Below are 115343 nucleotides of genomic sequence, written 5' to 3'. Positions count from 1 at the left end.
TTATCCTCACCGACCTCAACTCGTATCGCCACCGCCACCACACTCACAAAACTGCGATGCACGGCAAAGCCCCAACCTTGATGTTTACCCGCTTTAGGCGCCTTAGCCTGAGCTTGTTCAACCGCCTCAATTACCTTGAGATAACGGCCAACATCGACGGGATGACGATTTAAGTCTTCACCATAGTTACCATATTTAAAGCCTTGGTTCTCAAAGGTCTCTCGCCTTGCTTGCCCCAGCAAGCTACGCCACATATCGGGGCAAGATAACTTGGCTTTATGGGCCATTTCATCGACAAAACTGCCCACGCCAAACCCGTGTTGGATGTTACATACCGAGCGCATCCAACCAATACGGCTATGGGCGCTGGCCTTTACAGCCTCATAGCGTAAATTTGCCAGAGCAAAGGGCACATCGACAAAACCTAAGTCCAACTCACCGCCGGATGGATACTCGACGCCCTCGGCAAAGGTGGAGCTGATCGACGGGAAGCCCGTACGCGCTAATAGCGCCGTCGGTTTGTTGTTGGCATCGAACAAGGCCTGATAACACTGGGCACTGATGGCATGGTAATAACCGTTTTGGATCTCATCCTCACGGCTCCAACTCACCTTCACCGGCCGTTTAAATTGCTTAGAGAGTAGCGCCGCCTCCACACTGAAATCTGGTTTGGACTTGCGCCCAAAGCCGCCGCCCAGAAGCGTGACATTCACTTTGACCGCCTCTTCGGCGATACCTAAGGCCGCAGCCACATTTTGCTGGGTACTCTGCGGTGTTTGTGTCGATGCCCAAATTTCACAGCCCTTCTCGGTCACATTGGCGGTGGCCACAGGCGGCTCGATGGAGGAATGGATAAGGTAAGGCACGGTATAAATCGCCTTAAGAGTATCGTCCTTTGGCCAGGCTTTGACCTCATCACCAACTTGACGTACCACCTTGCCAGGGGCTTGTACCTTGTCCACCAGCTCTTGCAGATAGGTTTTAGAATCGTGGCTACTGTTGGCAGACTCAGTCCAGCTCACTTGCAAGGCTTTACGTCCCTGCAGCGCGCTCCAAGTATTTGTCGCCACCACAGCTACGCCGCCTAAGGCTTGAAAAGCGGGCGCGCCCTTGGGCGTTGGCAAACGGTACACATCGACCACACCCGCTACGTTGCGCGCTGCACTATCGTCAAGACTTGCCACATCGCTCCCCAATACGGGTGGGCGCATAATGCTGGCATAAAGCATGTTATCCACTTGGATATCATAACCATAGATAGCCTTTCCCGTGAGCATGGCCTGCATATCGACTATCTGACGCGAAGCCCCTATTTGCTTGAAATCCTTAACCGCCTTTAATCGCAGCGAATCAGCCGCAGGCAGTGGTAACGCCGCCGCATCGAGGGCTAATTCGCCAAAGCTGGCAGAACGGCCAGATTTGGCATGCAGCACTTGATGATCTTTAGCCTGCACTTCACTCACAGGGACTTTCCAGCGGGCTGCTGCGGCTTGCTCAAGCATGGTTCGAGCCATCGCGCCCATCTCACGCATGCGATCATAGTTTTCGCGGATACTGCGACTACCATCGGTATTTTGGCTGGCGTAGCGTTTATCGGCGAGCCCTTGAATAGGCACAATTTTATCCCAATCAGCCTCTAGCTCTTCGGACAAAATTTGCAAAATCCCCGTGCGGATCCCCTGACCCATTTCGGAGCGGTGGCAGGTCAAATAGACCTTGTCGTCCTCACCGATGGCGATAAACAGATTGAGCCGCGCCTGTTGGTCCTGCGCCAATGCCATTGGACTCCAACTGAGGCCACTGGCACCAAGGGCGAGGCCGCCCCCGACGGCGCCGAAGAGTTTTAACACATCGCGGCGACTGATATTTTCAACTGCGGTGAATGTACTCATCTTAGCCCTCCTGTTTGGCATAGCTTTGCAGCGCCGCTTTTATCCGAGGATAGGTACCGCAGCGACACAAATTACCCGACATCGCAGCATCGATTTGTTCCGCCGATGGTTTTGGATGCTGAGTGACTAAAGCCGCTGCTGACATTAATTGCCCCGCCTGACAATAACCACACTGAGGCACATTGTGTTCGGCCCAAGCATTTTTAAGCTTTTGATTACTCAGCCCTTCGATCGTAGTCAGTTGTTTACCCTGCACCTGGGATAAGCTGGTTAAACAGGCGCGCACAGGCTGACCATCTACATGCACGGTACAAGCGCCACAGAGTCCGGCGCCGCAGCCATATTTAGTGCCCGTTAAGCCTAAAATATCCCGTAACGCCCAGAGGATAGGCATATTGGGATCCGCATTTAAGGTAAAGGATCTGCCATTAATGGTCAGGTTTAGGGAAGGCATCGCAAGGCTCTGGTCCTGTGCCGCCTCCGAGGATGGTATTGCCATAACTCACTCCTTAAGTGCCAACCACGACGCAAGATCGGCTTTAGTATCAATATCAATCGCGGCATGGGGCAAAGGAACAGCCACTAACTCACCCACATTTTCCAGTTGTTTTAAGATGGATTTGGCGCCGCGATCGCCGGTCAAATCCGTTAATAAATCGAGTATTGAGGCATTAAAAATAGCAGGGGCGCCTAATTCATCCAACGTCCCTTGTTCATCCAACGTCCCTTGTCCATTCAACATCTCAGCTTCGTTCGTATAAAAAGCGGCCACAGATTGTTGACTCGTCTGCCAAGTCTCAATCACCTGCCGATAGTCTTCAAATGTCAGCGCAACTTGATCCGCTAAGGTAAGTAACATGCCGTCAAACTGCTGCGCTTTTGCATAGGCCGCCGCGACTCGCAGCGACGACGCCAAACCTGTTTGCCAATTAGGATTATCAAGCAACGCCAGTTTTAGCGCTCCGAAAGCGTCAAGTTGCGGACGCAATAATGTTTGATGGGCACCAAGCACTACCAATAGTTCTGCAGTGACTTGATTGGATGATCCCATTACTAATGGAGCCGAGGTGAAGCGAGCCAAACGGTCGATATGGCGTTGTAAGATGCTATGCCTTTGCCCTTCACTCGCCGCTGTTGATAAACGTTGTGCCAGCTTCGCCCCCTGAAAGCGCCGACTCTCGCCTGCCGCGAGCACAGCAATGAGCAATCTTTGCCTGATGCGCATTAAGGCATCATTCCATCGAGCGAGGAAAATGCCGCGCCATGAAGCACCCCATGGCATTGGGCCAAGATACTCAAGGCAATGGCGCTCGGTAACTCGCCACCAAGAGCAAGCCCCGCAGGTGCCGAGAAAAAGCCACTAAACGACTCCGTATTGAGTTCGGCCATCGCCAGCACTTTATCCCGCCGATGAGCGGGCCCCAAGAGGGCAACATATTTAAGATCAAAAGGTTGAATAGCTTTGAGCGCCGCCGCATCCAAATTCAGGTGATGGTGCATGACCACGGCGCAATCTAATTGCGCGACAAGCGCTTCGGCATCATCAAGGCTTTGCTTGACGATATGGGCATGGGGAAAGTCGGCACTTCTCGCGTAGGCGGTGCGCGTATCAAACACGCTCACCTGCCAACCTAAACTGTGGGCAATCGCTGCCACGGGTTTAGCATCTATTCCTCCACCAAAAATCCCTAAATGAAATCGTGGTCTGACTGGGATGATAAGCGCCTCCCATTCAGGCTGACTGAGTATGCCCGCCTTTGGAAAATCCGCCGTAGGAAAAGGGGCACTTTGCGCCGGATAAAACTGTGCAGCGTAACTGCGAGCATCGCTGCCCGCAGGCACTAAGGGCAATTGATAGTAGCCCGACAGCCCCTTGCGAAACGCTTGTACTATGTCCACTAGGCCAAGATCATGATTTTCTTTAAGCAGAGGGATCAACATGATATCGACTTTACCACCACAACCTAGGCGGTAGCTGGCATCGGATTCATCGGTTGCATCATAGGTGATACAAGTAATCTGTTGCGATTGCATGGCTTGCTGCGCATGACGGCGAAGATCGGCCTCTAAACAGCCACCACTTAATATCCCTGCGCCTTGGCCAAACTCGTGGAATAACATCATGGCGCCGGGTTTACGGTAGGACGAGCCTTGGATATGGGTAATCACCGCCAGCACCCATGCATCATCCGCGAGGGGCAACCAATGTTCTAATAAGTCTTCCATTTGGTGATCCATCGACATTGACTCCTCTCTATTTCGCTAACTTAGGGACACATTTAATGCATCCACGATTGAAATCAGCGTAACTGATTAAAAAATTATCTTTATGTAGAACAAGCTAACAAAGGAAAATTGAATTTAAAAGGGCAAAAGCGGGGAAACACAAAATAGCTAAAGGATAAAGCTGACATCCCTGTCAACAAGTGGGAGATAGCCTTGAACTAAGGGTTAAAACTGATACTCTCCAGCCTTAGTTCGTAGTGCTTGGGATTGATTATCTAAGCTAATAGAGGTGAATTCGATTTGCTCAATAATTTGTGACACTTCGCGGGAATTATCGCGGATCACCATAAGACTGGTGGCAATATCCTTAGACACCAGAGATTGCTCTTCGGTTGATGCCGCTACTTGGGTATTAATCCCATGAATCGCCGCAGTGCTATGGCGAATATCATCAAAGACCGTCACGATACGTTGCAATTCACCTGAGGCTTTTTTCATTAAGTTAGCCGCTTGGGTGACTGAGCTGCCCACCTGATTGGTGCGATTTTGTAAACTGGCAACAATATCATCAATTTCCTTGGTAGAATCTTGAGTGCGCTGTGCGAGTGAACGCACTTCATCGGCTACCACCGCAAAACCACGCCCTTGCTCACCCGCCCTCGCCGCCTCAATGGCGGCATTGAGTGCCAATAAGTTAGTTTGCTCAGCAATCGCTTTAATCACACTTAATACATTACTGACTTGAGTGCTCTCATTCACCAAATGCTGCATCGAATCTTGGGTGGTCGTAAATTCACTTTCGAGCACCGCCATCGCATTCAATGCCTCTGAAACCGTATCCTGACCAACGCCCACATGGGTTTCATTTTCTGCTGCCCGAATTTCGGCGTTCGAGGTGCTCTCACTAACATGCACTAAGGTGGTCGTCATTTCTTCCATCGCGCTCGCACTGGCATCGAGCTCTTTGGCGACTCGGTTTGAGCTTTGACGGGAAACTTGAATCGAAGCTTTGGTTTGTTTAGCGAGATCTGCCACCTCCTTCGCAATACTGTCCGTCGTCGCTAATGAACTGGCTAGAGATGAAATGAATAAATTAATTTGGTTAACAATTTCCCCAATTTCACCCTGAGTCGAAACTGAGATCCTGCGGGCAAGATTTTTAGACCTTTGAATATCAAGTAATTCGCGACAGGTTTGTACGAGTGGAGTCACAATCCTACTTTTAACAATAACAAAGCCGCCAACGGCAACTAAAATCACCAAAAAGAGTACAAACTGCGAACCATTGAGTGCCATATTTAAAGAATCCAATCGATTACTCACCTCACCCTCAGTGCGTTTATCCAAGGCGGTAAAAAACTGATCGATCGGCTGCATGATCTTGGCTTTTTCACTATGATATTGATCGCTATGTAGTAATTCCCTCGCCATCGCGAGATTCGGCTCACCTTTAATGCTGTAGGTTTGGGTATTAGGATCGATAAAAATTCCTTTCACCGCGTTCATCGCCTTGACCTCAAGGGCGACTAAAGCATCAGAATTTTGCTGTGCCTGCTCTAGATAATGGAATTCCTCATCAGAAAACCCCAAGGCCTTCATTTGGCTTTTGATGGCCACTCTGGCGCCATCTGGCTTAGGTTTATCGCCATAACTGAGCACCAAATCCCAATAAATCTGGTGATATTTTTCCGGTCTAGGTTTTTCACCGTTACGAATGGCCAGAATATCCATATACATTTTTTCGTACTTTTCATCCCCAGTCACCGCATAGGTACGGGCGAGTCTGGTCAAATCATCAGAACTTTGCCGAAGTTCATCAGCAATTTGGTAGGATTGATAGCGAATATTCGCAGCATCATTAAAGAGTTCAATCTTAGATTTGACATTAAAACTCAGCACCGCCGTAATCACTGCACTAGCGACGATTGTGGAAAAAACAACACTCATCATCGTTTTTGTATTCATAGTTACCCCGATAGACACCTACAACGTTAGCTTTAAGTCTAGTCAGTAAAATGTAGCTAAAACGTAAAAAAACAGAATTTTGATGAAATAATACACAGAGTTACGAGCGATTCTCAGTTGCGTAAATAACCGATATTTGGTTTAGGTCAAAATATAATGCTTAAAAATAGATAGTTGCGGATAAATCTAACTAAAAAGACCCAAGATGTGTGTCAAGCAGAGATGAGGTTTGCAGGTTTAATCAGGCACAGTAAATATGAATTGTACCTGATTAGAACTCGCATTTTGGTTGATATTAAGTCAATTGACGCAGTGTTATGCAACTTAGAGCAGTAACTGATCAGCCACAAAGGGATTATGTTCACGCTCTTCGCCAAAGGTAGACATAGGTCCGTGGCCAGGAATAAATTCCACGTCAGCGCCTAAAGGCCAGAGTTTAGAGGTGATTGAATGGATCAAGCTTTGATGATTTGACTGAGGAAAATCAGTACGGCCAATCGAGCTTCTAAAGAGAATATCTCCGACCCATGCAAGCTTGGATGAGGCCGAATAAAACGCCACATGTCCTGGCGTATGGCCAGGGCAATGCAGCACAGTCAAACTTTGCTCGCCCACGGTGACGGTATCGCCATCACACAGGTATTGATCGGGTTCAAAGGCATCACAGTGGGGAAAACCAAAGTTTTGACTCTGTTTAGGCAGATTTTCAATCCAAAACTTATCCGCCTCATGTGGACCAACGATGGGTACATTCGTTTGTTGTGCTAATAACTTAGCACCGCCAACATGATCAATATGACCATGAGTGAGTAACACTTTTTCAAGGGTCAGCCCTAATTTAGTGACTTCACCTAAAATACGGTCAACGTTCCCTCCCGGATCGACAACCGCTGCATGCTTAGTTTTTTCACACCAGATCAAGCTGCAATTCTGCTGGAAAGGTGTCACAGGAATAATTTGGTACTTCATAGCTTCAATCTCGTGTTATCCATAGCCGATAGATTACGCTAAGAGGGTTATCATGGCTCAATTTTTTATAATAAAAATTGATCTCAACCAAAGGCTAATCAAATAATCCTAACTTGCGACAACAGGGCTTTTGTATACAATCTGCCATAAATAACAAGCCTAGCCCTTAAGGTCAATTGATGAAACCCGATATGATGCTCGCTGGTGTTTTCGCCAAGAAACACACATTTACTTTGCCACTCAACTACCAACAACCCATTGGTGAGCAGATTACTGTGTTTGCGAGAGAACTTTGCGCCATTGAAAATAAAGATAAAAAATTACCCTATATCGTCTTTTTCCAAGGAGGTCCTGGCTTTGCCGCTATGCGACCCGCCAGCAATAGCGGCTGGATCCGTCGAGCACTCAAAGAGTTTAGAGTCTTATTGCTCGATCAACGGGGCACAGGCCTTTCTAGCCCCATCAATTATCAGAGCCTCTGTCACTTACCCCCTGAGCAACAGGCCGAATATTTAAGCCATTTTAGAGCCGACAATATCGTCCGTGACGCCGAATCCATTCGCACCCAGCTCTGCCCCGCCGATAAATGGGCTATCCTCGGTCAAAGCTTTGGTGGTTTCTGCGTGCTGCACTACTTAAGTGCTGCGCCTCAGGGCGTAAGTGAAGCCTATATCACAGGTGGTATTCCTTCCCTCACGCGCAGCAGTGATGAGGTTTATCAAGCCACCTATCAGCGCGTACTCGCCAAGAATAAGGACTTCTTCCAGCGCTTCCACGATGCGCAGCATCTGGTGACTCGCCTCGCCAAACATTTACTCGAACATCCAGTGCAGTTAGCCACGGGTGAACGCCTCACGGTTGAAATGCTGCAACTGCTTGGCATTAATTTAGGCATGGAGCAAGGCCCTGAGTCAGTCTACTATTTACTTGAACAGGCCCTAGTGCACTCGCCCCAAGGTGATTATGTCAACCCGCTGTTTTTAAATCATTTCTGCCAATTACTCGACTATAACACCAACCCAATTTTTGCCCTGTTACACGAGGCCATCTACTGCCAACACAGTGCGTCACAGTGGTCTGCCCATAGGGTACGGGAGCAGTATCCGGCCTTTAACTATCAAGTGGGTAAGCCTTTCCTGTTTACTGGCGAGATGATTTACCCTTGGATGTTTGAACAATTTAGCCATTTAGCGCCACTTAAAGCCGCAGCCAATATTCTTGCCCATAAAACGGACTGGCCAGCGCTATACAATCTTGAGCAGCTCAGCCAAAACCGCGTCCCAGTTGCGGCCGCGATTTATAGCGAAGATATGTATGTAGAGATGGATTTCAGCCTAGAAACCGCCAAACAGGTAGCGCACCTAAAGTATTGGTTAACCTCAGAATATGAACACAATGGTATTCGAATGGATGGCGAGCGGATCTTAGATAAGCTCATCAGTCTCAACCGCGGTGAACTCTTAAGATAAATGTTAATTTTAAGGGTTAATTAAGTAAAAGCTGTCATTGTGTGCAGGCTCCTCATCCAAATGAGTGATTTTGGCTACAACGTTCAACGACCTATTTTCCGTGAGAGTAATCCGAGTTGGATTACTCTTTTTTTTGCTGAAAAAATGCACTCAACAAAGTTGAGTGCATGACAATAATCGTCAAAATACAGGGGAGCGGGTGTTTAACGAGGATGAAATTAACGTTTCATTTGAGGATAAGTAAACTCATGGCATTGATTGCAATAGACTTTACTTTCTTTGTGTTCCTGATGGCAGTAAGTACAAGGCAGATCAGTACCATAGTGCAGACTGTTATGGGGATTCGGCTCAACCGAATGACCCGCATCCGCAGGGCGCGCAGTCAACTTAGCCACGTCCTCGGGTGAACCATGACAACGACTGCAAGTCGCAGCATCGGGAACGGTTTTACGTTTTGCATCACCGTGGCATGCCGCACAATCGACTTTACCATCGGCTCCAGTCATTACCTCTTTATGGTAATCCTTGATATTCATTGCATTAGCAGCCATAGGTGCTGCCAACATGGCACCGAGTAATAGAATAAATACGGGTTTTAACATCAGAGTCTTCCTAGGCGGGGCATGGTGCCCCGCATCGCAGATTAATAGTGTGTAATAAAGTCAGTCGACGCTTGGATGTCCGGCGTGAATGGGCGATCTTTCGCAACAAAAGGCACTTTCTCGCGGTAAGCCTTGTACATGGCTTGCGTCGCTTTACCAAGTTGCAGCTCAGGGTTCGCTTGTTTACGTAAATCAATCGCTTGAGTTGAATGTAGCAGCTCTAAACCATAGATGACTCGCGTGTTATCCACGATTTGGATCAGGTTATCCGATGCTAACTTAAGGTTAGTGAAGGTATCTTCAATACCACCAGCGATAGAAATCCCATCGAAGGAGACTGGCGTCGCTAACTGCTTGTTACGCACTTGCATATCCACAAAGGCTTTTTGAATTGCACCAAAGGCATGGCCTTGGTTTTCAGGCGCACTTAGGAAGCGCGTCAGCTTAGTAAAGTGTTCATCGGACAAATGAATGGTCCGCATCACACTGTTATGGGAAACATGGGTCAAGGCCACACTCAGGTTTTGCACCGCGAGAGCCACAGGCAGCGGCTCAAAGTTAGTGGTTGGGAATACACCACCCTGCCCTTCAACCAAATACTTAGCCACTTGTGGGAACTGCGCATACTGGTTTGAGGCACCCACAATTACTGCGGGGTTATCATCTGAATGGTTGATTTGGATATTGAGTACTTCATCCAATGAAGCTAAGGCCTGTTCGGCGCCAGCAAAGGTATAAGCTGTCGTTCTAAAGCTCAGCGGATCTTGTAAAGGACGCTCATCATTCAGCTGCCATAAATAGCTGCCATCGAGTTGTTTTAAAATGTCACTAGCGGCGGTTTTAATATAAGGGAATGGGCGAATATCATTGGTTTGTGGCAAGAATGGCGCCACGTTACCGTTTAATCCCTCAAGGCTTAAGCCAAAGACGGTGGGCGACACGGCCAATAGTTGCTTCGCCTCGCGGTAACCTTGCATTGCATACGCCACAGCAAAGGCGTTGTTAGATAAAATCGACAGCGCATCTTTCCCCATTGGAACTAATGGTGCAATCCCTGCATCAGCCATCGCCTCTTTACTGCTAACACGCTGACCTTTATAGAATACTTCCCATTCGCCAACCATGGCTAAACCGACATGGGATGAGAGTAGAATGTCCGCCTCACCTACCGTGCCCTTGGCTGGGATCACAGGTGTCAACCCCTTGTTAAGATAAGCTTCATAAAGCTCTGCCACCACAGGCTGCACACCGGTTTGTCCGGCTAGCATAGTATTTAACCGCACAGCTAATGCCAAACGTGTTAAGCGGATGGGCGCAGCGTCACCCACGCCTGCACTATGAGCACGAAAAGTACTAAAGTTAAAACTTCTTGAGGCATCGAGTACTGCATCACTCAATTTGCCATTAGCATCGAACAGTTTGTGGTCTTTATTAAGTCCAACACCTACGGTTAGACCATAAACGGGTTTACCTAGACGTGCGGCTTCCATCAATAGCTCGTGTGCTTTCACTAATTGGGTTTTCGCTTGTGGAGCAATTTTTACTTTAGCGCCATCGGCAATGGCCCAAGCTTGGTCTTGGGTTAAATGTTTACCATCAAGCACGACTTGCTCCATCGCTAACGCACTGCCTGAGAGTAAGCTCAAGGTGAGTGAAGCCATCAACACTGATTTATTCATAATCATCTCCAACATTTTGTTATATTTAGTAAAATCTAGGCTTGCTTAAGTGTCACAGCACTCGCTGCGGCGCAGTTACGGCCAGCGTTACGCCCCGTCACCACCCCTTCAGCAACGGCACAGGCACCTAATCGACTTGCACCGTGGATACCACCGGTTGCTTCGCCAGCGGCATATAATCCGGGGATGGCTTTATTGCTGACCAAATGCAGCACTTCGGATTGGGTATTTACCTTCACGCCGCCCATGCAGTAATGCACCTTCGGCCACATGCGCACCGCATACCAAGGTCCTTTGTCTAGCACGATGGCCTCTTGCATTGGGCGATCGAATTCTTTATCTACACCAGTCTTAACCGCCTCATTCCAGCGCTCGACTTGCGCCTTTAACGCCTTAGCAGGCATGCCGTAAATAGCAGCCAGTTCGTCTAAGGTCTCGGCTTTGCTGATGACGTTATATTTCAGTCCCCAATCTAGGGTTTGCGCTTTGCTGGCACCGGCGGCATTAGTAAAGCCAATGGGATAGACAGGCTGTCCCTTTTCATCTCGTCTGGTCATAATGGCGTCGGCCCGCGCCTTACGGTCGGCTAATTCATTGAAGAAACGCTCGCCGGTGCGTACATCGACAACAATGCCGTGGGGATAAGTGGCAATAGTGTTGAATTGTGAAGCCGTGCCAAACCCCTTCTCGTCAGGAGATGCCCAGGGACCGAGTTGAATTTGGTCTAAATGAATGGGATTGGCCCCAATCAGCATCATTTGCTTGAGTGCCTCAGAGGTGGCACCTGCATGGTTGGTTGAATCTAAATCACTATTTAACTCAGGTAATTGCATCATGCGGTATTCGATATCACGGCCAAAACCACCGGTCGCCATAATCACGCCGCGGCGCGCGCCGATACGGCGTATTTTACCCGTGCGCTCATTGGGAAAATAAAAACCTTCACGAACTTCGACACCGATCACCCGTCCAGCCTCATCTTTTACAAAGCCTTCGAGCTTGGTCTGATTTTTCATGACCACGCCCTTGTCACGCGCAGCTTTGATCAAGGGACGAATAATGCCTGCACCTGAGCTTTCGACGGTTTGCAGTACCCGTTGTACTGAGTGACCGCCAAAATGTTGTACAAAGGGCTTCCAGTGAACACCGTAATCAATTAGCCATTGGCAAGATTCTGCTGTGCCGTTGCACACCAGTTTAAGCATTTCAACATCATTCATGCCGCGGCCTGCCCGTAACATGTCTTCGACCATGGCATCGACTGAGTCTTCAATCCCAGCCTGCTTCTGTAGGACAGAACCTGCTACCGCCATCGCACCGCCGTTGATGGTCGAGTTGCCACCAAAGACAGGCATTTTATCGATAATCATCACGCTCACACCGGCCTCTCTGGCTTGCAGCGCTGCTGACATACCAGCAAAACCGCTGCCAACAACCAGCACATCCACTATTTCATCAAAGCTGACAGGGGCCGAATCACAACTTGCTGTGGCAGGCAGCGCCATACTTGCCCCCAGCCCTGCGGCTATGACCATGCCTCCCTTTAGTAACTGGCGACGCCCCGCATTAATATCTTGGGTTTTACTCATGCTGATTTCCTTCAATAATCACTGGAACTTGTCAGCATGAAAGTGCAGGTGCTGTGCCAAGCACCTAAAAGGAGGTATTTAAGTGGTGAATTTTGATTGCAGGCACAAAATCACGAAATATAAAGATCTACAATCACGATACTTAGTGATCAACTTGAAATATCAATGGAAAAACACTTTTATTACGAATCAACCCTAAGGCTCTGTAGTAGTCTGCAACTGGAGAAATCCCTACAGAGCTACTTTGAGTTTATTCGGGATGAACTGCCCATTGATGGGCTATTTGTGAACATTTTCCGCAAACAATTTAATGATATACAGTTTATTGCCCATGTAGATGACACCCAATGTTGTACGCTCGATAAGCGTGTCCAAATTCCTGAAAAAATGGCGCAATACTTAGAAGATCCCGAGCGACCAAGGGTTAGAATTGTTAATGATATTGAGCATGATCCTGTTACTGCATTAGTCGCACCTCAGGTGATTAAAGATATTCGGTCACTGATTATCCTGCGAATGTCGATAGAAAATACTCATCTTGGAATTGTTGGCTTTTACGCCAAAACGACAGGGGTATTTAGACCACGCCATGCCGACTTAATCGCGCCGCATATGCAGAACTTAGCGCTGATCACGGCGCTAAATTTAAGGGATCGAAACTTACTCAAAGAAAATGAAGCGCTCTCAAAACAAAACGTCAGTCTGCGCCGCACTTTAGATATTCAAAATGGCGTGGTTGGTGCCAATTCGGGCCTAAAACAGGTGATGCAGCAGGTGCAATCCATCGCCAAAATCAACACCACAGTGTTAATGCTGGGAGAAACCGGCTGCGGTAAGGAAGTCATCGCCAACGCCATTCACGAGCTGTCTGAACGTTCGGGTAAACCTTTTATCAAGGTTAACTGTGGCGCTATCCCTGATACCTTGATTGACTCCGAGCTTTTTGGTTATGAAAAAGGCGCATTTACAGGCGCCGATTCGCGCAAAATTGGTTACTTCGAACAAGCCAACGGCGGCACAATTTTCTTGGATGAGATTGGCGAGCTACCGCTTTCAGCCCAAGTTAGACTACTCAGGGTTCTACAAAATAGTTGTATCACCCGTGTTGGCGGCCACGATGCAGTGCAACTTGATATTCGTATTATCGCGGCGACCCACAGAAACCTTCAAGCTATGGTGCACAGAGAAGTGTTCCGTGAGGATCTCTGGTATCGACTAGCGATTTTCCCCATTGAGATCCCGTCACTCAGACAAAGACGCACAGATATTCCTCTGTTAGTGCAACATTTTGTCGAGCAGCTCAGTGCCAAGTTTAATTTGCCGCAGTTACCAAGGATTGCACCAGAACAGTTGAATATCCTCAATCAATATGGCTGGCCAGGCAATGTGCGCGAACTTATCAATGTGCTTGAGCGCGCCATGATCCAGCATCCTGCAGGCCCGCTTGACTTTCGTTTTCTGGTTCCACAACACTGTGAAGAAGTGAAAACCCCATCAAATCAAACCGTGATTATCGATCCAAGCCATGCTAGCGATAAGTTAGTACCGCTGGATGTGATGACCAAAAAGTACATCAACCATGCCTTAAGGATCACGGGGGGTAAACTCTATGGCCCGGGCGGTGCCGCTGAATTACTGGATATCAATGCTAATACCCTGCGCAGTAAAATGAAGAAGTTAGGGATTGTTTAACTCTTTGAGTAGAAATGGATAGTTATAATAAAGGCCACAATCTGTGGCCTTTGATTTATGCTGCCGAATTAGTCGCTCAAGTCATTGAACTTAGAAGAAATAACGAATACCCACGGCGTAGTTGTTATCTTGTAGGTCTTCGTAGGCTTTATCGTCCATATCGCTGAAATCGATTTTGGCCTCGGCATACATGATAGTGTCGCGGCTATAGCGATAATGGAGGCCTAGCACGGCAAACTGACGGGTCCATTTACCTTGAATTGCCGTGTTTTCATCGGTATCCAAATCCTGGTAAGTCAGCAGTAGGCTAGGTACGAATCCGTTGTCATAGTGGTAGGCGACGATAAATTCAGCACCAGTTGAGTCGTACAGTTCGCCCCCCACTAACTCGTTTTGCTCACTCTTATGGGCGTTAAAACCAACATACAATCCCTTAGCATCACGACCCGGTGCATATTGATAGAAACTGCCGTATTGTGCGCCGATACCGATGATTTGGTTGGTGTTGTCTACGTCTTTACCCGCAAGATTGCCAGTGAAGTCGCCACGGTTAAAACCTGCTAACACCTTAAATTTATCAGTGAAATAGTAAGTCGCACTCGCACCATAGCTTGGGTCGAAGCTCAGCTCAGAACCATCGTTTAAGGCGTGACCCTGGTTGTCATAAATTGCTACATCGCTATTTTGCTTAGAAGCGTATTGCACCGCGATATGTAAATTGCCAAAAGTATTACGGTATTGCAGCGCCGCATCGGCACGTCCAGCCCCCGTTAACCCACCATCACCGAAGGTATAAGCACCGACCGACCAGCCAGTAAACGCATTGAGCACATCCGTGGTATAGGCCACATCGTAGTAAGCTCCCCACTGCTTACCAAAGCTGAGGGTGCCCCATTTGTCGTGCGACATGCCAACATAACCTAAGCGGTTAAATAGGAAATCTGAGGTTTTTGAAGCGGATAATTGGCCGCCACCTTGGCCTTGGGTATAAATTAGACCATCGTCGCTGGTGACCATATTAATACCCCATTCAGTATGGGCAAAGGAGCGCCAGCCGTTTTTCTCTTGGCGGTCAAAACGAAATCCCACCCGGGAAAAGTTATCGATAACTGAGGTTTCATGACCATCATTTAACGCCGCAAAGCCTAACCACCCCATCATATTGACACTATTGGTTTGATCGTTATACAACTCAACCGCTTGAGTGGTACCAGTCAACAGTACCGCGGGGATCATCACTGCAAGCAATTTCTTTTTCATATCATCTATACCTATTCATTCAGCTAAATCATAAATAATCTTATGATTTGATTGGCTTATTATATTCTCCAGCCAAGGCAAAGCAGTTAGCATGCCACGGCGCAGAAAAGCTGAGTTTCGAGGTATTTTTTAGAAGTGGATCGGCCAATCACGAAATAACGTGATTGGCGGTAATTAAATATCGCGGAATAAATTAAATATCGTTACCAAATCGCGAACATTAGCGACAGTTTGATTACATTTGTGTCATCAGGCTTGGACGGTCGCTTTGCTCGTTCGCCGTCTAGGGACGGTCGGTTTAGCTGTTGTAGATATGGAAGATGCTGCGGCTGAATTTCTAGCATTTCCTTTTTTAGCGCCCGTTCCGGCTTTTTTCCCGCCAGCAGCGCCTCTGGTTCCCGCTTTTCGATAGACGGACTTTTTAGCTGCTCGCTTAAAACCCTGTCCTTTTAAGCCATTGAGGGCTGAGGGTAATTGGGCGCCCGCATTTTCGATTAAGTGATTTAGCGTCCCCAGCAGTGGCTGCATAAATCCTTGATAAGAGATTTCCTTATGGCAGATGCCATTTAGGCTTGCCTCCCACAGCGCGGTCATATCGGGTGTTGTGGCACTAAGGGGCAAACTATTGATTAAGCCCTTGCCCACCTCAGTGGCCACGATCGACTTACCCTGACGCTGAATAAAGCCCCGTTTAAACAGCAGTTCAATAATGCCTGCGCGAGTGGCTTCCGTCCCTAAGCCATCGGTTTCCTTTAAAATTTTGCGGATCTCGGGGTCAGTCACATAACGATTAATCCCCGTCATGGCGCTCAACAAGGTCGCATCGGTAAAGGCTTTGGGGGGCTGAGTTTGCTTCTCGACCAATTCACCTTGGTTGCAGTGAAGGATTTGTCCTAGGGCTAAAGGCGGTAAAATGCCACAAAACACCTCATCTTCTGCATCCTTATCGGTACTTTTATCATCAGTATTTTGAAGCGATTCTCGCCCCATAGACTCTTTATGTTCATCAGCTTCCCGTGCAAACAGTTGTTTCCAACCTAGGGATTTATCCTGTCTAGCCTTCGTTTTAAAGAGACCACCTTCAATGGTCACTTCGACCGCAGTTTCACTGTAGCAATAGGCTGGGTAAAACTGCGCCAAATACTGGCGGGCAATATGTAGATAAAGCTCCCTTTCCCGCTGGCTTAAACTGCCTAAATTGGGCTGTTTTTCCGTTGGAATAATAGCGTGGTGGGCATCGACTTTTTTATCATCCCACGCCTTAGATTTAAGCCGAGGATTCGGCGCCTCAGCGTGTGCGACTAACTCGGGCGCCCCCTCCATAATGGCCGCTAATACACTGCTTGCTAGACCATGTTGCTCTGTAGGTAAATAACGGCTGTCAGAGCGCGGGTAGGTAATCAGCTTATGGCGCTCATATAAACTCTGGCAGGTATCGAGCACGTCCTTAGCGCTCATCCCAAACCGCTTAGCTGCATCAATTTGCAGTGCAGATAAACTGTAGGGCAATGGCGGATTCTGCTGTTTATCCTTAGTGCTTAACTGGGTCACTTTGGCGGGTTTATCGGTGATCCGACGCACCACATTTTGTGCTAAGCCCTTAGCAAGCACTCGCCCTTCTTCGTCCATATAAGGTAAACAGGCTTCACTGGGTTGCCACTTCGCAGTGAAAGATTGTTGTTTATCCGTTACTAAATGCGCTAAGACTTCATAAAAGGGTTTAGATTGAAATCGCGCGATTTCCTCATCGCGGCGCACGATAAGCCCAAGGAGCGGGGTTTGCACTCGACCGACGGATAGCACGCCCTGATAGCCGACCTTTTTCCCTTGGATGGTGTAGGCCCGTGTCATATTCATGCCATAGAGCCAATCGGCACGGCTCCGGGCAAGTGCAGAAGTAGACAAAGGAATAAACTCACGGTTACTACGAAGTTGCGACAAGGCACGTTTCACCGCCTGCGGGTTTAAGTCGCTGATAAGGAGTCGCTGCGTTTGCTGTAATTTATCGCCCGTCACGCCCAAATAGGCGATTACTTCATCAACCAATAATTGCCCTTCTCTGTCTGGATCACCCGCATTCACTAAGGTATCGGCCTGTTTTACCAGCTTTTTAAGTACAGTGAGTTGGCTACGGGTCGCGACCTTAGGTTTAAGCTGCCACTTCTCGGGCACTATGGGTAAATGCTCAAACTTCCACGATTTGAACTCGGGGTTATAGGCATCGGGCTCGGCCTGTTCAAGCAAATGCCCAACACACCAAGACACGCAGTTTCCTTGGGCGTCTTCAATAAACCCGTCACCTTTTTTGTGGGGTTTTGGTAGCACATCGGCGATTGCACGCCCAAGACTTGGTTTTTCAGCAATATAGAGGATCATATCTACATTAAACACTGGATATAATTACAGTGTAATTTAGCCCAAAGCGGACAAGAGTGCAAACCGCCGTTTTACCTCGAGGGCCGATTTAACTCGCTCTGCGGTAACGAAACACTAAAGCTGTGCAAATTTAGTTGAGAATAGTTCTCATCTAAAACTAAAATCCCTTGCATCAGTTACGAGGAATCGAGAAAACAAATGAATACACTGATCTTGCCAGGCCCTTCAATCCCAGCCTTTAAGCCAGCACTCGCCTTAAGATTCAATCAATTGGTGATCTTCCACAGCCTGTTATTGCTAGCATTAAGTCTGCTTTGTGAAATGGGGCTAAAAAGGCTTGGGCTTGAGGCGCCTTTCCTTTCTTGGGGAGTTATCCTGTATTTGCCCGTGGCCGTGAGCCTGTCTTTGCTATTAAAACATCGCGTTAGCCGCCGTAGTCTGGCATGGCTCTTTGGACTGTGGATGCTGTTATGGCTTGTAATTTAAGCCAAGTTTTCTTTGCCTTGCACAAATACCGTCCCCGCTATCCACTTTGGCTGAGTTAATAGTCTCAATCAATTCGCCTTATCTCCCCCGCTTTTCTCAATGATTCAAGTTGCTAGATTACAAATCTCAATGCAGCAGAGATAAAACGCTGCAAAATAAAGCTCCTCAGTAACCCCATCAAATAAAGAACGTTAAATTATCAAATATTTAACAACTTTAGCTATGAAGTGACTAAAAAAATCGTTATGTTGAAGCTCTTGGACGCACACACGCGTTTTAACCTTAGGCCTAATTGGCTGTTTAGTACCCAAAATCACCTAAAAAAATCTTAAAAACTCTGCAAAAAAACAACAGAATATTGGAGTTGAATTATATGAATGAGATTGTTAATGCGGTCAACAATATCGTCTGGAGTCCCGCGCTCGTTTATCTTTGCCTCGGTGTAGGACTCTTTTTCTCCCTGCGCTCACGCTTTTTACAGTTACGTCATTTACCCGAAATGATCCGTCTAATGTTTGATGGCAAAAGCACCGATGCTGGCGTGTCTTCCTTCCAAGCTTTAGCCATGACCTTAGCGGGTCGTGTAGGTACCGGTAATATCGCAGGTGTTGCCACGGCGATTACCTTTGGTGGCCCAGGTGCTCTTTTTTGGATGTGGATGGTAGCGTTTCTGGGCGCAAGCTCAGCATTTGTTGAATCCACCTTAGGCCAAGTCTACAAAGAAAAAATCAACGGGGAGTACCGCGGCGGCCCCGCCTTTTATATTGAAAAAGGCTTAGGCATGAAGTGGTACGCTTGGACATTTGCCATTGCGACCATTTTTGCCTGCGGGATTTTACTGCCAGGGGTACAAGCCAACTCCATTGGTTCAAGCTTAAAAACCGCCTTCAATATTGACCCTAATGTCACAGCAGCCATTCTTGCGATGCTATTAGGTTTTATTATTTTTGGAGGGGTGAAACGGATTGCGCAGTTCGCCAGTACTGTAGTGCCTTTTATGGCGCTCGGCTATATCATTGTCGCCTGCGTGATTATCGCCCTTAACATTGGCCAGCTGCCCGATATTATTCTGTTGATCCTAAAAAACGCCTTCGGACTCGATGCAGGCTTTGGTGCGATTTTAGGTCTTGCGATTATGTGGGGGGTAAAACGCGGTATTTACTCCAACGAAGCGGGTCAAGGTACTGGGCCGCACGCTTCTTCTGCCGCCGCCGTGAGTCATCCAGCCAAACAAGGGTTAGTGCAAGCCTTCTCAGTGTATGTTGATACCCTGTTCGTCTGCTCAGCCACTGGCTTTATGCTGCTGATCACGGGCCTGTATAACGTGCAGGGCCCTGATGGCGCAGCGCTTTATACCGGGATTGCGGGGATTGCGGCGGGCCCTGGTTATGTACAAACCGCAATGGAAAGCATGATGCCAGGCTTTGGTAATATGTTCGTCGCCGTTGCGCTATTCTTCTTCGCCTTCACCACCATTGTGGCCTACTACTATATTGCCGAAACAAACATCGCTTATATCAATCGCAAAGTGAATCGTCCTTGGCTTACAGTGGTACTGAAAGTCGTGCTAATGGCCTCCACAGTCTATGGCACAGTGAAAACCGCAGACTTGGCTTGGGGGATGGGTGATATTGGTGTGGGAATTATGGCGTGGTTAAACATTATTGCCATTATTCTCCTGCAAAAAATTGCCTTCACTTGTCTTAAAGATTATGAATCTCAGCAAAAACAAGGTATTGAGCCACAGTTTGATCCTGAAAAACTCGGTATTCACCATGCGGACTATTGGGTTGAACGTAAAAATGCGCAGGATGAGCTAACACAGAGCCAATCCAACGAGAATCCAAAAATCTCCTAAAGATTAAAATTCCAAACAAAAAGCCAGTGACTTATCACTGGCTTTTTATTGTGCATTTTAAAGTGTGCCGACGCTTAACGCCAAGCACACTCTTTCATCTTAAGCGTTTAGTCTTATGGATGGCAGACGTTGTGTAACTCAAGGTTAGTGCCAATATCCTTATTGCGGTCAGCTTTGGCATCATCGTTACGAAGCTGCGTTAAATGATCGAGATAGGACTGATCAACGTCGTTGGTGATGTAGTGACCATCAAATACTGACGTTTCGAAACGTTTTATCTCTGGGTTTTCCATTCTCACCGCTTCGACTAGATCCGGCAGATTTTGGAAGATAATGCCATCGGCGCCGATAAGCTTAGCAATTTCATCGGCATCACGACCGTGTGCGATAAGCTCATTCGAGGTTGGCATGTCGATACCGTACACGTTCGGGAAACGAATTTCCGGTGCAGCCGAAGCAAAGTACACTTTCTTCGCCCCTGCTTCACGGGCCATCTCAATGATTTGCTCTGAAGTAGTACCACGTACAATGGAGTCATCGACTAACAGGACATTCTTACCTTTAAACTCAGTGTTGATGGCATTGAGTTTACGGCGTACCGATTTTTTACGCTCTTGTTGGCCAGGCATAATAAAGGTACGGCCGATATAACGGTTTTTCACAAAACCTTGGCGGTAAGGTAAGTCCATGCAACGGGCGATTTCTAATGCGATATCGCATGAGGTTTCCGGAATTGGGATCACCACGTCGATATCATGGTCGTACCATTCTTTTTTGATCTTTTCACCGAGCTTGGCACCCATGTTCACGCGGCTGGCGTAAACCGAGACATTATCGATAGTAGAATCTGGACGCGCAAAATACACAAATTCGAAGATACAGGGCGAGTAGCTTGGCTCTTTTGCACATTGGCGAGTGTAAAGATTACCGTCGAGGGAAATATAAATCGCTTCACCCGGCGCGACATCACGCATCACTTCAAAGCCGACAGCATCGAGTGCCACACTCTCAGAGGCAACCATATATTCAGTGCCAGTTGGGGTTTCGTGCTTACCCAGCACTAAGGGGCGAATGCCGAAAGGATCGCGAAACGCGACTAAACCTTGGCCAACAATCAACGCCACAACGGCATAAGCGCCACGGGCTTGCTCATGCACTTTAGCGATAGTGTCAAACACTTCATCAGCCGTCAGTGCTAAGCTCGTGGTTTTCTGTAGCTCATCAGCGAGCAGGTTTAACAACACTTCGGAGTCGGATGTGGTATTCACATGGCGACGCTTTTTAATCAGGCCTTCGGCCAATTCAAGCGTGTTGGTTAAGTTACCGTTATGGGCTAATGAAATCCCAAATGGCGAGTTAACATAGAAAGGTTGCGCCTCTGACGCGCTGGAACTGCCAGCAGTAGGATAACGCACATGACCAATGCCCGCATTGCCCTGTAAGCGCTGCATGTGTTTGACTTCAAATACGTCTTTGACCAGACCATTGGCTTTACGTAGTCTGAAAGCACCACGATCAACAGTGACAATACCTGCCGCATCCTGACCTCTGTGTTGAAGCACAGTCAGTGCATCATAAATGGTCTGATTAACCGATGATTGGCCAACTATTCCGACGATACCACACATGGGTAAGCTTCCTCATTGTAAGATGTTCTATGCCCTTTCATGTGAAATATAAGTAAAACACGAAGTAACTCCCCAGCCATTTGACCAGCGACCTTCGCCTCGATTTGAGTCTGCACCAATAGCGCGACAGAGTTCAAAGCAGACTTATTTTTCATCACTTAGGATAAATTTATTGTCTTTTTTATAGTTTGGGTACAAAGCTGGAGGTGTTTTCCAAATAGTTAAAGAACCACTGGATGACAACGCCAAATTCGGGCACTAATACAGAATCCTTCCACCATTGGGCGTTAGGTGAGCCTGTAAAAGCATCCATAAAAAACAGCAGCGCACTGACAATCAACGCGCCCCTAATAGCACCGAAACACAGACCTAAAAGTCTGTCAGTGCCAGATAATCCGGTTTTAACCACTAATTGCCCAATGATGTAATTGATAAGGGCACCGAGTATTAATGTGGTGATAAAAAGAATGGCAATAGAAACACCATTGCGCAGCATCTCATCGTTCATTTGTGTCAGATGGATGGCGAGGTCTTGGTAAAATTGACTGGCAACAAAGAAAGCAGCAAACCATACCACTAACGACATGGCTTCTTTGGCAAATCCACGGATCAGACTAATAAGAGTCGATAACCCGATAACGAAGATGATAGCGTAATCAATCCAAACCATTGAGATGGCTTTCCAGCATAGGCTTTAAGACGGCGCGATTCTACCAGAGACTGAAACGATTCTCACCCCTAGAGAGGTAAATAAATTATTTCAGCCTCGGCAGTTCTGCATTAAGATTCCAACGGATTAAAAGGCACAATCCGACCTTTTAAACGTGTCAGACTTTCAACTTCTTCTTGTATTTTCTTCAACTTAACTTCTGACACATCTGGCCCCACAAACACTTTAGTCAACACGCCATCCTTTGGTGTGTCTGGAATTGTGTACGCCTTGTAACCACTTTTACGCAACTGCGCCACTAGCGCTTTCACATTGGCGGCATTGCTAAATGCGCCCAGTTGCAGAGTAAGTCCGGGCTTTAATGAATCACGACTCACCACTTTTATGCCATCGTCTTTGGCAGGTTTTGCAGATTCAGTTTTCGCCGTTTCGGCCTTAGGCTTTTCAGCTTTTGCAACCGTGGTTGGTTTAACCTCTGGCTTTTTAGGTTCGGTTTTAGCTATCGCAGGCTTAGGTGCATCTTTTTTAGATTCAGACTTTGCCGTTTCAGTTTTTGCCGTTTCCTTCAACTCAGCCTTGGCATCAGTTTGTACGGCCTGTGGCTTAAGTTGCTCCTTAGCCGCAGCTTGCACGGGTTCAGATGCAGATTCAGGTTTAGACTCTGGCTTAGCATCCGCGCCCACTGCCTGTGCTAATGTCGCCTCATCATTGGGAGAAGGCTCTTCTGGCATAACATCTTTGCCATCCACTTCTTGCGCAGATAGCACTTCAAACGTGTCATCGGCATTTTTATGCGCTATCGCGGTAGGACGTAAGGGAATTTCGGCAAATTGCTCCTCTTGCCGCTCCTTCTTACCGTCTAAAATATCCGGCAAAAAAATCACCCCGAGGGCGACCAGCACCACAGTGCCGACTAATCGATTATGAAACTGGCTAGACAAAACGGTTATCCTGCTTAAAGAGAGACTTAAAACCTGCCACAGTGTAAAAGGAGCCAAACACAATTACCACATCATCGGGTTGAATTTGCGCTTTTAATGCCGTCCAAGCCGTGGCGATATCCTCGAATTCGAGGGCCTTAGTGTCTTGCGCTAAGGTTTGACGTAGCAAGCTGGCATTAGCGCCACGCTCGCCCTGTAAACTCACTAAGTACCAAGTGTCAATTAAGGGCGAAACCACAGGTAATACGCCGCCAATATCCTTATCCTTTAGCATACCGCACAGGGCAAACACTCGCTTACCCGCGACGATGGGCGTGAGTTGCTTGACTAAAAACCTTGCCGCATGGGGATTATGAGCCACATCGAGTAAAATCAGTGGCTGTTCGCTGACTTGCTCCAAACGTCCAGTTAAACGGGCGCTGCTGATGCCTTTGGCAATAATATCGGCAGCAATATGTGGCCAACCCTGTTCGACAATGGCAATCACTGTCGCAGCATTGGGTAATGGCAATGTGGGGAGACTAAGCTGTGTTAATTTAAGTACTTGCCCTTGATAGTCCCAAGTGTTGCCATTTTGCTGATAGGTAAATTCTGTCCCGACTCGATACAACTTGGCGCCTAGGTGTTGGGCGACATCATTGACGGTATGGGGCAAGTTTGGCTCGCCGACAATGGCAGGTTTTCCTTGGCGAAAAATCCCCGCCTTTTCGCGGCCAACCAGCTCACGGGTATTACCCAAATACGCCTCATGGTCTAAATCAACCGAGGTCACAACGCTGATATCAGCATCAATCATGTTAGTGGCATCTAAACGGCCGCCAAGACCGACTTCTAAGATCACCACATCCAGCTTGGCCGCTTTAAATAGGATTAAGCCCGCCAAGGTGGCATATTCGAAAAAGGTCAGCGAAATCTCGCCACGTGCCGCTTCAATCTGTTCAAAAGCAGCGACAAAGGCATCATCGCTAGCGTCCTGACCGTTGATGCGCACCCTTTCATTGTATTTGAGCATATGGGGCGAGCTGTAGACGCCCACCGTCAACCCTGATAAACGCAGGATGTTCTCTAGCATGGCGCAGGTCGTGCCTTTACCATTGGTGCCAGCAACAGTGACAATTTGACTTGGCCCTAAATCCAATACATTAAGGCGCTCGGCAACCTTAGAAACCCGAGTTAATCCCATGTCGATTTCGGTTGGGTGAATCGATAATAAATACGCGAGCCATTGATCCAGTGGCGCGTTTGCTCCTGGCGCAACTACTAAGGCTGTCAATTCACTTGGGGCTATGGTCATCGGTTATTTCCTTCCTTCGAAACGCATTTAAGCTCTGCCACGATAAAAGCCATTAATCCAACATAAACAATGGCCCAAGCGCTAACTTTGGCAATTGATATTGCTCCGGATATGTCACATCCACAAGATAAAGTCCGTTCGGTTTAGCCGTTGCCGCGGCTTGATTTCTATCTTTTAGTGACAACAGATCCGCCATCCAAGTCAATGGCTGGTTGCCAAGCCCAATCTCCAGCAGCGAACCGACAATATTACGCACCATATGGTGCAAAAAGGCGTTGGCAGATATATCGACGATCACATACATGCCCTGACGCGTCACTTTAACGCTGTGCACATTGCGAAACGGGGTTTTAGATTGACATTGAATAGCACGAAAACTGGTAAAATCCTGCTCGCCGAGCAGCGCCTGCGCCGCAATATGCATTTTATCTTCGTCGATATCACCATGATAATGGCTGACGCCGTGGCGTAGGATCCCTGGGCGAAGATTATGATTGTAAATCACATAGCGGTAACGTCTAGCCGTGGCCGAAAAGCGGGCATGGAAGCTCTCATCTACCTCTTTTACCCAGCGCACGGCAATATTATCGGGTAAATTGGCATTAACACCTAAGGTCCAGGCACCTTCGTTACGTACGGCGTTGGTATCAAAATGCACTACCTGCCCCGTTGCATGAACACCAGCATCGGTTCTTCCTGCACAAAACAAGCTAATGGGCTCGTTTGCCACCTTAGACAAGGCTTGTTCTAATTGCCCTTGTACTGAATCGACTTCGGCCTGACGCTGCCAACCAAAATAGCCACTGCCGTCATATTCAATACCTAATGCAATCCGCATCACACATCCTCACAATTAATTTAGCGGCGCATTTTATCACAGCAGCCCGTAAAAAAAACGGCGCTGTGAGCGCCGTTGATCGTTAACATTAAAGCTTAATACCAGTTCAAACTTAGCCGATCTCTTTAAGTAAACGAGCCGCTTCGTCCTGTTGACGCTCATTACCATCAATTTGAACTTCACGGAGTAGCGCTTTGGCGCTGTCACTGTCATCGATTTCGATATAGGCACGGGCCAAATCGAGCTTAGCGTTAACAGAGTTCTCTTCATCGTCCACATCAATCATGGCTGCATCACCAATCAGGGCACCCACATCACTCATCTCCACATCCATTTCAGGATAGAGATCTGTCTCTGTGTTATCCTGCTCGGCGTCGTTAAGCAGTTTTTCAATATCGATATAGCCATGTTCGTTTTGGAAATTAGTCAAATCATGCTCAGGTACAAACTTCTTCGACTGACGTGACTCCTGCGCATCTAGCGCTGCTAATGCTTCATCGACCGTGAGAGTATGCTCATCATCGAGGGCAAAGCTATCTTCTGGTGTTAATACCTCATCATCTTCAACTTCGGTATTGGCACTAAAAGCAGCAAGCACATTGTCGTCACTTAAATCGATATCGTCATCAGTATCTAAGTCCGCCCTGAAGGCAAACTCATGAGCGACATCCTCATCAACAATATCATCATCTTTGTCAGTGATAATCTCGAATGTAGGCTCAACCTTATCAATCGGTTCGTCTAAAACAAATTCCAGAGGTTGACGCGGGGAAACCGCCTTCGGATCGACAGCGATAGGATCCACGGGTGCAACAGGTTCGGATTTAGGACTGTCAGTTTGTGCGCTAGACGTAGGCGCAAAGTTAAGCTCAGTGTCCCAATCCAGTACATGGGGATCTTTACTCTTGTTAGCTTTTAAGTCGTTAAAGAAAGAAGCCTCTTTCTCTTTAACTTTTGCCGCTGCGGCAGCTGTCGCAGCCGTTAAACCTGCTGTGGCGAGTACCGTATCATCCGCTTGATTATCAGCATCGAAACCGGTAAATGTTGGCTCAATGGTTTCGTTAGGATTATCATCTGGGCTCTTCGCAATCGTATCACTAAGCTCAAAGGTATCATCCGTACCATCAATCGCATGGGCAGCACCGATGCCCTTGAGTAAGCCTTCATCCTCGAGCTTATCATCTGTTTCAGGGTAGGTGGTTTCGAGGTCGAAATTAAACTCATCCGCGTCGGCTTCAGCCTGCTCTGGCACATCAAATTCGGCGAGAAGAGATTCGAGATCATCCTCTGCCGACGATAGCTCCTCAGGTAATGCCGCTTCGAGCTCTGCTGCCAGCATATCGTGAGGGATGTCGGATTCATCGCTAGATGTTTGTTGTTCCGCCGAATCTTGGGCCTCAAAACCTGCGAGCAACTGGTCAAGATCATCATTGACTGGTAGGTCAGTGTTTAGTTCATCTTCCAATTCGGCAGCAATGGCTGCTGCAAGTGCAGGGTCATGCGCGGTTGGTGCATCCAAACCTGCGAGCAGAGAATCAATATCGTCGGATTCAATGACACCGATATCATTAAGTTCAGTATCTAATTCTGCCGCGATTTCATCGCTTAAATCAGGCTCTGGCGCTGCGGGTTTATCAAAATCTGCCAGTAACGCATCAATATCGTCGGTTTGCGCGACCCCTAGCTCTGCTAACTCATTATCTAATTCAGCAGCAATTTCATCGCTAAGATCGGATGCTGTAGCGGTGTTTTCCTTACCATAATCCGCTAATAATGCATCGAGGTCGTCCTCAGCCACTGGCTCAGATACTGAATCGTTCATTTCAGATTGATTAAACCCGGCGAGCAAGGCATCAATATCATCTTCAGCCGTTTCAGTTAACGCTATATTTTCAAGTTCATTATCTAATTCCGCAGCAAGCGATGCGGCTAAATCTTGAACGGTATCTAACTCTGCCGCATCAACCACCTCTGGGTCGGCTGGAATATCAAATCCCACTAATTCATTAAGGTTCTCATTAGTAGATGGCGCATCAGGCTCTTCGGAGCCAAGCCCTGCCAATAATGCATCAAGATCCTCTTCTTCGAGAATATTACCTGATTTGGGTTTTTCTTCTTCCGCAAAGGCTTCCTCTTGGTCGCCCATGGCCTCAGCCCAGAGATCATCTAAGGATTGGCCTTCGTCCTCTTCAAATTGTGGTTCTGCCGCAGTGTTAACACCTGGGTCAATAAACATTTCAGAAGCGATGTCCATCTGCTCATGGGCATCGGTCATTTCATGCTCGGGTTGTAAACTCACGCTACCGACATCTAATAAGCTATCGATGGAGTCGGCATGGTCAGTGTCTAAATGCACAGCCATATCGTCAAGATCATCGTCATCCATCGCCAGCACTGATGCTCCCGTTGCCACACCAGCAGCACCTGTCGCCATGGCTACCTGCTGGGCTGCTAACACACGGCGTTCTTTATTACGCTTACGACGAAGCATCCAGAACACAAGCAGCAGTAGTAACAATGCAGGGACCACCGCTGCTGCAACCAATAGCAGCGGATTATTTATCAAGTTTCGCCATAGATCTTCAGGCTCAGTAGGTGTTTGCGGCTGCGCATCGGCATCTGATGGGGCTTGAGCAGCTTCCACCTCGGCCTTCAGTGCAAGATTTTGCTTTTTACTCGCCTGTAAGGTTTCCTCTAATACCGCAATTTGTTGGTTTAAATCCTCAATTTTGGCTTTAAGGGCTTCAACATCGGCATTTCTTACCGCGAGCTGATCTTGTGCTCTGGCTAACTCATCAGTTAAGGATAAATTTTTGCTCTCCGCGGCCTCAAGGCGAGTATTCACATCGGAACTCACCATTTTCGGCGCAGCGGGTGGCGTCGCAACGGCATCCGTTTTAGCAACTTCGGTCTTAGCCGCTTCGGGTTTAACATCGACTTTAGGTTGAGGCTCTACCTTAGGTTTATTTTCAACTACAGGAGTAACAACAGTCGGTTTAGATACTGGTTTAGTCGCCGCTTTGGCGGTATTACGGACTTGCTTATCGCTGCGTTCGGCGCGAGCAATCGCTACACTATTGGGAATGGATAACATCACTTCTTTCGAAGGGATCAGCAAAATCATGCCACGTTCGAGGCTATTGTAACTGTCGGAGTTAAACGCATGGGGGTTGGCATCAAATACTGCAGCCATGACTTGATAAACACTGACACTGGCATCGGGACGGACTTTTTGCGCAATACTCCAGAAAGTATCTTTAGCGGTCGTTGGTCCATATTGATGATTGACCTGACGGATTTGTCCATCTGGTCCCATGATTTTTAAAGGTTTTATTTTGGGAGTATCGGCAGCTATCGCAGGATCAATAAAAGAGGTCGTGGAAAAAACAGCTAAAACGGTGGCCATCAGGCCCACAAGATACGAAGTGCGAAATTTCATCAATCCTTCCCTTTGAAGCGCTATTTAAGTTATCTCGCTGATAACAGGCTTTAGGCAATTGTATTTATTGAGATTACTATAAACTAGAAATCCCAGCCCTGCTACTGTTCACAATTGTAAAACAAAAAAAGCCTGCTGGCAGCAGGCTTTTTCATTGGGCATCAATTGCTACTTAAGACTTAGTAATAATCTCTCACTAAAATCTCGGCAATTTGCACGCTGTTTAAGGCCGCGCCTTTACGAATATTATCCGACACTACCCAGAGGTTAATACCGTGAGAATGGGAGATATCCTTACGCACACGGCCCACGTAAACAGGATCGGTACCCGCTGCATGGGTCACCGCCGTTGGATATTCGTCATCGGACTCGAACAATACCACTCCTTCGGCATTACGCAGTAAAGCTTTAATATCTTCTGCATCGGCAGGTTGTCGAGTTTCGATATGTACGGCTTCTGAGTGACCATAGAATACCGGCACGCGCACAGCAGTCGCATTAACGAGAATGTCATCGTCACCAAAAATCTTCTGGGTTTCCCAGACCATTTTCATTTCTTCTTTGGTGTAGCCGTTGTCCATAAATTTATCAATTTGCGGCAATACGTTAAACGCGATTTGCTTTGGATAAACTTCAGCGTCAGCAGGCAGACCTTGCAGCAGCTTAGTGCATTGTTTTGCCAGTTCTTCAATCGCTTTTTTACCCGTACCAGAGACCGATTGATAAGTCGCCACGTTAATACGACTGATGCCATAAGTGTCGTAAATCGGTTTTAGAGCCACCAGCATTTGGATGGTCGAGCAGTTCGGGTTGGCAATAATATTACGGTTGCGGAAATCAGCAATCGCATGGGGGTTAACTTCAGGCACAACCAATGGAATATCAATGTCATAGCGGAAGTGAGAGGTGTTATCGATCACCACACAACCCGCTTCAGCTGCGATAGGCGCCCACTTGGCCGAGACATCACCACCGGCAGAGAAAAAGCCTAACTGCGCTTGGCTCCAATCGAAGGTTTCGACGTCCAAAATGGTAACTTGTTTGCCATGGAAGCTGACCGTTTCACCGGCGCTACGGCTACTGGCTAAAGGATATAAGTTCGCAACCGGGAAGTTACGCTCTTCGAGGATCTCAATCATTGTTTGACCCACTGCACCCGATGCACCTAAAACGACAACATTAAATTCCTGCGACATAATTACCGACCGACTCCTGAAAAACCTAAATTGGACAACCAATCTACCTCAGATTGGCCGTGATAAGCCAGCGCCAATGCACTAAATTCGCGTCGATGTTTGTGATTTTTTCTCATAGTGTCGAAGCCATTCGACCTTGCAAAGCCATTTCGGAATACGGCATCGTCATCACGCAGGTCGTAGACGAATCTTGCGAGCTGTAATAGGGCTTTTTCATCGGGGACTTGTTCGAGTTCAACCGCCTTAAAATGAAATGGAGGCAATAGCTCGGATAAGCGTTTGGTGGCCGGAATGGCTAACAACTCACACAACTTTTGGTACAGCATAAAAGTGCCACGAGCCTTACCTTCTAAGCTGTAACCGGCGATATGCGGGGTGGCAAACTCAGCAAAAGGCACCAACTCCGGCATGGGATTCGGCTCCCCTTCCCATACATCGAGCACCAATTTAAGATCATCCCTTTGCTGCTTGACCTTAATTAAGGCTTGATTATCAATTACATCACCACGACAACAGTTCACCAACCACGTATTAGGTTTAAGACTCATCAGGCGCGCTTCATCGAATAAATGCAGTGTCTTATGCTCGCCAGAGCGAGTGATGGGCACATGTAGGCTGATGATATCCGCTTCATGTAATAGGGTCTCAAGGCTCACAAAATGACGGGGATCGCCTTCGGCCGCTTTGATGGGATCATTGAGTAATACCTTAATGCCGTAGGCTTCGAGACATTTAGCCGTTGCGCTACCAGTATTGCCCGCACCGATAATCCCCACAACTTTACCCTTGAGCGGCGAGTTAAACCGCGCCGCCAGTTCTAACATCGCAATAAAGGCAAACTCCCCGACAGCGGTCGCATTACAGCCGGGTGCATTCGAAAAGGGAATGCCACGCCCAGCAAGGTAGGCCAGATCCACATGATCAGTCCCTATGGTGGCGCTGCCGACAAACTTAAGTTTTGGATTGGCATCTAACAGTGCGGCATTGACTCGGGTGACCGAGCGCACCAGCAGCACATCGGCATCTTGCACCTGCTCAGGCGTTAATGTGCGGCCATTAACTGGGATTATCTCGCCTAACGCCCCAAATAAGGGTTCGACATAGGGCATATTTTCATCGACAACAATCTTCATGGGGACCTTTCTGATAAAAATGGGCTAGAGAGTGAGTAGCCAAGGATTCTAGCAAGACTCTGATCATAAACCCAATCCCTGAGTCGCATTGCTCAATTTTAGCTAATAAAAAAGGAAGCCGAAGCTTCCTTTTTTAACAAAAATAATAGTTTACTTATATTTGCGCATCACTAACGTTGCGTTAGTGCCACCAAAACCAAAGCTGTTGCTCATAACAGTGTTTAGCTCTGCATCGCGGTATTCACGCACGATTGGCATGTCCTTCGCAGCTTCATCTAAGTTATCGATGTTGATGCTTTGGGCAATAAAGCTGTTTTCCATCATGATTAAGCTGTAAATCGCTTCATGTACGCCTGCGGCGCCTAATGCATGACCCGTCATAGACTTAGTCGATGCAATCGGTGGACACTTGTCTTTAAAGACTTCACGTAGTGCTTCTAATTCACGCACGTCACCTACTGGAGTAGAAGTACCGTGGGTGTTGATATAGTCAATTGGTGTGTCCACATCGGCCAGTGCCATTTGCATACAACGCACCGCACCTTCGCCAGACGGAGCCACCATATCGTAACCGTCTGATGATGCACCATAACCAATCACTTCAGCATAAATCTTCGCGCCACGAGCCAGAGCGTGCTCTAACTCTTCAACGATTAAGATACCGCCACCGCCAGAGATAACGAAACCATCACGGTCAGCATCATAGGTGCGAGAGGCTTTTTCTGGAGTGGCATTGTATTTAGTCGATAGCGCGCCCATCGCATCGAAGCCCATGGTCAGAGTCCAATCCACTTCTTCCGAACCGCCCGCAAACACCATATCTTGCTTACCCATTTGGATAAGTTCAACGGCGTGACCGATACAGTGAGCACTGGTCGCACAGGCTGAACTGATTGAGTAGTTCATACCTTTAATTTTGAAGGGTGTCGCTAAACAAGCGCTGGCCGTGCTCGACATAATGCGTGGCACGATATAAGGACCCACGCGTTTTACGCCTTTTTCGCGTAGAATATCAGCCGCTTGCACTTGGTTAGAAGACGAAGCGCCGCCTGTACCCACAATCAACCCTACGCGAGGATCTGAATATTGCTCTTCAGTTAACTGAGCATCCTTAATGGCTTCTTGCATTGCAATGTAAGCATATGCCGCAGCATCGCCCATAAAACGCAGCGCTTTACGGTCAATCAGCTCTGAAGGATCTAATTTGATATTGCCCCATACATGACTGCGTAGTTGCATTTCTTCAAACTGAGCGGAATGTGTAATACCACTACGGCCCGCTTTAAGTGACTCAGTCACTTCTTGCTTGTTATTACCGATACTTGAAACAACACCCATTCCGGTGATCACGACTCTTTTCATTTTATTGCTATCCATTGTGTACATGTCAGTACCTACTTTTTGCTGAGCCAATAGTATCTGTTTTGCTTCAATTAAGTGGTCAGCTTTCCATAAAGGCGGGTAAAATAATGCCTAATATGAGACCGAGAGTATATTTCTTTGACTGCTAAGCCCCAAAAATCTTACCAATTTAAGCGTGATTACCCGCAACTAATCAACCTTTATCCCCCATGCGCATTGACTACTGCACAGTCTCTGGACAATTTTACTCTCCTTCAACTCTCTCGCTTACCGACGCAATCAACTCAGCTCATTCAGGGCTTGCACGTCATGGGGCAATGGGGATTAGGCGATGGACTCGAGCTACTCTCTTTACTGCATCACTGGCAAACGCATACTCAACCTCAAGGCAAAACGCGTCTGTTAGTCAAAGTGTTTGAGCCCAATCCCATTAACGATTACGAACTTAAATTACTTTGGGATCAATCGCAAAGTTTAATTTCCAAGCCTCATTTACAACCCATTGCCAATGCCATACTTAAGGCAAAGCCTGCGCGCATTATAGGGTGCCAGAGATTAATTTTTGATGACGGCCTAATCACAGTCGATTTGCATTTTGGCGATCTGAACACAGCACTTAGCCAACTCCCCCACAGTACTTCTCATCCCATTCAGCAATGGCTGGTTTTACCGCATTTATCTGCGCAGCTAAATGGTAAGCAGCTCTGGCAAATGGCGCGCTTGAGTGCGGATGATGCCCTACTGATTGGGCTTAATCTTAGTGAAACAGCGCAACACCTTGCCCACAGCTGCGGCTTTAGCACGCTTGACGTCAGCCAAGACGCTCTCAATGAAAATGCCTGCGACTCACTGCGAAGCCAGATTATCAGCGACAATATTCTGATCCATGAGCGTAAATTGCTGCGTCAGCAAGCCGATACCGTTCAGGCATTTACCCCAAAACCTTCGGCACTCGCCACTAAAGAGCAGCCAATTGCCATCATAGGCGGGGGACTCGCATCAGCACATCTGATGCTATCACTCGCCGAACGAGGCCAAAGTAGCATATTGTTTTGTAAGGATAATGAGTTAGGCCAAGGCGCGTCTGGTAATCGCCAAGGGGCGATCTATCCCCTACTCACGCCAGAAAATGATGAACTTAGCCGTTTTTTCCAACAGGCCTTTTTGTTCAGTCGCCGCCGTATTGAGGCGCTGAGTCTTGCATCAACGATGGGCACGAACGGAACATCTGGTGTGACGCCAATTTCCCATGATTTTTGTGGTGTGCTGCAAACGGGTCATGATGAGCGCAGCCAACAACGGCTCGATAAAATCATCCAAAGCCAAGACTGGCCAGCGGAAATCGCCTACGGCGTTGATGTGAATGAAGCCAACGAGATTGCCCGAATAGGTATTGATAAGGCTGGATTTTTCTATCCCCTTGGTGGCTGGGTATGCCCATTTGAATACGCCAAGGCGGCAGTAGATAAGGCCTCGCAACTTGCCCATGTGCAGTGCCATTTCAATACCGACATCACCGAAATCAAGTGTGATACAAATGCTTGGTATCTCCACAGTCAAGGCCAACGTTTTGGACCATACAGCCAACTCGTGCTCGCCAATGGCGCGCAGCTGACACAGTTTTCAGCCAGTGAACGTTTGCAGATAAGTCCGTTTCGCGGCCAAGTGAGCCACGTCCCTGCCAAATTTAAACTGAGCCAATTGGCGACAGTGTTATGCGCGAACGGTTACCTCACGCCGAGTCATCAAGGCTTGCATTGTCTTGGCGCCAGTTATGTAAAAGCGGCAGCTCACCTCGATTTTTGCCCGCAGGAGCAACGGGAAAACCTGGGGAAAATGCAAGAAAGCTACCCCAATCAAGCCTGGGTTGATGATATCGACATCAGCGGCAATAGCGCCCGTGTCGGCGTGCGGATGGTAACGCGCGATCATTTCCCCATGATGGGCTGCGCGCCCGATGTGGCTGAAATATTGGCGCGCTATGAACAGCATCAACTCAATCAGCAGCAGGCCGAACAAAGCAAGCATTATTGGCAAACAACCCCGGCTCCCATCCTCAATGGCCTTTATATCCTAGGTGGTTTAGGGTCGCGGGGGCTAAGTTCAGGGCCGTTGGCGGCCGAATGCTTAGCGGCACAATTAACCGGTGAGCCGCTTCCACTCGATTGGCCTACACTCCATAAACTCAGCCCGAATCGAATGTGGCTACGCAAATTGCTCAAAGGCAAAGCACTTTAGTGAAAGTGAGCACAGTGGTTTTAGTGTTTCTGATTAGTTGTTGAATAAAGAAGCAGAGTTGCAGCAATTAAGCGTTATCGCTAAGAGAAAACTAAGCACTCCAATGCTGGTATTTTCTCAAGATAAAAGTGCAAAAACAAAAAAGGATTAAGCCATTGCTTAATCCTTTTTGGAACAGATGCTGATTGTAAAGACTACTTCGAAGACTCACGCTTAGTGGTTTTAACACGAGTGCGATTATTATTGTCGCGACTTTGACGGATCAAGGCATCACCATCGAACTCGGTTTGAGCTGATACTTGCTCACGATGGGCTTTCGCTAATCTATCGTAAAGCAGCACATTGACCGACGCTGCCAGATTCATACAGCCTACAGTCGGCACATACACCACGGCATCCGCTCTATCGATAATCTCTTGGCCAATGGTGCCATCCTCAGGGCCAAACACATAAAAGGCTTTCTCGGGATGCACAAACTCCGGCAAAGGCGTCGCTCCTAGGACTAAATCCACGCACACCAGTTTCGTGTCAGAGGGGAGCGCATCGAGTAAGGAGGCCACTCCAGTCAATGGAATCCGCTCGGCGGCGCTCTGCGTATCGGCGTTATATTGCTGCGGCCCACGGGCGGCATATTCATAGCGTTTACCCGTGTAAAACACCGCATCGACACCATAACACCCCGAAGCGCGCATAATGCCGCCTACGTTCGTCGGAGTTTTCGGATTGACTAGACCGATATAAACCGCTTGCTGCCCCTCAGGTTCAGCCATGGCATCAACCGAAGTCGTCGTGGATATACTCATTAATTAGGCCGCTAAATGACTAACAATCTTGCCATGTAATTGTGTCCAAGCCGCTTCCACTAATGCAAAATCGGCATCATTTAATTCTTGGCGCGCCAGTGCTAAACAGTCGGTCATTTTTTCAAGTAAGGCTTCTAACGTGCTCTCGCCTTCGTCTTCGAGTTGCGATAACACCACCGCCACATGGCCTTGCAGATAACCGCAGGCAAATAAGGCGTCGTCATCACCATGGCTTACGACAGACTCAATCCACTGTTCTAGTGCTTCTTCATACTGCTCTAACATCGGGTCAAACTCTCCAATAACGTATTTCGCCCAAATGGCCGCTGGCCCCTCGGTGCTTGCAATCTCCGAGGAGAATAAATCTGATTAGTCGGGGTTGGCCACCTGATACATCACATAATCATGGTAACCCGTCGTCACTTTGTAATAGCCACAAAGCTCACGATCTAATTGAGGGTCGCCACTATCCACAATTAAGGGGCGTCCTTCAAGTGCTTTTAGCTTAGTTTTTGTGGCGAGGATAATAATATTGTCCTTACCGAGGCGGCGGATAAGCTCTGGCGACAACTGTTGATTGCCACGACCGAGAATATGCCCCTGCCCGCCAATCAAGGTAATAACCAGTTTTGCTGGCTTATCTTGAGTAAGGTCGAGCAACTGCTTAGCGGTTAAATCACTCGCCACCAAGGTTTTATCTTGGATGAGATCAACCCCCAGCAGGGTGTTTTCAAGCCCAAGCTCTTCCATCACAAAGGCGACCGTGCTGCCTGAGCCCATAATGTACAGCTCATCTTCCATTTGCTGGATAACATCAGCGGCAATATCGGCAAGCACGAGCTCATCGACTTCTTTTCCGCCCATTTTGACCGCTTGTACATAACGGGGTTCGGCGGGCACTAATAGCTCACCAAAACGTTTAGCGCGCACCGTACCTTGGCGAAAGGCTACTTCATCGATATCCATCACATCGGCACTCATCAGGCTGACTAACTCACCCTCGAGCAACATTTTGACCACCATTCCCGTAGCATGGGGCGTGATGCCGTAAACGCCCGAATGGATTTTTACTCCAGCAGGAACACCAAGCACGGGTAATTTATCGTCGATAACGGCTTGTTCAAACACGCTATACACATCGCGCGCCGTACCATCGCCCCCCGCAAACAGTAATAAATCCAACGGTTCATCAAGCAAGGTACGTACTACGGCTTGCGTGTCGACGGCTTGGGTTTTATCCGGAGTTTGATACACCACACGGGTGTTAAAACCTAAGGCGTTGGCGGCATCCTCCCCCATCACACCTGAGGCGGTAATGATTTCGATATCTTTGGCAAAAGGGGCAATCACTTCTAAGGCTTGCATCATACGCTTTATCGCCTTGGGCTCGGCACCTAAGGCGAGTGCCTGCTCGGCCACGCCATCGCTGCCCTTAAGACCCACACTGCCACCTAAACCCGCCAGTGGATTGATGACTAAGCCTAAACGAAACCGGATCACCTTAACCTCTCTTGTTCATTATTTTAGTTTTTACAATGAGTTATTGTTCACAATCAATGTCAGCTTATGACGCAACCGCTTGCGCCCCATCCTTAGGGATCAAAAATACCGCTAACATGGCCGTAAAGGCACAGACCGCCGCAAATACCCAAGACCATACAGCGCCGCTACCATCACCCCAGATATAACCACAAATCCAAGTGCCGAGTGCGCCGCCAACCCCAAAGCTTAAGCTGGCATACAGGGCTTGCCCTTGGCTGCGATGACTGGCATCAAAATTTCGATGCACAAATTGAATCGAGGCCGCATGGGTCAAGCCGAAGGTGAACGCATGCAGCACTTGGCTTAAACCCAGTAACAACATGCTCTGAACACCAAAGGCGACCAGCAACCAGCGCACGGCGGTCATGGCAATACTGACGACAAGCAAGGTATTGACGCCATACCGTCCAAGCAAGCGAGGCGCAAACATAAACATCACGATTTCGGCCATTGCACCGAGGGCGACAAAAATCCCCGCGGCCGCTTCGGTGTAACCCGCCTGCTTAAGATAGAGCACAAAGAAACCATAAAATGGCCCTGCGCTCATCTGTAATAACATCGCCGACACCATGAACCACAGAATGGGTTTAGTCCATTTAAGTGGCTGGCGCTCTTGTCCTTGTGGGCGCACAGCCCGATTGGCTGGCAATGGCAAGGCACACACCAGCATCCCCGTAAACAAAACTAAACCAATATAGGGCAACACCTCGGTGCCCCATTGACCAATGGCAAAACCGGCGCCGACGACTAAGCAGATATAGCCAATGCTGCCAAAGCTGCGGATTTGTCCATAGCGGCTGGCATTTTCACCTAAGGTTTCGAGGGTGATCACCTCAAGCTGCGCCAAAATCGCGTTCCAGAAGAAGGTATACAGCGCAAGACTGAGTGCCATATACACAAAACCACCGTGGTAGAAAAAGCTTAAATACGCCAGCATCGCCGCGCCCGCGCCCATCTTAATTAATTCGGAACGCATGCCAGTGCGATCGGCCACCTTCGCCCACACATTGGGGGCCACGATACGGGTCGCCATTAAAATCGCGAGTAAAAAACCGATTTCTTGAGGATTAAATCCTCGGTTTTCAAAGAAGACCCCAAGGTAGGGGATCATAGTACCGAGAATTGAAAAGAAGAAAAAATAGCAAGCACATAACCAGCGTAATTGCTGGCTTGTGCTAGAGATTGTAGGCATTAACGCATTCCATTTATTACACAGCCGCTATGCATCTTTATTCCATGCAGACTGTCTCATTCATCGCGCCTATCTCATGCCGAGAATCGGTGTATGACTGCGAACATCCTGATTTTGAGCTCTGTGTCTTAACAGATGATCCATCAACACAATCGCCAGCATAGCTTCGGCGATCGGTACCGCGCGGATCCCGACACAGGGGTCGTGACGACCTTTAGTCACCACTTCTGCCATTTCACCTTGGGCCGTCATGCTTTGACCCGGCACACTGATACTCGAGGTTGGTTTTAATGCGATATGAGCAATAATCGGTTGACCCGATGAGATGCCGCCGAGGATGCCGCCCGCATGATTAGATTCAAAACCCTGCGGCGACATTAAATCGCGCCCTTCTGAGCCCTTTTGCGTCACAACCCCAAAACCATCACCAATTTCCACGCCTTTTACCGCGTTTATGCCCATTAAGGCATGGGCGATGTCGGCATCGAGCCTATCGAACACAGGCTCACCCAGTCCAACAGGCACATTAGTCGCCACCACCGAAATTTTTGCACCAATGGAATCACCGGATTTTTTCAGCTCGCGCATATACTCATCCAGCGCCTCGAGCTTAGTCGCATCGGGGAAGAAAAAGGCGTTCTGCTCGATTTGACTAAAATCGAGGGTCTCGGCACTAATCGGTCCAAGTTGCGACATATAGCCTTGGATATTAATCCCATGCACTTGCTTTAAATACTTTTTCGCCACAGCGCCTGCAGCAACCCGCATAGCGGTTTCGCGTGCCGATGAACGGCCGCCACCACGGTAATCACGCAGGCCATACTTTTGCTGATAGGTGTAATCGGCATGTCCTGGACGGAATAAATCTTTGATATTGGAATAATCTTGGCTGCGCTGATCGGTGTTTTCGATCAAAAGCCCAATGGAGGTGCCCGTGGTTTTGCCCTCAAACACACCGGATAAGATCCGTACTTCATCAGGCTCACGGCGGGCGGTAGTGTAACGGGATGTGCCAGGACGACGGCGGTCTAAATCATGCTGCATATCGGCTTCGGTGAGTTCGAGCCCTGGTGGGCAACCATCAATAATACAACCGAGCGCCACACCGTGACTTTCACCAAAGGTAGTCACCACAAAATTTTGACCAATACTGTTTCCAGACATCCGCTTTTTACACCTTAAATGATTTGCTTATCGCTCCGCGCCCAGCAATAGCTGGACAATTCTTTTTCCCGCTGCAAGCCTAACTGGCAGCGGGAAAAGACTCAACCTAATTTATGTGCTTATTGTGATTATTGCGCGTCGCGATAAATGGCAAAAAGCGATTGATGTTCGACCAGTTGGTCGCGCGTCAACACAAACACACCGTCACCGCCGTGTTCAAAGTTAACCCAGGTAAACGGCACTTCAGGGAATTGCTCCATCAGATGCACCATAGAGTTACCCACCTCAACCACTAAAATCCCTGTTGGTGTCAGGTATTGAGCCGCATTCGCTAAAATGCGTTTGGTTAAGTCAAGGCCATCACGACCGGAAGCTAACCCAATGGCTGGCTCATGGTGATATTCATCTGGCATATCGCCAATATCTTCTTCATCCACATAGGGCGGATTAGAGACAATCAAATCATATTGTGGACCTTCAGGAATGGCTGAAAACAGATCCGATTGCATCGGGAAAACTCTGTCCATCACCCCTAAGGTTTCAACGTTGATTTGCGCCACATCGAGGGCATCTTCGCTGATATCGAGCGCATCGACCTCTGCTTCATCAAATTCGTAGGCACAGGCAATCGCAATACAGCCACTGCCAGTGCATAAATCTAAAATACGATTAACGGGTTTGCCATATAACCAAGGACCAAAGCGATTGGCAATCATCTCGGCGATAGGTGAACGAGGTACCAATACGCGCTCATCCACATAGAATTCAAGCCCTGCAAAGCGCGCTTTATTGGTTAAATAAGGCACAGGCAAACGCTCACGTACGCGGCGAATGATCAGCTCAACGATTTTGTGTTTTTCACTGCTGGTTAAGTTACTTAAAATCACTTGTTGACCGATTTCTTCGGGCAAGTGCAGCGCATGAAACACTAATGCGATGGCCTCATCCCACGCGTTATCCGTCCCGTGGCCATAGTACACATTGGCATCATTAAAGCGGCTCACCGCCCAACGCAACATGTCACCTATGGTGCGTAACTCTGTCACAGCTTCATCTACAAAGATCTTATCCAAAACGCTCTCCCGCTTGTGTGTTCGTAAACATTGTAACTGAACTCTGTTCAGAAACCATAGGATTCAATAGAATACCCGCCATGAATAAAGACGATGATAAAGAAGGCATGGCGATGTTTTCGGCGCTGATCGAGGGGATAAAACCTATCGACCAAGATAAGCGGCATTTTCGCACGCCCCTAAAAACCAAACAGGAAATTGAACTAAAAGAGCAGCAGTTGCATGCTAATAGTTATTTCTCAGATACTTATCAACCTCTGCTGCCCGTTCAGGGGCCAATGCGTTGGCTCGACGAGGGTGTCGATAGTCTGGAGCTTAAACGCTTAAGACGTGGCGATTATCAGCCGGATTTACTGCTGGACTTACACGGTTACCGCCAATCCGAGGCTAAACTCGAACTCGCGGCGCTGATCCAAGCCTGCGTAAAACAGCAAAGCCAATGTTGTTGTGTGATGCACGGTTACGGCACTGGCATACTAAAACAGCAGGTGCCTATGTGGTTGGTGCAACATCCTATGGTAAAAGCCTTTCACCAAGCGCCCAAAGAATGGGGTGGCGATGCCGCATTATTGGTACTTATTGATATTGGTGACCAGCCCCATAGACGTTAAGTTATCCAACTCTATAAAAAAGCATACTAAAACAAAGGGCCCACATCTGTGAGCCCTTTGTTTTATATTGAATTTATTAACTAATACTATGAGGAGCATGCTGCCACACAAGAGAGGCTTGCTCGGCATGTTTATCGATTAATGTAATCCCAGAGGTAGCAAATAAAGGCGGTTCAACACCTGCTACCAGCTCACTCACCAAATAACCTAACAACGGCATATGGGAAATCACCAACACTTTATCGGCCTTATACAACTCGGCATAGGCCAAAATCAATGCGGCAACATTAGCAGGATCGCCAGATGGCACGAGATCATCGGCAACCAGCCATTTGCGTGGTTCGGGGAAATGCTGACTCAATTCTTGCCACGTTTGCTGCGCACGTAAATAAGGGCTGACCAAAACAAGATCAAAATCGCTGACACTTCGGGCTAACCAGTTACTCATTAAGACAGTATGGTGTCTTCCTAAATCGGTAAGCGTTCTGTCCCTATCCGACTGAGCATTAAATCCAGCGTCACCATGTCGCATCAAAAATAGCTGCATACTTCTCTCGCTACCCACACTTGTTTTTGTTTTATCCCAATTGTAGCCCTAAAATGGATTTCAACAAACCTTGTAAGGGTTAATCTTTAGTCGATAAACACAAGAGATATTTGCCAAAAACCATTAAGACTATCAATATATAACAAGCCATCGTTACCGGAGTGTCTCTTTGCAAGCCTCTCAGTCTATTTACAAAAGTCCAAACGATCATCGTCAGTACCGTTATCTCGTGTTAGATAATGCCCTGCGGGTATTATTGGTCGAAGATTTGGACGCCAGCCAAGCCGCCGCTTCCATGGCGGTGGCCGTAGGACATTTTGATGATCCTGTGGATAGACCCGGTATGGCGCATTTTTTAGAGCATATGCTCTTTTTAGGCACGGAAAAATTCCCCGACTCCGGCGAGTATCATGCCTTTATCAATCAGCATGGCGGCAGTAACAATGCTTGGACCGGCACAGAGCACACCAATTTCTTTTTTACGATCAACGCCGACGTATTTGCCGACTCCCTAGACAGATTTAGCCAATTCTTTATCGCCCCCAAATTTGACCTCGACCTAGTCGATAGGGAGCGCCAAGCGATTGAATCTGAATTTAGTTTAAAGCTGAAGGACGATATCCGCCGCACCTATCAAGTGCTTAAAGAAACCGTCAATCAACAGCATCCGTTTTCAAAGTTCTCAGTGGGAAACTTAGTTACTTTAGGAGGAACGCAGGCACAGGTTAGAAGCGAGTTATTGGCATTTTATCAAACTCACTACAGTGCTAATTTAATGACACTGTGTTTAGTTGCACCTATGACGTTAGATGCGTTGCAAGCACTTGCAATACAATATTTCAGCGAGATCCGTAACTTAAACTTAGTCAAACAGTATCCCGATGTACCGCTGTTTTCTGAAAACGAACTGCTTAAGCAAATCAATATTGTCCCCTTAAAGGAACAAAAGCGTTTAAGTATCAGTTTTAACTTTCCTGGCATCGATCACTACTACAAACGCAAGCCGCTCACCTATATTAGCCATATCCTCGGCAATGAGAGTAAAGGCAGCCTGCTGTCGTATCTTAAAGAACAAGGTTTAGTGAATAACCTCTCCGCAGGCGGCGGAGTCAATGGCTATAACTTCAAGGACTACAGTATAGGCCTACAACTGACCGACAAAGGCGTGGCCAATATTGATGATATTGTGTGCAGCTGCTTTGAATACATCGAGCTGATAAAAAACCAAGGCCTTGAGGATTGGCGCTATTTAGAACGTGCGAATCTGCTCAAAATGGCGTTTCGCTATCAGGAGCAAGTGAAATCCCTCGATTTAGCCAGCCACTTAAGCATCAATATGCATCACTACGAAGTGGAAGACTTAGTCTTTGGCGACTATCGCATGGATGGCTTAGATATTGATGAAACCCTTGAGCTATTGCGCTTAATGACACCGCAAAATATGCGCTTGCAACTCATAGCACAGTCCGTTAAGACCGACCGCAAAGCCAATTGGTACCATACGCCGTATCAAGTCTTACCGATAAAGCCCGAATCCCTTGCCCGTTGGCAAGTCACACACATTCGCCCAGAGTTGCAATTGCCCGCTGCCAATCCCTTTATTGTGGCAGATTCCATTGCTCGGCCCGATAAAAGTGAAGTCGCTGTGCCTGTGATTGTCGCGGAATCAACGGGATACCGGATTTGGCATAAAAAAGACGACGAGTTTAATGTCCCCAAAGGCCATATGTATCTATCCCTCGACTCTGAGCAAGCAAGTAAAACCCCCAAACATGCCGCTCTCACCCGCTTGTATGTCGAGATGTTACTCGATTATCTAACCGAGCCTACTTATCAAGCTGAAGTCGCAGGATTAAGCTACAACATCTATCCACACCAAGGGGGCATAACGCTACATTTATCCGGTTTTACCGGTAATCAAGAGACACTGTTAGCTTTGCTTATCCATAAAGCAAGAGAACGTAATTTTACCGAAGAACGGTTTGCCTTAATCAAGTCTCAGCTGTTACGTAGTTGGCAAAATTTAGCTCAAGCTAAGCCGATTTCACAACTGTTCACCAGCCTGACAGCAACATTACAGAAGCGCAGTTACGAACCAGCCAGAATGGCCCAAGCACTTGAAAATATAACCTTGAATGATCTACATAACCATGTAAGGGCATTTTACGAAAAAATTTATCTAGAAGGATTAATTTACGGCGATTGGTTAGTCTCAGAGGCGCAGGCACTCGGCAAACGTCTGGAGCATATCTTGTCCCTCGTCTCTAGCCCTAGCGCAGAATCCACCCGTGAATTAATTAATTTAACCGGACAAGGCACCCTTTTAAGAGAACTGGCGATAGATCATCAAGACAGCGCCATTATCGTCTATTACCAATCAGCAAGGGCAACGCCAGAAAAAATGGCACTGTTTAGCTTACTCAATCACGCGATGTCTTCAACCTTCTTCCATGAACTGCGCACTGAAAAACAATTAGGCTACATGGTTGGCACAGGTTACCTTCCGCTGAATCGCCATCCTGGGCTCATTTTCTATATTCAATCACCCACAACAGGTCCATTGCATTTACTGGAAGCAATCGACGAGTTTATCGCGGACTTTAACTATGCTGTTATGCAAATAACGAATGAAGAATGGGAAAGTACAAAACAAGGACTCATCAACCAGGTAATGGAACATGATGCCAATCTTAAAACTCGTGGCCAACGTTATTGGGTGAGTGTCGGTAATCGAGATTATCAGTTCAATCAACGGGAACTGGTTGTGGCTGAAATCAGCAAGCTCACCCGCCCCGATTTAATCAAGTTTATGATGCAAAAAATGCGCACAAAGCATAGTGATCGCTTAGTGCTTTTTAGTACCGGTTCTGAGCATGTATCTCAATCAGCCCTCAAATCTGACAATATGATTACCGATCTAAAACTGTTCAAACAAAATGCTGAAAAGTTCAATTTTTAACCTAAAAAAAGCTGTTAGATCATTAATCCAGCATTTACTGTAAACAAACAAAACCGCTGCATTCATGCATTTGTGCAGTAGTATCTCTGGTCTTTGTAGTAAAAATTAATGTAAAACATGGTCAATCCATCCCTCAGATCAAATGCTGCACACTATCTAACGCCATCTGTCTGCAATTTAAAGGAATTTTTACATTATCACTTTTGACAAAAGCTTCTATTTCTGGAAAAGTGATGTAACACAATTGTTTCATGGCATCCTCGGACAATACTAAGAACAACACTATGCCGAAAATACTCTTAAAGTATCTATTTATTATCAATGTTTTTTTGTTTTGTATGCCCGCTATTAGCCAAGAATTGGTTCATACTTCTTCGTCAATTCCGACCAATCTAAACACAAAATCCTTTAGCGTTGCAGAAGGCTTATCCCAGAGCACTGTCACAGCAATATCTGAAGACCAAGATGGCTATGTTTGGATTGGCACTTTAAATGGTTTGAATCGATTTGATGGCAAAGAATTTAAAAAATATTATTCAAATGATAGTTCAGGATTAAGCAGTTCTTTTATTCAAAGTATCATTTTTGATGGTAAAAGACTACTCATTGGAACAGATAATGGACTTAACATTTATAATGAAGATACTGATAAATTTGAAAAAGTAAAAAACTTAAACATTCCTGTGTGGTCACTTACCCAAGTAAAAAACATCATTATCATTGGTACTGACAAAGAAATAATTGAAATAGATAAAAATACTCTTAGTATAACTAATAGAATCTCAAACAATGAATTTGACAGTATAAAAAAGATTATCAAAATAAATAATGGTTATTTACTAAAAAATCATAATGGCACAACACTTTTATCATCTAACAACGAAATAACAAAATTATCTAGCAATGTTATTGACATCGCAAACATCAACAAAACACCTTACATCTTTACAAAAAATGAAATATACAAATATAATGAAATCAGCAAAACACTTGAAAAAATAACAAACATCCATATTGACAACATAGCAATAAACAACGAAAAAATTACCTATTTACAAAAAAACAATATATACCATCTAGATCTATCCTCTCTCACGTCAGATTTAATAGGTATTCTTTCACAAACATTATTACAACCACCTCACTTACTATATCAAGGAGAAAACTACCTTTTCCTAGCAAGTGTTAATCAAGGAATTCAGTTCATTGGAATAAAAGAAAACACTATTTCACATATTGATAGCATCAATGAAAGTGTATGGAATATTTCATATGATAATGAACGTTATTTAGCTATAGCAACGAATACAAATACTATTAGTATAATAGACACTTTAAGTAAAAAAACAACTACAATAAGAACAAACACAGAAAATATTACCAGCGTTTCAATTAGTGATAATGAAATTTATTTTGGCGGTAAAAACGGTTTATTTTATATCGAACTAAAAGATAAAGTACCAGTTAAATTATCAGATGACGAAATTGTCTCCATTTCCAATATTAAAAACAACAAGATAGTATATGGAACAAATAACTTTGAACTAAAAGAGTTGGATATAAAAAGCAAAAAAACAATCAATACACTTCGTCTTTCTCAAAAAATGCCTATTTTTGAGATAAAGTCTATAGCTAGCGACCATAACATATTAGCAACACAAGCCGGTTTGATAGATATAAAAAATGGACAAGAAAAGTTAATTTTCCCAAATGAAATTGTTTACAGCATCGCGAATAAGAACAATATCACTTATTTTGGAACAAAATCTGCAATCTATACTTACAACCATCAAACTGAAGATATTTCTTTAAGCATAGAGACTAAAAATCCTGTTTACTCAATATCGGTAAATGCTTCGAATGATATTGCAGCATCGTCAATAAAAGAGATTATTATAAAAACTGACAATAGTGTTTACTTCCTTGACACAGATTTTGGAGCTCAAGATGAGTACAATACACAAAGCGCTGTTGCGATAGGCGATTTCTTCTACTTTGGTGGAATAAGTGGGTTAAGCCAAGTTAATATCGATGTAATAGAAAAAAATCTACGTAATGACGATATTGAAACTGTCATAAGCGAACTTTATGTTTTTAATGAGGTTCAAAAAGTTGGCAATGGTCGTTTAACCAAAGCAATAGCAAAATCACAAGAAATTGAATTAAAGTATTCTGATTATCCATTTACATTAAAGTTTAACTCTCCTCGTTCTGCCAGTACAAACATTGACTATTACTATCAATTAGATGAATTATCTAATGACTGGATTGCAGACAAAGGAAACAACTCCGCAACCTATACTAACCTTTCCCCAGGAAAATATATTTTTAATGTCTACGGCATAAGTCCTATTACAAAAACACCAGGAAAGATAAAAAGCATCAACATACTAATAACACCCCCGTGGTGGTTATCAATACAGGCAAAATCTGTTTATGCTATTCTTTTTATTTTTATTATATGGGGTGTAACAAAATCTATATTGCGCAAACGAGAAGTCCAGCGACAAATAGCTTTAAGTGAGGAGCGCCTAAAGCTTTCTCTCTGGGGAAGTGGCGATGAAATGTGGGACTGGGATATAGAAACGGGTAATATTTTCCGCTCGAATATTTGGGGTGCATTAGAGTTCCCAAGGGATGGCCACCGTTCTGGTAATACTGATGAAGAAAGCAACATTCATCCCATGGATCAGGAGCGCGTCAGAGAAGCGCTGAATAAACATTTCTATGGTGAGACAGATCACTTTGAAGCGGCATATAGAGTTAAGGGCAAAGATGATAGCTGGATCTGGATTTTAGATAGGGCCAAAATTGTAGAAAGGGATGATAAAGATAATGCCCTTCGAATGACTGGCACTATTAAAAATATCAGTCAATTTAAACAAAAAGAAGAACAATTAAAACTGTTCGAAAAAGCCATCGAAAATATCTCAGAAGGCATGTTTATTCTCGACAGCGAGTATCATTTTGTCGAGGTCAACGAAGCATGTTGTAGAATTTCACAGCGAAATCGAACTGATTTTATTGGTAACTTGCTTACCTTTGAGTTATATCCAGAGTCCTTCTCAAATCAGATCCGCAGTATGCTGAAGCAGCAAGGTCGATGGGCGAGTGAAGTCGAAGCTAGTCGTGGTGATAAAAGCCATTTCCATATGGAGCTCACCATAGACGCGATTTACGACGAGTCGGGCGAACTATCACACTATGTAGGTGTTTTCTCCGACATATCAAGACGTAAACAGCAGGAAGAAGAGCTTCGAAAACTCACCAACAATGATTTACTGACTGGCCTGCCAAACCGCTCAAACTTACAAGTCACATTAGGGAACTTAGTCAATAAAGAAATTAATCATGCATTAATGGTACTCGATTTAGATAATTTTAAGCGTATTAATGACTCATTAGGTCACCAAATTGGCGATCAATTACTTAAACTGGTATCTGTCAGAATAAAATCCTCCGTACCGAAAAACACGAGCATCTATCGTTTAGGTGGAGATGAATTTGCCATTGTGCTCGATAAAACCTCTGATATAAGTGCCTGCGCGGCAATTGCGGGACGAATTATTGAAGCTTTTAAAGCTGTATATGAAATAGGCAATGAGCAACTTGTTTTGGGTGCAAGTATCGGGATTGTACTTTATCCAGAGGATGAGCAGAGTGAACAAGCATTACTGAGAAAGGCGGATATTGCCATGTACCATGCAAAATCGGCTGGCGGTAATTGTTACCAATTCTACTCAGAATCCCTTAACCAACATGCGATTAAGCAGTTAGAAATTGAAAATCTTATCAGAGAAGGTTTAAAAGATGATTTATTTGAGGTGTATTACCAGCCTAAAGTTGATCTAAAGCATGGTCATGTTACCGGAATGGAAGCCTTAGTGAGATTAAATCATCCAATCTTAGGACTTATTCCACCGAATGATTTTATTCCTCTTGCAGAAGAAAATGGCCTCATTATTGAAATTGGTGAAATTGTACTCAGAAAAGCCTGTTTTGCCGCCCAAAAATGGCGTGAACTGGGTCTGTTTAAAGGGAGAGTCGCTGTCAATTTATCGTCACGTCAGTTTGCACTGCCCGATCTGCAACAACGAATTGAATCTATTTTACGATTAACACAATTGCCAGCAGCACATCTTGAACTCGAAATCACCGAAGGGACGGTGATTAAACAACCGGAAATGGCCATTACCGTTATGCAGCAACTGACGAAAATGGGTGTCAATCTAGCATTAGATGACTTTGGTACGGGTTATTCGTCACTTTCTTACTTAAAACGATTCCCTATCCATACGCTAAAAATCGATAAAGCCTTTGTCGATGATATTGATAAGTCAGATCGTGATTTGAAGATGGTCGATTCTATTATCACCATTGCTCATAATATGGGACTATCAGTGGTTGGAGAAGGTGTTGAACAAGCAGCACAGCTAAATATCCTACGCGCCCTAAACTGTGAAGAAATACAAGGTTATATCTTTAGCAAAGCGATTAATGAGACCGAGTTTACTCAATTGCTGCAAGATGACCGGAGTAAATTCATGCCCCACCACAACATTATTTGATCATCTAATTATCTCTCTGTCGGTAGTTTGAAACATTGGCACAACATCTGCAAATAGATGTCCAGTGTCAAAAAATAAAATATTATCAACTACCCTGAGAGATAAAACGATGAAAGGAATTCTAACTGCAGCATTGCTATCTACTATTGGCTTGGTTGCAAATGCTAATGCACTGGAAGGTGCTCCAAATGTGAAGTTTAAATCTGTTGAACTCGCTGGAGCTCCAAATGTGAAGTTCAAACCTATTGAACTTGATGGTGCCCTCAATGTGAAATTCAAGCCTATTGAACTCACTGGAGCTCCAAATGTGAAGTTCAAGCCTATTGAACTTGCTGGTGCCCCAAATGTGAAATTCAAGCCTATTGAACTTGCTGGTGCCCCCAATGTGAAATTCAAGCCTATTGAACTTGCTGGTGCCCCCAATGTGAAATTCAAGCCTATTGAACTCGCTGGTGCCCCCAATGTGAAATTCAAGCCTATTGAACTTGCTGGTGTCCCCAATGTGAAATTCAAGCCTATTGAACTTGCTGGTGCCCCCAATGTGAAATTCAAGCCTGTTGAACTTGCAGGAGCCCCCAATGTGAAATTCAAGCCTGTTGAACTCGCTGGTGCCCCCAATGTGAAATTTAAGCCTATTGAACTCGCTGGTGCCCCCAATGTGAAATTCAAGCCTGTTGAACTCGCTGGTGCCCCCAATGTGAAATTCAAGCCTGTTGAGCTTGCAGGTGCCCCAAATGTCAAATTCAAGCCTGTTCAGCTTGCAGGTGCTCCAAATGTCAAATTCATAAATATTGATCTTGCCTAATCTTCTGAACTAAGGAGAGAGATATGTTAAATTCAATCAAAAAAGCACTTGGTTTCGCAAAGCCTGTTCGTAAAAAAGTAAAATTACCAGAAGGCTTAAACCACCTTGAAGTGATCCCAGCAAAGGGTTGGTGGAATTAATTCCATCTAAATCTGAAAACATTATCGTTTAGATAGTCTAGAGCTACTCAGCTAGCGCGCAGCCTAGACCAATAAAAAAGGAGCTTGATGCTCCTTTTTTATTGGTCACATTTACGATAAATCATATCGATATTAAGCAGTTAGATATCCGTCAGAACTCTGACACACTCTTCTTAGTGCAATACGCTTATGGGAGGAAAAGAGTGGAAATGCTAAGGGCCCTAGTATAAATCCCATTACAGCCCAATAGCTTACCGTTAACCCAGCTCTAAAAGCCGCAATCCCAAAACACCACGAACAACTCACCGACAAGGCAGCAACTATATAAAACATCAATCCCACAGCAACCTCTTTAATCGACTAAGTCCTGATATTGAAAACCAAAAATAGCAGTTTGCTATACAAATGGACTCCGAGCGAGGCTACTTATAAGCATTAATAAACATCAGATATGCACATACGGTATAACAGCACAACTGCCGTAATAGGACGCCATAATACAAGATCCCCCCAATAAATGTGAACGTTTTTTAGGCAAAACTTAGCCTTGAGGCAATAAAAAAGCGGCATAAAATTGCCGCTTTTTTGACCAAAACTTCTAAGTGTTAGAAGAAGCGAGCTTTTTCTACCCCCATCGCCTTAAGGCGTGGGCAAGGCTCAAATCGATCGCCATATTGCGTTTGATAACGTTCAAGTATTTTGACTAAGTTATCCGCGCCTAAAGTATCGATATAATGGAATGGGCCACCCAAGAATGGTGGGAAACCAATGCCAAAGATAGCGCCGATATCACCATCGCGCGGTGAGGCAATAATACCTTCATCTAAGCAGCGCACAGCTTCATTCAGCATTTGCACTACACAGCGTTCCGCTACCGCGCTCATTTCTTTATCGACACCAGGCTTGATGCCTAATACGCCATACACACTTTCATCGACGGCTTTTTTCTTGCTGGCAACACCATACTGATAAAAACCTTTGCCGTTTTTACGGCCCTTTCTATCGTCGCTTAACAGCTTGTCGAAAGCAGCAGGGGCTTTAAAACGTTCGCCAAGCTCTTTTTCAAGAATGGGAGAGATCTTAGCGCCCACATCAATACCGACTTCATCAAGCAAAGTGATAGGGCCAACGGGGAAACCAAACTTCACTAACGCTTTATCGAGATGTTCAACACTTTGCCCTTCTAGCAGCAATTGTGCGGCTTCGTTCATATAAAGCGCGAGGATGCGGTTAACATAAAACCCCGCACCATCTTGTACTACGATTGGTGTTTTACCCTGTTTACGGGCAAAGGCGACCGTGGTGGCAATGGTTTCTGGGGAGGTTTTGGCGTGGGCAATCACTTCCACCAGCGGCATTTTTTCTACTGGCGAGAAGTAATGTAAGCCAATCACATTTTCAGGACGGCTAGCCGCTTGTGCAATTTGACCAATGGGTAACGATGAGGTGTTAGACGCAAAAATCGTGTGCTCACCGCATTCACGCTCAATATCTTTAACCATTTTATGTTTAAGCGCTAAATCTTCAAATACCGCTTCGACAACAATATCGGCATCCTTAACGCCTTTATATTCGGTCGTCGTTGTCATCAGCGCCATTAAATTGTCGCGTGCAGCTGGCGTCATATGACGACGTTTAACACCTTTATCCAATAACTTATAGGCGTAGGAAAGCGCGTTGCTTAAGCCCTTTTCGTTAATGTCTTTTACCCGCGCAGGGATTTTAGCCTTAGTCGTGGTGACCGAAGCAATACCACCGCCCATCAAACCGCCACCTAAGATCACGGCTTTTTTGACTTTACGTGGTGTTGCCCCTTCGGCGCCGGTTTCTTTCTTCATCTCTGTGGTTGCAAAGAAAATACTGCGCAGCGCTTCAGATTCTTTCGACACCACCAGTTCCGCAAAATGGCTGGCTTCTACCTCAAGCCCTTTTTGCATTCCCTTCGCCATACCTTGACGCACGCAATCAATAATTTTTGCAGGCGCGGGGTAGTTACCTTGGGTTTTCTTAGCGACTTGCTTAGCGGCTTGATCAAAAATAATGTTGCGACCAAAGCCAGTACCTTCAAGCAATTGGTTTACTAGTGATTTTTTAACTGGCTTAGCTGTTTTTTTACCCGCAAGCGCCATCTCCACTGCGGTTTGCAGTAAAATCGTCTGTGGCACCACATCGTTAACTAAGCCCATCTTTAACGCTTGTTTTGGACGAATTTGTTTACCCGTCAACATCATATCTAGCGCAGTGGTGATCCCCACTAAACGAGGCAAACGCTGAGTACCGCCGCCACCGGGTAATAAACCGAGTTGCACTTCGGGTACGCCCAGCATGGTCTTGCCATCATCACTGCATACACGTTGATGACAGGCAAGCGCAAGCTCTAAACCGCCCCCTAAACAGGCGCCATGTATCGCGGCAACCACAGGGATATTCAAGGCTTCTAACTCGTTAAACACCACATGCCCTTGTTGGGATAAGGCTTTCGCATCGCCCGCCGTTTGGCAAGCATCGAGCATAGAGATATCAGCACCGGCAACAAATGAATCTTTTTTGCCCGAAATCAGCACTAGGCCACGGATACTCGAATCGCGTTTAATCTCAGACAGGATCTCACTGATCTCAGGGCCAAACTCTGCCTTGAGGGTATTCATGGTTTCGCCGGGTACGTCCATCGTTAGAATGGCGATACCGTCTTCACGGCGGGTTAAATTAAATGTCTTTTCCATCGCCATTACTCCACTTCCACAATCATTGCAGCACCAAGACCACCCGCAGCACAAGCAGTTGCCAGACCCGTTCCGCCGCCACGTCGTTTAAGTTCACGACAAACCTGAGTGATTAAACGCGTACCTGTAGCCGCAAATGGATGGCCATAGGCTAAAGAACCACCGAGCACGTTAAATTTGCTCATATCGATGTCGCCAATGGCGCGGTTGCGGCCAAGTTTTTCTTCGGCAAATTTTTTGGAGGCAAACATCTGCATATTGGCGAGGGTTTGCGCTGCAAAAGCTTCATGCATTTCGATGAGGGTTAAATCCTCTAATTCCATGCCGGCGCGCTTTAATGCCAATGGCGTTGCATAGGATGGGCCCATTAGCATGTCTTGCCATACATCAATGGCGGTAAATGCGTAGCTCTTAATATAACCAATTGGTTGATAACCTAAGGCTTTAGCACGCCCTTCACTCATCAAAATGATCGCCGAGGCGCCATCGGTCAGCGGCGTACTGTTCGCTGCAGTCACACTGCCATGCTTTTTATCGAAAGCGGGACGCAGTTTGGCATAAGAGGCTAAATCGGAGTTTTCACGAATATTGTTATCGCGCTCGATAAACTGTTTGTAGGGTGGGACATGGGCCACCATCACTTCATCACGCAGATGTCCCGAAGCCCAGGTTTCATTCGCTAAGGTGTGAGAGCGATGCGCCAGCGCGTCTTGGTCGGCGCGGCTGATGTTGTAAGTCTTGGCCATTTGCTCCGCGGTTTGTCCCATGGACAAACCCGTTGAATACTCGGCAACGGCAGGTGGCACAGGCAATAAATCTTTAATGCCTAAACGGCGGAAAATCTGTAGTTTTTGGCCAAAAGTGCGGGCTTTGTTTAGATCAACTAAGGCATGGGCGAGCTTTTTAGACACACCAATAGGTAATACAGAAGAAGAGTCGGCACCGCCGGCAATCCCGATGTCGATATTGCCGGTCATGATTGACTCAGCCACATTCACCGCCGATTGAAAACTGGTCGCACAGGCACGGGTCACGCTATAGGCATCGGTAGACACATCCATACACGTTCCTAATACGATTTCACGGGCAATATTCGGTGCCGCAGGCATTTGTACCACCTGACCATACACGAGTTGCTCAATCAATTTAGGATCCAGTTCGCTACGAACAAGCAGTTCGTTAACCACCATTTTCCCCATATCGAGCGCCGATACTCCGTGGAATGCGGTCGCCTGTTTCGCAAATGGCGTTCTTAAGCCCGCCACAATAGCGATACGCTCACCCTTTGCATTAGTTACCTGTTGTCTATCACTCATTTGTCACCCTCTTTATGTGCGCTATCGCTGAGAGATTTCAGGCGGCGCTATCGATTTCCATGTTTGCCCTGCTGTTTGGCACCAAAAAAGCCTAATAACAGGTCTGACCATTAAAGTGTGATCTGATTCTAACTTCTTGTCAGCAAGTTTTAAACACCTGTTTGTTTTTTTAACACTAGCCAAACCCTTAGGGAATTCTTTACCATATTCGTTGTCTTAAGCCCACACACGTATTTTCAATTGATATTTTCAACCTAAAAACGAGTAGCATCATGCCTTTGAGTCGCTTCCATGCATTACGCACTTACCTAAATAAGGTTGTTTTAGGGCAGCCAGTACTGACCGAAAATCTGCTCATTGCCCTCATCGCCAATGGCCATTTATTAGTAGAAGGTCCACCAGGACTTGCCAAAACCCGCGCGGTTAAAGCCCTTTGCGACGGAGTTGAAGGCGATTTTCACCGGATCCAATTTACCCCCGACTTGCTGCCTGCCGACTTAACAGGAACGGATATCTATCGCTCCCAAACCGGTACCTTTGAATTTGAAGCTGGTCCGATTTTCCATAACCTGATCCTCGCCGATGAAATCAACCGTGCCCCCGCTAAGGTGCAGTCGGCGTTATTAGAGGCTATGGCCGAAGGTCAAGTGACTGTGGGGAAAAATAGTTATAAATTGCCACCGTTATTTTTAGTGATGGCAACGCAAAACCCCTTGGAAAACGAAGGCACTTATCCGCTGCCTGAAGCTCAACTCGACCGTTTTTTAATGCACCTGAATTTGGATTACCCAAGTGGCGACACTGAGATCGAAATCTTGCGTCAATCCCGTAAGGAAGCACTCACCCACGAGTTGCCAACCACAGAGCCGATTGCTCAAGCGGATATTTTTGCCGCCCGTGATGAAGCAATGGAAATCTATCTAGCTGAGCCGCTAGAGAAATACATAGTCGAAATTATTATGGCAACCCGCCAACCCGCGCGTTACAGCGACGAACTGGCCAAATGGTTAGAGTACGGTGTGAGTCCTCGTGCGACGATTTCGCTTGAACGCTGCGCCCGCGCCAGAGCCTGGTTACACGAGCGCGATTTTGTCTCTCCCGAGGATATTCAAGCTGTTGCGCCCAATGTATTAAGGCACAGACTGCTGCTGAGCTATCAAGCGCAGGCCGAAGGGGTCAGCCGCGACCAAGTGATTAACCATATTTTGACTCAAGTCGCCGTGCCTTAGACCTGAACGCCATAAAACAGTCCCATAGCTATGTGTTCAGGTGGCGAACAAACTAACGTTAAGTTAAATAAATGGCTTTAAATGAGTGACTTTGAATGAATAACAGTGCGCTAAACGCATCCCTACATAATGATGCTGCACAACATGGCTTACCTCTTAATGGTTTGCCCTTGTTTGCCGACGGGTTGCATTTAACCGAGAAGGAACTGCTCGCCTGCCAGACCATAGCTCGGGCGATCCCAGAGCGTCACAGCCGAGCACGTGCCAATCTGGCAGGTCATCGCAGCAGTCTAATCAAAGGCCGCGGGATGGAATTTGCCGAAGTGCGCCATTATCAGCAAGGTGATGATGTCCGCACCATAGATTGGCGCGTCACAGCCCGCACTGGGCAAACCCACACCAAACTCTTTATCGAAGAGCGCGAGCGCCCTATTCTGCTGCTGCTCGATTTAAGCCAGAGTCTGTATTTTGGCTCGAGTTTGCTGTTACAGTCGGTTCAAGCGGGGCATCTGGCTACCACGCTTGGCTGGAACGCAATTAACCACGGCGACCGACTCGGCGCCTTAATCGCCTGCGAATCGGAGCACCTTGAATTAAAACCCCGCAGTCGCCGCCAAGGGATATTGCAGCTCATCTCAGGCCTGCGCCGAGTGCACGAGCAGCAACTCAATCAGCTCGGCAGTCATCCGCGCGATCCTGATCATATCCTGCGCGCCTGCCAGCGGTTGCAACGCATCGCTAAACCGGGCTCATTAATTTGGATCATCACCGATGGCAGCCATTTTACGCCGCAATGTATCGCGCCGCTGACAGAACTCAAACGCCACTGTGATATTGGCGCGTATTTGATAACAGACCCTTTGAGGCAAGGTAACCTGAATTTGCCTAAACAGTTCAGTTTACCCGTCCGAGATGGGGAGCAAGACTTAGTGTTGACTCGCCATAGCTATCAGGCGTGGCTTGCGCTGCAACACCAGCAACAGAATGACTTTATTACCATGATGCAAAAGCTTAGGGTACACACCCAATTTATCGATGCAGGCTTACCGCTTGCAGAGCAATTAGCATTGCTGCAGTAACCACATGGCAGAGAAGCAATTCAGTTGACAATGAACAGAAAGAATAAGTGAGTCCAAAGCGTGAACCCACAAACTTTACCGCCAGCCTCGGATAAGGCTGTAACGCCAAATCCCATGTTGGCGGATTTGCAGGATATTATTCTCCCCGATCCTATTGGTGCTTGGCCATGGGCCGTAGGCTATTGGTTAGTACTAGCTATCCTGCTAGTGTTAATCATCAGCGCGATCCTTTGGCTTAAAAAACGCGCCGCTTACTTCGCGCCGAAAAAAGCCGCCCAAGATTTGTTTGCAGTACTTGACCCCAATTCAAGCCAGTACGCCTCGGAAGTCAATCAGCTATTAAAACGAACTGCACTGAGTTACTTACCAAGGGAAGAAATAGCGAAACTCGATGGCCCCGCTTGGGCAACTTGGTTAGATAGCCATTTGCCCGCAAAACAGCGCGGCCGCATTGGCCCCTTATTGGAAAAGCGCCATCAGGCTAAACCACTAAGCGCCGACGAGGCCCGTGAGTTACAGGCCCTCGCCCGCAGCTGGTTTGCCTCAAAAGCCAAATTAAGCGCACCGATAATGCACGCGGCTACAAACCCAATCCCAGCTACGTCAGCAGCATTAACACCGGCGCCAGCAAAGCCTGCGGAGGAGCAATGTTAACTTTTGCCTGGCCTTTTGCATTGATTTTACTGCCTTTACCTTTTATTTTTTGGCGTCGCCAATCAGTACATGCCGAAGGTGCGCGCCTGCAACTGCCCGGTATTAGTCAAACGGGCAAGGCAAACTTAGCCACTCAAAACCGTCAAAGCCGTAAACGCTATTGGTTAATGTGGAGCTTGTTAGTGCTTGCTATCGCCCGTCCACAATGGCTTGGCGATCCAATTGAGCTCCCTAGCCAAGGTCGCGATCTCATGCTGGCGGTGGATTTATCCGGCAGTATGCAGATTGAAGATATGGTGATCGACGGCAAAGTGGTCGACCGTTTTACCCTCATCCAACACGTGGTCAGTGAGTTTATTGAACGCCGCAAAGGCGATCGCATCGGTTTGATTTTATTTGCCGATCACGCCTATTTACAGGCACCACTGACTCAAGATAGACGTTCCGTTGCCCAGTTTTTAAAAGAGGCGCAGATTGGCCTCGTTGGTAAACAAACGGCGATAGGCGAATCAATTGCACTCGCGGTAAAACGTTTCGATAAAATGGATGAGAGTAACAGAGTATTGATTTTATTGACTGACGGTTCAAACAACGCCGGCAATATCGATCCTGAGCAAGCGGCCCAAATTGCCGCCAATCGTAAAGTGACGATTTATACCGTTGGCGTGGGTGCCGATGTCATGGAAAGACGCACCCTCTTTGGTCGTGAGCGCGTCAATCCGTCAATGGATTTGGATGAAAACCAACTGCAGCAGATTGCCGATGTCACCCACGGCCGCTATTTCCGCGCCCGCAATAGTCAGGAGTTAGAGCAGATTTATCAAGAAATCGATAAACTTGAACCCGTTAGCCGCGATCAACTCAGTTATCGCCCTCAAGCGGAGCTATTTTACTGGCCGCTCGCATTAGCACTTCTCACCAGTCTCTGGATTGCACTAGCGCAGTTACCGTTTTTTACTCGCGCTAAAACCCTTGTTTTATCAGCCACACCGCGGGGGAATGTCCGTTAATGAGCCTGCATTTTATTCGTCCTGAATGGTTACTCGCCCTGTTGCCGTTAGGGATTATTTTATGGGCGCTTTGGCGCCAGCATGCAACTAACAGTGCGTGGAATCGTTATATTGCGCCACATTTGGCAAAAATATTAGTCACAGAAGGTGCGCAAAAGTCCCGCAGGCCGCTGTATATCTTGGCCTTTTCTTGGTTTATCGCCGTGTTAGCGTTAGCGGGACCCGCCCTCAATAAACAATCTTTACCCGTCTTCGCCGCGGAGCAAGGACGAGTGCTGGTGATGGATATGTCCGTCTCCATGTTTGCCACCGATTTGGCACCTAACCGTTTAACCCAAGCCAAGTTTAGGGCGACGGATTTATTACGCGGCCTAAAAGAAGGGGAAACCGGGCTCATCGCCTTCGCCGGCGATGCCTTTACCATAAGCCCCTTAACCCGCGATACCGGCACACTACTCAATTTATTACCCACCTTAAGCCCTGAGATTATGCCCGTGTTAGGGTCAAACTTAGCCGCCGCATTAACTCAAGCCAAAAACCTGCTGGCACAGGGTGGACATCTTCGTGGCGATATTATTGTGATGACGGATGGCATCACGCCTAAACAATTCGATGAGGCCAACTCAACCTTATCAGGCAGCCAATATCGCCTCGCGATTATAGGATTTGGTAGCCCCCAAGGCGCACCAATTCGCTTACCCGATGGTCAACTACAACGAGATAGCAGTAATGAGGTTGTCGTCGCGAAAACCGACTTTGGCTTGCTGCAAAAATTAGCCGATAACCATAATGGCACTATGATCCCCAATCGCGCCGATGGTGAGGATCTTGTCCAACTTCAACATTGGTTAAGCGATAGTGGTGATGCCAAAGCCACGGATCTCGATGGTGAAACATGGCAGGATCTCGGCCCTTACCTCGCCTTATTCTTACTCATTCCTGCCCTGCTGAGCTTTAAGCAAGGTATACTCGCCAACGGGCTGTTGATGGGATTAGCTGGTTTATTATTCGGCGCATTGCCGCAAAACGCCCACGCCAGCGCCTGGGACTCGCTCTGGCACACTCAAGAGCAGCAAGCGATGCAGGCTTACCAAGCCGAGGACTATGCCAATGCCGCTCAAAAATTCGAGACGCCCCAATGGCAAGGCGCTGCACAATATAAGGCAGGCAATTTCGAACAAGCGCTAAAAACCTTTGAGCAAGATAATTCAGCTAATGGGCTTTACAATCAAGGCAACGCGCTGATGCAAATGGGCAAACCCGATAAAGCTAAAGAACGGTACCAAGCTGCGCTCGACAAGCAACCCGATTTCCCACAGGCCAAGGCCAACCTTGAGTTAGCGGAAAAACTGCTGGATCAGCAACAATCCCAGCAAAATGCTGACAACCAAGATCAGCAGTCTCAGGGCGACCAAAACCAACAGGGACAGAACCAAAACGATCAGCAGCAAGGACAAAACCAGCAGCAAGATCAGCAATCCTCGCAAAACGACCAAGCTCAAGAGCAGTCTCAAGAGCAACAGTCCCAACAGCAAAATAATGCCGACCAAGCGGACGAAAAACCGTCGCAGGATCAAGACACTTCATCCGAGCAGCAGGATAATGCTGAGCCAGGCGCGCAGGATAAACAGCAAGATGCTGATAAAGCACAACGAGATCAGCAAGAAGCTAAAAATGAACAACAGCAGGCACAGCAAGAAGCCAATCAGCAAAATAGCGCCGATAACAATGCTGAAGATAATGCAGAAGAGCAAGCCAGCAACGAAGCCCAAATGCAGGCAAAGGTCGCAGATGATAAGTCCAACACTGAGCAAGAACAACAAGCCCTAGCGCAAAAAGCGGATAAAGAGAAACAGTCGCAGGCAGATAAAGACACTGAAACCGCCATCAGTGAAACACTAGAAGCCCCTCCCAGTAACAGTGAACCTTTGCCCGCTGAGATGCAGCGAGCCCTGCGAGGCGTGAGTGAAGATCCGCAGGTGTTGCTGCGAAACAAGATGCAACTCGAATATCAAAAACGCCGTCAAAATGGCCAAATATCAAGGGATAACGAACAGTGGTAATCAGACAATTTTTTATCCTCCTCATTCTTTGCATCGGGGTTATCAATCCCGCCTTTGCCCTGAGCAAACTCGAGGCGTCGGTCGATCGCAATCCAGTAATGGAGGGAGAGTACTTTGTGCTCAATGTCAGTGCCGACGATGAGGTCGACACAGGTAAACTCGACACCTCCATCTTGCTAAAGGATTTTATTGTGGGCCGCACCAGCGTGAGCCGCAGCACTCAGATCATGAACTTTGACGCGGTTAAAGAAACACGCTGGCAAGTGCTGCTAGCGCCAAAGCAAAAGGGTCAACTGACCATTCCATCCTTTAGTATTGATGGCGTCAGCTCCGCCGAAATTCCCCTCAAAGTAGTCGAAGCCGGTGCGCAACCTGAGCAGGCTAAGAATCTGTTTATCGATGCTAAGGTATCGAGTGATGAGGCCTACGTCGGCCAGCTTATCACCTATAAAGTGAAGCTCTACCTTGCGGTCGAACTGCAACGCGGTGTGCTTAATGCTCCCGTTATCGAAGGCGCGCAGATTAAGCAAATTGGCGAAGATAAAGACGGCTCGGAGATCATCGATGGCCGTCGTTACCGCGTCATTGAGCGCACCTATGGCATCATTCCCGATTTGCCCGGCCAAGTGAACATTAAAGGCGCCACCTTTTCTGGTGATGTATTAGTAGAATCACAACGCCGCGGTGGCATGTTTGGCTTTAATGAAAGCCGTCCTATGCAAGCAGGTGCGCCGTCCTTAAGCATTCAAGTAAATCCGGCCCCAGCAAGCTTCCAGGGGCAATGGCTTGTAGCCGACTTGGTAGTATTAAAAGAGAGTTTTCCTGAGGATGTAAAAGAGTTTACTGTTGGTAGTCCCATTACCCGCACAATCACCTTGTTGGCATCCAATGCCGATGAGAATAGTCTACCGGATATTGTGCAAGGGCTGCCGCCAGAGCTCAAATCCTATCCCGAAAAACCCCAGCGCCAGAGCTTTGTGCGTGACGCGCAGATAGTGTCCCAATACAGTATTACCTCAGCGATTGTGCCCAGTAAAGCAGGCACTTTTACCTTACCTGAAGTGAAAGTACCTTGGTGGAATCCACATCTTAAACGCCAAGAAATCGCGACCCTGCCCGCTCGCACTATTGAAGTAAAAGGTGGCGCCGTGGTCGATACGCCCATCGAACCCAACTGGCAAGCAAATACCAGCACCCGCAATGAAGGTAGTTGGAGCGCCAATCTGTTTGCCCTGCTATGGCTAGTAACATTGATTGCATGGGGCGTGACCTTGGTTGCTTGGCGCCGTGCACTTAAGCGCCAAACACCTGTTAACACTCAGGTTCAACCTCAACCACTCGTCCTTGGCAATGGTCTTAAAGGCTTGGAGCAGGCCTGCGCTAAAGGTCATGTCAGCGATATTTTGCAGCAATTACAGCAATACTTTAGTGAGCAGGCCGCTCGCCCTATGACGCTCGATAAAATTGCCGCACAATCGAATGAATTAGCAGAGGCTATTCGCCAATTACAAGCATTGGCCTACGACGGAAAAGCAAATAGCGGTACACAACTGGCTGACGCGGTAAAAGCATTGTTAAGCGCGGTAAAAAGCGGCAATCTAAAAACCATGGTGCAGCCATCTACGCCATTACGGCCGCTAAATCCAAACGGCTAATCCTAAACAGCGCGACGGCTTACTCGAATAAATAAGGTGTAATATTTTGAATCGTAAAATAAAAAGAAAAAATCAAAAAAATGTTTACTAACTGGCGAAAGAAATCCGTTGAGCCTGCGGTCTCTTCTGACATGCTGAGTAAACAACGACGATATAACAGCCTAGTCAAGGCGCTGCACGCCGATATTTTCCGTTATGCCTTTTGGTTGTGCGGTGATAAGTCGGTTGCTGAAGATATAACCCAAGAAACCTTCTTGCGTGCGTGGCGCTCTTTAGATTCCCTTCAGGATGATAAAGCGGCGAAGGCTTGGCTGATCACGATTTTAAGACGTGAAAATGCCCGTCGATTCGAGCGCAAACAATTTGATTACGCCGATGTCGAGCAAGACAGCTTAGAAGATCACATAGCCTCCAGCACTGAAGAGCAAACCGAGCAGTACTGGTTGAGAAGGCAAATCGCTAAGTTGGATATCGAATATCGAGAGCCATTACTACTGCAATTGATTGGTGGTTTTAGTGGGGATGAAATCGCCGAACTGTTGGAACTGAATCGTAACACAGTAATGACGCGCTTATTTCGGGCGAGGAACCAATTGAAAGAATTACTTGAGAAAACAGAGGTAAGAGGTCAATCCAATGGATGAGCTTAAATTTAGACGTCAAGCTTATGAAGATCCTCATAATCAAGACCCAGAGTTTCTTGAGCAAATGCGTGCCAAACCTGAGCATCAGGCCCTGGTTTCTGAGCTTAAACGCTTCGATGCAAAACTCAACCAAGCCTTAAAAGTGGAAGTACCGGAAGACTTAGCCGATAAACTCATCCTACGCCAACAACTACAACAACACCACAAACAGCGACGTCAAACGGGCTTTTTAGTGGCGATGGCTGCCTCCATCGCCTTTATCGTGGGCATCAGTTTTAGCCTGCTACGTTTAGGTCCAGTGGATTTAGCTGAGCATGCATTAGCCCATGTCTACCATGAAGGAGTGGCGTTGCAGGTTGATCAGAATGTCAATTTCAGCCAAGTGAATGCGCAGCTTGCCTCGATGAAAAACCTTCAAAATGCAAAATTTATCGAACAACCAGGCAAAGTTTACTACACCTCTTACTGTGATTTTCAAGGTGTTAAGAGTCTGCATTTAGTTTTACAAGCAGAAAAAGGCAAAGTCACACTGTTTATTGTGCCGATTGAAAAACGTATGGTACTGGATAACACCTTTGCCGATGGCAAATATAAAGGAATGGGATTTGAAACCCGCGATGCTTATATTTTGCTTGTGGGTGAGGATCAAGCAGACCTTAGCTTTGTAAAAGACGAAATCAACAACACCTTTATCTAACCAACTAATATATAAACCTTTCTTAAATCCACCTCCGATATTTTTTCACGTTCGGAGGTCGGATTTCGATCACATCTCCATCTACTAATGGGCTCTTGCTCAAACATCTGGTAGCATGCTTGCCACTTTAAATAATAACAAGATGGGATAAAAACAATATGACGATTGAAACCCCAATTTTAATCACATTTGTTGGCTATTTAGTATTGATGATGGGCATCGGATTTTGGGCTTACCGTGCTACCGATACTGTGGATGATTATATTTTAGGTGGCCGCAAAATGGGCCCCGCCGTAACCGCACTCAGCGTTGGCGCCTCCGATATGTCAGGTTGGTTACTGTTAGGCTTACCCGGCGCGGTATATTTAGGTGGTTTAGGTGAAGCGTGGATTGGCATTGGCTTAGTGATAGGTGCTTGGCTGAACTGGTTATTTGTAGCCAAACGCTTACGCATTTATACCCAATTAGCAGATAACGCCCTCACCCTACCCGACTTTTTCGAGAAACGGTTTCACGATAAACAGGGGTATCTCAAGCTGGTTTCCGCGATCACGATTCTAGTGTTTTTTACCTTTTACGCTTCCTCAGGTATGGTGGGCGGTGCCATTCTATTTGAAAAGGTCTTTGGCTTAGATTACAACGTAGCCTTGGTAATAGGCTCAGCAATTATCGTAGGTTATACCTTTATTGGCGGTTTTTTTGCCGTGAGTTGGACCGACTTCTTTCAGGGCTGTTTGATGTTAATTGCCCTGCTGATCATCCCGTTTGCGGTATTTTCTCATCCCGAGAGTCATGCAGGCATTGAATCTATCGATCCTGCCATGCTGGCATTAATCAGCGATAAAACTACCGTGATTGGTTTGTTATCACTCTTGGCTTGGGGACTAGGTTATTTTGGTCAGCCACATATTTTGTCGCGCTTTATGGCGATCGGTAGTGCCGATGCGCTGCCTGTGTCACGCCGTATTGCTATGAGCTGGATGATTTTATCCCTGCTCGGAGCCCTAGCGACAGGCTTGGCGGGATCATTGTATTTTGCCAATGAACCACTCGCAAATGCCGAAACTGTCTTCATTCACTTAGCTCAGGCGGCATTTAATCCTTGGATAGGAGGTTTACTGATTGCGGCCATTTTATCGGCCATTATGAGTACCATAGATTCTCAATTATTGGTGTGCTCGAGTGTGATTACCGAAGACTTTTACCGCAAATGGTTACGCCCTAAAGCAGATGACCGTGAACTTATGATGGTTGGTCGCATGGGCGTACTTGCAATTGCAGTGATTGCCGGTGTTATCGCCTTGAATCCTGAAAGTAGTGTATTAAACCTGGTGAGTTATGCGTGGGCGGGATTTGGTGCGGCCTTCGGCCCAGTTGTGCTTTTGTCGCTGTTTTGGAAGCACTATAGCCGTAATGGCGCTATCGCAACGATTATCGTCGGTGCGTTAACCGTGGTGTTTTGGAAGCAACTTTCTGGCGGTATTTTTGACTTATATGAAATTTTGCCCGGATTTATGTTTGCCATTATCGCCGGTATAATTGTGAGTAAACTCACTCAACCAAGCGATGAAATCACCGCCGAATTTGAGCAATTTAAGTCAGCGTTATAACCGCCGAATATCGCTTCTTCTTGTAAAAAGCGTACAAGTGTACGCTTTTTACAATTTGTATAATTTTATTAACCTTCGCCTCATTACAAAGTATTAACCTCAATTAAAACCACCTCACCAATTAAAAGTCATAGATACCAAGCATCTGGCCAGACCATTCGTTCAAGCTAAAGTACAACCTAGTTTTAATTAACTGAAATTTAACAAATTTCAAATCTGGTCGGACTTGTTGAGATTACACACAATCCCTAACATGCCGAAGACTATAAAAGGATTTGCGCGTTGTTCTGGTAACTAGGACCGAACAAAATCCAATATCAAAATAATGAGAGAATAATAATGAAATCATTCAACAAGACGTTGCTTGCTGTTGCTGTTGCATTGGCGAGCTCACAGACTTTCGCTTCGGGTTTCCAATTAAACAGTCAATCGGCCACTGGTATGGGTCGTGCTTTTGCAGGTGATGCTGTTATTGCTGACAACGCTTCCGTGTTATCGCGTAACCCCGCAGCGATGGCATTATTTGATAAAGATGCGATCTCTTTCGGCTTAACCTATGCCGATATTACTGTTGACGTTAAAGACGTTAACTTTGCCGGTGGCGCCTATGACTTAGGCAGCATCGATGATGCGGGTAGCTCTAAAGTTATCCCAAACATTTTCTATATCCACCCAATCGACGATAAATTCGCCGTAGGTTTTGCGGCATTCTCTAACTTCGGCACAGGTACCGATGCCAGCTCACTTTCGAAGAGTTTGCCAGCAGGCTCACCAGCACCTTATGACCTACTTGGTGAAACAGAAGTAACCACGGTCAACTTTAACGCCAGCGTGTCTTACCGCATCAACGATATGTTCAGCATCGGTGCGGGTGTAGATGCCGTCTATGGTGAAGGTCGTTTAACCCGTAATATGGGCACCACGCCTCTGGTTGACGTAGACGCAGACGGCTGGGCATTTGGTGGTATCGTGGGTGCCACTGTTGAGTTAGATAAAGATAACCGTTTCGGTATCAGCTACCGTTTCAGCCCAACAGTCAATGTTGAAGGGGATATCAGCACCATCACCTCAACAACAATACCTGGCGTGGGTACGGTTCCTGTTACGACCAGTTTTGATAGTTTAGATGTACCGCTAGCAGATATTTTCCAAGTTGCGGGCTTCCATCAGATTACACCTAAGTTTGCACTGCACTATACCGCGCAATACAGTAAGTGGGGCAACTTTGATCAAATCACAGCTAAAGACGGTACAGCAACAATTGCAGCTGTAGGCGCCACTAAAAGCGTAGGTGATATCGCCCTTAAAGAATACCAATGGAAAGATTCATGGTTATTCAGCTTAGGTGGTACTTACACCATCAACGAACAATTCACCGTTCGTGCGGGTTATATGCATGACCAAGGCGTTGTAGACGAGATTAGTTCGATTTCATTCCCAGACTCTGACCGTAACTGGTACACAGCAGGTATGAGCTACCACATCAATCCACAAAACACCCTTGACTTTGGTATTGCCTTTATTAAGGGTGAAGAAGTTCACCTGATTGAAAACAGCGCAATCACAGGCCCTGTGAACGCAGTAACAGAATCAAGCGGTATGTACTACTCAGTACAGTACAGCTACCAGTTCTAAGCTGTTTCGAACACAAAAAAGCCGCATTTTTGCGGCTTTTTTGTATCTTGCGTATTTATTGCCTAAAGTTAATCCATATTCCTCTCACTCTATAACCCTTATGGCAAAAGTCATTGGACTTGGTGGTATTTTCTTCAAAAGTACCGATCCCGTTGCCTTAGCAACCTGGTATAAAACTCACCTTGAGATCCCTATTGAAAACTGGGGAGGCGCGGCGTTCTATCATAGTGATAAATCCATCCCGAGTTACCATGTATGGACACCGTTTGACGATAACACGACCTATTTTGCCCCCACTAATAAAAGCTTTATGGTGAACTTTATCGTGGACGATCTTGAGCAAGCCCTACTTCAAGTCACGCAGGGTGGCGGCGAGCAAATCGGCGATATTGAAGACTCTGAATTCGGCCGTTTCGGCTGGTTTATTGACCCCGATGGTAATAAAGTCGAATTGTGGCAACCTAGTGCAATCCCACCCATGAGCTAACAGGTTAACTTACAAGCCACTTTTACAACAGCATGACTCTAATCCTGAATAACACCTGAGCATTTAGTATAAAGTTGAATGTGTTAGGCATTTGCCTATGCACAAAGCTAGCTAATTGAAGTAAGGTATCTGAAGGAATTCTATCAAGAGAGTCTGTTATGCAACGCAATTATCTACTTCCCGCCATCGTGCTCGGTGGTTTTTTATGTGCAGGCATGGTTTATGTTGGACAAAGCGCCAGCTCAGCGCTACTAGAAATGAAAGCACTAGAACGTACAGTCACCGTAAAAGGTCTTGCAGAAAAAGAAGTCAAAGCCAACATCGCTATCTGGCCGATTAACTTTACTGAGGTCGACAACAACCTCCCTAAGCTTTATGAAACTGTTCAGCAAAAAACCGACAGAGTCGTCGCCTTCCTTAAAGAAAGTGGATTTAGCGACAGTGAGATTACAGTGTCATTGCCATCCATCGAAGACCGTCAGGCCCAAGGCTATGTTGACCCCAATGTCAGGTATCGTTACTCGGCTAAGATTAATCTCTCTGTCTATACCTCACAAATTGATCTCATGCTAAGCACCCGTAAGCAAATGATAAACTTAGTTAAAGAAGGCATTGCTATCGCCAGCCAAGACTATGAAAACCGCACTGAGTTTTTATTTACGGCGCTCAATGATGTCAAACCGACCATGGTGCAGGAAGCAACGCAAAATGCGCGGGAAGTGGCCGAAAAGTTTGCTAAGGACTCACAATCGCGTCTGGGTAAGATTAAGAGTGCCAGCCAAGGCCAGTTCACGATTTCCGATCGTGACAGCAGCACGCCTTATATAAAACAAATTCGCATTGTTTCTACGCTGACCTATTATTTAAACGACTGATATTTAAGCCGCTCTGATTGCGGCTTAAAAATGATGACGATGGCGATTGATGTAAGGGAAAACGCATTCGCCTTTCCCCTATATTAGTGAAACCGATTACATTAAATTTTCCTAATAAATATTGATTGCCTATTGAAACCAACTCCATTAGAATTTACTCATGAATTACTTTTGGGATGATTTGTTATGGCTGCAATATCACGAACTCTGTTCACATTATTAGCATTTTCTACCTTCACGACGCAGGCATCTTCTTTAGAAACCTTGGAAGTGATGAGCAAACCCTACGCGAATTGGGTGACTTTAGATGCCAATATTGAGGCGGTAAAAGCTGCCACGGTGTCAGCGCAAACCTCAGGGCGTATCGTCAAACTCAACTACGATGTCAATGATGTGGTACCAGAAGGCGCAGCCTTACTCGAGATAACTAGTAAAGAACAAGGCGCTGAACTCGCAAGCTATGAAGCCGATCTCGCCAAAGCCACCGCACTAAATGTGGAGGCGCAGGCACAATATAAACGCTACAAAGAACTCTTTCCCCAAGGCGCGATTTCAAAAGGCGCTATGGATGAAGCAACCGCCAATGCTAAAGCTGCCGAACAAGCCGTGAGTGCGGCTAAGGCGCGGGTTATCAAGGCGACTGAGTCACTCAAATATACTGTGGTATCGGCCCCATTTAGCGGGATTGTTACCGAGCGTTTAGTCGAATTAGGTGAAACCGTGATTGTCGGTCAGCCGCTACTCTCTGGATTTTCACCAAGCCAAATGCGCGCCATCACCCAAGTGCCACAACGCTATATTCAACAGCTAAAAAGCGCCCCTGAATTTTTAGTACGCTTAAATGATGGTCGTGAAATCCTCTCTAAGGACCTCACCATCTTTAGCTTTGCCGATCCCGTGAGCCATAGCTATCAAGTGCGGATTAACCTGCCAAAGGATGAACCTAACCTGCAACCCGGAACTTGGGCCAAGGCGCTGTTTAAAAATGGCGAGCGAGAAAAAATCCAGCTACCGACCTCAGCGCTAATCACCATGAACGAACTCAGCAGTGTGTACCTGAAAAAAGGCGAGCAATTTGTGCTCACTCAGGTACGAGTATCAGAACCTGTCAATGGTGAAGTGGAAATACTCGCAGGACTTAAATCCGGAGATATTGTCGCCATGGATGCTTACCAAGTGTTGCTTGAGCAAAAGCAATAAATTCCCTAGCGATATCAATTTGATGAGGTTGTTGAATGAAACACGCTAATGAATCTCCGATGACACTTGGTTTTTCGGGTCGGATTGCGGCCGCCTTCCAAAACAGTGCCATCACACCGCTGCTGGCACTTTTAGGCTTATTGCTCGGCTTATTTGCTATTTTAGTGACCCCAAAGGAAGAAGAACCACAGATTGACGTTACCTTTGCCGATGTCTTTATCCCCTTTCCTGGCGCCACTCCGGTCGAAGTTGAAAACTTAGTCACCCTGCCCGCCGAGCAAGTGATCTCTGAAATCAAAGGGATAGACACGCTCTATTCTTTCTCCCAACCCGATGGCGCCATGATCATTGTGATCTTTAAAGTCGGCGTAACCCGCAATGATGCCATAGTGAGTCTCTACAACCAGATTTATTCCAATATGGATAAACTGCCGCAGGGCGCGGGTGTGGGTGAACCATTAATTAAACCTCGGGGCATTGATGATGTACCTATTGTTAGCCTGACCTTATGGTCCAAGGACAAACAGGTCTCGGCCGAACAATTGACCCATGTTGCGCAAGGGTTAGAAACCGAAATCAAGCGTATCCCTGGCACGCGGGAGATATACACCGTCGGCCAACATGAGATAGTGGCCAATGTACGCATCGATCCCGCCAAAATGAATAGCTTTAATCTCACCTACGACAAGTTGAGACAAAGCCTAAATGACAATAATCACATCTCGATGCCTGCGTCTTTAGTACAAGGTAATCAAGAGATTAAGGTTCAGGCTGGGCAATTTTTACAAACAATAGACGATGTAAAACAGCTCGTTGTGAGTATTTCGCAGGATAAAAACGGCAAGCCTACCCCTGTTTATTTGGCCGATATCGCCGACATCAGTTTAAAGAGTGATATTCCCACTCAAAGCGTTTGGCACAGTGACAAGACAGATATTTACCCTGCGGTGACGATTGCCATAGGTAAACAACCGGGGCAAAACGCTGTCGATATCGCCGATGCAACGCTTGCTCGCATTGCTAAGGTCAAGAATGTATTGATCCCCAGCAATGTCGAAGTGACTGTTTCGCGCAACTATGGTGAGACGGCGGCGGATAAATCTAACACCCTTATTCTTAAGCTGATTTTTGCCACCAGCGCCGTTGTCGTATTGGTATTTTTAACCATGGGCGCCCGCGAGTCCTTAGTGGTCGGTGTCGCCATTATTATCACCTTGGCGATCACTCTATTCGCCTCATGGGCGTGGGGATTTACCCTCAACCGAGTGTCACTCTTCGCGCTGATTTTCTCCATCGGGATCTTGGTCGACGATGCCATTGTGGTAGTGGAAAACATTCACAGGCATATGGCGCTGGGTAAAAAATCCTTTAGTGAACTCATCCCCGTTGCGGTGGATGAAGTCGGCGGCCCGACGATTCTCGCCACCTTTACGGTTATCGCCGCTCTGCTGCCCATGGCATTTGTGTCAGGATTAATGGGCCCATACATGAGCCCGATTCCCATCAACGCCAGTATGGGCATGCTGATCTCCCTTGTGGTTGCCTTTGTGGTCACGCCCTGGCTAAGCCGTAAGCTGCTCAAACACCATAGTGGCCCAGCGACCGAAACTGTCCACAGCGACGATGCCGCGATAAATGAAAGTAAAATGGTGCGCCTGTTTACCCGTCTAATTGGCCCCTTCCTATTAGGTAAAGGCGCCCGTAAAGCACGGATTGGACTCGCTGCGGGTGTATTTGTATTGATCGGTATCGCCGTGGCCTTGCCCATAGGTCAGCTCGTGGTGTTAAAGATGCTCCCCTTCGATAATAAGTCAGAGTTCCAAGTGATGGTGGACATGCCAGAAGGCACACCAGTGGAACAAACCCAGCGCGTGCTTCAGGATTTAAGTCGTTACCTTGCCACTATACCCGAGGTGGAACATTTGCAGCTGTATGCTGGCACCAATGCGCCAATGAACTTTAACGGCTTAGTGCGTCACTATTTCCTACGTAATAGCCAAGAACTAGGCGATATTCAGGTCAATTTAGTCGATAAAAAGCATCGCAAACGCGATAGCCATAGCATTGCACTCTCAGTGAGAGAGGAACTACAGCAAATAGGTGCGCCATATCAAGCCAATATAAAAGTGGTTGAAGTACCACCAGGCCCACCAGTCTGGTCGCCGATTGTGGCCGAAGTCTATGGCCCAAGCCCTGCGATTCGTGAACAAGCAGCTTATGATCTGCAGTCACTGTTCCGTGAGACTCAAGATGTGGTCGATATTGATATCTTCTTACCCGCAGCACAGCAAAAATGGCAGGTGATGATCGACCGCTCTAAAGCTAGCCTGATGGCGGTGCCCTATAGCAATATCGTTGATTTAATTGCGACCTCAGTGGGCGGTAAGGATGTAAGCTACTTGCATATTGCTCAGCAAAAACACCCCGTGCCTATCCGCCTGCAACTGCAAGAAGGGGCGAAAATCGATTTAGAACAAGTGCTAAACATGAAGTTACAAAGCCAAACTGGGCAATCCGTGCCCGTGTCTGAGCTGGTCACTATCAAGCGCGGTAAAATCGATGCCCCTATTATCCATAAGAATATGATCCCTATGGTGATGGTGATTGCCGATATGGCAGGCCCGCTCGACAGTCCGCTCTATGGCATGTTCGACATGGCGGGCAAAATCGACGGCGACGGTGGCTTAGGTTTCGATCAGCATTATATCCACCAACCAACAGGCTTAGACTCAGTGGCCGTACTTTGGGACGGGGAATGGAAGATCACCTATGAAACTTTTAGAGATATGGGTATCGCCTATGCCGTGGGCATGATTGCAATTTACTTATTGGTCGTCGCCCAATTTAGATCCTATCTCGTGCCGCTTATCATTATGGCGCCCATCCCACTGACGGTGATTGGAGTGATGCCGGGTCATGCCCTGCTTGGTGCGCAATTTACCGCCACCTCGATGATTGGCATGATTGCCTTGGCGGGGATTATTGTCCGTAACTCGATATTATTAGTGGATTTTATCAATCAGGAAACCGCCTCAGGTGTGCCCTTTGAGCGCGCAGTGATCCACTCGGGTGCGGTGCGAGCCAAACCGATTATGCTGACCGCTTTGGCGGCCATGATTGGCGCCCTGTTTATTTTGGATGATCCGATTTTCAATGGGCTTGCGATCAGTCTGATTTTCGGGATTTTTATCTCGACCTTACTGACCCTAATCGTGATCCCTGTGCTTTACTACGCGGCGATGAAAAATCGCATAAACTTAACTCAAACAGCCGATTAACCCACAATAGGCAGCCATCGCGCTGCCTCTAGGAGCAAGCTATGTCACTCGAACGCAGCATTATGGCCTTTGCCGGATTTATGGTGTTACTGTCTTTGGTATTAACCGCTTTTGTTCACCATAACTTTTTGTGGTTAACCGCCTTCGTAGGCGCTAACCTATTCCAAAGCGCTTTCACGGGTTTTTGCCCAGCGGCAATGGTATTACGCAAGCTCGGCGTCAAATCCGAAGCTGAAATCGCTAAACAACGTTAATGCAGATTTGCAAAGGAGAAAGTCAGTGTTTAACAAGTTACTGTTTGGCAGTAAAAAATTACTTGGAGTAGCCCTATTGAGTCTTTTGTCACTCTCCATAGTACCTCATGCAGCAAATGCGACAGATCAACAGCCTCAAGTAGCATGGGAGAAAATCGCTGCTGGGGCTATGGTGCTTGATGTTCGCACCCCTGAGGAATTTGCCGCGGGTCATTTAGCCAATGCGGTTAATATTCCCTTTGAGCAAGTCGCCGCCGAGTTTGCTAAGCGCGGTATCGCCAAAGATGCGCCAGTGGTGTTGTATTGCCGCAGCGGTCGACGCAGCAGTATCGCGACCGAAGCCTTGGTCGCGGCGGGTTACACTCAGACCTATAACGGTGGCGGTTATCAGACCTTAGCCGACGCTCAGCCTAAAACAGAGTAACTTGCTGTTTCGATTCACGATGGAAAAGCGCCTGTTGGCGCTTTTTTATATTTCTGCCGAGGTTCATGTATCTCACCCACCACTCACTAGTCGATTATCCTGTTGCGCTCATGCATAAAAGCCAATAAATTGGCAAATGCCAAACCACCGACGCATTAACTCAATAAAATTGCATAATCAATCACTTGAATTAAACTCAATATCAAACACTGAAAAATACTATAGATTTTTCATCTTTTAATTCCAAAAAAATATAACTTTAAATTTCAACAAACTATACAGTTACATTAACCCATTGTTCGCTGTTAAAGCCGCTAGAATTCACTTTTACTTATTCACCTTTTCCACATAAATAAACATAAATAGCGCCAACACATTCGTTACAAGTTGTAACAATTGATTATTTATTCAATAAATTCGCTTATTACCTCAGGCAATTTTACCAACCGCCATACCATTAACATTTAATTTACAAATACTTACACGAAAGATAAATTCACTAACCGAGTAGCATCTGAGTCGTAGTTATTCTTTAAAAGCACAAAATAATAATGATTAACTCTAAATTGAACATGGAAGAAAAACATGACAATCAACCGAACCACTAAAATAGCCCTGAGTTTATCCAGCTTAGCTATTGCAATTTCAGCAAGTGTTCATGCTGCCCCCGACGTACCGGGTTTCAACGCAGCGATGCAAGCACAGACCTCTCCTTTGCCTAAGCGCTATATCGTTAAATTTAAAAATGCCGATGCCCCCGCTCTGATGTCTGTAGATAGTGCTCAAGTCAGCGACCAATTACCCACCACCATGAACTACCAGCCTCAAGTGGCTGAAATTAGCGCCCAGCACAGTGTGCTGAACAAGGCGCAAGCCAAAGAAATGAAGCGTATTGGCCGCAGTAACAGCTACTCAGTTAAGCTGGATAACAATGGCATTAAGGCATTAAGAGCCCGCGCCGATGTGGAATATGTGGAAGAGGACATGCCACGTAGGCTCTTAAACGAAACAACGCCTTGGGGACAAACCTTTGTGGGTGCGACCCAATTAAGCGATAGCCAAGCGGGTAACCGCACCATCTGTATTATCGACTCAGGTTATGACCGTGGTCACAGCGACTTAAGCGGTAACAATGTCACAGGTACCAATAACTCCGGCACCGGTAATTGGTTTGAACCTGGCAATAACAATGCCCATGGTACCCACGTTGCCGGTACTATCGCAGCGATCGCCAACAACGACGGCGTTATTGGCGTGATGCCAAATCAAAATGCCAATATCCATGTGATTAAAGTATTTAATGAAGCTGGCTGGGGTTACTCATCTTCACTCGTATCGGCGGTCGATACCTGTGTTAATAATGGCGCCAATGTGGTCACCATGAGTTTAGGTGGCGCAGGCTCAAGTACAACCGAGCGCAATGCCTTAGCCGCCCACTACAATAACGGCGTACTCTTGATTGCAGCCGCGGGTAACGATGGTAACAATACCCATAGCTACCCCGCTTCGTACGATGCGGTAATGTCAGTAGCGTCTGTTGATAATCACAAAGACCACTCAGCCTTCTCGCAATACACCAACCAAGTCGAGATCTCTGGTCCTGGTGAAGCCATTCTCTCTACCGTTACACGCGGTGAAGGACGTTTAGCCGATATTACTATCGGTGGTCAGTCATACTTTAACTCCGGCGTTGTGCCACACAATCGCTTTACGCCATCAGGCACTAACTATGCGCCCAATCCATACAATGGCACGGCAACCGCAACCTTAGCCGAATGTACGGTTAGCGGCTCAACCTTCAACTGCGGCAATATGACCAACAAAGTCTGTCTAGTTGAGCGAGTGGGTAACCAAGGCACTTCTTATCCAGAAATCAATGCGGTAAAAGCCTGTAAGAATGCGGGCGCTAGCGCTGTTATCGTGTACAGTAACACCGCCTTACCTGGACTACAAAACCCCTTCTTGGTCGATGCTAACAGCGAAATCAACATGGTGTCAGTGTCTGTTGACCGTGCAACCGGTCTAGCACTGCGTAACCAGTTAGGTGCAACCGTTACCGTGAGCAACCAAGGTAATAAAGACTACGAGTACTACAACGGTACATCGATGGCGACTCCACATGTGTCAGGCGTGGCAACCTTAGTGTGGAGCTATCACCCAGAATGTAGCGCTGCTCAGGTGCGTAATGCACTCAAGCAAACGGCTGAAGACTTAGGCACAGCTGGCCGTGATGATTACTATGGTTATGGTCTGGTCAATGCCGTTGCAGCGAAAACCTTCTTAGATGCGTCCTGTAATGGTCCTACGGATCCGGTTGACCCTACACCAACTGACAGCGTGTTAGTGAACGGTGTGCCAAAAACAGGTCTAAGCGGCGCCGCCAGTGAAGAACTGCATTTCTCTTTTGAAGTACCACAGGGTGCAACTAACTTAGGCTTTGTGATGAACGGTGGCACGGGTGATGCGGATCTGTACGTACAGTACGGCGCAGCGCCAACGACCTCAAACTACGATTGCCGTCCATACAAAGGTGGTAACAGTGAATCTTGCCCAATTAGCAACGTTCAATCAGGTACTTACTACGCGATGGTGAAAGGCTATTCAGCCTTTAGCGGTGTATCGTTAACCGCAAGCTACACAGCCCAAAGCGGTGGTGGTACTCCTACCACGCCAGCAAGCTACACCAACACCGATAACTACAATATTCCTGATAACAAGACCGCAGGTATCACGAGCCCAATCACAGTGACTCGCACGGGTAACTCAGGCACAGTGACTGCCGTGGTGAATATTGTTCACCCTTATATTGGTGACTTAAAAGTGCAATTGATCAGCCCAAGTGGTCAAACTTCAACATTGCACAATAGAACAGGTTCTGGCACTGACAATATCAACAAGAGCTACACAGTGGATATGACTGGCGTTGAGTCAAGCGGTGTGTGGAAACTTAAAGCAGTAGATAGCGGCCGTGGTGACGTAGGCTATATCGATAGCTGGGAATTGAAATTCCAATAATCACAGCGAATTAACACAAGAGCCTGCAATCGCAGGCTCTTTTATTATTGATAATCCTTAAGCATCTCTGGTTCGATAAGCAGACTATGCTCATTATCCGATAACCAGACTTGCCCTTCACTGATAGAAGCTTGCAGCGACATAGTCCGGCTCACTAAGGCCTCCATCGCCGTCACTGACTCTTCGGCAATATTCCATACTTTCAAATTTTTATAGCGCTCTAATGCTGCTTGATTCTGTTTCCACCAAATAGGAACACTACGTCCGCCGTAGGTAAACAGCTGCACCGCTTTCGCACGGCCGCTCGCCTTACGCAGCCATTTTTCATCGGCTTGGCCAAACTCAATCCACAGGTTGACTTCCCCTGAGAGACTCTTATCCCACAGTTCGGGTTCATCATCGACGCACAATCCCTTAGTAAAGCTTAAGGTCTCGGAAGCATTGAGGATAAATGCCAGCAAACGCACCATCATGCGACCATCGGTTTCCGAAGGATGCTGCGCTAACGTCAGTTGATGATCTTGATAATATCCCCGGTCCATATCAGCGATCTGAAGATTGACCTTAAACACGGTCGCTTTAAGCGCCATAGTACATCCTAAGCTTAATGATAAAAAATAACGGCGAGTCTACCTAAGACTCGCCGTCAGCTCAAACAAACTGCGATAAAGAAGACTAAATCGCCCCGGGGCGTAAATGCTTCGCGACAGGAAAGTGGGCCTTTAGCTGATTAATTTTCTGAGTATCGGCAACAATCAGCATTCTTGTGCCCTGCTCATATTCGTGAGTTATTTCGCTAAGAGCGAGTAATCCGCCGCGGTTAGCATCACGGCGAACGAATTCTGATAATTCATCCGTTAAGGTCTCTTGGCTATAAATCCAGTCAAGGCGTTGCAGTAACGGCATGGCCGCCAGCGGCAATAACTCGACGGGGGTGGCCTCATCCAATAACAGGATTTCTCCACGGCTGACGATATGGTTAAAAGCATTTTGGTAATGCTCTAGCGTACGTGCATCAAACCTATCACCATTGGTATCGAAAAAACGTTCCCAAAATAATCGACGTGTCGCGGTTTTGGTGAGGCGTTGTTGTACTTCGAGACGTTTGTCGGCCACAAAGTCAAATAGCGGTTTCAAGGATTGCGGTAGACTGGCTTCTAATCTCGCTCGGATGGTACGGGCAAATACAGGCGCGGCCCCTGCCGTACTGATCGCCACAACAAGGCGCCCTCTATCCACGATGGACGGCGTAATAAAACGGCAAAAAGCGGGATTGTCCACGGCATTAACCCAAATGCCACGCTCAGTGGCTAAGGTCGCTAATTCACTATTGAGTTTATCGTTGGCCGTTGCGAGATAAATAAGATCGTAATTTTGAATATCAGCCTGCACGACTGATCGTTGTGACAATAATATCCGTCCCTTATCAGCATAGGCTTGCACCTCAGAATTTACCTCTGGCGCAATAACATGGATATTCGCTTCGGTACGCGTCAGCAAGGCAAGTTTACGACTCGCTACATCCCCTGCCCCAACAAGCAGCACATTCAGATTAACGGTATCAATAAATAACGGGAAATATTGCATCGTATAAGCCTAATAAATATTGAGTAAAAACAAACTTCAATTATTTTCATGCACAGGGTTAACATCTGTTTTGGCCTATAAAAATCAAGGCTCTGATTCTAAACAGCGTTAACTCAACATTATGAATAAACGCATTATCTGACAGAATAATGCAGGCATATCTTATCGTACTAACTAAATGATAAGTCAGCGTAGATTAACACGATACTCAACAATAAATACTTAATAATATGAATAAGTTAGAAAATTTTTATCTAAATAAAAATATGCAATGATGGTCGGGAATATGGATCCCGACGATAGATGGATTGATGAGTAAATTAATTATGGCTCTCGCTACGCTCAGCACTACAATGCCAACACAATTCGAAGCTGCCCTCATTCATCTCATGGCACTGTACACATTGCCATTGGGGACTAACCACATCCAAGCCGCTTAATTGCGCTTGTGCGTTAGCCAACTGCGACTCTCGAACCCAAAGCTCAACATTGTGAAGATTGGCAGGTAACTCACCAACGCCACCCAACAAGGCCTCTCCACGCAACTCCACATGAATACCGCAGGCTTCTAATAATCCCTTCCATGTATGGGCCTGTAATAGGTTTCCACCAGCAATTAATGTTTTACGTTCTTCCATGCGACTTCCTACTGCATTTATCTTTTAAAAATAGCGGCAGCCGACATCCTACAGTGAAATAACTGAGCCTGTCGAGTGCTGTTTTTTACGCCAGTTGTTAATCAATTTAACATTTACGTTTTACAGCATTAGTCACTATAAAGTTGTGAGTTTGATAGCAGATTATCGAAAGTGAGTAATCATGGCGAAAAAAATGCCACTTTAAAAGTGGCATTTTTATCAACAATATTGGTATCTAAAATAGATTAATTTGAGACCAATTTACGGCATCATCGGTGGTTGATCTGCACCTTCTTTCTCTATCTCAACTGGCATCATATGCTCACGGCAAATGCCGAGTTTGATCGCTAAGAAACTCGCCACATAGATAGAAGAGTAAGTACCAACGAAAATACCCAGTAACAGTGCGGTCGCAAAGCCATGGATCATGGTGCCGCCCTTCAGGAACAGCGCAACAACTGTCACCAGCGTCGTACCCGTCGTGATAATGGTACGGCTCATGGTTTGGGTAATTGAAACGTTCACGACTTCTTCAGGATCGCTCTTACGCATCTTGAGGAAGTTTTCACGGATACGGTCAAATACCACAATGGTATCGTTCAGTGAGTAACCCACAACGGTTAACACACCGGCTAATACTGTTAGGTCAAACTCCAGTTGAAATACTGAAAACACCCCTAAGGTCACAATCACGTCATGGGCCAATGCCGCGACTGAACCCGCAGCCAAACGCCATTCGAAACGAAACGAAACGTAGATCATGATACAGATTAGTGCAACTAACACGGCTAAACCGCCCTGCTCAGCCAGTTCTTTACCCACCTGAGGACCGACGAATTCAACCCGTTTTTGTTGAACGCCTGCATCCACTTGCTGAGCAGCTGTCATCACAGATTTAACCTGAGCATCGCTGCTCACGCCTTCTTTCACCGACAGACGAACTAACACGTCGCGACTTGAACCAAAGTTTTGCACAATCGCGCCATCTAATTCAGGCGATGACAGTTTTGTACGCAACACGTTCAAATCAACAGGTTGAGTGAACTCCATCTCAACCACAGTACCGCCAGTAAAGTCTAAGCCCCAGTTGATACCCTTAGTCGCCAGAGAAACAAGCGAACCCAATACCAAAATGGCCGACATAATACTGATAGGCAGCGCATGACGGAGGAAGTTAACCGTACGTTTTAAAGATAAAATTTCTAACATTATCGCTTCCCCTTAGATAGACAGCGTCTTCACGCGCTTACCGCCCCAAATCGCGTTAACGATTGCGCGGGTTCCCACGATAGCGGTAAACATTGATGTCGCAATACCGATCATCAGGGTCACTGCGAAGCCTTTGATCGCGCCCGTACCTACGGCGAACAGGATCAATGCTGTTAAGAAGGTAGTAATGTTAGCGTCGGCGATAGTAGAGAATGCGTTGCCGTAACCTTCGTGAATGGCCTGCTGCACGCTGCGACCAGCACGTAACTCTTCACGGATACGCTCGTAAATCAGTACGTTACCATCAACCGCCATACCCACAGTTAACACCATACCCGCAATACCTGGCAGGGTTAACACGGCGCCAGGGATCATAGACATCACCCCAACCACCATCACTAAGTTGGCCGTTAGGGCCAAGTTGGCGATAAAGCCAAAACTGCGGTAGTAAACCAACATGAAGATAAGCACGACTGCCATACCCCAGATCATGGCTTGCACACCGCTTTCGATGTTTTCCGCACCTAGGCTTGGACCAATGGTACGCTCTTCCACAATCGATACTGGCGCGATCAAAGCACCCGCACGTAGCAATAACGCGAGGTTTTGTGCTTCACCGTGGCTTAACCCAGTGATCACAAAGTTGCGGCCTAAACGTGCTTGAATCGTCGCTACTGAAATCACTTCTTGGATTTTCAGCATTTTGACGCTGCCATCGGCGTTACGTTCACCACTGTCTTTATATTCAATGAATAAGGTCGCCATCGGTTTACCGATATTGTCCTTAGTCACATTAGAAAAAATGGTACCGCCTTTAGCGTCGAGGTTAATGCTTACCTGTGGACGGCTATATTGGTCAAAGCTGGGTTGTGCGCCAGTGATATGATCACCCGTTAGCATCACTTCCTTCTTCAACACCACTTGACCGCCTTCACGGCGTTGATACACCTCAGAACCCGCGGGTATACGGCCAGATTGCGCCGCATTAGGGTCAGCCTTATCGTCCACCATATGGAATTCAATCGATGCGGTTGCACCTAAAATTTCCTTGGCGCGAGCGGTATCTTGTACACCAGGTAACTCAACGATAATACGCTCAGCACCTTGGCGTTGTACCACAGGCTCAGCTACCCCTAACTCGTTCACACGGTTACGGATAGTGGTAATGTTTTGCTGCAACGCTTCTTCTTTAATCTGCTTGAGATAGGTTTCGCTCATCACGGCTTGCAGGGCAAAATCTTCACCCTTGCTCACATCGGTGAACACCATATCGTTGCTGCGAGATTTTAAGAAACGTTCTGCACTGGCTAAACTTTCAGCATCACGGAATTTAATCTCGATACCTTGAGCATTGTTGCGAATGCCCGCGTAACGGATTTTTTCTTCCCGTAATTGTGAACGGAAATCAGCCACTTTGGCTTCTTCCATCTTACGAATGGCTTCGCCCATGTCCACTTCCATCAGGAAGTGCACACCACCACGAAGGTCCAAACCGAGTTTCATTGGGCTACCACCCATAGACTCGAGCCATTTAGGTGTTGCAGGGGCAAGGTTAAGTGCTACGGTAAACTTATCACCTAAGTCTTCGGCGATGGTTTCCTTGGCCAACAACTGTTGATCCGCGTTTTGTACGCGAACCAACAATTGGCCTTTTTCAAGCTCAGAACGCTTTACCGCAATGCCCTTACTGGCTAACAGCTCGTTCACTCTGGCTTGGGTAGATGCCGTGACTTCAGCACCTCGAGTCGCCACTACTTGCACCGCATGATCTTCACCGAACAGGTTAGGTACGGCATAGAAACAACCTATGGCGATGATAAGCACCACCATAATGTTCTTCCACATTGGGTATTTATTTAACACGCCTGAGCCCTCTTGGCTTACAACGACTGGATAGAGCCCTTAGGCAATACAGCTGCAATGTAATCTTTTTTAATTGTAATTTGAGTCGTGTCGTTCAAGCTCAGTAACACGTAGTCATTGTCATCGCTGATCTTTGCAATCTTGCCTAAAATGCCGCCGCTGGTCAGCACTTCATCACCTTTTCCAAGTGATGACATCAGGTTTTTGTGCTCTTTAACACGCTTCGATTGCGGACGGAAAATCATGAAATAGAAAATCAGGCCGAAAATCACCAGCATGAAAATCAATTCCATAGTGCCACCACTCTGTGGAGCGCCAGCAGCATTTGCATATGCATTTGAAATGAACATAGTTTTCTCTTCTTATTAGCAAAAAATCAATCGACTAACTCTGGTACTTCGCGACCTTGACTGGTATAGAAGTCCTTCACAAAGGCGTCTAATGTACCCGTCTCAATCGCACCGCGCAAACCTTCCATTAACATTTGATAGTATCTCAAGTTGTGAATGGTGTTTAAACGCGCACCCAGAATCTCATTACAACGATCTAAATGGTAAAGGTATGCCCGTGAATAGTTTTTACAGGTATAACAATCACACTTAGGATCGAGCGGTGAAGTGTCATCACGATGACGCGCGTTGCGGATCTTGATGACACCTTCACTGGTAAACAGATGGCCGTTGCGGGCGTTACGGGTTGGCATCACACAGTCAAACATGTCGATACCACGACGCACACCTTCAACTAAATCCTCTGGCTTACCGACCCCCATCAGATAGCGCGGCTTGTCAGCAGGAATTTGTGGACAGACATGCTCAAGAATGCGATGCATGTCTTCCTTAGGCTCACCTACGGCCAAACCACCGACGGCATAACCGTCGAAACCAATTTCGACTAAGCCTTTTAAGCTCTCGTCGCGTAAATCTTCATACACACTGCCTTGGATAATCCCAAATAATGAATTGGGGTTTTCCAGGCGGTCAAACTCGTCGCGTGAACGCTTAGCCCAACGCAGTGACATCTGCATTGACTTGCGCGCTTCATCTTCGGTTGCTGGATACGGAGTACATTCGTCAAAAATCATTACCACATCACTGCCCAATGCATGTTGAATTTGCATTGACTTTTCAGGATCTAAGAAGATTTTCTCGCCGTTAATTGGCGAGCGGAAATGCACACCTTCTTCAGTAATTTTACGAATGTCACCCAAACTGAACACTTGGAAACCGCCCGAATCGGTCAGAATAGGACGCTGCCAATTCATAAAATCGTGAAGGTCACCATGCTTACGCATGATTTCTTCGCCAGGGCGTAACCACAGGTGGAAAGTGTTACCGAGCAGAATATCGGCGCCAGTAGCACGCACTTCTTCTGGCGTCATCCCTTTTACCGTACCGTAAGTCCCTACAGGCATAAATGCTGGGGTTTCCACTGTACCACGTTCAAAAATCAAGCGACCACGGCGCGCACGGCCGTCGGTAGTGTCAAGTTCAAATTTCATCATTCACCTCGCCAGATAAACAGTCTGACTACATTTTTAATGGCAAGCGCCATTTTGATTAACAATAGAGATAGGGACAGTTCAAAAAGGTTCAACCTTTGGCTGAAAAAATATCCGCCCAAACTCAATGTGGGCGGCTATTTTAAAACAAAATCTTGGTCTAGTGAGCTTTTTTCGTCACAAACATGGCATCGCCATAGCTAAAGAAGCGATATTTTTGCGTGATTGCGTGTTGATACGCCACCATAACATGATCAAAACCCGCAAAGGCACTAACCAACATGATGAGCGTCGATTCCGGCAGGTGAAAGTTAGTGATCATGGCATCGACGATTTGGAACTGATACCCAGGGTAGATAAAGATATCGGTATCACCGCTAAAGGCTTTAAGTTCGCCTTCACTTGCACGGGCCGCACTCTCCAGTGAACGTACAGACGTCGTGCCCACAGCAACCACACGTTTGCCTGCCGCTTTCGTTTGGGCAATTAAATCCACCACATCCTGCGGCACATTGGCCCACTCGGAATGCATTTTGTGCTCGAGCACATTATCGACGCGCACGGGTTGGAAGGTGCCTGCACCGACGTGCAGAGTCACAAAGGCGATACTTACGCCCTTGGCTTTTAATGCCTCAAGCATGACATCATCAAAGTGTAGACCCGCCGTTGGCGCGGCAACCGCACCGGGGTTCTGATTATACACGGTTTGATAGCGCTCTTTATCGGCATCCTCATCGGGACGGTCGATATAAGGAGGCAATGGCATATGCCCTACTGCTTCGAGCACTTCTAAAATTGTGAGATCGGATAAGAGTTCGAGTTCAAATAAGGCGTCATGGCGAGCAGCCATCTTCATCTCATAACCGCCGTCGAGATGAATAATGCTATCTACTTTCGGGGATTTAGAGCTGCGCACATGGGCGAGAATACGCTTATCGTCGAGCATACGCTCAACTAAAATCTCGAGTTTGCCACCACTGGCCTTTTGGCCAAATAAACGTGCTGGGATCACCCGGGTATTGTTAAATACCATTAAATCGCCGGGATTAATCATCTCCAGCAGATCGGTAAACTGTTTATCGGCGAGCGTGCCAGTATTGCCATCTAAGGTTAACAGACGTGACGCCGTACGTTGCGCCATGGGATAACGAGCGATGAGTTCGTCGGGAAGATCGAAAGAAAAGTCTGTTACGCGCATGCAAAGGCCTCTAGATAGCTTAGAACGGCGGCTAGTCTATGGTTAGAGGCCAATAAGATCAAGATTACTTGTTCGCGATATCCATATCGGTCACTGCATCCTGCTCATTGAGCGTATTTGAGCTCAATGCGTCATCCACATCATATTTAGCCCGAGTGCGAGCAAAATGATCGATGCTGAAACTATGTTGCTCATAGGGAATATCAACCAGCATTTTTTTACGTTTGGGACGCTCGTCTTTACCAAGCATTTTGATGAACCAGTTCCACATCGTCCATGATCCTTAACAGGTTAGTTGATTAGCGCATTTTCTGTCTTTAGCATCAGCATTTACACTCCTGTTAGAAATGCTGAATCTAGCACTACCTTACAAAAGCACACGATTTTTGCCTATTTGCACTTTCCTCAGCGCGCCTGCCCATGATAACGTGAACCAACGCGATTAACCAAGCACAAAAAATGAACATTCTTACACACTTACATCTGGCTGATATCAGTAAAACCCACCTTGGTGCCAATCTAGCAGGCAATTTTATTACCGCGTCGATAGACAATGCCCCACAAGCACTACGCCAAGGACTGTGGTTAAACCATGAAATCAATCAGCTCTGTGCGACCCATGAGTTGACTCAAGAACTCATCGCATTGTTTCCTAAACAGTTAACAAGTATAGCAGCAGATTTGATGTTCATCAGTTTCGATTATTATTTAGCCTTCTACTGGGAAGAATATCATCATCTGTCACTGCCTGATTTTAGCCAAAAAGCCTATAGTGAACTGGCAGAATTTGCCGCGCAAAGCGATGTGTATCACCCTCAGCTATGCCTAGACATTATCGCCGATATGCGCCGTCAAGATTGGTTAAACGGCTACGCCACACCTAAGGGCATTCAACAGGCATTAACCCAAAGGGCCAAAGGTCATCCGCACAGTGCCTTATTTAACGGTGCGGATAAAATTTTAGCCCAAATGCAGATTGAGACAGAAACCGCCTTTCGTACCTTCTACCCCCAGTTGATGGCCTATACCCGTATTTGGAGCCGTAAAACTCCGAGTGACTATTTACCCGAATAATCCCGAGGAGACCATCTCAGTGATAAGAGCAAGCTCAAGGGAGCAATCACCTCATCCAAAGGGATGGAAACAAAAACTGCAAAGCCCTCGATTTTGGCTAAAGCAGCTTAGGGATTTAACCATTATGGCGCTACTGCTCTATGGGGTAAGCCTCTATTTACAACGGGATATGGTCACAGGCCAAGCGCCAGTATTAAGCGGTATTACCATTGATGGCGGCAAGTTTGCACTTAATACAGCCCAAACTGAGCCAACATTAGTCTATTTCTGGGGAACCTGGTGCCCAGTATGCCGCGTAACATCGCCGATGGTTGAGACCATCAGCCAAAATCATCGGGTGATTTCAGTCGCCGTTGCTTCAGGTAGTGATAGTGAGATTCAAACCTTTATGGATGAACATCAATATCACTTTCCGGTACTTAATGATGATGGTGGAACGCAAAGTGCTCTCTGGGGCGCGATGGCATTTCCAGCCATTTATGTTATCGATACGCAAGGAAATATTCGTTACGTTACCTCAGGAGTCACGTCTACCTGGGGGATGAAGTTTAGATTATGGTTAGCGCAGTTTTAATGCCCCATGACATTGTTGAGAATATACTGCTTAGTAACTGATATTTTGCTAGTATGGCCTCGCAAAAGATGAGGATACGATGCAGATATTTGATTACCAGCCCCCTTCAGTCCCTTGGTTAGATCTTCGCTATCAAGATAGAGATGTGATCGTTATTAATAAACCTTCGGGCTTATTGTCTAATCCCGGCAGAGCCGCACATACCTTCGATTGTGCCCTCACTCGGCTGCAACGTCTTTATCCTGAAACGATTCTGGTGCACAGACTCGACTGCGCCACCTCAGGCATTATGGTTTTTGCGCGCAATAAAAAAGCCGAATCCCACTTAAAAACCCAGTTTCAAGATCGACAAAGTGAGAAAGTGTATATTGCTGAGGTCATGGGACTGGTCGAGCTGGATGCAGGTATAATTGATTTAGCTATCGCCCCCGACCCCGAGCATCCACCCTATCAAAAGACCCAAGCGGCGGGGACGGCTGGCGCGAAAAGTGCTTTGACCCATTACCGAGTGCTAGAAAGACGCGAAAACAGCACCTTAGTGGAATTAACCCCAGAAACGGGCCGAACCCACCAGCTTAGGGTACATATGCTCGCCCTTGGGCATCCCATTTTAGGGGATGAATTTTATGGTAATGCTGAGGTGATCAAGGCCAGACCGAGACTGTGTCTCCATGCCCAAAGCTTGAGCTTTACCCATCCGTATTCGGGTAAAAGGATGCATTTTTACAGTCAGCATTCTTTCAATGAATAATCGGCAAAAATACAAGAGGTCGCGTTAAGCGACCTCTGTTTTAACCAAACCTGACCATCCCGCTACACAGGGATAAGCTTGAGAGGGAATATTATTCGCCCAACTCAGTTGCCATTAAAAAATCACAACCGTTTTAAGCAACGCGCTGATTAAAATCAATATCCACAACTAATTTATCTACTTGAAAATAACTACCCTGTTCGTTGCAAAATTGCAGTTGCATATTAGGCGTTACCATAAAATACTCACCGAAGAAATTACCGCCCACATCTTCTACTTTTTTGCCCTGTGGCGTATCAGTTAAATTGACTTCATCTAAGCTATGGCAGCCATCACTGAACCAAGTTTCTAAATAATATTTATCTGCTTCTTTATAGAGGGTAATTTTGTCACCTAGCAGTGGACGCTCATCTAACCAACGACCAATAATTTCACGATTTTGCATATCTGTCTCCCGCCAATGTAGGCGACGGCGTTTTTCAATCCCAGACATCCTGATATCCTTATGCAATACCCAATCACCTAAAGTGAACGTCAGTTGTGGTAGTACATTAAGCATAGAACCCATATACCGCTTTACTCCCCCGAGTCGCAAATTACGTCAAACTCATCAAAAAATGTAATTTTTTGGTTAAATTTAATTTGCTAAACATTTAAAAACTAAAAGATAATTTAGCTTGATTAATTAATGGGCAGTGTAGCTTAATTAGAAAATAAAAACGCGATCTTTATCACTATTTACCTATCGCTAAAGTAAAGATAAATAACCTGTTGCAATACGGTTTATTTAATTACGTATGAATGAGCTTGTTACATCTTTTAATGTCCACTTACAGTGAGATTCTGATATAACAAGATGGATTAAAATCGCCCTACAAATAAACAACAATAAAGCAGGAAGCCTATGCACAATATTCATCGCCGCCATTTTCTGAAAGCCGCAGGCGCCGTCACTGCCGGCCTTGTTACGGCCAATATTGCCCTCGACGCTACCGCCAGTAACGTTGCCCCGAAACCCAGTCGTGGGAAATCAGTTATTGGACTCATTGCCCCTAAAATGGAGGTGGTTAGAGTTGGTTTTATCGGTGTGGGAGAGCGTGGATTTAGCCATGTCGAACAGTTTTGTCACTTAGACGGCGTGGAGCTAAAAGCCATTTGCGATACGCACCAAGCGGTTATTGATAGAGCGGTTGAGCATATCGTTAAACAAAAACGGCCAAAAACTGCGATCTATACCGGCAATGATTTGAGCTATCGCGAGCTATTAAACCGTGATGACATCGATATTGTGATTATTTCCACTCCGTGGGAATGGCATGCTCCAATGGCTATCGACACTATGGAAAGTGGTAAACACGCCTTTGTTGAAGTACCACTCGCCCTCACAGTCGAAGAGTGCTGGCAAATCATCGATACCGCCGAGCGTACCCAGAAAAACTGCATGATGATGGAAAACGTCAATTACGGTCGTGAAGAACTGATGGTGCTTAACATGGTGCGCCAAGGCTTATTTGGCGAATTACTCCACGGCGAAGCCGCTTATATCCATGAACTGCGCTGGCAAATGAAAGAAATTGATCATAAAACCGGATCATGGCGCACTTATTGGCATACTAAACGCAATGGTAATTTATATCCCACTCACGGTTTAGGGCCTATTTCCCAGTATATGAATATCAACCGCGGTGACAGATTCGATTACCTGACTTCCATGAGTTCGCCAGCTTTAGGTCGTGCTTTATATGCTAAGCGAGAATTTCCCGCCGATCATGAACGTAATCAGCTCAAATACATTAATGGCGATATGAGCACTAGCCTGATTAAAACCGTGAAAGGCAGAACCATTATGGTTCAACACGATACCACCACCCCAAGACCCTACAGTCGCCATAATCTAATCCAAGGCACTAACGGTGTGTTTGCTGGCTTCCCTAATCGTATCGCAATCGAAAATGGGGGTTTTGGTCAGAGTTACCACGAGTGGGATATGGACATGCAAAAGTGGTATGACAAATACGATCACCCACTGTGGCAACGTATTGGTAAAGAAGCCGAAATCAACGGCGGTCACGGCGGCATGGATTTTGTGATGCTTTGGCGAATGATCTACTGCCTACGTAACGGCGAGGCACTCGATCAGGATGTCTATGATGGTGCGGCTTGGTCTGTGGTCAATATTTTAAGTGAACAATCACTCAATAACCGCAGTAACTCAGTAAACTTTCCCGACTTTACCCGCGGCGCATGGGAACATGCTAAGCCCCTAGGGATTGTGGGAGCCTAAATCGCGCTGAGTTGAGCGTGTAGCAGTAGATTAAGGGGACAAGCATTAGCTTATCCCCTTATGACTCAATAACAGCCTATTGATTTAATTTTTAATGCAAAATCACCACTTTGCTGCGCACCAATAACTAGCCCAATACTTGTGAGACGGCTCAAATCAATCTCAGCACGCTCAATCGGCTTGCCACGGCACTGGGGATGAAACGCCGTAAAGGGGATTTCAATACGTTGCCAGTGAATAATACTGCCACCATTAACGCCAAAAGACTGATGCTTAGCATCGGGCATCGGTGCTTGATAAACCGTACTCTGCGGCGTGTCGGCATCTTTGAGATTCACTTTGTAGTGCTTACTTCTATCACGGTCGAGTTCGAGATAAATCCCAGTGAATTCACTCACATTTTTGGGTTCAAACTCACAGCGCACCGAGGCAAACCCGCCACCATTGGCGAGTGACACATGGCCGCTAAACATCCCATAGCCTAACGGAGAGATGGTGAGCTTACTGCGTGACAAACCGCCCATCACAGTATCATTAACGCCATACCAAGACTTTGCGGCATTTAACTCTTTAAAATCGAAAAGGATCATAACTACTCCCATAAAAAAAGCAGCCACCGAAGTGACTGCTCCTATGATACTTTCTTCTACACTAACAACAGCACACTTTATCCAAGTTTAGCTTTGTTTTCAGCGGCTTCACAAGCAGCAGCGGTAAAAATCACGTCCGTAGAGCTATTCAGTGCCGTTTCGGCTGCATCTTGGATCACGCCGATAATAAAACCAACAGCAACCACTTGCATCGCCACATCGTTAGAAATGCCAAACAAGCTACAAGCAAGCGGAATAAGCAATAACGAACCACCCGCCACACCAGATGCACCACAGGCAGAAATCGCAGCTACCACGCTAAGCAGCAAGGCAGTCAGCAGATCAACTTGAATCCCCAAAGTATGTGCCGCAGCTAAAGTCAGTACGGTAATCGTAATCGCAGCGCCGCCCATATTGATGGTTGCCCCTAACGGGATAGAGACTGAATAAGTATCTTCGTGCAGATTTAACTTTTCACACAATGCCATATTCACTGGAATATTGGCCGCACTTGAGCGGGTGAAAAATGCCGTCACACCACTCTCACGCAGACAGCGGATCACAAGTGGATAGGGATTACGTTTGATTTTAACGTAAACAATCAGCGGGTTAATAATTAAGGCGATAATAGCCATCGCACCGAGCAATACGGCTAATAACTGAGCGTAGCCCGCAATTGCCGCAAAACCGGTTTCAGCAAATGTGGCAGCAACTAGACCGAAAATACCAATAGGCGCTAACCGAATGATAAAATGCACCATTTGCGAAATACCATGGCTCACATCCGCAAACACTTGTTTGGTTGAATCACTCGAATGATGTAAGGCTAAGCCAAGACCCACACCCCAAGCCAAAATACCAATATAGTTCCCCGTCATCAGGGCATTCACGGGGTTATCAACCAGTTTAAACAACAGGGTGTTAATCACCTCACCAATTCCCTGTGGCGGACTGGTGCCTTCAACACCCGCAACTAACACCAGATTAGTCGGGAACATCATACTTAAAATCACTGCGGTTAATGCCGCAGCAAAGGTACCCAATAAGTACAACACCACGATTGGGCGCATATTCGTTTGAGTATTTTTCTTTTGATTCGCAATGGAGGATGCCACGAGAATAAAGACTAGAATAGGCGCTATCGCTTTTAATGCACCAACAAATAAACTACCTAAAAAAGCGACTTGTTTGGCCCATTCATGTGAAAAACTGGCTAAAGCGACACCAGCGATAATCCCGACGAGAATTTGCAGCACCAAACTGCTATTAGCCAACTTGGCTAAAAAAGATGATTCTTGTTTCATTACTTAACCTATCGTTATTATATTTCGGCTGAGTTTCCCCATCCCACACCTTCAAAATTGAGGCCAATAAGGTTTTATAGGATGTGATGGAACTTGTCTAGCTTTGCAGGGAAATAAGCGAATTAAATTACCCAGTCCCTGCAAAACCCTTACAAAAATCCAACACGCTCTAATTTGACCGCTTAGCCGCTAAATCAGCCCCCCGTAGCATGGCTTCCACAAGCTCATGGGCATCAAACTTAGTCAGCGCCTCATTTGCCCCCACTTGATGGGCTTGGCTGACGCTGATTTCGCTCGACAACGAGGTATGGAGAATAATATAAGCATTAGCCAACAGTGGATTATCTCGGACTTCAAATGCCAGCTCATAGCCATCGAGCCCCGGCATTTCGATGTCACTAACTAAAATATCAATCGGGTGACGCTCGGCAGCCGCCTGCTCCATAATAGAGAGCGCTTCTCTTCCATCAGGGGTCACGAAATAGGGAATATTAATACTATCGAGCGCATCGGAAAGTTGCTTACGGGCCACCTTAGAATCATCGACCAACAGAATCCGCATGGGTTTTAACTTCTCCCGCTGCACATCCGTTAGGATTGCTCGATTGGCCTCAGGTGCATCGGGGAACACCTTAGACAGTAACAGCTCCACGTCAAGTAACTGCACTAACTGGTTATCGTAGCGCGTCACTCCAGTTAAAAAGGCATTTCTCCCTAAATTTGCCGATGGCGCTTCAATGTCACGCCAATTGCACTCAATAATCTTATCAATGGCGCGCACTAAAAAGCCGATAATCATGCGCTGGCAATCAGTAATGATGATATAGCAATGTTTACGTTCTTCATCACTGATTGGCCGATAACCAATGGCAGCCGCCATATCCACCACCGGGATAGTATGACCACGAATGGTCGCGGCACCCATGATTGTCGGATGAGATTTAGGGATCTTACTCAGCGGCGTGTAAGGCACTAATTCACGAATTTTGAGCGTGCCTAAGGCAAATACCTGATGTTGAGATAACCGAAAAAGGAGTAGCCCTTGTGACTGATTTGCCTTACTTTTCATGATAAAACTAAGCGCTCACTCAAATTAAACTGCCAGTATATTAACCTTAACATGCCTTAAAAGTGATGACTAAGGTCAAATGTGATCAAATCAGCCAATTACTTTATCTTTGGAACAATCTTCCCTTCTCAAGGACTAATCCTGCAAAGCATAGAGCACATCGAAGGCAAACTGATCCCACCCCTCAGCGCTAAAAGCAATGTCGCGAATGCTGCGCACTTGGCTAACGGCATGCAACGGCGCAGCACCATTAACCATGAGGTAATAAGCCATAATGAGCCCGGTACGATCTTTTCCCGAACGGCAATGGATTAACACGGGTAAATCATCGGCTTCACATTGTTGAATAAAGGCTAGCGCTCTGGGTAATTGGGCGACACAAATGGCGATATCCCCTTCCTGTGGCGGCACGTTTCTGGAAAACGGGATACATTCATAACGCAAACCATGGTGCTGAAAACTACCGGGCTCGCAGCCTTCTCCGCCATTAACGGATAACACGGCGCGGATCCCCGATGCTTTAAGCTCTGCTAAATCCCAAGGGTCCTTATTAGGGCCACTGCGGCCCGCGATTTTACCTTCAACTAACCAAAATAAATGCTGCATACTGCCTCTACCAAACCAATTCGAAACAACCTGAAGATATGCTAAGCATAACTCACACCTGAGGAATTAAGACTTTTTACCCCAAAACTCAACATTCGCCACGGGTAACTGTTTACGCTTTTTCTTGCCAGAGCCTTCGGGCTTGGCCTGAGGTTTTTCCTGCGCTAACACATCCAGCGGTATTTCAGCATTGGCTTCAAATCCGGGGATTTGTTCACGCACCAGTTTGATTTTGTTTTTCTTTTCAATCACACCAAAGTGGTGATATTCCTCATGGGAAATTAAAGTCACCGCGAGGCCCGCCTCGCCCGCACGACCGCTACGACCAATACGGTGCATATAATCGGCTGGACTTCTTGGTAAATCAAAGTTAATCACGACGGGGAGTTTATCAATATCAATACCACGGGCTGCGATATCAGTCGCAATTAGCACACTAATGTCACCATTTTTAAACCCATCAAGGACGCGAGTCCGCGCACCTTGAGCTTTATCGCCATGGAAGACTTCGGCGCTAATTCCCCGTTTTGACAACTTTTGCGCGAGGTGGTTACAGGTATTTTTAGCACTGACAAAAATTAACGCCTGTGACCATTGATGCTGTTTAATCAAATGGGCCAATAACGCTGTTTTTTGCGCGCGGTTAACGGTTATCACACGCTGAACAATGGTGCTTTCTTGCTCACTTTGCAGATGAAACTCAAGCGGTTGATGGAGTAATTGGGTCGTTAGCGCGCGCACTTCTTCGGGGAATGTCGCCGAAAACAGTAAGGTTTGTTTTTGGGCAGGGAGCGCCTCAAGCACTTGATTTAATTCATCAGTAAACCCAAGGCTTAACATGCGGTCCGCTTCATCCAGCACTAAGGCCGAGACGCGATTTAACTTAAGCGCATTGCTGGCTAATAAATCCAGTAAACGCCCAGGAGTTGCGACCAACACATCGGCGCCAGCGCATAAACTTTGCATTTGCAGATTGACAGACACGCCACCAAAGGCCGCAACTATCTTAAGTTGGCCATTGAAGTGGGATGCATAGGATAAAAAGCTGTCGGCGACTTGTTGCGCCAATTCGCGGGTAGGCACGAGCACCAAACAACGCACTTGGCCTGCTGACTTATCAGCACTTTTTGCTTCACTCAATCGCTGCAATAACGGCACTGCAAAAGCAGCAGTTTTTCCAGAACCTGTATTCGCCCCTGCTAACACGTCCTGTCCACTGAGTACGGCAGGAATGGTAGCCGCCTGTATCGGAGTGGGAAAAACATAACCCAGCTCAGAGAGTCGATTACATAAGGGAGCAATAATGCCAAGTTCGGCAAAGCTGGCAACGGCGGAAGAAGCTTGGGTCATAAAAAATTACATGGCTCATCAATAACAAATATGACCGCTATTCTAACGTAAAATGCGCGCCCTTGCTTGTCGATTCCAGCATTAACAGTTGTTGTTTCATCGTAAGTCCATAGGCATAACCCGTTAATTGGCCATTTTTACCAATGATACGGTGACAGGGCACAATAATCGCGATGGGATTGGCGCCATTGGCGGCACCGACCGCCCTGACGGCTTTTGGCCTGTCGATACGCTGGGCGATCTCGCCATAACTGCAACTCTGGCCATAACCGACCTGCACCAAGGCCTGCCACACCTGCTGCTGAAATTCGGTACCTTTGGGCGCTAAGCTTAAGTGGAACTGGGTTAGCTCACCGCGAAAATAATCCAGAAGCTGCGCCTTTGCCTGCTCAATATGACTTTTAGCCCGCGCGAGTTCGTCATCACTTGCGACCTTTAGGGGGATCTCGGTACGACTCGACCCGACGACCGTTAAATGGCTCAATCCGTAGGCATTGGCATTAAGTTGTAGTACGCCCACAGGAGTACTTAAGATATCGACAGCGCAGGGCTGATAATCTTTGGCCGTTGGGGCGCTAATCAGTTGCGATAAATTCGGGCTCATAATGGTTCTCGTCAACGGCTTTAGTACAGTGTTTTCGTACTGAGTTTCAAATAGTGGCTCTCATATATAGCCTCGGTACTGAATCAATAACTACATGGCCTGAAATGCCCTATGCATTGGACCACAGCAGGAAGGTCAAATAACTCCCCCAAGGGGCGATATCTGCACTTACCCGCTCAACAATCGCTGAATAATCCAGTTGTTTTTGCGCTTCAGTATCTAACCCTGTCTGCTCACCCATCGTCGCCAGTAATTGCTTTTTCACAATTAAATCCGTGTGCAGGAAGATATTTGGATCGCCAAGCCCACGTAATTTGGCATAGGCAATGGTCCAGGGGCCAATGCCTTTTACCCCAATCCACTCATCGGCTGTGGCTTCTGGGTGCTCACAGATAAACGCCGCAAGCGCATTGAGCGCCAGTTTGCGCGCACCAGGCATTTTAAGCTCATCGAGGCAGGCATGACGGATCAGCTGCGGTGTAGGGAACAAGCGATACTCTTGCCCGTTTAAGCTAAAACGTTCGCCATAGGCTTCGACCAATAAATTGAGTAACTTAGTGGCCTGCACTACGCTCACCTGCTGACCTAAAACGGCTCGGCAACCCGCCTCAAATAAAGATCCTGCTCCCGGGATCCTAAGACCTGATTTAGGGATTAACTTAAGATCGGTCAAACGCTGTAGCTTATGCTCAATCAGCTGCATATCGGCATCGAGATCTAAAATGCGCCGCACTTGGGTGATGAGTTTTTGTAGGCCCGCCAAGGGCGAGTCGGGCGTTAATGTCAGCGTGATTTTAAAGCGATGCAAATGTGCCTCATGGGCGATACGCACCACTGCGCGGATATCCTCAAGTTGCAGGGTGCGACCATACTCAAGTGTATCTTGGGACATCATGTCGTTGGAGTCATGATTTGCCCCCTCACAAAACCACTCCATTCCCGCCACGGCGCGCAGGCGATAAAAGGCTAACTGCGCCGGCCAATCGAGCGGCGGTCGGTAATACTGATATAGACTCAAACTGTGCGCTGGCATCTCCTGCGGACTAGCCTTATTAGTTCTCTCCCCTTCCTCTAACTTGGCAGTCGACTTCAGACTGGATTTTCTTAACTGTGTGGGCGTTAATTGCAGAGTCTGTTGAAATGCCTCGTTGAAACGGCGAATACTGTTAAAGCCTGCGGCAAGCGCAACCTGAGTGATGGGCAGCTGCGTCTGATGCAACAACTGTTTTGCGAACATTAACTGACGATAGAGTGCAAATTGCTTAGGCGAAGTGCCAAATCCAGAGGTAAATAACTTATTTAGATAACGGCTGCTGATCCCCAGTTTGTCCGCCAAGGCCTCGACCGTTAATCCATGCTCACCCGATAAGGCGCCAGCTTCAATCAAACCTATAGCTCTGTCTAGGGTTGTGCCTGTCCCTTTCCACGGATTAGAGCCTGGTGCACTGTCGGGACGGCAACGTAGGCAAGGCCTCAGCCCCGCTTGTGCGGCTTTAATGGCCGAGTCGAAATAACGTACGTTTTCTTCTTTAGGTGCAACGGCAGGGCACACCGTTCGGCAGTAAATACCCGTACTTAACACGCCCACAAAGAACTTACCGTCAAAACGTGGATCACGGCTGATGCGAGCCTCGCGGCAAATCGTCGCGGATAAGTAGCACTCTTGCAAATCGTTTACTACCGGCACGACTAGTGGTTTAGTGGTTGGTTTTGGACTCACTGCTATCAGCTTCATTTGGCTATCCGACAATCTTATTCACAATTTTGTACTTGTCGGTTACTGTACGTCACCCTATGCTAGCACACTCGCGGAAAACGGAACTGGATCATCGCGTGCTTTTAAAGTGCAAGATCCTATATGCTAGACACCTCGACGTTTTCCCCCATTCACTTTTCTCAATAAAATAGAGTCAATTCATGTTTAAACGATTTGAATCTTGGGTTGAAGCCCTGCCCGATGGCGAACCAACCAAGCCTCCCACGGGGGTGTATGCGTTCTGCCGGCATTACACTAAGGGCTATGAATTACCGCTTATCTTAATGTCGGTGCTGACGGCATTAATCGCCATGCTCGAAGTCTCGCTATTTGGCTTTATGGGACAATTAGTCGATTGGTTAGTGAAAAAAAGCCCTGAGACACTCTTTCAAGATGAAGGCTCAACGCTGATATTAATGGGTGTAATGGTCCTAGTGGTGATGCCACTATTAGTGCTATTCCATGCGCTGATCATGCATCAAACCTTGCTGGGCAATTATCCCATGTCGATCCGCTGGCTTGCGCACCGCTATCTGCTCAAACAAAGCGTCTCCTTCTATCAGAATGACTTTGCTGGCCGTATTGCCACTAAGGTGATGCAAACCTCCCTTGCGGTGCGTGAAACCGTAATGAAGTTGCTCGATGTACTGGTATACATTTTAGTGTACTTCACCTCCATGCTGGTGATGGTGGCCAGTGCCGATGTGCGCCTAGTGGTCCCGATGCTGATTTGGCTAGCGCTCTATATTGGTCTGCAATGGTACTTTGTGCCGCGGCTTAAAACGGTCTCAACCGAACAGGCCGATGCCCGCTCGACGATGACAGGACGCATTGTTGATAGTTACACCAATATCACCACGGTAAAACTGTTTGCCCATACGGATAAAGAAGCTGATTACGCGAAAGCGAGTATGCGCAGTTTCCTCGACACGGTTTATCGCCAGATGCGCCTCGTCACAGGGATCAGCGTCAGTGTACAAATCATTAACTACTTACTCGCGTTCAGCATTGCCGCCGTATCAATCGCGCTCTGGAGTGACAATGCCATCTCGGTGGGTGCAATTGCAATTGCCGTGAGTTTAGCGCTGCGCCTCAATGGGATGTCGCAATGGATCATGTGGGAAATCAGTTCATTATTTGAAAATATTGGTACAGTCACCGATGGGATGAACACCCTTTCCAAGACAACACTCATTCAAGACTCGCCAGATGCAAACACCTTAGTAGTGGAACAAGGTCGGATCGATTTTAATCAGGTGAGCTTTCATTATGGTGAAAATACTGGCGTAATCGACGAACTCAACCTCACGATCAAAGCGGGCGAAAAAGTCGGTCTAGTTGGCCGCTCGGGCGCGGGTAAGTCTACCTTAGTCAATCTGTTAATGCGCTTTTACGATGTTGAGAAAGGCCAAATTTGTATCGATGGACAAGACATTAAGTCCGTCAAACAGGATTCGCTACGTTCACAGATTGGTATGGTCACCCAAGACACTTCCCTACTGCACCGCACGATTCGTGAAAATATTCTGTACGGCAATCCAGGGGCGAGCGAAATCCAACTCGAACATGCGATTAAACAAGCTCAGGCCCATGATTTTATTAATGAACTAACCGACCCTAATGGCAATCATGGTTTAGATGCACAAGTCGGTGAACGCGGCGTGAAACTCTCTGGCGGACAAAGACAACGTATCGCGATTGCTAGGGTGCTATTAAAAAATGCCCCTATTTTACTGCTCGATGAGGCCACTTCTGCCTTGGACTCTGAAGTTGAAGCTGCGATTCAAGAAAGCTTATACGAATTGATGCAGGGCAAAACCGTAATTGCAATCGCCCATCGATTATCGACTATTGCCGCCATGGATAGATTAATCGTATTAGATCAAGGCCGGATTGTTGAACAAGGAACCCATCAAGAGTTGATTGCTGCTGGCGGTATCTATGCCCAGTTATGGGCTCACCAAACTGGCGGATTTTTAGGGGTTGAATAGTGCCGAGTTGTAACTTAATGAACTGATTTTAAAGGCGACATTAAGTCGCCTTTTTATTTTGTTCTGCCCCGTCCTAAATAGCGTTGTTGCATACTAACAGCGAGACATCGTTCCAAGACTTTATCCCAATATGCAGCAAGCAAGTCTAAACCCAATAGAAACAGAGGAAACCAATAAACGTTGTGGCTTTTGGCTTGTGGCTTGTGGCTTGTGGCTTGTGGCTTGTGGCTTGTGGCTTGTGGCTTGTGGCTTGTGGCTTGTGGCTTGTGGCTTGTGGCACGATAAAATAATAGATACAAAAAAACCATCTTTCGATGGTTTATTGTCTTCAACTAATTATCTCAAACAACTCGTTAGTCATTTGTGATGCACTCTACCTTATTAGAGATAGAGTGGTATCCCCTAGGGGATTCGAACCCCTGTTACCGCCGTGAAAGGGCGGTGTCCTAGGCCTCTAGACGAAGGGGACACAAGGACTTATGTTTTTCCTCATAACTGAGGTCTTGCTATTTATCTCAAACAACTCGTTAGTCATTTGGGATGAAAGTGGTATCCCCTAGGGGATTCGAACCCCTGTTACCGCCGTGAAAGGGCGGTGTCCTAGGCCTCTAGACGAAGGGGACACAAGGACTTATGTTTTTCCTCATAACTGAGGTCTTACTATTTATCTCAAATAACTCGTTAGTCATTTGCGATGCGCTCTATCTTATTAGGGATAGAGTGGTATCCCCTAGGGGATTCGAACCCCTGTTACCGCCGTGAAAGGGCGGTGTCCTAGGCCTCTAGACGAAGGGGACACAAGGACTTATGTTTTTCCTCATAACTGAGGTCTTGCTATTTATCTCAAATAACTCGTTAGTCATTTGTGATGCACTCTATCTTATTAGAGATAGAGTGGTATCCCCTAGGGGATTCGAACCCCTGTTACCGCCGTGAAAGGGCGGTGTCCTAGGCCTCTAGACGAAGGGGACACAAGGACTTATGTTTTTCCTCATAACTGAGGTCTTGCTATTTATCTCAAATAACTCGTTAGTCATTTGTGATGCACTCTATCTTATTAGAGATAGAGTGGTATCCCCTAGGGGATTCGAACCCCTGTTACCGCCGTGAAAGGGCGGTGTCCTAGGCCTCTAGACGAAGGGGACACAAGGACTTATGTTTTTCCTCATAACTGAGGTCTTGCGATTTATCTCAAACAACTCGCTAGTCATTTGTGATGAAAGTGGTATCCCCTAGGGGATTCGAACCCCTGTTACCGCCGTGAAAGGGCGGTGTCCTAGGCCTCTAGACGAAGGGGACACAAGGACTTATGTTTTCCCTCATAACTGAGGTCTTGCTATTTATCTCAAACAACTCGTTAGTCATTTGTGATGCACTCTATCTTATTAGAGATAGGGTGGTATCCCCTAGGGGATTCGAACCCCTGTTACCGCCGTGAAAGGGCGGTGTCCTAGGCCTCTAGACGAAGGGGACACAAGGACATATTAATTTGACAACTATTATGACTAACAGTGCTCTCGCTTAATATGGCGAAATTGGTGGAGCTAGACGGGATCGAACCGTCGACCTCTTGCATGCCATGCAAGCGCTCTCCCAGCTGAGCTATAGCCCCAAACTCTTTCGACAAAACTGAAACTCAGTATATCGCAGAAATTTAGATTTGTTCTTACCAGACAACTCGTTAGCTATTTGGTAGGAGCACTATGTCGTAAAACATAGTGGTATCCCCTAGGGGATTCGAACCCCTGTTACCGCCGTGAAAGGGCGGTGTCCTAGGCCTCTAGACGAAGGGGACACAAGGACATATTAATTTGAATTTCGTTAAAAACTCTCGCTTAATATCGGCGGTAAGTTTGGTGGAGCTAGACGGGATCGAACCGTCGACCTCTTGCATGCCATGCAAGCGCTCTCCCAGCTGAGCTATAGCCCCAAACTTATTAAACCACATTTAAGTGCACTACAAGCATTTGCTCGTCTGTGTCTCAACTGCGAGGCGCATTCTATGCAGCGCACCTAAATGTGTCAACTCGTTTTTTAGGAATTTATTCTATCTGCTACAAATTCAATCGCTTTGGATATTCTTTGCTCAGAGCGTGCCTTTCCTATTAAGAATAAGGTGATATCTAAGCCTGGAGACTGCCCTGCTCCGGTCACAGCGACACGTAATGGCATCCCCACTTTACCCATACCCACTTCTAATTCCGCAGCGGTGGCTTCAATCGCTTGGTGGATACCTTCAACGGTCCACTCCGGTAATGCCGCTAGCTTTTGTTGCACTAATTGTAATGGCTCAAGTGCCACACCACGTAGATGCTTTTTCGCCTGCTCGGCATCGAACTCAGCAAAATCTTCATAGAAGTAACGGCTAGATGCAGCTAACTCTTTTAACGTTTTGGCACGTTCAGCTAATGCTGTCACTACAGCTGATAAAGCTGGACCATTTGACGTATCAATCTTTTGATCGTCCATATGCCACTGTAAGTGGGAAGCCACATATTCAGGATCAAGCGTCTTAATATAGTGTTGGTTTAACCAAACCAGTTTTTCGGTATTAAAGGCTGAAGGGGCTTTGTTAATATCATCTAACTTAAAGTACTGCTTCATTTCCTCTAAAGAGAACACTTCTTGATCGCCATGTGACCAACCTAAACGTACTAAATAGTTAAGCAGTGCTTCAGGCAGATAACCATCATCACGGTATTGCATCACGCTTACCGCACCATGGCGCTTAGATAGCTTGGCACCATCATCCCCTAAGATCATTGATACGTGGGCGTATTCAGGAATAGGTGCACCCAATGCTTTAAGGATGTTGATTTGGCGTGGCGTGTTGTTGATATGGTCTTCACCACGCACTACACAGGTAATCCCCATATCCCAATCGTCTACCACTACACAGAAGTTATAGGTAGGTACACCATCGGTACGAGCAATGATCAGATCATCTAACGCGTCGTTTGAGAATTCGATACGGCCACGAACATGGTCATCAAATACGACTGAACCACCGATAGGGTTTTTAAAACGTACAACAAAAGGCTCATCAGTATCACGCGCCGGCAAGTCACGGCAGCAACCATCGTATTTTTGTGCTTCGCCATTTGCCGCTTGTGCTTCTCTTAACGTATCGATACGTTCACGCGAGCAATAACATTTATAGGCTGTGCCCTGCTCTAACATTTGCGCGATGATTTCGTTATAACGATCAAAACGCTTAGTTTGATAGTACGGGCCCTCATCCCACGTTAGACCTAACCAGTTCATGCCCTCTAAAATGGCATCACAAGCGGCCTGAGTAGAACGCTCAATATCCGTATCTTCGATACGTAAAACAAACTCACCGTTATTGGCACGGGCTTGTAACCAAGAATAAAGTGCAGTACGGGCACCGCCCACATGCAAAAAGCCTGTTGGGCTAGGGGCAAAACGCGTCTTAGTTGTCATAGTGGGACACTAACCTATATAAAGTCGTCTAGATAAAGACAATCACGATAAAAAGTGGGCTTATTCTAGCAGCCTAAGTCTGCGCTGCAAATGGAACATATCCGCTGATAATACAGATAACACAAAAGTCGATGTATTAATTCGATATAGATATCGCTAGCTGACCAATCATAATAGAAACTAAACGCGCTCACTCACCTCGACTCAGGATCATAAATGTATACCAACGCTGTTGAACTCATGCCCTATAACCGACCTAAAAATCCATCGTCTCGTCGATAATGAAAACCTGATAAAGTATAGTGGTTATTTGCGCGGTAACATTCACTATGGGCTGATATACAAAGCTTGCTTAAATCACTCAATCTTAAATTGCCCAATAAAGTAACACTTTAAATGAGCGCATGATTAACATTAAGTCAATGCGAACAAAAATAGCGCGACCAATGCTTTTTTCATTAAAAAGCGTTGACACCCGATCGAACCTCCCTATAATACGGCTCCACACAGCAGAGGTCGCTTAGCTCAGCTGGGAGAGCACCTCCCTTACAAGGAGGGGGTCACTGGTTCGATCCCAGTAGCGACCACCATGTGTTAAATGCAAATTTAATCATGGTTTACATGTTGTTATATACCCGGGTCGCTTAGCTCAGCCGGGAGAGCACCTCCCTTACAAGGAGGGGGTCACTGGTTCGATCCCAGTAGCGACCACCATATAACCTCACTGTGTAGTCATTCCCAGGTCGCTTAGCTCAGCTGGGAGAGCACCTCCCTTACAAGGAGGGGGTCACTGGTTCGATCCCAGTAGCGACCACCATATTTGTGAATGACATAAAAATTTGTATTGAAAGAATTCCGGTCGCTTAGCTCAGCCGGGAGAGCACCTCCCTTACAAGGAGGGGGTCACTGGTTCGATCCCAGTAGCGACCACCATATTCTTCATTACTGATTCACCCCGGGTCGCTTAGCTCAGCCGGGAGAGCACCTCCCTTACAAGGAGGGGGTCACTGGTTCGATCCCAGTAGCGACCACCATATTCTGCATTACTGATTTACCCCGGGTCGCTTAGCTCAGCCGGGAGAGCACCTCCCTTACAAGGAGGGGGTCACTGGTTCGATCCCAGTAGCGACCACCATATTTACCTCAAAAACTTTACCGCCTTAGTATCTCAACTATGCTTGTTCTAAATCAGCATGACGTTAATTGAGTCCATTACCTAGCATTTACCCTGATTTTGGCTAAAACGCGCTGATCCATTGTCTTGAGCTATTTGGAGATCAGCACTATGGCTAGCGTCAGTCAATCCGCATCCCTCACCAATATCGCCGCTTATCTTAAACATACTCATGCCTGTGACGAGCAAACTGCCTTAAGAGAAGCCCGTGAGGTCATGCAAAACCTTGTGAGTATGCGCCAAAAAGGGTTTATTACTGGCTGGTATTTCGATGAACGTGGACACTTGGAGTTACTCCCAAGTGATGAGATCTTAAAAAGAATAGGCGAAGATCACGGCTGACTCCCGCATTGCTTCCTCTTCGTCATCTCAGCCATCCCCTGCTCCTCAGTCATTTTTCAAACAGCTTTTGATCTAAAAGCAACTTATTTTGCTCAGTTAATCATCAAGCTAAAAACCTCAGCTCATATCTCACAAAATGCAGTTTGGGTGGATTTCCACCCATAGGCAAAATCAACGTGAGCGAGATCTCACCCACAAAACTAAAAGTGTGACAAACGTCAAATGAACTACACTTTATTAACCAAACACTTACAGAATCCATCGTAAGTTGGCGTGGTATTTGCCTTTATTAAGACAGACCTCAGGGAAATCAAGGCTGTATTCCTACTCACACTTGGTAACAAACTAACCAAGGCTGAGGACAAATCCTAACAACAGAAAAAGGAACTCAAAATGACATTGAATCAACAAACTGGATTGACCCGTCCACTCAAAACCTTAGTCAAAATGCTCGCCGTTGCCTCCGTATTCGCAACCAGCTTTAACGTATTTGCAGAACCGATTGAAATTAAGTTTTCGCACGTTGTGGCAGAAAATACGCCCAAAGGCCAAATGGCACTGAAGTTTAAAGAACTCGTTGAGCAACGTTTACCGGGTGAATACAAGGTCAGTGTATTTCCTAACTCACAGTTATTTGGGGATAACAACGAGTTAGCAGCACTATTGCTAAACGATGTGCAATTTGTAGCACCTTCACTCTCAAAATTTGAACGTTACACCAAACGCTTACAAGTTTTCGACTTGCCTTTCCTGTTCAATGACATGGATGCAGTAAACCGTTTCCAACAGGGTGAAGCCGGTCAAGCATTACTCAACTCAATGAGCCGCAAAGGGATTGTGGGTTTAGGCTATTTACACAATGGTATGAAGCAGTTTTCTGCTAACGCACCACTCAAGCAACCTTCTGATGCTAAAGGCTTAAAATTCCGTGTAATGGCATCTGACGTATTAGCCGCACAGTTTGATGCAGTTGGCGCTATCCCAGTGAAAAAACCATTCTCAGAAGTGTTCACCCTGCTACAAACCCGCGCAATCGACGGTCAAGAAAACACTTGGTCTAACACTTACTCACAAAAATTCTATGAAGTTCAAAGCCATATTACAGAAAGTAACCATGGCGTATTGGATTACATGGTCGTGACCTCTGATGCCTTTTGGAAAAGCTTACCTGCGGACAAACGTAAAGTGATCAAAGAAGCATTAGACGAATCTATCGCTTTAGGTAACAAGATCGCTGCAGAAAAAGATAACGAAGACAAGCAATTAATCCTTGATTCAAAACGTTCTCAATTGGTGACCTTAACCCCAGCAGAACGTCAACAATGGGTTGATGTGATGAAACCAGTATGGGCTAAGTTTGAAGACCAAGTCGGTAAAGATGTGATTGAAGCCGCTGTTGCTGCAAATAAATAATAATGAAATAAGCCGCTTAATCTCATTTTGAGGTTAAGCGGTATTTAAGCGAGGGGAGTACAGCTGTGATATCGCGAATTTTTGGTTACTTTGAAGAAGGGGTGCTCAATCTCTTGATCACCTTAATGACACTCTTAGTGTTTACAGAGGTAGTGGCACGATTTTTCTTCAATACCGGTTTCTTATGGATCCAAGAACTCACCTTAACCCTGTGTGGTTGGTTTGTACTCTTTGGTATGTCCTATGGGGTGAAAGTCGGCGCTCACATCGGTGTTGATGCGTTTGTAAAAAATCTACCACCTAAAGCTAAAAAGCTCACATCTCTAGTGACAGCATTGATTTGCTTGGCTTATTGCGGACTATTTCTAAAAGGTAGCTGGCAATATCTGTCGCAGATGTACCAAATTGGCGTTCCGATGGAAGATATTCATTTCCCTAAGTTTTTGTTAAACAGCTTAGATCCTGACTTTGCTTGGAACACATTAAAAATTGATATTGAAGACGGCGCTGTGCCAATTTGGTTATCCCAAAGCATTCTATTGATTGGTTTTAGCATGTTGACTTGGCGTTTCTTAGAACTGTTTATCGCTATCCTGCGCAACCAAGTCTCTGGATTCCAATTTGCCGATGAAGCGAAAGAAAGCATGCATTTAATTGATGAAGCTGCTCAGCACGCACAACAAGAAACAGACAATAAGGAAGCGAAGTAATGGCCATTGCGACCCTCTTTACTGCCCTACTCGTCTGTATGTTTTTAGGTATGCCTATCGCAATTGCGTTAGGTTTCTCGAGCATGCTGACGATTTTATTCTTTTCCAACGATTCCCTCGCCTCTGTGGCATTAAAACTTTATGAGTCATCGTCAGAGCACTATACCCTGCTGGCGATCCCTTTCTTTATTCTGTCCTCGGCTTTCCTATCAACAGGTGGCGTGGCAAGGCGGATCATCGACTTTGCAATGGATAGTATCGGCCATATCCGTGGCGGTTTAGCTATGGCCTCTGTGATGGCCTGTATGTTATTTGCCGCGGTTTCAGGTTCTTCCCCAGCGACAGTAGCCGCGATTGGCTCAATTGTTATCGTTGGCATGGTAAAAGCAGGTTATCCCGAAAAATTTGCTTCAGGGGTAATTACCACCTCTGGCACTTTAGGGATTTTGATCCCACCTTCAATCGTGATGCTAGTATATGCAGCGGCGACAGAAGTCTCTGCGGCTAAAATGTTCATGGCGGGTTTAATCCCAGGCTTAATGATGGGTTTCCTACTGATGATAGTGATTTATATCGTCGCCCGTTTTAAGAATCTGCCATCACGTCCCTTCCCTGGCTTTAAGCAACTGGGAATTTCCAGTGCCAAAGCCTTAGGCGGTCTGGCGCTGATCTTTATCGTGTTAGGTTCAATCTACGGTGGTGTAGCCAGCCCAACTGAAGCCTCTGCCGTGGCCTGTATGTATGCTTACCTTATTGCGGTATTTGGATATCGTGATATTGGTCCATTGAAAAATGTTGCATGGCGTAACCCTAATGAAGCCATCCCAAGCGCGATCGCTCGTAACTTAGGTCATATGGTGCTGGGGCTGATAAAAACCCCAATCGACAAAGAAATTCGCCATGTGGTGCGTGATGGTGCCAAGGTCAGCATCATGCTGCTGTTTATTATTGCCAACGCCATGTTGTTTGCACACGTGCTCACCACTGAACGTATCCCGCATATTATTGCCGAGTATATTGTGGGGATGGGGCTACCCGCTTGGGGCTTCTTAATCATTGTTAACTTACTGCTGTTAGCGGCGGGTAACTTTATGGAGCCATCAGCGATCGTGTTAATTATGGCACCAATTCTATTTCCGATTGCCACTCAACTCGGTATTGATCCTATCCACTTAGGCATCATTATGGTGGTCAACATGGAGATTGGTATGCTAACGCCGCCTGTTGGGCTTAACCTTTTTGTGACTGCGGGGATCACTGGCCGCAGCATTGGTTGGGTGATCCAATCCGTACTGCCATGGTTAGCACTGATGTTGGCCTTCCTGGCGCTGATCACCTACGTGCCACAAATCTCGCTATTCTTGCCAGAATTACTGGATAAGCTTAATGGATATTAATCTTCAGGAATAAAGATTATTCCTTGATTCTAGATAGTTTTTAAGCGAGCCTACTCAGGCTCGCTTTGTTTTATTCAGTGTGGATCAGGATCGCCTGCTATGTTGCCCATGACGCCTAAAGCCAAAAAACGTCTATTCATGACCATAGTGCTACTTGCGGGTTTGTTTGCCATCTTAAAATTAACGTACTGGGTGCATTTTTATCAGGGAAAAATAGACATCCAACAACAATCTGAGAAACAACTCAAAGAGCTAGTCAGCTTCTTAGATGGCGCCCTGTCACGTTATGAAAGCATCCCTCATGTACTCTCAACCAATCCCATGCTCGCCAATGTGCTCAACGATCAACAAAATGCCAAGAAGGTGCAAGAGCTCAACCTGTATTTAGAGGAAATTCAGCATGTAACAGAGGCGTCTGATATTTATCTTATCGATGCCCTCGGCATTGCAGTCGCAGCCAGCAACTGGCAACAGCCATTTTCATTTATCGGCAAAGACTACTCCTTCAGACCCTATTACACCGATGCGATTTCGGGCAATTTAGGCCGCTACTATGCGGTGGGCACTAGCTCGGATAAACGCGGTTTTTACTTTTCTTATCCTATTTATCAGCAAGGCGGAAAAGGCATTCTGGGCGCCATTATTGTGAAAGTGGATATCGCCGATATTGAACAGCAAAGCACCAGTATTGCAATGGCTGGCCAATACCAATTTTTAATCAGCGATCCCGACGATATCGTGTTTATTTCAAGTGTGGATGAATGGCGCTTAACCTCACTCACACCACTGACTCAGGCCAAACAATATTCCTTAAATGCCTCAAAGCGTTACGCTGAACGCCCGATAGGTGAACTATTAATAAAACCGCAATATCAAGAAAATAGCCTCAGCAGCGGCCATATCTACCAAATCCGCCAAGGCAATAATCAAGCGCAATATATGGATACCCACCATTTGATGACTAAAGCGGGTTGGCGAGTACATATTCTTGCACCATTAAAACCGCTACATGACTCTTTACCCGCACTGATGCTGCTATCGGCATCTATCTACTTGCTGCTTGCCTTAGGTTTACTCTTTAGCAGTGAGCGACGCCGTAACTTGCAGCGTATGCAATTAGCACAAAGTTTGTTAGAGCAACGGGTCGAGGAGCGTACCCAAGATCTGCAGCAGGCAAATGATCGTCTAAAAGATACCCAAGATGAACTGATCCAAGCCGCTAAGCTGACCGTGATTGGTAGTTTATCCGCCAGTATCAATCATGAGCTTAATCAGCCCTTAGCGGCCCTTCGCAGCTACGCGCAAAATACTCAAACTTTCCTTACCCGCAATATGCAAGATAAGGCACTGGATAACCTGAAAATTATTATTGAGCTGACCGACCGCTTAGCCGATATTGTTGGGCAATTTAAAAGCTTTACCCGTAAGAGCAAAGGTGCGGATAGTGCCACCGATCTTAAGGGCTGTATAAAACAAGCTCTGACCATAGTGCAGCCCGAAATCGACAAACAAGGGGTTGAACTCGATGTATTGCTACCTGAAGGCCAATATCAGGTTTGGGGCGACAAAGTGCGCTTGCAGCAAGTGTTTGTCAATATTATCAGCAATGCGGTAGTCGCTATGCAGCAATCTCCAAAACGCACACTGAGTATTAGGGTAAACTGCCAAGATAAGTTCTGTATCAGTATTCAAGATTCTGGCCCTGGAGTACGCGAAAGCCAAATGGAGAAAATTTTTGAGCCTTATTTTACCACTAGCGAGCGTACAGGACTTGGCCTAGGTTTATCCATTTCCCAGCGCATTATTGAGTCTATGCAGGGGCAGATTAATGTTGCCAATGCCGAGGACGGCGGCGCAATTTTCCACATTATTTTACCGATTTATTTAGCTGAGGAACGCCAGTCATCATGAGTCTTCCCAATTCAATTCAAGACTATAGCGTACTGATCATCGACGATGAGCCCCATATTGGCACAGTCCTGGTACAACTGTTTGAGCTTGAAGGCATCAAAGCCTTTGCCACCACCGATCCTAAAGGCATTGCTAAACTCCTTGATAGAGACTGGACAGGTGTGGTGATTTCAGATGTGAATATGCCGCAACTCGATGGCATCAGCCTAATGCAGCAAATTCGCCAGCAGGATCCCGATTTACCCGTCGTACTGCTCACTGGCTTTGGCGATATCGCTATGGCAGTCAATGCGTTAAAGCAAGGTGCCTACGATTTTCTCGAAAAACCCTTTAACAACGAGCATATGTTAGATGTGGTGAAACGTGCCTTGGATAAACGCAGCCTCACCCTCGAAAACCGCAAGTTAAAGAAAGAGTTAGAAAGCCATAACGTGCCAGGGCCAAGAATATTAGGCCACAGCGTCGGCATTTTGCGTATGCGCCATATTATCGACCAAGTTATCGACACCCCCGCAGATGTGCTTATCGAAGGTGAAACTGGCACGGGTAAAGAATTGGTCGCCCGCTATCTGCATGACCACAGTAGTCGCAATCAGGCCAACTTTGTCGCTATTAACTGCGGCGCTATTCCTGAAAATTTAATTGAGAGCGAACTCTTTGGTGCCGAAGCCGGCGCGTTTACCGGCGTCGATAAGCTACGGATAGGTAAGTTTGAGTACGCTAATGGTGGCACACTCTTTTTAGATGAAATCGAAAGTACACCGCTGTCGTTACAAGTCAAACTGCTGCGGGTGCTCGAAGATCGCAAGGTCGAACGCCTAGGCTCCAATAAAAGCATCCATTTGGACATTCGGGTGATTGCCGCCACTAAAGTGGATTTAAAGTCCCTATGTGACACTGGGGAATTCCGCCAAGACTTGCTCTATCGCTTGAATCTGGTGACTGTGCCAATTCCACCACTCAGGGATCGCCGCGAAGATATCCCTTTATTGTTCTTACATTTTGCTCGTATGGCATCAGCGCGCTATCACAAGGCCTTGATTGCCCTCAATGCCGAGCAAAATGCCATCCTTACCTCCCACGATTGGCCGGGTAATGTGCGCGAACTTAGAAACCTCGCTGAGCGTTATGTGTTACTCGGTGGTGAAGCCGCCTTCGCTGGCAGCTTAGGTAATGCACCGAGTCTGCATACCAGTATGTCCTTACTGCAACGGGTTGAGTTTTTTGAGCGAGTCTTGATTGAAGAGGCCTTAAGTCATAACAAGGGCAGTATTAAGCAAACCATGGAACAACTCGAACTGCCCCGCAAAACCTTGTACGACAAGATGCGTAAGTACGATTTAGACCGCAAGCAATATATTAACGCCGACGAATAAGCCTGTCGGTGCCAATAAAAACCCCGCAAACCGGTTCACGGCTGCGGGGTTTACTTTATCTAAGGAACTGCAAACTCGCATTACAATGCTTATGTTTCAAAAACACATATTGCAAAAGTGAGTCATTACTCATCCCGCACGCACATGCCTTTTGATGATTTCACATAAGGCGCCAGAATAGGCATCATCCCTTTCATCACTTGTAATGGCAGCGCCGAGGTAAAACTAAAATCATCGGACTTACTGCCCGGCACAAAGGCAGTTAAGGTGCCGAAGTAGTTATCACCTAAGTAAAACACAAAAGTCGCAGTACGGTTCATCGCCGTGGTAGCGACTTTTCGGCCCTGCTGCATATGGGTCACAATACGATTATCGCCCGTACCCGTTTTACCGCCAATGGCCAGCATCTCGCCGTTATCATCGGTAAAGATACCCTTAAGACGTCGTGCAGTACCGTTTTGAACGACATTTGCCAACGCCGCCTTTAACGCCTGGGCGACTTCATGACGCATCACTCGTTCGCCTTGGGTATTTTGGTTTTCGAGCCGTACTTCATAGGGCGTACCTTCAGCAAAGTGCAATTGATTAATCCGCACCGTCGGTAAACGATAACCATCGTTTTGAATAATCCCCATTAATTCCGCTAAAGCAGCAGGTCTATCTCCCGAGCTACCGAGCGCCGAACCTAAAGAAGGCACCATAGATTCAAAGGGATAGCCTAAACGCGCCCAACGCTGATGAATATCAAGGAAAGCTTCGACCTCCAGCATTACTTGTACTCGCACATCCCTTGCGTTTTTATGTCGGGTTCTAAACAGCCAGCGATAGACTTCCTGACGCTCATCTTTACTGGCCTCTTTCACATCGTTGAGGTTAGCTTCAGGATGTTGATTCAAATAATCGAGTACCCATAGTTCAAGCGGATGCACCCGCGCGATATAACCTTGATCTGGGAGGTTATATTTTTCGGGGCCGTACTTGTTATACAGCTCTTTGATGCGCTTATCGGTGTAACTATTTTGTGGTAGCCGCTGCTGTAAAAAGGCCTTAAAGACGGTGATAGACTCATTAGGCTGCAAATAACGATAAGCCGCAGTGAGTTGTTGTTCCGCTTGGGTTTGACCATCGAAAAACAGTTCTAAACGCTCATTGGGTGCCACTTTCTTATATTTACGGTAGAACTTAGTCACGAAGGTATTGCCTTCACGATCAGCAAATACCCGCAGATATTCCTCTCGGCGCGGATCCTTATCATTGCGCAGCAAACGCGCCATATTGCCTTCGTTTTGCATACTGCTGCTGTAGTTGACAATGTCACGCATTAAGCGCACGAAGGGCAAGTTGATCGAGTCTTGCAGTGCTTGATACATGGTCGGAACCTTAAGATCTTCCGTTTTCTTAAAGTTATTAAATACATGCAAACCACCGCCGGTGAAGAACTGCTCATTAGGTGAGGCGGAATATTCCCGTTGCAGCGCAGCATCGAGCATACGATCAAGGCGCCTATCGGGATTGACAATCAAATAGTCAATCGCCCAGCGCGTGAGATGATCGCGAGGTTCAATCACAATCGACTCCAACTCAATGCCGTGCTTTTTCGAATACTTATCGTGAATTTCAGCAATGATCTCAAGGTAAGTCGCGAGCACCCTAAGCTTTGCCGTCGACCCAAGCTCCAACTTACTACCTTCGTTAATATCGAAAGGTTGGTCAGTACTGTCTGTTTGTACCCGTACACGATTGGCCGTGGCGGTTTTTTCATACAGCGTAAAACTGTAGAGTACGTTTTGCAGTTGGCTAGGTTCGAGTAAACGCTCACCTAAAAGTCCGACTTTTTCAGCCGTTGAAGTTTGCCCAAGGCTGCGTAAGTAGTTACTTACTTGCTGTTGTAACTCACTGTGTAGACTACTATTCACGGTTAAATCGAGTCGGTCCAAATCATATAAGCCGACATTCAACATACCCGCTGTACGAATACGGATAGTGTTAACGCCCTTGTCTGCGCCCGATTGGGTATTACGCTGAGGTTTAGCGACTTTAAACTGTAATTTTTGTCCTAGTGCGGCATCCCTGAGTTTACGGTCAATCAGATAATATTGGCCGAGTAAACGGATATGGCTATCAACTAGATTCTCCAAATCTTCATGTCCCTGTAATAGGTAATAGGAAGGACGACGCTGAGCAATCATCAGTGCTACCACCTGGCGAAACACTTGGCCACGTTTGGCTGTATTCGCTTTAATTTGAGGGGAAGACAACAGTTGGTTTGCTGTATCGAAATCAGTACCAAACCAAGCCCATAGGCCGTCACCTATGCCATGCACTTCACCGTGGTTAGGGGCTGAGGATAAAGGCACTGTGTTTAAGTAATCTTGGATGATACGTTTACGGGCAGGTTCAGTGATTTCTCCCTGTTGGTACACTCGCACTGTTGCTGAGGCTATTTGCAGCAATTTATCCTTGATACTTAAAGTTAATCCCTGAGAAGAATGGCGGAACTTTTCAATTTGCGTCGCCAGTGTACTGCCACCCGCGGTTGAGACATTCATCCCCACCATTTCAGCGATTTGGCTCATCCCCGCCACAATAAAACGTGGCCAATCAATCACCGGATTTAGTTTTGGCTCTGTGGTCCACAACTCGCGGTTTTCAATAAACAGCAAAGTATTGACGATTTCATTCGGGATTTTATCGTCATCCTGATACACACGTTTGGGATAAGTGAACTCGTAGAGATCGGTATTGCGACAGTCAAGCAAAGTCAAACCCGATTGTGCTTTCTCATGGTAAGGCGGGAAAAATCCTATCTGGGCGTATTCCTGCAACGCAGGAGAAAACTCAACCTGCTGTGTCACTTGGAAATTACGTTGCAATAAGCGATCAATATATTGTGGCAACTTACTGTAGCCATGACGCTCATCGAAGGGGCCATAACTTGGATAGATAATCGACTGAGTAGGCTCGTTTTTCAGCTCATAGGTCAGAGTTTTAGCGTATTGGTGAATATACTTAGACTGGTAATAAGAGGTTTTGACCTCCTGACCAATCAAAATCGCTAAACAAAAAACAAGAATAAATAATAGAAACCAAGCACGCCCTTTAGATCTAGGCTTACGCTCACGCTTTGCCTTAGGCTCGGGTTGTGGCGGACGAGGACGATAGTTTTCAAATTGCATTTCTTGCGTAGAATTAGGCAAAACGGCTCCAAAAAATCACTTAACACATCCTTTCTACGTGGGATTTTTCCCAACTTATGCTTAATACATCAACATGAAGTACAACGGCAAAACTCACACTTATGCTTATCTGAGTGTATCGCCGCGATACATTCTTATTACCTTGCTCGAACAAGATCTAACTGCTCTTGGATGATGGATTATATGTGTTATATCTCACCATATTTTAATGACTTGGCAGCAAGCCTCAAAGTGGTTAGCACAAAAATTCTTATATTTTGGTTAAGTGCTAACCGAGCTTAGATTAATCCCAAATAAACTCACGAAAATGTTTACGGCATACCGATTCGTAACTTTCATTACCGCCAATTGCGACCTGCTCACCTTCGCGCATGACTTTTCCTTCACCATCTAGCCGCACCACCATATTCGCTTTGCGACCACAGTGACAAATGGTTTTTAGCTCAATTAATTTATCTGCCCAAGCTAATAAATAATGGCTACCACTAAAAAGCTCACCTTGAAAGTCAGTCCTCAATCCATAGCACAATACAGGGATATCTATATTATCAACAATATATGTAAGTTGTTTGACTTGTTCTTTAGTTAAAAACTGGCATTCGTCTACCAACACACAACTCAGATGATTCACTTGATGGGCAGCGGTAATCATTTCAATCAAGTTGTCATCACGGCTAAAAACCTGCGCCTCAGTCTCAATACCAATCCGCGAAGCTACTTTGCCCTTACCGTATCGATCATCGATAGAAGCCGTCATCACTAACGTATTCATACCGCGCTCACGGTAGTTATAGGAAGATTGTAATAAAGAGGTAGATTTACCCGCATTCATTGCTGAATAGTAAAAGTACAATTGCGCCAAAATGAATCCCTTTTTCAAACTGATTGATCATATCTCTGTCACCAGAGTTTATGCCGCTTAGTTTAGCATTGCGCTTGACCCTAGCACACTAGGCCTTTCTCAGCTTTTATACTGAAATCTCAATCTAAATATCTAGAATGAATATTTTAGTGATTTCATGGTCAATCAACTTTGAAAATCATTGTTCGTATTTCTGTTCAACGCTCAACATATGGAAACAGATAAAACCATAAAAGCGCAATTGTTACAACAACCTTAATTCAACCTTAAATATTGTTTTAATTAAGAAAAATCACATTAACAAAAGTTTAGAAATGCGATCTACCTCCAAAGTTATAGTCCTAAATGCGGTTTGGTTCAAAAAACAAACATATCAATAACAGTAATATTTCATCCGAGACCAAAAGTACTCAATTTAAAAAATAAAAGTATTCGATGCTTGCAAATGAAATCAGCGGTTCAAAGCACTAATCTCCCCTGCAAACGTTAGTGCTGCAATCCGTGCCTTTAAATGCGTATTGGATTAATGGAGATTATGATGAGAATATTCACCTCTAAAAAACTGGCATACGTTGTCGCCTTAGCACTTACCGGTGCTCTCGTAGGTTGCGGCAGTGATGGTAAAGATGGTGTAGATGGCGCGCCAGGCACTCCGGGGACACCTGGCACACCGGGAACACCGGGTGAACCTTGGGTTCCACCACCAGTCACGAGTTCAACAGTCACCAATGTAAAAGTACTGAACTATAGCTTTGGTGAAGGCAATATCACCTATGAATTTAAGATCACTGACGAAAATGGCAACTTAATCAATGGACTGAAAAATGCTGAAGCCAAAGTTGCAGCATTAACCGATAAAGGCTTTATCAATAATAGAAATGAAGCCGACAAAACCGACGCAAGTGGCAATCCTGTCAAAGATAACGTCAATATCGGTGGCGCTGCGACTCAAGCAACTGAGGGCGCTTTGCTCACTTCATTAGGCGATGGTCACTATAGCTTTAAAGCCCCAATGAAAGGTGTTAACGCTGGTACCGAAGGTATTGTATGGCTCAGAGTCGGCGGTAATGCTGAAACTGGCATTGCTCGCTCAGCACCGCTGGTGGTGAACAAGCCAGAGGGAACTCATTCAACCACGACCGATAGTTGCTATTCCTGTCACGTAGACTATTCAACAAGCCCACGTCGTCACGCTAGTTATGTAGCAACCGGTATGGACAGCGAAGTCACCTTCGTTGAAGGCTGTTTAGTCTGTCACGGCTCAGTTAGCTTTGCAGCAAAAAATGCCGAAGGTTTCTCTATCGGCGGTTATGCAACCAACACACTGTCTAAGATTGGCCACATTAATCACCAGAAATTTACTAAAGATTTCAGCGTGATGAACTGTAGCTCCTGCCACGTTGAAGCACCGACCAATATTAGTGTTTCAGGCCCAGGCTGCATTGACTGCCACAATACTGGTGGTGTACCAGGCGCGATTGTGCCAAGTAATGGTGCCGATGTCCGTCCGATGC

87 protein-coding genes and 16 tRNA genes (2 of these 103 only partly in view) are annotated in these 115343 nt (G+C 46.5%); 44 read left to right on the top strand and 59 right to left on the bottom strand.

The genetic code is table 11. The annotated features are described in order from the left end of the window. The 6 genes from KXJ80_RS10075 to KXJ80_RS10050 form a co-directional block, all read right to left on the bottom strand. Nucleotides 1-1892: the 5' portion of a xanthine dehydrogenase family protein molybdopterin-binding subunit gene (locus KXJ80_RS10075; protein ID WP_259474699.1), read on the bottom strand. The gene continues 355 nt to the left of window position 1, outside the view; the window shows 1892 of its 2247 coding nt (coding positions 1-1892); it begins with the start codon at nt 1890-1892; its stop codon lies off the left edge, out of view. 1 nt (nt 1893) lies between these two features. Further along, nucleotides 1894-2391 carry a (2Fe-2S)-binding protein gene (locus KXJ80_RS10070; RefSeq protein WP_037431089.1) on the bottom strand — a complete coding sequence of 166 codons (498 nt, stop codon included), beginning with the start codon at nt 2389-2391 and terminating at the stop codon, nt 1894-1896. A gap of 3 nt (nt 2392-2394) precedes the next feature. After that, the gene (locus tag KXJ80_RS10065; protein WP_259474698.1) at nt 2395-3117 is read right to left on the bottom strand and encodes a nucleotidyltransferase family protein; all 723 of its coding nucleotides are present in this window, start codon (nt 3115-3117) and stop codon (nt 2395-2397) included. Next, nucleotides 3117-4130, bottom strand: coding sequence for an XdhC family protein (locus KXJ80_RS10060; protein WP_259474697.1), 1014 nt, complete (start codon nt 4128-4130; stop codon nt 3117-3119). The genes KXJ80_RS10065 and KXJ80_RS10060 overlap by 1 nt, the downstream gene beginning before the upstream one ends. A gap of 213 nt (nt 4131-4343) precedes the next feature. Then, nucleotides 4344-6083 carry a methyl-accepting chemotaxis protein gene (locus KXJ80_RS10055; RefSeq protein WP_259474696.1) on the bottom strand — a complete coding sequence of 580 codons (1740 nt, stop codon included), beginning with the start codon at nt 6081-6083 and terminating at the stop codon, nt 4344-4346. Between the two features lie 324 nt (nt 6084-6407). Continuing rightward, on the bottom strand, nt 6408-7052 hold the full coding sequence (locus tag KXJ80_RS10050; RefSeq protein WP_037431095.1) for an MBL fold metallo-hydrolase: 645 nt from the start codon (nt 7050-7052) through the stop codon (nt 6408-6410). A gap of 179 nt (nt 7053-7231) precedes the next feature. Here KXJ80_RS10050 and KXJ80_RS10045 point away from each other — a divergent pair, with 179 nt between their 5' ends. Continuing rightward, nucleotides 7232-8521 (top strand): alpha/beta fold hydrolase, encoded by a 1290-nt coding sequence (locus tag KXJ80_RS10045; protein ID WP_037431098.1) that lies wholly within the window; start codon nt 7232-7234, stop codon nt 8519-8521. A gap of 218 nt (nt 8522-8739) precedes the next feature. Here the strand turns inward: KXJ80_RS10045 and KXJ80_RS10040 are convergent, their stop codons facing one another. Genes KXJ80_RS10040 through KXJ80_RS10030 form a run of 3 tightly spaced genes read right to left on the bottom strand, consistent with a single transcriptional unit; the run spans nt 8740 to nt 12391 of the window. After that, nucleotides 8740-9123: a cytochrome c3 family protein gene (locus KXJ80_RS10040; protein ID WP_037431101.1), complete on the bottom strand. Its 384-nt coding sequence runs from the start codon at nt 9121-9123 to the stop codon at nt 8740-8742. 41 nt (nt 9124-9164) lie between these two features. Beyond that, nucleotides 9165-10802 carry an HAL/PAL/TAL family ammonia-lyase gene (locus KXJ80_RS10035; RefSeq protein ID WP_259474695.1) on the bottom strand — a complete coding sequence of 546 codons (1638 nt, stop codon included), beginning with the start codon at nt 10800-10802 and terminating at the stop codon, nt 9165-9167. A gap of 35 nt (nt 10803-10837) precedes the next feature. Continuing rightward, nucleotides 10838-12391, bottom strand: coding sequence for a flavocytochrome c (locus KXJ80_RS10030; RefSeq protein WP_109277663.1), 1554 nt, complete (start codon nt 12389-12391; stop codon nt 10838-10840). Nucleotides 12392-12556: 165 nt separating this feature from the next. Between KXJ80_RS10030 and KXJ80_RS10025 the strand changes: the two genes are divergently transcribed. Further along, nucleotides 12557-14083: a sigma-54 interaction domain-containing protein gene (locus tag KXJ80_RS10025; RefSeq protein ID WP_037430095.1), complete on the top strand. Its 1527-nt coding sequence runs from the start codon at nt 12557-12559 to the stop codon at nt 14081-14083. Between the two features lie 90 nt (nt 14084-14173). On the opposite strand, the gene KXJ80_RS10020 is transcribed toward KXJ80_RS10025, so the two are convergent. After that, nucleotides 14174-15343 carry a porin gene (locus KXJ80_RS10020; protein ID WP_259474694.1) on the bottom strand — a complete coding sequence of 390 codons (1170 nt, stop codon included), beginning with the start codon at nt 15341-15343 and terminating at the stop codon, nt 14174-14176. A gap of 249 nt (nt 15344-15592) precedes the next feature. Further along, on the bottom strand, nt 15593-17719 hold the full coding sequence (locus tag KXJ80_RS10015; RefSeq protein ID WP_218738842.1) for a DNA topoisomerase III: 2127 nt from the start codon (nt 17717-17719) through the stop codon (nt 15593-15595). A 198-nt stretch (nt 17720-17917) separates the two neighbouring features. Here KXJ80_RS10015 and KXJ80_RS10010 point away from each other — a divergent pair, with 198 nt between their 5' ends. Both KXJ80_RS10010 and KXJ80_RS10005 read left to right on the top strand, forming a co-directional pair. Continuing rightward, on the top strand, nt 17918-18205 hold the full coding sequence (locus tag KXJ80_RS10010; RefSeq protein ID WP_259474693.1) for a hypothetical protein: 288 nt from the start codon (nt 17918-17920) through the stop codon (nt 18203-18205). Between the two features lie 373 nt (nt 18206-18578). Continuing rightward, nucleotides 18579-20063, top strand: a complete 1485-nt coding sequence (locus KXJ80_RS10005; protein WP_099458361.1) for an alanine/glycine:cation symporter family protein — start codon at nt 18579-18581, stop codon at nt 20061-20063. A 113-nt stretch (nt 20064-20176) separates the two neighbouring features. Here KXJ80_RS10005 and purF read toward each other — a convergent pair whose 3' ends face one another. From purF to fabB, 9 genes are all read right to left on the bottom strand, one after another. After that, nucleotides 20177-21691 carry an amidophosphoribosyltransferase gene (gene purF, locus KXJ80_RS10000; protein ID WP_037420099.1) on the bottom strand — a complete coding sequence of 505 codons (1515 nt, stop codon included), beginning with the start codon at nt 21689-21691 and terminating at the stop codon, nt 20177-20179. Nucleotides 21692-21872: 181 nt separating this feature from the next. Continuing rightward, the gene (locus tag KXJ80_RS09995; protein WP_011072963.1) at nt 21873-22361 is read right to left on the bottom strand and encodes a CvpA family protein; all 489 of its coding nucleotides are present in this window, start codon (nt 22359-22361) and stop codon (nt 21873-21875) included. A 110-nt stretch (nt 22362-22471) separates the two neighbouring features. Next, nucleotides 22472-23302 carry an SPOR domain-containing protein gene (locus KXJ80_RS09990; RefSeq protein WP_037430088.1) on the bottom strand — a complete coding sequence of 277 codons (831 nt, stop codon included), beginning with the start codon at nt 23300-23302 and terminating at the stop codon, nt 22472-22474. Next, on the bottom strand, nt 23295-24596 hold the full coding sequence (gene folC / locus KXJ80_RS09985; RefSeq protein ID WP_099458362.1) for a bifunctional tetrahydrofolate synthase/dihydrofolate synthase: 1302 nt from the start codon (nt 24594-24596) through the stop codon (nt 23295-23297). The genes KXJ80_RS09990 and folC overlap by 8 nt, the downstream gene beginning before the upstream one ends. 52 nt (nt 24597-24648) lie before the next feature. After that, nucleotides 24649-25434: a tRNA pseudouridine(38-40) synthase TruA gene (truA, locus tag KXJ80_RS09980; protein WP_099458363.1), complete on the bottom strand. Its 786-nt coding sequence runs from the start codon at nt 25432-25434 to the stop codon at nt 24649-24651. A 112-nt stretch (nt 25435-25546) separates the two neighbouring features. After that, nucleotides 25547-28873 carry a FimV/HubP family polar landmark protein gene (locus KXJ80_RS09975; RefSeq protein WP_218738847.1) on the bottom strand — a complete coding sequence of 1109 codons (3327 nt, stop codon included), beginning with the start codon at nt 28871-28873 and terminating at the stop codon, nt 25547-25549. 179 nt (nt 28874-29052) lie between these two features. Continuing rightward, nucleotides 29053-30069: an aspartate-semialdehyde dehydrogenase gene (locus KXJ80_RS09970; protein WP_037420117.1), complete on the bottom strand. Its 1017-nt coding sequence runs from the start codon at nt 30067-30069 to the stop codon at nt 29053-29055. Between the two features lie 2 nt (nt 30070-30071). Beyond that, the gene (locus KXJ80_RS09965; RefSeq protein ID WP_218738848.1) at nt 30072-31202 is read right to left on the bottom strand and encodes a 4-phosphoerythronate dehydrogenase; all 1131 of its coding nucleotides are present in this window, start codon (nt 31200-31202) and stop codon (nt 30072-30074) included. Between the two features lie 150 nt (nt 31203-31352). Next, nucleotides 31353-32564, bottom strand: coding sequence for a beta-ketoacyl-ACP synthase I (fabB, locus tag KXJ80_RS09960; RefSeq protein WP_181159844.1), 1212 nt, complete (start codon nt 32562-32564; stop codon nt 31353-31355). A 138-nt stretch (nt 32565-32702) separates the two neighbouring features. Here fabB and mnmC1 point away from each other — a divergent pair, with 138 nt between their 5' ends. Beyond that, a complete protein-coding gene (gene mnmC1 / locus KXJ80_RS09955) occupies nt 32703-34802 on the top strand; it encodes an FAD-dependent 5-carboxymethylaminomethyl-2-thiouridine(34) oxidoreductase MnmC1 (protein WP_218738849.1) in 2100 nt (699 codons plus the stop codon). Between the two features lie 194 nt (nt 34803-34996). Here mnmC1 and KXJ80_RS09950 read toward each other — a convergent pair whose 3' ends face one another. The 6 genes from KXJ80_RS09950 to prmB all read right to left on the bottom strand — a co-directional run bounded on the left by KXJ80_RS09950 (nt 34997) and on the right by prmB (nt 40576). After that, nucleotides 34997-35605 carry an RNA methyltransferase gene (locus tag KXJ80_RS09950; RefSeq protein ID WP_144345080.1) on the bottom strand — a complete coding sequence of 203 codons (609 nt, stop codon included), beginning with the start codon at nt 35603-35605 and terminating at the stop codon, nt 34997-34999. 3 nt (nt 35606-35608) lie between these two features. After that, the gene (locus tag KXJ80_RS09945) at nt 35609-35890 is read right to left on the bottom strand and encodes a YfcL family protein (RefSeq protein ID WP_011622202.1); all 282 of its coding nucleotides are present in this window, start codon (nt 35888-35890) and stop codon (nt 35609-35611) included. An 84-nt stretch (nt 35891-35974) separates the two neighbouring features. Beyond that, nucleotides 35975-37105: an ATP-NAD kinase family protein gene (locus tag KXJ80_RS09940; protein WP_259474692.1), complete on the bottom strand. Its 1131-nt coding sequence runs from the start codon at nt 37103-37105 to the stop codon at nt 35975-35977. A 64-nt stretch (nt 37106-37169) separates the two neighbouring features. Beyond that, a complete protein-coding gene (locus tag KXJ80_RS09935) occupies nt 37170-38339 on the bottom strand; it encodes an MFS transporter (protein ID WP_218738851.1) in 1170 nt (389 codons plus the stop codon). A 69-nt stretch (nt 38340-38408) separates the two neighbouring features. Continuing rightward, a complete protein-coding gene (gene aroC / locus KXJ80_RS09930) occupies nt 38409-39503 on the bottom strand; it encodes a chorismate synthase (protein WP_218738852.1) in 1095 nt (364 codons plus the stop codon). Nucleotides 39504-39631: 128 nt separating this feature from the next. Next, a complete protein-coding gene (gene prmB, locus KXJ80_RS09925; protein ID WP_037420141.1) occupies nt 39632-40576 on the bottom strand; it encodes a 50S ribosomal protein L3 N(5)-glutamine methyltransferase in 945 nt (314 codons plus the stop codon). Nucleotides 40577-40656: 80 nt separating this feature from the next. Between prmB and smrB the strand changes: the two genes are divergently transcribed. Beyond that, on the top strand, nt 40657-41187 hold the full coding sequence (smrB, locus tag KXJ80_RS09920) for an endonuclease SmrB (protein ID WP_218738853.1): 531 nt from the start codon (nt 40657-40659) through the stop codon (nt 41185-41187). Between the two features lie 76 nt (nt 41188-41263). Here the strand turns inward: smrB and sixA are convergent, their stop codons facing one another. Continuing rightward, nucleotides 41264-41734, bottom strand: coding sequence for a phosphohistidine phosphatase SixA (gene sixA, locus KXJ80_RS09915; protein ID WP_218738854.1), 471 nt, complete (start codon nt 41732-41734; stop codon nt 41264-41266). A 169-nt stretch (nt 41735-41903) separates the two neighbouring features. Between sixA and KXJ80_RS09910 the strand changes: the two genes are divergently transcribed. From KXJ80_RS09910 to KXJ80_RS09900, 3 genes are all read left to right on the top strand, one after another. Then, complete coding sequence (locus KXJ80_RS09910; protein WP_218738855.1) at nt 41904-44693, top strand: insulinase family protein; 2790 nt, start codon at nt 41904-41906, stop codon at nt 44691-44693. 284 nt (nt 44694-44977) lie between these two features. Beyond that, nucleotides 44978-49261: an EAL domain-containing protein gene (locus KXJ80_RS09905; RefSeq protein WP_218738856.1), complete on the top strand. Its 4284-nt coding sequence runs from the start codon at nt 44978-44980 to the stop codon at nt 49259-49261. A gap of 109 nt (nt 49262-49370) precedes the next feature. Then, entirely contained in the window at nt 49371-50066 is a 696-nt protein-coding gene (locus KXJ80_RS09900; protein WP_259474691.1) for a hypothetical protein, read from the top strand. A 745-nt stretch (nt 50067-50811) separates the two neighbouring features. Here KXJ80_RS09900 and fadJ read toward each other — a convergent pair. Together fadJ and fadI are read right to left on the bottom strand one after the other, a co-directional pair. Then, nucleotides 50812-52929: a fatty acid oxidation complex subunit alpha FadJ gene (gene fadJ / locus KXJ80_RS09895; protein ID WP_218738858.1), complete on the bottom strand. Its 2118-nt coding sequence runs from the start codon at nt 52927-52929 to the stop codon at nt 50812-50814. A gap of 5 nt (nt 52930-52934) precedes the next feature. Then, complete coding sequence (gene fadI / locus KXJ80_RS09890; RefSeq protein ID WP_218738859.1) at nt 52935-54245, bottom strand: acetyl-CoA C-acyltransferase FadI; 1311 nt, start codon at nt 54243-54245, stop codon at nt 52935-52937. Nucleotides 54246-54517: 272 nt separating this feature from the next. On the opposite strand from fadI, the gene KXJ80_RS09885 reads away from it, so the two are divergent. The 17 genes from KXJ80_RS09885 (at nt 54518) to KXJ80_RS09805 (ending at nt 76054) form a co-directional block, all read left to right on the top strand. Next, nucleotides 54518-55474, top strand: coding sequence for an AAA family ATPase (locus tag KXJ80_RS09885; protein ID WP_037420187.1), 957 nt, complete (start codon nt 54518-54520; stop codon nt 55472-55474). Between the two features lie 95 nt (nt 55475-55569). Continuing rightward, nucleotides 55570-56553 carry a DUF58 domain-containing protein gene (locus KXJ80_RS09880; RefSeq protein WP_218738860.1) on the top strand — a complete coding sequence of 328 codons (984 nt, stop codon included), beginning with the start codon at nt 55570-55572 and terminating at the stop codon, nt 56551-56553. 60 nt (nt 56554-56613) lie between these two features. After that, entirely contained in the window at nt 56614-57207 is a 594-nt protein-coding gene (locus KXJ80_RS09875) for a DUF4381 domain-containing protein (protein WP_218738861.1), read from the top strand. Further along, nucleotides 57201-58217 carry a vWA domain-containing protein gene (locus KXJ80_RS09870; RefSeq protein ID WP_037420196.1) on the top strand — a complete coding sequence of 339 codons (1017 nt, stop codon included), beginning with the start codon at nt 57201-57203 and terminating at the stop codon, nt 58215-58217. The genes KXJ80_RS09875 and KXJ80_RS09870 overlap by 7 nt, the downstream gene beginning before the upstream one ends. Continuing rightward, the gene (locus KXJ80_RS09865; protein WP_218738862.1) at nt 58217-60280 is read left to right on the top strand and encodes a vWA domain-containing protein; all 2064 of its coding nucleotides are present in this window, start codon (nt 58217-58219) and stop codon (nt 60278-60280) included. Before KXJ80_RS09870 ends, KXJ80_RS09865 begins: the two co-directional genes overlap by 1 nt. Beyond that, on the top strand, nt 60274-61935 hold the full coding sequence (locus tag KXJ80_RS09860; RefSeq protein WP_218738863.1) for a BatD family protein: 1662 nt from the start codon (nt 60274-60276) through the stop codon (nt 61933-61935). Before KXJ80_RS09865 ends, KXJ80_RS09860 begins: the two co-directional genes overlap by 7 nt. A gap of 80 nt (nt 61936-62015) precedes the next feature. After that, nucleotides 62016-62579, top strand: a complete 564-nt coding sequence (locus KXJ80_RS09855; RefSeq protein ID WP_088586930.1) for a sigma-70 family RNA polymerase sigma factor — start codon at nt 62016-62018, stop codon at nt 62577-62579. Continuing rightward, the gene (locus tag KXJ80_RS09850; protein WP_037420207.1) at nt 62572-63276 is read left to right on the top strand and encodes a DUF3379 domain-containing protein; all 705 of its coding nucleotides are present in this window, start codon (nt 62572-62574) and stop codon (nt 63274-63276) included. The genes KXJ80_RS09855 and KXJ80_RS09850 overlap by 8 nt, the downstream gene beginning before the upstream one ends. A gap of 158 nt (nt 63277-63434) precedes the next feature. Beyond that, complete coding sequence (gene putP / locus KXJ80_RS09845; RefSeq protein WP_037420210.1) at nt 63435-64886, top strand: sodium/proline symporter PutP; 1452 nt, start codon at nt 63435-63437, stop codon at nt 64884-64886. A 339-nt stretch (nt 64887-65225) separates the two neighbouring features. Beyond that, the gene (locus tag KXJ80_RS09840) at nt 65226-66521 is read left to right on the top strand and encodes an OmpP1/FadL family transporter (protein ID WP_037420213.1); all 1296 of its coding nucleotides are present in this window, start codon (nt 65226-65228) and stop codon (nt 66519-66521) included. 100 nt (nt 66522-66621) lie between these two features. Then, a complete protein-coding gene (locus KXJ80_RS09835; protein WP_037428235.1) occupies nt 66622-67008 on the top strand; it encodes a VOC family protein in 387 nt (128 codons plus the stop codon). A gap of 158 nt (nt 67009-67166) precedes the next feature. Beyond that, nucleotides 67167-67883 carry an SIMPL domain-containing protein gene (locus tag KXJ80_RS09830; protein WP_037420219.1) on the top strand — a complete coding sequence of 239 codons (717 nt, stop codon included), beginning with the start codon at nt 67167-67169 and terminating at the stop codon, nt 67881-67883. A gap of 186 nt (nt 67884-68069) precedes the next feature. Next, nucleotides 68070-69083, top strand: coding sequence for an efflux RND transporter periplasmic adaptor subunit (locus KXJ80_RS09825; protein ID WP_099458386.1), 1014 nt, complete (start codon nt 68070-68072; stop codon nt 69081-69083). A gap of 35 nt (nt 69084-69118) precedes the next feature. Beyond that, nucleotides 69119-72361, top strand: coding sequence for an efflux RND transporter permease subunit (locus tag KXJ80_RS09820; protein WP_259474690.1), 3243 nt, complete (start codon nt 69119-69121; stop codon nt 72359-72361). Between the two features lie 41 nt (nt 72362-72402). Next, nucleotides 72403-72615 carry a YgaP family membrane protein gene (locus KXJ80_RS09815; protein ID WP_037420227.1) on the top strand — a complete coding sequence of 71 codons (213 nt, stop codon included), beginning with the start codon at nt 72403-72405 and terminating at the stop codon, nt 72613-72615. 25 nt (nt 72616-72640) lie between these two features. Then, a complete protein-coding gene (locus KXJ80_RS09810; protein WP_140906735.1) occupies nt 72641-73039 on the top strand; it encodes a rhodanese-like domain-containing protein in 399 nt (132 codons plus the stop codon). A 585-nt stretch (nt 73040-73624) separates the two neighbouring features. Further along, nucleotides 73625-76054 (top strand): S8 family serine peptidase, encoded by a 2430-nt coding sequence (locus KXJ80_RS09805; protein ID WP_140906736.1) that lies wholly within the window; start codon nt 73625-73627, stop codon nt 76052-76054. 44 nt (nt 76055-76098) lie between these two features. Here KXJ80_RS09805 and KXJ80_RS09800 read toward each other — a convergent pair whose 3' ends face one another. The 9 genes from KXJ80_RS09800 to KXJ80_RS09760 form a co-directional block, all read right to left on the bottom strand. After that, nucleotides 76099-76644 (bottom strand): YaeQ family protein, encoded by a 546-nt coding sequence (locus KXJ80_RS09800; protein WP_037420235.1) that lies wholly within the window; start codon nt 76642-76644, stop codon nt 76099-76101. 85 nt (nt 76645-76729) lie between these two features. Next, the gene (locus tag KXJ80_RS09795) at nt 76730-77641 is read right to left on the bottom strand and encodes a precorrin-2 dehydrogenase/sirohydrochlorin ferrochelatase family protein (protein ID WP_055648740.1); all 912 of its coding nucleotides are present in this window, start codon (nt 77639-77641) and stop codon (nt 76730-76732) included. Nucleotides 77642-77961: 320 nt separating this feature from the next. Beyond that, a complete protein-coding gene (locus KXJ80_RS09790) occupies nt 77962-78279 on the bottom strand; it encodes a putative signal transducing protein (RefSeq protein ID WP_037420242.1) in 318 nt (105 codons plus the stop codon). Nucleotides 78280-78540: 261 nt separating this feature from the next. Next, nucleotides 78541-79488, bottom strand: coding sequence for a protein translocase subunit SecF (gene secF / locus KXJ80_RS09785; protein ID WP_037420245.1), 948 nt, complete (start codon nt 79486-79488; stop codon nt 78541-78543). Nucleotides 79489-79500: 12 nt separating this feature from the next. Beyond that, entirely contained in the window at nt 79501-81351 is a 1851-nt protein-coding gene (gene secD, locus KXJ80_RS09780; RefSeq protein ID WP_037420247.1) for a protein translocase subunit SecD, read from the bottom strand. Nucleotides 81352-81368: 17 nt separating this feature from the next. Further along, nucleotides 81369-81701, bottom strand: a complete 333-nt coding sequence (gene yajC, locus KXJ80_RS09775; RefSeq protein WP_037420249.1) for a preprotein translocase subunit YajC — start codon at nt 81699-81701, stop codon at nt 81369-81371. Between the two features lie 26 nt (nt 81702-81727). Next, nucleotides 81728-82852: a tRNA guanosine(34) transglycosylase Tgt gene (tgt, locus tag KXJ80_RS09770; protein WP_011622165.1), complete on the bottom strand. Its 1125-nt coding sequence runs from the start codon at nt 82850-82852 to the stop codon at nt 81728-81730. A gap of 160 nt (nt 82853-83012) precedes the next feature. Further along, nucleotides 83013-84050, bottom strand: coding sequence for a tRNA preQ1(34) S-adenosylmethionine ribosyltransferase-isomerase QueA (gene queA, locus KXJ80_RS09765; RefSeq protein WP_144375777.1), 1038 nt, complete (start codon nt 84048-84050; stop codon nt 83013-83015). 64 nt (nt 84051-84114) lie between these two features. Further along, on the bottom strand, nt 84115-84321 hold the full coding sequence (locus tag KXJ80_RS09760; protein WP_172589791.1) for a hypothetical protein: 207 nt from the start codon (nt 84319-84321) through the stop codon (nt 84115-84117). A gap of 188 nt (nt 84322-84509) precedes the next feature. Between KXJ80_RS09760 and KXJ80_RS09755 the strand changes: the two genes are divergently transcribed. The 3 genes from KXJ80_RS09755 to KXJ80_RS09745 all read left to right on the top strand — a co-directional run bounded on the left by KXJ80_RS09755 (nt 84510) and on the right by KXJ80_RS09745 (nt 86449). Then, nucleotides 84510-85124, top strand: a complete 615-nt coding sequence (locus tag KXJ80_RS09755; protein WP_037428216.1) for an acyl carrier protein phosphodiesterase — start codon at nt 84510-84512, stop codon at nt 85122-85124. A 19-nt stretch (nt 85125-85143) separates the two neighbouring features. Further along, nucleotides 85144-85698: a protein disulfide oxidoreductase gene (locus tag KXJ80_RS09750; protein ID WP_370686212.1), complete on the top strand. Its 555-nt coding sequence runs from the start codon at nt 85144-85146 to the stop codon at nt 85696-85698. Between the two features lie 79 nt (nt 85699-85777). Continuing rightward, nucleotides 85778-86449 (top strand): RluA family pseudouridine synthase, encoded by a 672-nt coding sequence (locus KXJ80_RS09745; protein WP_172589792.1) that lies wholly within the window; start codon nt 85778-85780, stop codon nt 86447-86449. A 133-nt stretch (nt 86450-86582) separates the two neighbouring features. Here the strand turns inward: KXJ80_RS09745 and KXJ80_RS09740 are convergent, their stop codons facing one another. Further along, the gene (locus tag KXJ80_RS09740; protein ID WP_140906740.1) at nt 86583-87017 is read right to left on the bottom strand and encodes a hypothetical protein; all 435 of its coding nucleotides are present in this window, start codon (nt 87015-87017) and stop codon (nt 86583-86585) included. 336 nt (nt 87018-87353) lie between these two features. Here KXJ80_RS09740 and KXJ80_RS09735 point away from each other — a divergent pair, with 336 nt between their 5' ends. After that, nucleotides 87354-88733, top strand: coding sequence for a Gfo/Idh/MocA family oxidoreductase (locus tag KXJ80_RS09735; RefSeq protein WP_218738869.1), 1380 nt, complete (start codon nt 87354-87356; stop codon nt 88731-88733). Between the two features lie 65 nt (nt 88734-88798). On the opposite strand, the gene KXJ80_RS09730 is transcribed toward KXJ80_RS09735, so the two are convergent. The 7 genes from KXJ80_RS09730 to KXJ80_RS09700 form a co-directional block, all read right to left on the bottom strand. Continuing rightward, nucleotides 88799-89323, bottom strand: coding sequence for a CIA30 family protein (locus KXJ80_RS09730; RefSeq protein ID WP_037428213.1), 525 nt, complete (start codon nt 89321-89323; stop codon nt 88799-88801). Between the two features lie 77 nt (nt 89324-89400). After that, nucleotides 89401-90627 (bottom strand): serine/threonine transporter SstT, encoded by a 1227-nt coding sequence (gene sstT, locus KXJ80_RS09725; RefSeq protein WP_037420273.1) that lies wholly within the window; start codon nt 90625-90627, stop codon nt 89401-89403. A 169-nt stretch (nt 90628-90796) separates the two neighbouring features. Beyond that, entirely contained in the window at nt 90797-91696 is a 900-nt protein-coding gene (locus KXJ80_RS09720; RefSeq protein WP_055648739.1) for a chemotaxis protein CheV, read from the bottom strand. Between the two features lie 135 nt (nt 91697-91831). After that, entirely contained in the window at nt 91832-92302 is a 471-nt protein-coding gene (locus KXJ80_RS09715) for a phosphatase domain-containing protein (RefSeq protein WP_037420279.1), read from the bottom strand. Between the two features lie 66 nt (nt 92303-92368). Continuing rightward, on the bottom strand, nt 92369-93652 hold the full coding sequence (locus KXJ80_RS09710) for a DEAD/DEAH box helicase (RefSeq protein WP_259474689.1): 1284 nt from the start codon (nt 93650-93652) through the stop codon (nt 92369-92371). Nucleotides 93653-93689: 37 nt separating this feature from the next. Continuing rightward, a complete protein-coding gene (locus KXJ80_RS09705; RefSeq protein ID WP_203433294.1) occupies nt 93690-94256 on the bottom strand; it encodes a methylated-DNA--[protein]-cysteine S-methyltransferase in 567 nt (188 codons plus the stop codon). Between the two features lie 109 nt (nt 94257-94365). After that, on the bottom strand, nt 94366-95991 hold the full coding sequence (locus KXJ80_RS09700) for a DNA-3-methyladenine glycosylase 2 family protein (protein WP_259474688.1): 1626 nt from the start codon (nt 95989-95991) through the stop codon (nt 94366-94368). Between the two features lie 182 nt (nt 95992-96173). Between KXJ80_RS09700 and KXJ80_RS09695 the strand changes: the two genes are divergently transcribed. Next, entirely contained in the window at nt 96174-98003 is a 1830-nt protein-coding gene (locus tag KXJ80_RS09695; protein ID WP_259474687.1) for an ABC transporter ATP-binding protein, read from the top strand. Nucleotides 98004-98396: 393 nt separating this feature from the next. Here KXJ80_RS09695 and KXJ80_RS09690 read toward each other — a convergent pair. The 11 genes from KXJ80_RS09690 to gltX form a co-directional block, all read right to left on the bottom strand. Continuing rightward, nucleotides 98397-98472, bottom strand: a tRNA-Glu gene (locus tag KXJ80_RS09690). Between the two features lie 78 nt (nt 98473-98550). Then, nucleotides 98551-98626: transfer RNA gene (locus KXJ80_RS09685), tRNA-Glu, on the bottom strand. A 98-nt stretch (nt 98627-98724) separates the two neighbouring features. Continuing rightward, nucleotides 98725-98800: transfer RNA gene (locus KXJ80_RS09680), tRNA-Glu, on the bottom strand. A 98-nt stretch (nt 98801-98898) separates the two neighbouring features. Then, nucleotides 98899-98974: transfer RNA gene (locus KXJ80_RS09675), tRNA-Glu, on the bottom strand. Nucleotides 98975-99072: 98 nt separating this feature from the next. Beyond that, nucleotides 99073-99148: transfer RNA gene (locus KXJ80_RS09670), tRNA-Glu, on the bottom strand. Nucleotides 99149-99226: 78 nt separating this feature from the next. Beyond that, nucleotides 99227-99302 (bottom strand) — tRNA-Glu (locus KXJ80_RS09665). Between the two features lie 98 nt (nt 99303-99400). Further along, nucleotides 99401-99476, bottom strand: a tRNA-Glu gene (locus KXJ80_RS09660). A gap of 63 nt (nt 99477-99539) precedes the next feature. After that, a tRNA-Ala gene (locus KXJ80_RS09655) sits at nt 99540-99615 on the bottom strand. 107 nt (nt 99616-99722) lie between these two features. After that, nucleotides 99723-99798, bottom strand: a tRNA-Glu gene (locus tag KXJ80_RS09650). A gap of 59 nt (nt 99799-99857) precedes the next feature. After that, nucleotides 99858-99933, bottom strand: a tRNA-Ala gene (locus KXJ80_RS09645). 104 nt (nt 99934-100037) lie between these two features. Then, the gene (gltX, locus tag KXJ80_RS09640; RefSeq protein WP_259474686.1) at nt 100038-101447 is read right to left on the bottom strand and encodes a glutamate--tRNA ligase; all 1410 of its coding nucleotides are present in this window, start codon (nt 101445-101447) and stop codon (nt 100038-100040) included. A 514-nt stretch (nt 101448-101961) separates the two neighbouring features. On the opposite strand from gltX, the gene KXJ80_RS09635 reads away from it, so the two are divergent. The 12 genes from KXJ80_RS09635 to KXJ80_RS09580 all read left to right on the top strand — a co-directional run bounded on the left by KXJ80_RS09635 (nt 101962) and on the right by KXJ80_RS09580 (nt 109770). Next, a tRNA-Val gene (locus KXJ80_RS09635) sits at nt 101962-102037 on the top strand. A gap of 48 nt (nt 102038-102085) precedes the next feature. Further along, nucleotides 102086-102161 (top strand) — tRNA-Val (locus tag KXJ80_RS09630). Nucleotides 102162-102188: 27 nt separating this feature from the next. Continuing rightward, nucleotides 102189-102264, top strand: a tRNA-Val gene (locus KXJ80_RS09625). A gap of 40 nt (nt 102265-102304) precedes the next feature. Beyond that, nucleotides 102305-102380 (top strand) — tRNA-Val (locus KXJ80_RS09620). Between the two features lie 25 nt (nt 102381-102405). Beyond that, nucleotides 102406-102481: transfer RNA gene (locus tag KXJ80_RS09615), tRNA-Val, on the top strand. 25 nt (nt 102482-102506) lie between these two features. Then, nucleotides 102507-102582, top strand: a tRNA-Val gene (locus tag KXJ80_RS09610). A 150-nt stretch (nt 102583-102732) separates the two neighbouring features. Further along, nucleotides 102733-102963 (top strand): hypothetical protein, encoded by a 231-nt coding sequence (locus tag KXJ80_RS09605; protein WP_011073026.1) that lies wholly within the window; start codon nt 102733-102735, stop codon nt 102961-102963. Between the two features lie 393 nt (nt 102964-103356). Beyond that, on the top strand, nt 103357-104376 hold the full coding sequence (locus KXJ80_RS09600; protein WP_037420553.1) for a TRAP transporter substrate-binding protein: 1020 nt from the start codon (nt 103357-103359) through the stop codon (nt 104374-104376). A 65-nt stretch (nt 104377-104441) separates the two neighbouring features. Next, the gene (locus KXJ80_RS09595; RefSeq protein WP_037420550.1) at nt 104442-105086 is read left to right on the top strand and encodes a TRAP transporter small permease; all 645 of its coding nucleotides are present in this window, start codon (nt 104442-104444) and stop codon (nt 105084-105086) included. Further along, nucleotides 105086-106483: a TRAP transporter large permease gene (locus KXJ80_RS09590; protein ID WP_037420547.1), complete on the top strand. Its 1398-nt coding sequence runs from the start codon at nt 105086-105088 to the stop codon at nt 106481-106483. The genes KXJ80_RS09595 and KXJ80_RS09590 overlap by 1 nt, the downstream gene beginning before the upstream one ends. A gap of 99 nt (nt 106484-106582) precedes the next feature. Next, nucleotides 106583-108394, top strand: a complete 1812-nt coding sequence (locus KXJ80_RS09585; RefSeq protein WP_218678862.1) for a sensor histidine kinase — start codon at nt 106583-106585, stop codon at nt 108392-108394. Then, complete coding sequence (locus KXJ80_RS09580) at nt 108391-109770, top strand: sigma-54-dependent transcriptional regulator (protein WP_037420542.1); 1380 nt, start codon at nt 108391-108393, stop codon at nt 109768-109770. The genes KXJ80_RS09585 and KXJ80_RS09580 overlap by 4 nt, the downstream gene beginning before the upstream one ends. Before the next feature lie 125 nt (nt 109771-109895). On the opposite strand, the gene KXJ80_RS09575 is transcribed toward KXJ80_RS09580, so the two are convergent. Then, nucleotides 109896-112967 carry a transglycosylase domain-containing protein gene (locus KXJ80_RS09575; RefSeq protein WP_218678863.1) on the bottom strand — a complete coding sequence of 1024 codons (3072 nt, stop codon included), beginning with the start codon at nt 112965-112967 and terminating at the stop codon, nt 109896-109898. A 283-nt stretch (nt 112968-113250) separates the two neighbouring features. Next, nucleotides 113251-113829: a thymidine kinase gene (locus tag KXJ80_RS09570; RefSeq protein ID WP_037420539.1), complete on the bottom strand. Its 579-nt coding sequence runs from the start codon at nt 113827-113829 to the stop codon at nt 113251-113253. 538 nt (nt 113830-114367) lie between these two features. Between KXJ80_RS09570 and KXJ80_RS09565 the strand changes: the two genes are divergently transcribed. After that, nucleotides 114368-115343, top strand: the start of a protein-coding gene (locus tag KXJ80_RS09565) for a multiheme c-type cytochrome (protein WP_037428301.1). Its footprint extends 1139 nt past the window's final position; the window shows 976 of its 2115 coding nt (coding positions 1-976); it begins with the start codon at nt 114368-114370; the stop codon falls past the right edge of the window.

The sequence above is a fragment of the Shewanella xiamenensis genome, assembly GCF_024971755.1.
Lineage (GTDB): Bacteria > Pseudomonadota > Gammaproteobacteria > Enterobacterales > Shewanellaceae > Shewanella > Shewanella xiamenensis.
This window is presented reverse-complemented; position numbering and strand designations above follow the sequence as displayed.

Bases quoted from the DNA above. Each gene is read 5' to 3' on its own strand.
- KXJ80_RS10070 (WP_037431089.1), bottom strand. From the start codon at position 2,391: ATGGCAATACCATCCTCGGAGGCGGCACAGGACCAGAGCCTTGCGATG.
- KXJ80_RS10065 (WP_259474698.1), bottom strand. From the start codon at position 3,117: ATGCGCATCAGGCAAAGATTGCTCATTGCTGTGCTCGCGGCAGGCGAG.
- KXJ80_RS10060 (WP_259474697.1), bottom strand. From the start codon at position 4,130: ATGGATCACCAAATGGAAGACTTATTAGAACATTGGTTGCCCCTCGCG.
- KXJ80_RS10055 (WP_259474696.1), bottom strand. From the start codon at position 6,083: ATGAATACAAAAACGATGATGAGTGTTGTTTTTTCCACAATCGTCGCT.
- KXJ80_RS10050 (WP_037431095.1), bottom strand. From the start codon at position 7,052: ATGAAGTACCAAATTATTCCTGTGACACCTTTCCAGCAGAATTGCAGC.
- KXJ80_RS10045 (WP_037431098.1), top strand. From the start codon at position 7,232: ATGAAACCCGATATGATGCTCGCTGGTGTTTTCGCCAAGAAACACACA.
- KXJ80_RS10040 (WP_037431101.1), bottom strand. From the start codon at position 9,123: ATGTTAAAACCCGTATTTATTCTATTACTCGGTGCCATGTTGGCAGCA.
- KXJ80_RS10035 (WP_259474695.1), bottom strand. From the start codon at position 10,802: ATGAATAAATCAGTGTTGATGGCTTCACTCACCTTGAGCTTACTCTCA.
- KXJ80_RS10030 (WP_109277663.1), bottom strand. From the start codon at position 12,391: ATGAGTAAAACCCAAGATATTAATGCGGGGCGTCGCCAGTTACTAAAG.
- KXJ80_RS10025 (WP_037430095.1), top strand. From the start codon at position 12,557: ATGGAAAAACACTTTTATTACGAATCAACCCTAAGGCTCTGTAGTAGT.
- KXJ80_RS10020 (WP_259474694.1), bottom strand. From the start codon at position 15,343: ATGAAAAAGAAATTGCTTGCAGTGATGATCCCCGCGGTACTGTTGACT.
- KXJ80_RS10015 (WP_218738842.1), bottom strand. From the start codon at position 17,719: ATGATCCTCTATATTGCTGAAAAACCAAGTCTTGGGCGTGCAATCGCC.
- KXJ80_RS10010 (WP_259474693.1), top strand. From the start codon at position 17,918: ATGAATACACTGATCTTGCCAGGCCCTTCAATCCCAGCCTTTAAGCCA.
- KXJ80_RS10005 (WP_099458361.1), top strand. From the start codon at position 18,579: ATGAATGAGATTGTTAATGCGGTCAACAATATCGTCTGGAGTCCCGCG.
- purF (WP_037420099.1), bottom strand. From the start codon at position 21,691: ATGTGTGGTATCGTCGGAATAGTTGGCCAATCATCGGTTAATCAGACC.
- KXJ80_RS09995 (WP_011072963.1), bottom strand. From the start codon at position 22,361: ATGGTTTGGATTGATTACGCTATCATCTTCGTTATCGGGTTATCGACT.
- folC (WP_099458362.1), bottom strand. From the start codon at position 24,596: ATGACCATAGCCCCAAGTGAATTGACAGCCTTAGTAGTTGCGCCAGGA.
- truA (WP_099458363.1), bottom strand. From the start codon at position 25,434: ATGCGGATTGCATTAGGTATTGAATATGACGGCAGTGGCTATTTTGGT.
- KXJ80_RS09975 (WP_218738847.1), bottom strand. From the start codon at position 28,873: ATGAAATTTCGCACTTCGTATCTTGTGGGCCTGATGGCCACCGTTTTA.
- KXJ80_RS09970 (WP_037420117.1), bottom strand. From the start codon at position 30,069: ATGTCGCAGGAATTTAATGTTGTCGTTTTAGGTGCATCGGGTGCAGTG.
- KXJ80_RS09965 (WP_218738848.1), bottom strand. From the start codon at position 31,202: ATGAAGATTGTTGTCGATGAAAATATGCCCTATGTCGAACCCTTATTT.
- fabB (WP_181159844.1), bottom strand. From the start codon at position 32,564: ATGAAAAGAGTCGTGATCACCGGAATGGGTGTTGTTTCAAGTATCGGT.
- KXJ80_RS09950 (WP_144345080.1), bottom strand. From the start codon at position 35,605: ATGAGTATATCCACGACGACTTCGGTTGATGCCATGGCTGAACCTGAG.
- KXJ80_RS09945 (WP_011622202.1), bottom strand. From the start codon at position 35,890: ATGTTAGAGCAGTATGAAGAAGCACTAGAACAGTGGATTGAGTCTGTC.
- KXJ80_RS09935 (WP_218738851.1), bottom strand. From the start codon at position 38,339: ATGCCTACAATCTCTAGCACAAGCCAGCAATTACGCTGGTTATGTGCT.
- aroC (WP_218738852.1), bottom strand. From the start codon at position 39,503: ATGTCTGGAAACAGTATTGGTCAAAATTTTGTGGTGACTACCTTTGGT.
- smrB (WP_218738853.1), top strand. From the start codon at position 40,657: ATGAATAAAGACGATGATAAAGAAGGCATGGCGATGTTTTCGGCGCTG.
- sixA (WP_218738854.1), bottom strand. From the start codon at position 41,734: ATGCAGCTATTTTTGATGCGACATGGTGACGCTGGATTTAATGCTCAG.
- KXJ80_RS09905 (WP_218738856.1), top strand. From the start codon at position 44,978: ATGCCGAAAATACTCTTAAAGTATCTATTTATTATCAATGTTTTTTTG.
- KXJ80_RS09900 (WP_259474691.1), top strand. From the start codon at position 49,371: ATGAAAGGAATTCTAACTGCAGCATTGCTATCTACTATTGGCTTGGTT.
- fadJ (WP_218738858.1), bottom strand. From the start codon at position 52,929: ATGGAAAAGACATTTAATTTAACCCGCCGTGAAGACGGTATCGCCATT.
- fadI (WP_218738859.1), bottom strand. From the start codon at position 54,245: ATGAGTGATAGACAACAGGTAACTAATGCAAAGGGTGAGCGTATCGCT.
- KXJ80_RS09885 (WP_037420187.1), top strand. From the start codon at position 54,518: ATGCCTTTGAGTCGCTTCCATGCATTACGCACTTACCTAAATAAGGTT.
- KXJ80_RS09880 (WP_218738860.1), top strand. From the start codon at position 55,570: ATGAATAACAGTGCGCTAAACGCATCCCTACATAATGATGCTGCACAA.
- KXJ80_RS09870 (WP_037420196.1), top strand. From the start codon at position 57,201: ATGTTAACTTTTGCCTGGCCTTTTGCATTGATTTTACTGCCTTTACCT.
- KXJ80_RS09865 (WP_218738862.1), top strand. From the start codon at position 58,217: ATGAGCCTGCATTTTATTCGTCCTGAATGGTTACTCGCCCTGTTGCCG.
- KXJ80_RS09855 (WP_088586930.1), top strand. From the start codon at position 62,016: ATGTTTACTAACTGGCGAAAGAAATCCGTTGAGCCTGCGGTCTCTTCT.
- KXJ80_RS09850 (WP_037420207.1), top strand. From the start codon at position 62,572: ATGGATGAGCTTAAATTTAGACGTCAAGCTTATGAAGATCCTCATAAT.
- putP (WP_037420210.1), top strand. From the start codon at position 63,435: ATGACGATTGAAACCCCAATTTTAATCACATTTGTTGGCTATTTAGTA.
- KXJ80_RS09840 (WP_037420213.1), top strand. From the start codon at position 65,226: ATGAAATCATTCAACAAGACGTTGCTTGCTGTTGCTGTTGCATTGGCG.
- KXJ80_RS09835 (WP_037428235.1), top strand. From the start codon at position 66,622: ATGGCAAAAGTCATTGGACTTGGTGGTATTTTCTTCAAAAGTACCGAT.
- KXJ80_RS09830 (WP_037420219.1), top strand. From the start codon at position 67,167: ATGCAACGCAATTATCTACTTCCCGCCATCGTGCTCGGTGGTTTTTTA.
- KXJ80_RS09825 (WP_099458386.1), top strand. From the start codon at position 68,070: ATGGCTGCAATATCACGAACTCTGTTCACATTATTAGCATTTTCTACC.
- KXJ80_RS09820 (WP_259474690.1), top strand. From the start codon at position 69,119: ATGAAACACGCTAATGAATCTCCGATGACACTTGGTTTTTCGGGTCGG.
- KXJ80_RS09815 (WP_037420227.1), top strand. From the start codon at position 72,403: ATGTCACTCGAACGCAGCATTATGGCCTTTGCCGGATTTATGGTGTTA.
- KXJ80_RS09805 (WP_140906736.1), top strand. From the start codon at position 73,625: ATGACAATCAACCGAACCACTAAAATAGCCCTGAGTTTATCCAGCTTA.
- KXJ80_RS09800 (WP_037420235.1), bottom strand. From the start codon at position 76,644: ATGGCGCTTAAAGCGACCGTGTTTAAGGTCAATCTTCAGATCGCTGAT.
- KXJ80_RS09795 (WP_055648740.1), bottom strand. From the start codon at position 77,641: ATGCAATATTTCCCGTTATTTATTGATACCGTTAATCTGAATGTGCTG.
- KXJ80_RS09790 (WP_037420242.1), bottom strand. From the start codon at position 78,279: ATGGAAGAACGTAAAACATTAATTGCTGGTGGAAACCTATTACAGGCC.
- secF (WP_037420245.1), bottom strand. From the start codon at position 79,488: ATGTTAGAAATTTTATCTTTAAAACGTACGGTTAACTTCCTCCGTCAT.
- yajC (WP_037420249.1), bottom strand. From the start codon at position 81,701: ATGTTCATTTCAAATGCATATGCAAATGCTGCTGGCGCTCCACAGAGT.
- tgt (WP_011622165.1), bottom strand. From the start codon at position 82,852: ATGAAATTTGAACTTGACACTACCGACGGCCGTGCGCGCCGTGGTCGC.
- queA (WP_144375777.1), bottom strand. From the start codon at position 84,050: ATGCGCGTAACAGACTTTTCTTTCGATCTTCCCGACGAACTCATCGCT.
- KXJ80_RS09760 (WP_172589791.1), bottom strand. From the start codon at position 84,321: ATGTGGAACTGGTTCATCAAAATGCTTGGTAAAGACGAGCGTCCCAAA.
- KXJ80_RS09755 (WP_037428216.1), top strand. From the start codon at position 84,510: ATGAACATTCTTACACACTTACATCTGGCTGATATCAGTAAAACCCAC.
- KXJ80_RS09745 (WP_172589792.1), top strand. From the start codon at position 85,778: ATGCAGATATTTGATTACCAGCCCCCTTCAGTCCCTTGGTTAGATCTT.
- KXJ80_RS09740 (WP_140906740.1), bottom strand. From the start codon at position 87,017: ATGGGTTCTATGCTTAATGTACTACCACAACTGACGTTCACTTTAGGT.
- KXJ80_RS09735 (WP_218738869.1), top strand. From the start codon at position 87,354: ATGCACAATATTCATCGCCGCCATTTTCTGAAAGCCGCAGGCGCCGTC.
- KXJ80_RS09730 (WP_037428213.1), bottom strand. From the start codon at position 89,323: ATGATCCTTTTCGATTTTAAAGAGTTAAATGCCGCAAAGTCTTGGTAT.
- sstT (WP_037420273.1), bottom strand. From the start codon at position 90,627: ATGAAACAAGAATCATCTTTTTTAGCCAAGTTGGCTAATAGCAGTTTG.
- KXJ80_RS09720 (WP_055648739.1), bottom strand. From the start codon at position 91,696: ATGAAAAGTAAGGCAAATCAGTCACAAGGGCTACTCCTTTTTCGGTTA.
- KXJ80_RS09715 (WP_037420279.1), bottom strand. From the start codon at position 92,302: ATGCAGCATTTATTTTGGTTAGTTGAAGGTAAAATCGCGGGCCGCAGT.
- KXJ80_RS09710 (WP_259474689.1), bottom strand. From the start codon at position 93,652: ATGACCCAAGCTTCTTCCGCCGTTGCCAGCTTTGCCGAACTTGGCATT.
- KXJ80_RS09705 (WP_203433294.1), bottom strand. From the start codon at position 94,256: ATGAGCCCGAATTTATCGCAACTGATTAGCGCCCCAACGGCCAAAGAT.
- KXJ80_RS09700 (WP_259474688.1), bottom strand. From the start codon at position 95,991: ATGAAGCTGATAGCAGTGAGTCCAAAACCAACCACTAAACCACTAGTC.
- KXJ80_RS09695 (WP_259474687.1), top strand. From the start codon at position 96,174: ATGTTTAAACGATTTGAATCTTGGGTTGAAGCCCTGCCCGATGGCGAA.
- gltX (WP_259474686.1), bottom strand. From the start codon at position 101,447: ATGACAACTAAGACGCGTTTTGCCCCTAGCCCAACAGGCTTTTTGCAT.
- KXJ80_RS09605 (WP_011073026.1), top strand. From the start codon at position 102,733: ATGGCTAGCGTCAGTCAATCCGCATCCCTCACCAATATCGCCGCTTAT.
- KXJ80_RS09600 (WP_037420553.1), top strand. From the start codon at position 103,357: ATGACATTGAATCAACAAACTGGATTGACCCGTCCACTCAAAACCTTA.
- KXJ80_RS09590 (WP_037420547.1), top strand. From the start codon at position 105,086: ATGGCCATTGCGACCCTCTTTACTGCCCTACTCGTCTGTATGTTTTTA.
- KXJ80_RS09585 (WP_218678862.1), top strand. From the start codon at position 106,583: ATGTTGCCCATGACGCCTAAAGCCAAAAAACGTCTATTCATGACCATA.
- KXJ80_RS09580 (WP_037420542.1), top strand. From the start codon at position 108,391: ATGAGTCTTCCCAATTCAATTCAAGACTATAGCGTACTGATCATCGAC.